Origin of the sequence: Vibrio sp. YT-16 (assembly GCF_033337405.1) — a bacterium.
Taxonomy (GTDB): Bacteria; Pseudomonadota; Gammaproteobacteria; order Enterobacterales; family Vibrionaceae; genus Vibrio; species Vibrio alginolyticus.
On record NZ_JAWOQQ010000002.1, the window covers coordinates 230,685 to 346,027 of the forward strand.

The following is a 115,343-nucleotide window of genomic DNA, read 5'->3' on the forward strand; positions in this document are numbered from 1 at the left end:
CTATATTGACCAAATTAATCAAATTCATACCCCTGTGATTGCAGTCGACGTTCCTTCTGGTCTGTGTGCTAATACAGGTGCAGTTTTAGGTGATGCTATTCGTGCCGAGCATACTGTAACCTTTATTGGGGTTAAACAAGGCTTATGCACTGGACAAGCGAGAGATCGAGTTGGCGAGCTCTACTTTTGTGGTTTAGGCGTCAATACTAAGTTTGATACTATCGAAGTAGAAAGTGCATTAGGTATTGATCATCAGGTTGTTTCAAGATTAATGCCCAAGCCAAATCCAACGGTCCATAAAGGTGACAACGGGAAGTTGCTTTGTGTTGGTGGCAATCAAGGGATGTCTGGAGCGATTCGTTTATGTTCCTCCGCTGCGATTAGAGCCGGAGCGGGTTTAACTGCCGCAATTACTCACACGAGTAGCCTTATTCCACTGCAGGTTGGTTGCCCAGAAGTAATGAGCCAGAGCATCACCGCTGACTTACTCAGGGATACTGAGAACGACTTAACTAAACGCATTCGCTGGGCTGACGTATTCGTGTTTGGTCCTGGCTTTGGAGATGATGAGTGGGCTTATCAAGCCTATCAATATCTGGCTCAAGAGCAGAAACCTAAAGTTGTTGATGCTGATGGCCTCAATATTCTAGCGATGCTGAGCCAGCGGTGCGATGGCACTCTGGTGTGCGACAACCATCGAGTGATCACGCCGCATCCTGGAGAGGCAGCTCGACTACTAAATGTAACCATTCAACAAATAGAAAGTGACCGATACTCTGCGGCAAGACAACTGCAAGAGCGTTATGGCGGTGTAGTGGTTTTAAAAGGCGCGGGGACGCTTATTTACGATGGAACGAGAATGTACGTCTGTCTAGCGGGTAACGCCGGAATGGCGACGGGGGGAATGGGAGATGTGTTATCTGGAGTCATTAGTGCATTACTAGCCAAAGGTTTACCAATTTCTGTTGCCGCACGTTTAGGTGTGGTACTTCACAGTCATGCTGCTGATATAAACGTGAGTCAGAATGGTCAAATTGGTCTTTTGGCAAGTGATGTCGTTAGCACTCTTCGTACCGCTATCACCCAAGAGCTCTATCGAGTTTAATTAGATTTCATGCATTTTTGAGAAAATTGGTCGATTTTTTTGAGTACTTTTTTACGAATTAGCAGGGCATCTTAGTATTAGGTGATTGAGTTTTAGGCAGATTTGAGAGGTGATGCGTTTTAATTTTTAAGATATGACGCAAAGGTTTGCGCAATGGGTTAACTTAAGTGCTTTCTCAAGTTGTTGATAGTTATAAATAATAAGAGGTTTTGGTGACTTGGGGAGCGTTTTTGATATGCGATTTTCAAGATGGTATCACAAAAAAAATTCAAATATCAGACTTGTAGGAAATAAATCACAGCCTATAATGCTGAAAACCGGAGCGTCTGCCAACGCTCCGGTTTTTTTGTGTCCGAAGAACAGTGAACTCGTCTGCCAACGAAATCACTACGCACTCTGAAATGACACATATACATATGAATCAAGGAATTACACAATGCGTATCGAACAAGAACTTAAGTTAGGTTTTAAAGATGTACTGTTTCGCCCGAAACGTTCTACCCTTAAGAGCCGTTCTCAAGTAAATTTAACCCGCGATTTTACATTCAAGCATAGTGGTCGTCAATGGTCTGGTGTGCCAGTAATCGCAGCAAACATGGATTCGGTTGGTAGCTTTGCAATGGCTAAAGCCCTAGCTGAGCATGGTGTAATGACCGCTGTTCACAAGCATTACACGGTAGAAGATTGGGCTGAGTTTGCTAAATCAGCAGATAAAGTAACCATGAATAACGTTATGGTGTCTACTGGGACATCTGACGCAGACTTCCAAAAAACCAAAGACATCATGGCACTTTCAGATGAATTTATTTTCATTTGTATCGACATTGCAAATGGTTACTCAGAGCATTTGGTCGAGTATGTTGAACGCGTGCGAGCAGAGTTCCCAGACAAGGTCATTTCTGCAGGCAACGTGGTTACTGGTGATATGTGTGAAGAGCTAATCCTAGCTGGTGCAGACATCGTTAAAGTGGGTATCGGCCCAGGCTCTGTATGTACAACTCGTGTAAAAACGGGTGTTGGTTACCCGCAGCTTTCTGCAATCATCGAGTGTGGTGATGCAGCGCACGGCCTTGGTGGCATGATCGTCGGTGACGGTGGCTGTTCTTGTGCGGGTGACGTAGCGAAAGCATTCGGTGGTGGCGCGGATTTCGTAATGCTAGGTGGGATGCTAGCGGGTCACGAAGAGTCAGGCGGCGAAGTGATCGAGAAAGACGGCGAGAAGTTCATGAAATTCTATGGCATGTCGTCGAAGAGCGCGATGGACAAGCACTCAGGTGGTGTCGCTGGCTACCGTGCGGCCGAAGGTAAAACCGTATTATTGCCATACCGTGGTAGTGTTCACGGCACTATTCAAGACATCCTTGGCGGCGTTCGCTCAACATGTACATACGTAGGTGCAGCAAAGCTTAAAGAGCTAACCAAGCGTACTACATTCATCCGTGTTCAAGAACAAGAGAACAACGTGTTCGGTAAAGAGTAAATCGACTGAATGTAAAAAGTGTAAAAGCAACCATACGTTATATCTATAGCAGATAAAACTATACTATATGCAGCTATGAGCCAGAGTGAGATTGATTTCTTACTCTGGCTTTTTGCTTCTCATTTGTTTGCGCTTCAAAATTAACTCTAAGCGATTTTAATAGTTGGTCGAGATTCGACTTGTTCAAACGGTAATGATGTTGTAACTGGCATGAGCTGTAAAACGCTTGAAATCTGACAGTCTCTATTTAACCCAATATAGTCTTTGACATTAGCGACTCGCCAAGTCATGTCTCCGTAAGTACGCAGATAGAACGCGGGTGATTGATGACTGTTATGTCTAATAACGCTCCATTGGGTAATATCACTAAAAAAGACTTCAGGGTTATCGGATGTCTCAAACTCATTCGCCATGATGCCCAAAGGTATATCAACGCGATTAAGTAGCTTTTGTCCGAGTGAGAAGGCTTCGTCGAAGTTAGTTGGTTGTTCGCTTAACTGCTTAATTGCATAGGTTTGTACAAATCGAGACGGCGGTGTTGGGTCGGCGGGTAGACCCATCAAGCCAGCGCCATTGATTGATTGAAGTGGGCCAGGCACTTGGACATGACGTTGCATGGTTGCTTCATTGTTCGGTTCTGGGTTGTAGTTGCGCAAATTGGAAAAATAAGAGAGGTGATTGACATGCCAATGGTAATTTGGGCAGTTAGTCATTACTCCAACGTAGGAGTGGTCCACAACCACTTTATAATCATCAAAGTCGTATTCGGTACATTGATAGCGTGCTTGCTGATTTTCCTCTTTGCTGAACATATCGCTTTCTTTGAATGCTCGATAGATATGCATATTACCGTTAAGAAACTCAATGACGGCACTGTCATTATTTGCATCGTGAATCACGAAATGCTGGTCCAAAGCCATGTTGTCACTCTCTGTTTCACCAGTTGAAATAGTCGAGTTAAACACGTAAACGGGGTGGGTGGTGAAGTAGGTCACCATCTCGTCCACAGTATTAAACGTAGACAAGATAAAAGTACCAAACAGGCCGCTGCCTAATGCAAAGGCATCATCAGGGATGTGAGAGGTCGATACATTTTGATTGAGAATGGGCAAGTACAGTGACCCAACAGAAAGGCCAGATTCATTAATGCCATCAGCTGTTAAAAGAGGGTTATTATACCGGGTAATGGCATTGCAGTGTATGAAGCTCAACTCTCCCTGCCAATTTGCTCGAAACTCACATTCTTTACTGTGACGTTTTGGCGGCTGACCATTGAAAACACGGTCGGCTTTTCCGTCGGAAGTAAAGGTCGTAATTTGGTAAGTTTGTTGGGCTCTAAACCAAATCTCGGTCTGAAGGTTAACTGCAAACTCCATGGTTCTAGCGGATAAGGTTTGGTTGTTGCAACCATAATTGATATTAACATCTGTACACATAGCCATGCTTTCCGTTGTTTATCTTGAATGATGAATATCCAAGAAACCCTCTGAATCAAATGCTTAGAGATTACGTGGATATAGATGAATTGCGCTTTAGTAATGGTTTTAGCCATTGAGATAAGCGCATGCTATTAAGTTAAGCATTCAATCAAAAAAAGTCAGTAGCAGTTTAGTATCAGTTAAAATTGATATAAAAGAGATGAACTAAAGATATTACTTTACCTTATAATCACATGATACATATTGTTAATATCATTTTGTCTGATTTTATATTGAAATTATTATATATCTTGATGATTTAACGTGAAGGAATAAAAATTACAATATTTAGAATATGATTGAAAATGAAGGTAATTTGCAATTTAAATGCTGAGAAGTGAAACTGCCCGAGAAGTTGTGCAACTGTCTCGGGCGAAGTGATGAATCAGGTGAGCAGCTATAAAGTTTTCTCACAAGAACCGCTAAGTGGTGGAGATATTTTTAAATTATCATTAAAGATTTCTACAACGACGGGGCCTTTATTTTCATCTTTTGCATAGTATGCACAGGACTTGTCCCCAGTATAGGTTTTACCTGCCTTTTTGAAACTGTAATACCAGGAGTCATGGGTAGCGGCACCGGATTCAAAACTAGCAGATTCAGATTGTTCGCCAATATTCAAGTCGAAATGAACCTCCATTTCCGGAGAGTCTTTAAATCTCACATATCCGGTGATTTTATCGTTGGAGTTATTTTTAACGTAAAATGAACCCTTAGTTGTCATAATTTTTCCTCTTTTTTAATTTCTATACGTGATAGAACGGCCAAATGACGTTCTGTTAATATATGCTTTTTAAGATGCATATTGATGTTAAATGATGGTCTTATTAGTTCTAAGGTGATTAAACTTATCCTTAGCGTATTTTTCTTTTATACCGATTAAGTCGCGGTAGCTTCGATCAAAATAAACGCTTGTCGGAATTGCCGGATCTTTAAAGCTGATGAAGGCACCATAGGTTCCCGGTATATCAGCTTCTCTGGCTTTATCAATCCAGTCCATGGCTCTGTTTACATCAACAAGTACTGGGTTATTTTGTAGTTCTAGTTTTTGCTTTATCTCTTCATTCCACCAGGTTTGGTATTGGACTGTATATTGACACTGGCGGTAGGGGAAAGATATGTCTTCAAGGTCGTCTGAGTGATTATAAAAACCGCCAGTGATCGCCCCTAAGGTTACGTAACTAAATAGCCCTTGATCGCGGTTTTCTGGCTTTATCAAAGGTGAAGTTAAGCTTTGCAAAAGTGCAGTATAGCCTTCTGGTTTAAGACCTCGCTCTGACACCAATCGCGAAGTGATTTTGTGAGGTGCTGGGGCGTCATAATCGGGAGGGAAAGGAGAACCGCTTTGACACAAAGAATCGCGCCCCCATGTGCTCATCAGGGAGTGATCGTATTTCTTCCCGTCAAAGTCAGTGCCATGTGCTTCATAGACTTGAACTAAATCAGGGAAGCAAGCGCCAAATTGAACGGCTATAAATTGGTGAAGATCTTGTTCTGTTCCTTCCCAGTAGCCATACATGGTGCAGTGATGGCTGATGGTTTCGAGATCACAGTGGTTAGATGATTCAGGCAGAGCATCAATTTGCAAGTTGGTGCCGAGAAGTTTAGTCGTATCGAGACTTTTTATAGCCTGCTCCCAATTTTTTAGCACATCTATGGTAGGGTGAGTTGGTATTGGCTGAAGCGTGCCGTTGATTTTTTGATAAAGGTTCCACTGAAGCTCGAAGCGGTGGATCTCTTTGGGTAAAGGGAATGTTTTTACGCGTAGCTCGGTAACAATGCCATAGCTCATGCCTCCGCCGCCTCTTAGTGCCCAAAATAGGTGAGGGTTGGACTCTGCTGAGACTTCTGTGATCGTACCATCACCCAATACCACGGTTGCACTCACTAGGTGCTCACAACACATGCCGTATTTTCGCGTCCAAGGGCCCCATCCTCCGCCTTGAATATAGCCAGTCAACCCAACTGTGGCACAGGTTCCATGTGCAATCATTCGATCATGCTCTGCAAGTTTTGGTGTCAGTTGATAGAAGCGATAGCCAGCACCAATGGTGGCAATATTGTCACACAATTGGAAGGTCTTAATTCTGCTCACGTCAATCAAAATGACGTTGTCACCACTGCATTCACCTGCGTGATCATGCCCTCCTGAGCGAACACGAATCGGGAGATTGAATTGAGTTGCTGTTAGATAGGCTTGCTGAACTTCTTGCGTACTTTCGCACATGACAATGACAAAGGGTTGGTGTTGATAGCGAGTATTGAAGATGAGTGACTCGACTTGATATTGGTTCAAACCGGGAACCGGTGAAACCGTGTTTTCAAGAGGTGTCAGTAATCGTTCTTTAGGAAAACCGCACTTATCCATTTTCTGAATAAACAGTTTGGCATTATTGACTGAGATTGAGTACGCGCTAAGTACAGCGAGGCGTTGTATTTGAGGGTTAGGGTGCTGTTCTACCACTTGGTTTTCTTTAGTTCCCTGCATCCATTCATGTTTCATTATTTTTTCCATTTGGCTTATGTATTGAATAGTTGTTTAAATATTAAACTGAGTGCATATTTTCACCATATCAGTTTGGTATCAGTTGTTCTGTACAAATCGCCAAAAGCATCAGCGAGAGAGCAACAATATCTGGTTGATGAAAAGAACGATCGGCATCTGCGTGACCGTGGATAATTTATGTAGTCAAGTAGATCTGAGCCTAAATTGATACTGAACCAGAATGACGCGTTATCTACATTGAATGGGTCACTAACGACAATAAATTCAGTTGGAGAACACAATGAAAATGGAATCAAAAGAATCACAAGCAATTTTTACTGCTCATTATCAAATTGGTAACGGCTTACCTGGAGGAGTGAGCTTCGATGTTAATCTACTCGTGGCCAGCGAAGACAAATCAATAGTGGGTAAAGGACATATCTTTCAGGCCATTAACCCACCGTTAAATGTGGTGTCTGATCTCAATGGTAGTTTCAACTATCAATGCACGATGCGTGATTGTCATATCATGGTGACGTTGCAGGGCTACCAGCCTTATCTAGGCATTGCTCCTTTAGGAGCTGATCTTCATAACGTAACGCTCAACATCCTACTTAATGATGATTGGAAGTCAGGCGTGGCATTCTATCGATATAAAAATAGTTCAGGTAAATGGATTGAAGTAGCAAATCAACGCGTTACTCTACTTTTGCCTGAGCATGTTCCTAGCATCGAGAACTTTAAGGTGGAGCAAAATGATCTTGCGCCAGCATAAATCTCATCAGCGATGACACTGTGCCAAAACACAGATATTCGATGGTTTCGAATATCTGTGTTTGACGAGGTAAATCGAGTAAACACGATGACTTGACGGTGCAATTAATCGACTTTCTTCGTTTATTGAATATTTCATGGTTGAGTAGATGTGGAGAGCCAATGGTCCAGCTCATCAACACTTATTTGAGCCTGATTCAGTTGATGCTTACGCGCGGCCTGATTGAAGTTTAACAACTCAGAGACGGAGCTGGACTGGTCGAGTAAGGCAAGCATCAGATTCGCTTGTTCAATATAAAAGTCACCCCATGGATGCGGATCTTCTCGGGTGAAGTTAGACAGCTTATCGCGATATTTTCGAAGTAGCGTAGGCTGCTTATACTGCCACGCTACTTGGATTCCTTGTTGGTAAAAGCGTAAATAGTTATGACCGACACAGGTAGATTCTAGCCAAGCCTCACCAGTGCGCAAAGCGGAGAGGGCCGTTGATTCATCGCCACAAATAAGTGCCTTGGTAGATACGAGCCAAGGACCAATAAAATTGTGTAGCTTATTGATATGAACAAGATCTAGAGCCGTGTCGATGTCCGAAAGGGCTTTCTCCTCTTTTCCCTGATACCAGTGCAATCTTGCACTGGACTCCAAAAGAAAAGCGACAAATCGATGAGCATTAAGCTGTTTTGAAAGTTGTAGAGCGGTCGAGATTTCGTTTTCAGCTTGCACCAAGACATTACGGTCGAGAAAGATCCATGCAGCCGTAAGCCTAGAAACAATTTCTGCTCGGCGGTTTGCCGTGAGATAGGCAAGATTCGAGGCATGCTGAGCCTGTTTTAGTGCTTCGTCAGATTGCAGTTGATAGATCATCACTGTTGCCAGCATGTAGCGATTGGCAGTTTCAATCGAAAGCAACTGATGCTCTTCACACAGTTGCAAACACTCGGTTAAGTGCTCGTATGAGCGAGCCATTTTTCCTTGTGCGTAGGCACAATCACCGAGGCCGCCAAGCGATTTCGCTTTCGCGCGAAAACAGTTTGCTCGCTGACTGTAATATAATGCAAGTAAATGTTCTTTCTCACATTCGTCTAGCTGCCCAGTAGGGAATAGCATATTACCTCTCATCGAGTGGATTTCACACAAAGATTTATTTAACGTCAGCTTTTCGCACAGGGCTTGGGCTTGGTCTAAAATCGACATCGCTTGTACAAAGTTGTCGGTTAAGCGGTAGGGGTTAATGAGGTCTAAATAGTATTGAACACGTTCAGGATCATTTTCTGTGTGATGAACCGCTTGCTCAAGAACCTCAATACTCTCTTTGATGCGTCCCATCGAATACAGGCAGTTTCCTTTCATATTTAGTGCATACGCCATCTGTTCTTTAGGTGACTCTTTAATAGCGTACTCAATAAGAGTCAGTGCTTTTTCAAACTGATAATTACTCAGGTAATGTTTGGCGGTCTGTTCAAGAACAGTAAATACACCTTCGACCTTGGCATGATTAATATGGACGGCATATAAGAATCGATCTCGGTTCTCATACCATTTTGCGCAGGCCATGTGTATTTTTGAACACTGTGACTTGTCTATTTGACGGAAAACAGCATTGCAAATCAAATCATGATGGAAAAGGTATTGATCGCCATTGAGTTTTACTAAGCCAGCGTCGACCAACTTATCTGGTACGTAGCCGGGAATTCGAGTGATTTCACGCAGTTGCTCCAGTTGAAAGCACTGCCCCAACACAGAGGCAGTACAGAGTGCTTGGCGATCTTGGGCTGGAAGTTGAGCTAATTGTATCGAAACTAAATGTTCCAATGACTCCGGAACGTCTTTATCAAACTGAGAGCAAAGCAGTGTTTGGCGCAAGTATAGAGGATGGCCTTTCGCAAGCTTTATACAGTCATTGATATGTTTATTCTGTTGGCATGTTATTGAGCAAGCTAACTCGTAAGACTCTTCAGATGATAACTCCCTAAGTTCGATTAGATTCACGTTGGCAAACCAAGATTGTTTGGAACTAAGTCGTTTTTGCTGCCTAAACGTCAGAAAGAGTAAAATATTGGTTTTTGTGATATGAGGTAGCAGTGTCTCAAGAAATGCCAACATTACTTCGTCGGCCCAATGGACATCTTCAACAATAATCAAATGCGGTTTGCTGGTCTGCCGTTGTTGAATTAAGAAAGGGATAGATTGCTCTATCGTTTGTTTCAGCGTTTGGAACTCCATTAAGTTCAGCAACTGCTTTTCTGATTCGTTGAGTGTTACCCCCATTAACCAATAAAGGCAGAGGTGGAAAGAAGAGGGAATTGATGACTCGACAGTTTGCTGACGAATAGAATCATCGGTATCTTCACGAGTAAATGAACAAATTGCCCGAGTGAATATATTTTGAGGGGACAAGAGATCAGCACTGCCATGATTCAGGATTTGAATCTCTGTGGTTAAACACGAAGATCGATTCAAAGACGCAATGACTTGGTTGAGTAGGCTGGTCTTTCCTATCCCTGCGGTACCAGTAATACAATACGTTTGGCCTGCTTCTTGTTTTTGCCATCGCTTGATTCCGCTATTCAATGTTTCTAGTTCAAGTTTACGCCCTACAAAACAGTCAGTATGGCTTTGGTGTAAGGATACAAGATGCCAGTTGTTGAAGTCTGGCTCTCCTGTTAGAAACGGTTTTATTGGTCTGGCACAATTGGACGAGATAAAGCAAGGACAAGCAGCTATTTCTCCCCAAGGGATTTTAACTAGGATGTCATTGATTGGGGTTATCGCATTCGGATGTTCCGATAGCTCAGTGACTCGATGCTTGTATTTCACATTGATAAAAGACCGAATCGAAGCCGAAAGAGCAACCTGTAATTGAAGGGCTAGTTGTCGAATTCGTTCAAAAACATATTCGTCCGATTCCTGTATAGACCAAGTAAGAACAAACGTCCGGTTTTTTATTATGGGTGTAGTGTTTTGGCTGAAAAGTAATGTTTGCAGAGTCTTTGCGGTCAAATCACACTTTGCTTCGATTGCAAAAATAAAAAAATATGGTGGTGATGAAGATACATTTGTAAGTAATGGTTCTGAGGCCCGATCTATTAAGAGGTCCTCTACGGGGACAGAAAAGTATTCCGCGAGATTGGATGCGGTACGATACAGCACATTCGCCCCAGACTCTGCTCGCTTTATGGAAGCAATAGATACGACAAAACCCTGTTGAAAGCATTCTTCCGCCAGTCTTTCTTGGCTCAGTCCTAATTTCTTTCTCAGTTCTTTGAGTCGTAATACGTTGAGTGGAATTCTTCCATCCCTATTTGCCATATTTCACTCCGTTGTAACGTATAGCTTTTCCCAGTAAACCTGAATCGATTGGATATGTTGAGTGAATAAATTTATCTTATTTCACCACATATATAATACTAGTAGTTAAAATGTTATATACGAAAATGAAATGGGCATTTTAATCTTCAAACCACCTTAATTCATTGTTATATTAGTGGTGTTTTTTTATTAATAATTTTGATATTTATTTTTGTGAGTTCATGTTTTTCTTAATAAGTTTTTTGAAATATCTTTAAACTTATATCTTTTAAAAGATTGCACACCTTAAACTTATATTGGACTTCATTAAACTTTAAAAATTAAATTCTTTAATTTTAGAGATATAAATTGACAATCTTATTTTTAGTGTTTTTTTTGATCTCTATTCTGGCTAACTGATTTTTTCTAGTCTATAAATCAAATATCGGCAATTTCAAAATAACTGCCGAAAAAATTATTTTAATTTCAATATTATAAATAGTTGGCTTTATACTATGGATATTGGCTTTTTCTGCCTGTTAAAAGGCTTTCATATTACACCACACTTGAGTGCCGCGCTTACCTCTATTAAGGAGACTGCGTGGCTGCCATATGTCAAACGATCTTGCCATCGAGGGGATTGGCAAGCGCTTGCTTTAGAAGAATCACATCGAAAGGCCTATTACCCTAACTATTTACTACTATCTGAATTTACAGGATTAGAACTGTTTTTATCTCAATTTTTCTGCCCAATTTTGTCAGTACGGTTTATGAAGTTAGAGCCGGGAGCTGAGATATTGTAACGCGGACCTCTGGCATATGTTTTTCTCAAGTACAGGTGTGTTACATCATTAACTACTGCTACAGCGGCAAGTGAGGTTCATGAATTATGCAAAAAGGCTCATCTATAGAATTCTACCAGCAACGTCCTCAATCTCGTGAGACGGTCGGTGTTGAAGAAGTGCAGCAACAAACTCAACAGTTTGGTTTTGCTGAACCCGAAATGGATGAGCTGCTTAAGTACTCATTACGGACTCAACTTGAGGCTATGCTCCAAAACCAACTCAGCACGGCTGAACGCCAACGGCAACTGAAAGAGAGTTTCGCTGCGGCAGTTGAGCTCGTATTGAAGGAGACGAAAGTTGAGCACCGAACACTGGTGCAAGCCTTTCAGAGCATGTATGGCAACGCTTGCCAATCTCTTTCTCTGGCTAAACTCACTCAAGAGGAACTGACCCGACAGTACATTTCCACGTCTGGGCTGGTGATGTCCCCACTTAACTGTAAACACACCATCAAAGATGTGTACCGAATTAAAGGCTTTGCGTGTGGTATAAACAAAGCTATCCAACATATGCTTGCCAACAAGTCACAGGTTAAAGTGCTTTATCCAGCTTGCGGCCCCTTTGCACCATTGCTGCTGCCTTTACTTGCTCACTACAAACAAAGTGATCGAATTAGCGCAGAGCAGCTTCAGGTGACACTAGTAGATATTCACCCCGGAGCCATTAAAGCACTCAATCAATTGATCGCGGATCTCGATATCGCAGACTACATTGAAGCCTTAGTGGAAGAAGATGCTACCCAATTTTCGCCAACTCAAACGTTTGATCTCCTGATACTTGAAGCGATGCAGCATGGCTTTAGTCGGGAAGGGTTCCTCAGCATCGCGAAACATTTGGTTCAATATTTACATATTCAAGGCGAAATGATCCCCAATCAGGTATCTGTGCGCGCCATGATGGTCATCGGGGAGACGGAATTTAATCAACAATGGGAAAAAGCAGAGTATGCACATTCCAACCATTGCCAGCCGGAAGCGATCGATGATCGAATTGATCTGGGAGAAATTCTTAACGTCAATAAAGCCATGTTGCTCAGAAGCGAGATTTTTGAGCTAGATGGTGGAATAAAAATGCTGCAAGGCAACACCATTGAGCTGCCGAAAGATGTGCCAGATATGGCAAAACGTATCCTCGCCATTTACAGCCATATCGATACTTACGGAGATGCGATGGTCGGACAATACGACTCTGGTATTACCCATCCTAAACCCGACATGACTTTTTATGTGGATGCCAAGCCCAAAGCTGTTGAACACCATTACTTTGAAGCGAAGGGAGGGGATAAGGTCAGTTTCTATTATCAGTTAACCGGATTGCCAGGTTTTGTCGCCACCCATGGATGATTTCGATATGCAGCAAAAATACGTCGTTTTTACAGGAAGTTGTTACGCCTTGCCCATCATTCAGTTGTTGGCACAACAGCATAAATTGGCGGGCGTGGTAGTACCGGAAGGAGAACTAAATCCTGACTTACAGCAGCTACAGAGCTATCTGAGCGCTCAATCGATTCATATTGCTCAGTATACCGCCAATGACAGCAGTGCTTTGATAGCGCAACTCGATGTTTGGCGAGTCACGGATGGCGTTATCTATTTGTTCAGGCACATAGTTCATTCCTCGCTGTGTCAGTTTTTCAACGGAAACTTGTACAACATTCATCCGGGAAAGCTGCCCGAGTATCGAGGCCCGATGCCTCTCTATTGGCAATTAAGAGAGGGTTTAGACACCTTTAGCCTCACCCTGCATCGTCTTGAGGCATCGGCTGATTCCGGCGCTATAGGAATGGAGTTAGAGGTACCATTTCACCCGTTTGAGACCTTAACCAGTGCTCAGCAAAAAGCGTCACAAATGACGGCTAAGCTGATGTATGACTTCCTCATCGCGCAACAAAAGCAAGGGCTGGTTTGGCGTGAACAAGTATCAAACCCCAACGAAGTGGCACGAGCAGTAAACCAACATGATCTGCACCTTCGTTGGAACGTGCAAACGAGTCGCGAAATCGTCAACTTAGTGCGAGCAGGCAATCATGACTTCGGTGGTGCGATGTTGAGCTTGCCAAGTGGTGTCGCCAATGTTTTGCAAGCAAGCGCAATGGAGACTTCTTTAGTCGGTGTAGAGGCGGGGAGAATTCTCGAGATCAGCCCACAACATGGGTTACAAGTGAAAACGTTAGATAGCGCCATATCAATAGATGTTATTGCTACACCGCAAGGCGTGTTTTCGGGTTATCGCTATGCGCAAATGGCTGGGCTAGATGCTGGGATGTCATTGCTCCAGCACGCTTCTGCTTGTGAGTAAATAAATATCTCAATACGGCTCTTTGCGGCAGTGATGAAGCCCGTAACGGTATTTAGTAATGCGAGATTGGAAAGTTTTAACCAACCACACCAATTTCGTTATGGGCTGGTTTTAACTTAAGTGTATACGTTGAAAGGAAGAACAGTATGGCTACAGAACCGTATCTTGGGACACTAACCGCATTTGGTGGCAATTTTGCAATTAGAAATTGGGCAATGTGCTCGGGGCAAATGCAGGCAATTGAAGATAATCCAGCGCTCTTCTCTCTAGTTAGCACTCTATACGGAGGTGACGCCCGAACTACCTTTGGTTTACCTGATTTGCGTGGCCGCAGTCCAGTTGGTGTAGGCACACGACCTGGGGGGATGGATTATCATCAGGGAGAAAGATTGGGTACTGAACTGGTAACTATTGATATAACTCAAATGCCAGCACACTTACATACGGCAATTTTTACCCCTCTTGGCACTTCTGCACCTGTAACAGGCAGGATGCAGGTTGCTACCAATGCTGCAAATACACAGGTACCCGATAGTAATTCGTATATAGCGCAAAACTCTACCCCCGGGTTCTATAAACCGACGTTTCAGCAACCAGATTTGACCGAGATCGAAGGCTTAAGTGTGTCTGGTAGTGGCTCGGGCGGAGGTACTGTAACTGTGACTGAAACAGGCGGTTCAATGCCACTTAATATTCTGAGCCCGGTATTGCCGATTAATTGGTTAATTGCCACTGCGGGAGTATACCCACCGCACAGCTAATCAACCAAGAAAGAATTGGCTGAATCTTTAGCTAATCCTTTCCTATAAAAAAATTAAATATTTAAGTTGATTATGATAACCCGGCCATGTTGATAAGGCCGTCATCTTCAGGAGAGGAAAATGAGATTACATCGTCAGGTTGCGATCGCAATTACAACAGCATGGGTGTTCTCAGCGTTTTTTTCCGGTGGAGCCTGGGCTGCACAGCAAACGATTAACTACTCTAATGGTTCAGGTTCCAATTTTAGTGAGGTGGAGACCGGCGTCACAGGGGGTATGCCCTCAGTCACTCTTACCAATGCAGGTACTGTATCTATGGTATTAGATGCGGGCACTAGCTCGGATGGCACTCCGTTTACTGGCCTAAATGACCTCGGATTTGTAGCTGGTGTTCTTTACTCAAATACCATGATTAATGAGTTCAACAATCGTGGCTTCCGCTTTTTTGAGAAATCAAGTACTAACTTCAGTTTCGACGAAATTACCTATATGCAGGGGTCGGCCCGAGACTCAGATAAAACGTATCAACTTGTGTTAACTGGCTTCTCTAATGATATTCAAACAGTGACCGAAACTGTCACCTTGCCAAAAGGTGGTGAAGCAAACTCAGGGTTACAGGACTTGTTTACCCTGACCCGTGGTACAGATTTTAATGATTCGGCATGGCAGGACGTTGATACAGTGACTATGGCGTTTACCCGAAGTCCGGGTGCTGACTCTCGTTATCTTATCAGAAGTATCAAGATTGATGACGCTGCGGTTTCAGACTCTACCGCGCCTACTTTTGTCAGTGCGAGCTCAACTCCCACTGATGATGCAACCAATGTTTCTGTTAGCAACAACATCGAGATTGCCTTCGATGAAAATATTGAGCTGAAGAGCGGCAATATTACCATTCGTAATGTTACCGACAGTCGCGACTTTGAAGTATTTAATGTTGCCACCGAAAGCGATGGCACAACAACATCACCAGGCGCTGGTCGCATCAGTGTTACCAACAATAAAGTTTACTTAAACCCAACCAGTGATCTGGCAGGGAACCGGACCTACGCCATTCATATTGAATCCAGTGCCGTGGCTGACAGCGCAAATAATAGCTTCGCTGGGATCAGCGATGATGCCACATTTAACTTTACTACGGTCGATACCACGCCAAATGCGCCATCTACACCCGATTTAGATGCTAGTTCGGATACCGGATCATTAAATACTGATAATATTACCAGTGACACTACTCCAACGTTTAGTGGGATTTCCGAGAGTGGATCGATCGTTACTTTATACAGTGATCAAGTCGGTGGAGGTGCAACGGTTATTGGCACAGGCACTGCTACTGGAGGAAACTGGCAGATAACAACCAATGAGTTGGCGTCTGGCATTACACATGCAATAAGTGCTAAAGCGTCTGATAGCGATGATAATGTTAGCTCGGCATCCAACGCGTTAAGTGTCACCATTGATACAATAGCACCATCCGCAGTGAGCATTACTACGCCGATTGAGGCTGACAGTATCGTCAACGCTGCAGAAGACAACGATGTGTTGATCGCTGGCTCCGGCGCGGAAGCAGGCAACAGCGTGACCGTGACTATCACAGACAATAACAGCTCTGTCAGTCGTACGGTGACGGCCGACAACTCAGGCAACTGGACGCTGAGCGGCAGCGAGCTGGATGTCAGTGGCCTGAACAATGGCACCCTGACGGTGTCTGCAACCCAAGCAGATATAGCAGGTAATATCTCCACCGCAGCTAGCCAGAGTGTTACCCTAGACAATGCAGCCCCATCAGCAGTGACCATCACCACGCCGATTGAAACCGATGGTATTGTCAATGCGGCAGAAGACAACGACGTACTGATTGCTGGCTCCGGCGCGGAAGTAGGCAACAGCGTGACCGTGACTATCACGGACAATAACAGTTCTGTCAGCCGTACGGTGACGGCCGATAACTCAGGCAACTGGACGTTGAGCGGCAGTGAGCTTGATGTAGGTGCGTTTAACAACGGTACCCTGACGGTGTCTGCAACCCAAGCAGATATAGCAGGTAATACTTCTACCGCAGCCACCCAGAGTATTACTCTGGACAATGCAGACCCATCTGCTGTAATCATCAATACGCCGATTGAAACTGATGGGATCGTCAATGCGGCAGAAGACAACGACGTACTGATCGCTGGCTTCAGTGCGGAAGCAGGCAATAGCGTGACCGTGACTATCACGGACAATAACAGCTCTGTCAGCCGTACGGTGACGGCCGACAACTCAGGCAGCTGGACGTTGAGCGGCAGTGAGCTTGATGTCAGTGGCCTGAACAACGGCACACTCATAGTTGCTGTGACGCAATCGGATACGGCGGGTAATACCTCCAGAGTGACCACCCAGAGCATTACCTTAGATAACGCCGCACCATCAGCTGTTACCATCACTACACCGATTGAAACCGATGGTATTGTTAATGCAGTGGAAGATAACGATGTGTTGATTGCTGGCTCCGGCGCGGAAGCAGGCAACAGCGTGACCGTGACTATCACGGATAACAACAGCTCTGTCAGTCGTACGGTGACGACCGACAACTCAGGCAACTGGACGTTGAGCGGCAGCGAGCTGGATATCAGTGGCTTGAGCAATGGCACCCTGACTGTGTCTGCAACCCAAGCTGATATAGCAGGTAATATCTCCACCGTAGCCACCCAGAGCGTAACCCTAGATAACGCAGCGCCATCCGCTGTTACCATTTCCACGCCGATTGCAATCGACGGTATCGTCAATGCGGCAGAAGACAATGATGTGCTGATTGCTGGCTCCGGCGCGGAGGCTGGCAATAGTGTGACCGTGACCATCACGGACAATAACAACTCAGTCAGTCGTACGGTGACGGCCGACAATACCGGGGCTTGGACGACTATTGGCAGTGAGTTTGATGTAAGTGCGTTTAACAACGGCACCCTGACGGTCGCGGCGAGCCAGAGCGATGCGGCGGGCAACACCTCCAGTATAGATAGCACAACAATTACGTTAGATAACGTGAGGCCAACTGTTTCTTTGAGCAGCTCAGACCTTGATTTGATCTCTGGCGAAACGGCGAGTATCACGTTCACCTTAAGTGAGTCCTCAAGTGACTTTACTGAGTCAGATGTCACCGTCACTGGCGGCAGTTTGTCTAACTTTGCGGGCAGCGGTGACAATTACACGGCCACCTTTACGCCGGATAGAGACAGTACAAGTACAGCGACGATTAACGTGGCGGCAGATTTCTTTACCGATGCTGCCGGGAATAGCAACACTGCTGCGCCTCAACTGTCTATAACCGTTGATAGTTTAGTGCCGAGTGTGACTATCTCCAGTGATAAATTGGCGCTGAAAGCGGACGAAACGGCGACCATTACCTTTACCTTAAGTGAAGCGTCGAGCGATTTTACCGAGGCGGATATCACGGTTAGTGGCGGTACTTTGTCTGGTTTTGCTGGCAGTAGTAGCAGCTACACTGCGACCTTTACACCAACGGAAGAGAGTGCGACGAGCGGTACTATTGAAGTTGCCACAGGCACATTTACCGATGCCTCTGGTAACACCAATAGTGCAGCTACACCACTTTCCATCAGCGTCGATACTGTGCTTCCAACCGTTAGTATCACTAGCTCCAGCGCTGCGTTGAAAGCGGGTGAAACGGCAACACTCACGTTTACCTTGAGTGAAGCCGCAACTGATTTTTCCGAAGCCGATGTGACCGTGGCTGGAGGAACTCTTTCTAACTTTGCGGGCGGTAGCGCCAGTTACACGGCTACCTTTACACCTGCAGAAGAAAGCACTGAGGATGCAACTATTGATGTTGCAGCCGAGAAATTTAGCGACGCAGCTGGCAACCTCAATACAGCAGCGACTCAGTTGTTGATCTCAGTGGATACGGGGATCCCGACTGGACATAGCATCAGCATTGATCAGGAGAGCATTAACAAAACCAACGAACAGGCGATGAGCTTTACCTTCGCAGCAGCTGAAGTGAACGCGATGTTCACTTATAGCGTGACCGACGGTACCACGACCATTGACGGCGCTAGTCAAACAATTTCTTCGGAGACCATGCAAGTAACGGGCATTGACGTCACTATTTTGCAAGAGGGGACGTTGACAGTAAGCGTGGTGGTAACCGATGCCGCAGGCAACGCATCTGATGCAGTGACGGATACTGTGACCAAACGCTACGATGTCGCGCCAACGGTAGTTGATGATAGCTTCTCGACTGAGGAAGATACGGCGAAACAATTTAATCTGTTAGCCAACGATTCCGATGTTAATGATGACATGGTCGCTTCTTCTACAACGATTAAAACGCAACCAATTAAAGGTCAGGTGTCGATCAGCAACGGCGTTGTTACCTATACGCCAAATAATAATGAGACAGGCACAGATAGCTTTACCTATACCGTGAAAGATGCCCTGCTGCAGGAGTCGCAAGAGGCGACAGTGACCGTCACTATCATGGCTATAAATGATGCGCCAGTCGCTAAAGCGCTGAACATCAACACCGACGAAGATACCGCAAGCGCAGCAGTCAGCGCGCGTAGTCAAGCGGAGGATGTTGAAGATGGCATCCCAACGGGTGATTTATCGTTAGTTAGTTTGCCTCAAAAAGGACAAGTAGCCATTGATCAAACTGTAGGCACTTTTGTATATACGCCGAATCCGAATGAAAATGGTAGCGATAGCTTTACTTACACGATCGCAGACAGTGAAGGCGGCGTTTCTCTTGCGGCCACGGTCAGCGTCAATATCGGTTCCGTCAATGACTCACCAGTAGCGGAGGAAGACAGTTTTACTTTTGATGAAGATATCACATCGACACTCGATATTTTAAGTAACGACAGTGATATTGAAGATGGGTCATTCACCCCGAGTAGTATTACCCTGCAAGATCTTGGTCAAGGAGAGGGGGTATACAGTTTTGCCACGGTCAGTGTCAATGTCGATGGGACCTTAAAGATTGTGCCAACAGCGAACGTTAATGGTCAACATAGCTTTACCTACATGCTAACCGATAGTGGTCAAGCAGTCTCAGTACCTGCAACCGTCACGCTCAATATTACGCCAGTGAATGATGCCCCCGTTGCTGTTGATAACAGTGCACAACTACTAGAGGGAGGCTCCTTCGAGGTCAATGTATTAGGCAATGATAGTGATGCCGATGTTGGAGACAGTTTTGAACTCACTAGTGTCACAGTCGTCGATACGCCAGCACATGGCAGTGTGAACGTGACGGCGTCAGGAGCGATTGTTTACAACCCCAATGAGAACTACTTCGGTGAAGATAGCTTCACCTATACGGTGGCAGACTTAGCAGGTGCTGTATCTAACGCCGCAACAGTGACCATGACAGTAACACCAGTCAACGACGCACCAATGGCGCAAGCACAGTCACAAACGCTTGATGAAGACAATAGTTTGGTGATCACGCTGGTTGGTTCAGATATTGATAACGATGATGACACTCTGCAGTATCTTATCACTGAGCAAGTCAGTCATGGCGTGCTAGAGCAGTTGACCAATAATAGTTGGCGCTATACACCAGAAGCGGACTTCAATGGCTCCGACTTCTTCTTGTTCAAGGTCAACGACGGTGATCTCGACTCGACAGAGGTTCGTGTCGATTTGACGGTTAATGCAGTCAACGATACACCAACCGCGACCGATATCAGTGCTACGGGAGAGGAAGAAATACCGCTGACCATTACTTTAAATGGTAACGATGCAGAAGGCTCATCTTTGAGCTATCAAATTGTAAAATCGCCAGTCAACGGTAATGTTACCGTCACAGGCAATCACGCGGTTTATACGGGTAACAGTAACTTCTTTGGTCAGGACAGTTTCACTTACAGCGTAAGTGACGGAGAACTTACCTCTGGAGTGGCGTTAGTGACCATCACGGTGAATAACGTTAATGACGCGCCAGTGATTACGGGTACCCCATCGGCGCAAGTTGATGAAGATAGTGTGTATCAGTTTGTGCCCGCGGCATTGGACAATGACCCAGCGGATACTCTGACCTACTTGATAGCTAACAAGCCACCTTGGGCTACATTTGACAAGACAACAGGAGCGCTTTCTGGCACGCCAAGTAACCGTTATGTGGGGACTTATCCAGGTATCGTGATTAGCGTATCCGATGGCTCTATTTCTTCCTCATTGTCAGCTTTTTCGATTACTGTGAATAACGTTAACGATGCACCCGTTATCTCTGGTTCACCAGCAACACAAGTGAATGAAGACAGCACCTATCTGTTCACGCCACAAGTGTCAGATGTTGACAGCCAAGCCTTCACCTTCAGTATCGTGAACAAGCCATCTTGGGCTAGCTTTGATGCATCAACAGGCACGCTTAGTGGTACACCAGATAATGGTGATGTTGGCAAATATCAGGGCATTGTTATCTCGGTTTCTGATGGTCTCACGACCACAATGCTCAATAGATTCAGTATTGTGGTTAACAATGTCAATGACGCGCCAGTGATCAGTGGCACTCCTGCTCTTACCGTCAACGAAGGCAGTACGTACCGCTTTGCGCTGCAGGCATCGGATGTTGATAGTAGTAGCTTGAGCTTTTCAATCCGCAATAAACCATCATGGGCAACCTTTGATAGAGCAACTGGGTTGCTAAGTGGTACGCCGGAAAATGAGCATGTTGGCAGCACCAATAATATTGTTATTAGTGTCTCAGACGGTGAGCTAAGCACATCTTTAGCAGCGTTTAGCATCACGGTAATCAACGTTAATGATGAGCCAGTGGCGGTTAATGATACCTATGTCTTTACCGAGAGTAACGATGGTAGCTACTTATTGGATGTACTCAGCAACGACAGCGATGTTGATCTAGATACATTACAACTGGAATGGGTTAAACCTACATCTGGAACGGCAACGATTGTGGGCAGTCAAATCCAATTGGTAACGACCTCAATTGGTACAGTGGCAGTGCAATACAGTGTGAAAGATGGTAACGGTGGAAAGGCCACCGCGAAAGCAATCGTGACAATTAAAAGTGCGAAATTGGACGCACCAACAATAGCCGCACCTTCAGATATCGAAGTGAACGCAACTTCGCTCTTTACTAAAGTTGCATTAGGCTCTGCTGTGGCACGAGATAGTACAGGCAAGCTATTACCTGTTTCATTGGTCGACAGCACGACCTTTTTCCGACCTGGAACTAATACGGTCTATTGGCGCACTCAAGACTCTGATGGAAACGTCGCTGAAGCTAGTCAAACGGTAACAGTGTATCCACTGATAAGTATCTCCAAAGATGCGCAAACCACGGAAGGCACCAATCATAGCGTATCGATACACCTTAACGGTCCTTCGCCGAGCTACCCAGTAATCATACCTTATACGGTTTCAGGAAGCACGGACAGTGATGACCACACGCTCACCTCTGGTGAAGTGGTGATACCTAGTGGTACCGAAGGCAAACTTTCGTTCGAACTACTTAATGATGGACAAAATGAGGGCGTTGAAACCTTAGTGATTGATCTGGACAGCACCCTTAATCTAGGTAGTAAGCGTCGTTACACCTTGACAATCTTTGAAGAGAATGTGGCTCCGAAGGTCACGGTAAGTGTATCTCAGGCGGGGGAGCAGCGGAGCCAAATTGAAAATGGTGTTGAACCGGTCACAATCACGAGCAGTGTTAGTGATGCCAATATGTCCGATATACACAGTTTCAGATGGAGTAGTGATAGCGATGTACTTAACCAAGCGATTGCGGGGCAGATGTACAGCGAAACATTGACTTTCTCTCCGCAATTACTGAGTTCAGCGATTTACAATTTGCAATTGACAGTTACTGACAATGGCACTCCACCATTATCAGTGACACGGAATGTCTATTTAGAAGTGGTACAAACATTGGCGGAGCTCGGGAGTGAAGACAGTGATGGCGACTTAATCCCGGATGATCAAGAAGGTCATAATGATAGTGATGGTGATGGTATCCCTGATTATCTTGATGCAATTTCTGACTGTAACGTAATTCAACAGGTTGTGTCAGAAAAAGATCGCTTCCTCATTGAGGGGCAGCCAGGTGTCTGTTTACGCAAAGGAATAACCATTCTGACTAACGCAACAGGAGGAGCTTTATTGCTGGATGAGGAGCTTCCTAAAGATATCAACATGAAGAGCATAGGGGGAATCTTTGATTTTGTAGTAACTAATTTGCCGCTGCCCGGCCAAAGCTATCAATTAGTTTTGCCTCAGCGTTTACCTGTTCCAACAAATGCAGTGTACCGAAAGTATAACGCTGAACAGGGGTGGATAGACTTTATTGAGGATGCTCAAAACACGGTTTCTTCTAGTGCTGGCGAGGCTGGTTATTGTCCGCCACCAGGGCACAGTTCATGGTCACAGGGTCTGACTGAAGGTGACTGGTGTGTACAACTTACCATTGAAGACGGTGGTCCGAACGATGATGACGGATTGGCTAATGGCAGTGTCGTTGACCCTGGCGTCGTTGCCGCTCGTGTAAGCAATAATACACTCCCTCAAGCGATTGACGACAATGCGTTTGTTAGTCTCAATGGTACGGTGACGATCGATGTATTGAGCAATGATGCTGATGCTGATGGGCTGAAGGTAAGTCGCGCTTCTGTAGATATTGGTAGTGTTAGTGTGGTTGATAACAAACTAAGTTATGTCACTCAACCACAGTACTACGGGGAGGCTTTGATCACTTATAGCGTAACGGATGGTAATGGTGGAACGGGATCGGCGAAGGTGACGGTAAATGTGGTAAACAGTCAGAATCCGAATGCGGTGGACGATAATATTACCACCGATGATCGTACCCCTGTCACGGTTTATGTCCTTGCTAACGATACCGATCCGGATAACGACACATTGAAGTTGGTTTCAGTCCAAGCGCAGTATGGGCAGGCGGTCATGAATGCAGATCAGAGCGTGACCTATACCCCTACCTCAGGGTTTGAAGGCAATGATGTGTTGACATATATCATTCAGGATAGCCAAGGCCTGCAAGACGCGGGGAAAGTTATAGTGACCGTTAAGTTGGTAAGAGATGTAAAGGTTGAAAATACTTCAGCAGGATCATTGGGTGGCATGGTGTTGATGCTTTTGATTTTGTTAGGAGCCATGCAACGTTATGGAAGAAACAGTGCTCTAGCACTAATTGCTGTGTTTAGTTTTAGTAGTCAAGCGGGCTGGTATGTTGATGTTCAAATGGGGTCAAGCCATGCAGATGAGCGTGATGCTGTTAAAGGTGATAACGTAATCTCTACTGACAACACCGGGTTCTATCGCTCTGTCGGGTTGGGATATACTTTTTCTGATCAATGGTCTGGAACTATTCGTTATATTGATATGGGTGAAGGTAGTGCTACATTGCGTAGTGCTACTACTTCACCAGAAGACTATCACGCCAATGTCGCATCTATAGCCCCACTCCTTGTTAAGGGCATGGGCTTCGACATCGGTTATAAGTTCTGGCAATACAATTCATGGTCCGCAAAACTGAGTTTGGGGGGCTTGTTCTGGGATACCGATATTGAAAGTACGTATCAAGGCAGCAAGATAACGACGGAAGTGGATGGTTTTGATGGATATATTGGTGCAGAAGTTGGCTACAACCTCTCAGATAATTGGGAGATCGGTGTCCAAGGCGCTCGTTATTTTTTACATGAAAATGATGTTGATATAATTGCGCTACAACTTCGTTATTTTTTTGAGCCGTTAGCAGCGTATTAACTTATGGTTTGGTATTTTTCGATAATTTATATTCCAATTGCTCATGAAGCGGTATGGTAAATCACTGGAGATTAATGTCGTGATTGTGCTCTTTATTATGTAGGTCAATAGTCTATAACAAATCCTTAATTACCTTGAAGTCTTTTCTTCTTTAACATCTAGCGAAAGATAGTGTTTTGATAGAGTGTTAAACAGAACTTACGGTTCGATATTAGAAAAATAAGGTTCATTGAATGCTCGATGTGAACTTAACTTAAAAGAAGATGATTTACGCAATAGGGTTGTTGGTAGTGCTGCAAATGTCAGCGTGATACGTCGCTTTACTTTGAACCTAGTACGTTTACAGTCGAAGAAATATAGTGTTGGGGCTGAAGCCAAACCAAGCGTGTCAGAGCGACACAGTTCGTATTGAACCCTTATTGGGTTGAAAAGCGTTCCACGCTGGCTGTCGCCCTGATGCTGATAACTGCGACGATAAATTGATACCGAGCAAAACGATAATTTTATATCTGTTTTAATCCAATATTGATTGAATAATATCAAATGCTTTTTCTATTTTTTGGGTAGGAATAATGCCAAATCCAAATAAGAGGGCATTAGAATGATTGTTGATAGAAAAATGCGATGATGGGTAAACCGCTACATTTGATGAAGCAAATTTATTCATCATTTGTGTCGCGCATCCCGATACTTCAGCTGCTATATGCAATCCACCTTGGCTTGGAATACGTTGTAAGCAATCTATGTTGTCAATTAATTGAGTTAGCTTATTATACCTTTCGCTGTAGATTTTATTCATATTGAGTAAATGGTGAGAGAAATGACCGTCACGCATGAATTCGTCAAGTAGGATTTGAGACACTACAGATGTACTTCTTCCCAAGTGCCATAACATATTTGAAATTGGCTCTATTAAAGACTTTGGCGGAATCATATAGCCAATGCGTATGCCGGGAAATAGTATTTTAGAGAAACTGCCTATCATAACGACGCAGTCATTTTTGTCTTGTGACTTGAGAGCTTTCTTACTGGTATTGAGATAGTGATATTCCGAATCATAATCATCTTCGATAATGATTGCGTTATTAACTTCTGCCCATCTCAGCAGTTCTAACTTCCTGTCAGCTGAGTAGCTAAAGCCTAAAGGGAACTGATGACTAGGCGTTGTATAAATAATTTTGGCATTAGAAGGGATTGATTCAACGACAACACCTTGGTCGTCCATCGGCACGGAGCCTATTTGCGCGCCAAGTAATCGAGCTTGATTTCGAAAAACAGGATATCCTGGATCTTCCGTCGACACGAGATCCCCGGGAGAGAGTAATGTAAGGAGAGTCGTCATTATTGCCTGCTGGCACCCTTGCGTAATGATGATGTCTTCAGGGTCACAGATTACGCCTCTCGAGTGTCTCACATACTCGCAGATAGACTCTCGTAAACAAGCTAACCCTTGCAAATCACCACCATGTGCAAACTCTGGAGTTAATGCATTGAGCCTACTCAGTCTTGAGTGTCGCCAAATATGCTTTGCTATTCTCTGATGATCAGGAACGCCTAAAGTGAAGTCATAGTCTAGATTCTTTGGTGCGATGATCTCTGGCTTCTTCGCTGCGTTAGTGCCAAACACCCCTAGTTGGTAGTGTTTTATTGGTCTCTTATCTTGATTCACCGTTTGTTCTAGAGCATTACTTACGTACGTGCCAGACCCTGCCTTTTTTACTATCCACCCCTCGAACTGAAGTCGCTCATACACTGAAATGACAGTGTTTCTTGCTATGCCTAACTTTTTCGACAGCATGCGAGTTGATGGTAATCTCTCATTTGATCGTAATCTGCCTTCTAATATCCCTTGGTATATCTCGGAGTAAAGTTGTTGGCTGGTGACTTTTCCAGTTTCGAAGTGTAGTGAAAATGGCATCGTTTTCTCTGTAGACGTTGAAAAGTGGTTCTAAAGCGTTGTGAGGATGTGGATCTGTATATACCAAGTATATCTACCTAGTATACCGTTATCGTGATATGGAGAAAGCGTAATTGAGTACACTATTTCCCCATTTTGGAAACGGATGTTACTTACATTCGTATCTAACCGTCCTACCTATCAACGGTGATCAGGTTTAGACCTGTTTATATCGCACTAAAAATTTGAAGACACAGTGTTATTCATCGAGGGTTAACGATTGGAGTTCTTCAAGTCAGGATTACTTTTATATAAAAAGTTAAAAGCCTTGGAATAAACTAGAAATTAATTATAAGTTAAAATTAAAAAATTGAGGGTTCAATGAAGTTAAACAATGCCTTGCTGGCCATTTTATCGCTCACTTCTTTCGTCACGTTTGCGAAAACGGAGTTAACGGTTAGCAGTCAATTAAAGAGCGTAGTTGATGAATGCGCTAAAGGATTAATCAACGAATACGACATTCCGGGGTTGGCTGTTGCAGTAACGATTGATGGTAAACGTTATTTTTATAATTACGGTTTGGCTGACGTAAGTAAGGGGAGTTTAGTCACCAACGACACAATTTTTGAACTCGGCTCTATCAGTAAAACTTTTGCTGCTACTTTGACTGGGTACGCCCAAGAAAAAGGTAAGCTAGACATGGATGACAAGGTCAAAGATTATATTCCAGAATTAGAGAATAGTGCTCTGGGTAATACCAAGCTAGTTAATGTCGCCACCTACACTGCAGGTGGTCTACCATTGCAATTCCCTAGCGAAGTAACGAACGACGCTGAAATGATGCAGTACTACAAAACGTGGAAACCGGAGTACGAAGCCGGTACTAAGAGGAAGTACTCAAACCCTAGTATTGGTCTATTTGGCTACATCGGTGCCTTGAGTATGAAGTCAGACTATACGGAAATGATGGAAACCGTCATCCTGCCTGAGCTCGGTATGACCAATACCTTTGTCGATGTACCAAAGGATAAGCTTAACAACTATGCTTTTGGTTATAGTTCTGAGGGAAAACCCGTTAGAGTTAATCCAGGTATTCTTGATGCACAAGCCTATGGTATTAAATCAACAAGCTTAGATATGCTTCAATATATCGAAGCAAATATGGGTCAAGCGCAACTTAATACTGATATAGAAAATGCGCTAGAGAGAACTCATACTAAGTATTTTGATACCGACACGTTTACACAAGCCGTAGGATGGGAGGGTTATGATTACCCCGTTTCACTTTCGCAATTATTGAAGGGTAACTCCAGCGATGTAATTCTCAAAGCTAAACCGGTTCAAGCAAGTGTATCTGGTACTCTCGGTCGTGACGTTTGGTATAACAAAACGGGCTCAACAGGTGGCTTTGGGGCATATGTCGCGTATGTACCCTCTGAAAAAATAGGCATAGTGATTCTGGCGAATAAAAACTACCCTAATGCAGAAAGAGTAGAGGCTGCTTACCATATTATTAGCTCAGTGGTGAAGTAAATTTTAGTGGTAATAGGCACTACGTAATTATTAGAGCTTATTTAGATACATACTATCTACAGTGTTTTATTAGATAGTATTTATAGGAGTATTCATGAAAACTAAGCATTGGTCTAAGGTGACTTTGCTACATGAAGTTGTTACGAACCCAAATATAACGATTAAAGGTAAACATAGTTATTACAGTGATTGTTGGGACGCCGGTTTTGAAGAGTCTGTTGTAAGATATCTACAAGGCGATGAGTTCAGCCGAGATTGGGAACCAAAATGGAAGATTGATAAGTTACATATAGGTGACTTTGTCTGTATTGCAGCGGGAGTTGTCATTGTTATGGGGGGAAACAGTACACATAGAGCTGATTGGTTCTCCTTGTACCCATTTATGGACTTTATTGAAGAAGCGTACGTCGGGAAAGGAGATACTCATATTGGCGATGGCGCCTGGCTCGGTATGCGATCCATGATAATGCCGGGTGTGACTATCGGAGAAGGAGCAATCGTTGCGGCAAACAGTGTGGTGACGAAAGATGTTGAGCCTTACAGCATGGTTGCGGGGTCACCAGCTAAGCATGTCAAATATCGCTTTTCTCGAGAGACGATAGACGAACTGCTTGCTCTTAGGATATATGATTGGCCTGATAAGAAAATCGACAGCCTGAAGAGATTTTTATGTTCAGACGATTTAGAAGGGCTGAGAAAGGCAAGCGCTGAATATGATAGAAACCACTCATAATCGTGACAGCGTCACTGTTTAGAAAGTAAGAAAGAGGTATTGTTGGGCCTCTTTGTATTAGATATCTAGCCAATACAATGAGTAATCATTTTATTCTTTTATTGATCTTTTACGTGAACATGATGGGGCGCGTACCATTTGCGTTCAAGAACAAGAGGACAACGTGTTTGGTAAAGGGGAAACCGATGGAATATCGGGAAATTATAATCATTAAGAGCCGCATGTAGCGGCTCTTAATGATCCTGAAATTGGTTAGTGGCGACAGACTACGAAGCGCTCAGAAGGTTACGAGGACTCGCTTCAGATAAATGAAGAAAGAGCGAATCGAAGTGGCTGTTGTTACCTATTTGACTGCTCATACCGTTGCCATTCCGCTGTTAACTCTGCTTTTTCTTTTCTCGCTGCAATCAGCATTTCTATATTTACGTCAGTGTTTGGGTGCCTTTGAATGTATCGCTCGTAATCAACCGGAACACCATTGATGTGCAGTTCAAGATGTAAATGCGGCCCTGTTGTTCTTCCTGTGTTACCCGTTTTCCCTATCACTTGTCCTCGGCTGATCTTCTCACCAACATGGACGTTGCGCTGAGATAAGTGTAGGTAGCGTGATACAGAGCCATTTGTGTGGCGGATATTAATGTAGTTGCCGGCAAAACGGTTGTAGCGGGACTTTAAAACGATGCCATCAGCAATACTACGAATCGGTGTACCTACAGGTGTGGCATAATCAGTGCCTAAGTGCGGAGTCGTTATATTGGTCACTGGATGTGTTCGCTTTAAGTCATAGTCAGAGCTCACTCTGTAGTTTTTATCAAAGGGTGAAGAAAACATGAACTGATTATTTATCGATACACCATGCTCATCAAATACGTTACCGTGACCATCATTGATAATAAATAAATCAGTTTTACTGCCTAAATAGTAAAAAGAACTAATGTAAGTTTCATTTTTACTATTTAATTTAGTTCTTAAGATAAAGTTATCACCTCTTTTAATAGAGTCAATAATATTAAACTTGCTTTTGATAAGTGCTAATAGCAAGTTGATCTCTTTTTGACTCACTCCTGATTTTAATAATGAAGCGACAAAAGAGTATTCAACAACACCGATAGTGATTTTTTGCCTACGAGTATTCTTATTAATTGGTGGCTGCACATTCTTACTTTCGAATTCTAAAGGCTTGATGGTAGGTAGTCTATCCACAGGAGTGAGGAAGTAGTGAGAAAGCGATACGCTAATCAATATGATTAACGCAGTAGTGATAAGGGCTACGGTAGGAGCTTGCACACTCCTTTTTATTATTAAAATAGTCATTAGTTTTGTTGATTTATCAATACTGACAGTTGTGCGTAGAGTATAATATTTTAAATAAAAACTAGCATTAAAGCATGAGTAATTCCTCTGTTTTAACTAAGTTAATAATTATAGGATGTGAGAATAATTTTAATAATTCAGTCAAAGTGACGGTTGGCTTGGTGTTTATGCCTATTTTGTTGGTGTTAATGTCACGTTGAGAAAATATTTTTCAATAATATAATCTCGGGAAAATATATTTTGCCAAATTACTATGTTCGCTAAAAATACGCTGAAATTAACATTAGGTCTTACGCTTACATCTCTTTTATTGAGTGCATGTGGTGGTGGTGATGGAGGAGACAACACACCTCCAGCTAGAAGCAAAGGAAGCATTTCCGGTATGGTGTTTGACGCCCCAGTCAATGGCGCCAAGATTGAGGTTTTCGAGTTCAAAAATGGAAACTTAGGTCGGAAGTTGGCTAACACAACGTCTGATGCCTTCGGAAACTATCTGCTAGAGTTTGAATCTTCGTCAATGCCTCTTTTTGTTGTTGCAAAAGAGGGGAGTTATACCGATCCGTTTACAAATGAAACGGTATCTGTGAGTAATGCGAAGACACTTAAATTTGAAGGTGTTGTGAACTTTAAAGAGGGGAGTGAGCAAAAGTTAATGCTTACTCCGCTGTCGAACTTGGCAGCAGGCTTGGCAAAGTACAAAATTTCTCAGGGGGCCACAGATGAGAGTGCCTTTTCAACCGCTTTGGATAGTATCAATAGCATGTATGGTTTTGACGTAAATGAGACCAAACCTATTGATATTACCAAAGGTGGGCAAAGCAGTTTTGCTAGTACTGGGCATCAATACGGTGCTTTATTAACAGCATACTCGTCTTACTCTTACGATCTTATAAAAAAATACGGCAACAGCGATAACGTCTACACTTCGATGCACTTCGCTGACATCCAATATCGGGATGTTATTGCAGATGGTGTTCTTGATGGTCTTGAAGTGAGCAAGACTTCAGGAGCAGTGACTCCCCTCAGCTTTGGACAGAAAAAGATAAACAGCGACGTTTACACACGTGACTTATCTCAGCACGTTTTGATCGTGGTAAACGACCCAAGTATCAATATTTCAGGTACTGATGCTGCCGACTATGTCGACTTTAGTAAGAAGCTTAATGACTTAGGTACATATGGCAGTACAGATGGCATCATTCCACCGCGAGATGGGACGGAGATTGATACCACAGCGCCTATCGTGACACGCATTGACCGTGATGTACTTGCAGGCACCGATAAAGTTGACCTAAAAATTGTTGATGATATCGGTGTAGAAGACGTATCCGCCTTTATTCAGTATCAGATTAATGGCTCTTGGTCTGGTGAATTTCAATGTAACGACATACAAGATTTTGGAAGCACATTCTGTTCGGTTGAATTTGATGATTTTGAAGTTGGCCTTCGAGAGACCAACGTTAAAGTTAACATTAATACTAAAGAGATCGATAGTGTAGATATGAACCCTGCCACAGGGCTCTCAAACGTAACAGCAGCACGGTTAGTCTTATATACAGCGGATGTACTGGGTAATGAGTTAATTCCAGGCAGCCATTCGGGTCTTCATATCAACTTTGAATGGGATAACGATGCGCCTGTTATCGATATTACATCGGCGAGTGCAATTAATAACCAACTTAAAGAATACGTTCTGAAAGGGGTTGTAAAAGAAAGCTCGCAAGAGATTAGTTCTGTCAGTATTTCATTTAAAGATGGCTTACATGAGGGCGTCACATGTTCTCCTGTCACTGTAGAGTCTGGAAATGCTTGTGAGTTTAGTAAGGCTTACCCAACTGATGAATTCCTATCTACGACGGTCTTTGAGGTTCGAGCGAAGGATAGCAAAGGCAATACGGGCTCTGCGCAGCATGCAGTAAGTCGTGACGATCAAGCGCCAGCACAGACGATAACCTATCCTGAAGGTACGTCAATGACGTACGTAAATGTGGGTTTAGATGGTGAACGAACCACTTACGATGGTATCTACTCTCAAGATACGTACACCCCAGACAATGTTCAAGCAAGCCGCGATTTCCTGAAGATTGACTATGCGTACGCAAGTTTAGGGATTCAGAGCTCATTAAAAGGGATAGATTTTAGTAACTTCAACGCTAATTTATTGAAAGAGAATAAAATCCCTTATGTTCGTGTGAAAGTATCAGACGTAAATACCGATACGGTTTTAGGCTCCAACGCTAATAAGCTAAAGCTCGTCGTCAAGTACTACGTAAGCCAAAACAACGATAACAACTACTCACTTCAGCAAGTTATTGATACAACGGCATCCGATGACGATTACATCGCAAAAATTCCGCACGAAACGCTGTTAGATAGCAATGGGCGAGTTGAGGATGTCATTTATTACATTCCATTTGTAAGAGATATTTTGGGTGACAGCTTTAAATCGGTATCAGAAAACAGTAGTCAAAAGTTAGTCATTCAAACCATCGATGAGTCTGATAACGAAAGCACTCCAAGAGAAGTATATTTTAGAAGTAGCTTTGACCTACCAACCATAAAAGTGGTGACACCATTTATTGGTGCGCGAGCTCAACTTGAAGGGTTGAGCCCAAGTGGTGAATTCACTTCACTTGCAAGTTGTACCACTATCCAGCAACTGGAAAGTGACCAGTCCATGGCTCTTGACGTAGCGAGCTGTGAAACCACAACTGACGTAGTGAATTATGATTTCATGCGTGTTCGTTTAATTGGTATCGAAGGCAGTGAGCCATACTATTACCAATGGAAAAGAGATCCAGGGACCAAGAAAGTTACGGTTGACTTAAACAAGGCCAATATTGGTGTGTATTTTAAGCTCAAAGGTTCTCAAACTTACTATATTACTGAACTATCGACATATCAGACTGGTTTGTTTGATTTCCAGTGGGATCAAGTGACAGCGGGAGAGAAAACTTCAGAACGTGCGATTCAAATTCTTGATGAGGTGCGCTACGCGTTATCAGGTACGAACAACAACTCATTCTTTGGGTTTGACCCAACGGTTGTGCCTTATGCAACCAATGAAATGCTTACGACTAAAGCGATTCCAGACAAGCCATCAAATGACTATCTACACCGATTCCTTGTTGAAGCAATTGATAGTATTGCCGAGAGAATGCCAAGAAATAACTCATTAGATTTTGCATCTGCTATTTACGATGATTTTAGCTACGATGGAAAAGCAAATGGTGTAGGGGCAGGAGGAAGTCAAGTTACGCTCGATTCTTACACGTTTGGCGCTGAAACTTACCGAAAAGACCTGGCGCAATCCTATTATGAAATCATGGCGAGCAAATACGGTATTGAGACCAATATCGCGCAGCTCTATGCTGATGATATTTCGATGGCTAATCCTGACTTAAATGGTAAGAACATTTTTGATACAGAGGGTAGCAGTATCGATACCTTGCCTCCGCAGCCAAAATTAACCATTGAAAGCGGCAGAGAGACGATGGTTGGTAATAGGCTTTATATCGCTGGCGAGGTTGTTTCTAAAATTGTCCTAGACGATCCTTCTGGTATTGTAGGAACCGACGCTTACGGCCCGAAGTTTAGCACGATGTGGTATCAAGCTAATGAGCCAAATATTGAAATACCACTGGACATCAACATCGTAGAAAACTCAGGCAGCAGCAATGCTTATCGAAAAGAGTACTTCTTCACCCTCAACTCCCAGTCTAGTGAACTAAAAGACATTATAGAGTTTGCCGTGGAGACCAGTGCTATGGACCCACATGGCAATGCGTATGGTTATAATGGTAAATCTCCGTTTATAGAATCGGTGTTTATTGATAACGATTTCCCTAAGGCCAGTTATCTTCCACCGAATGATGTCGATGGTAAACCTGTAGAAAACGGTATTTATTTAAATGCGAACAATACTCATGAATTAACCTTCAAGGTTGAGGATATTGTTGGTGATAAGCTTGCCTCGAGGGGCCTTGTTTTCTACCAGCAAACCGGTGAAAAAGTAACATACACACCAGAAAACTTTGCAACTAACTCAAAAGACGCGTTTAAAGTCAAACTATGTACGGGCGAGATTTGTTCAAATCAAGGCTCTACGATTTATCCTGGTGATGGAGATTGGTTAGTTGTTGCCGCAGCAGAGGACAACTTAGGTAACTCCGTTTCAGAGTTAACTAGCACCGCTCCGAGATTCAATATTCGTATCGACTCTGAAGCTCCTATTGTAAAAAGCGAGCAGGTTCAAAGCCGTTTAGGCGGTAATAACCAATGGACACCTGTCATTGATTGGGGGACGTTAAGCTCTGGCAATAACGTAAAAATAGATCTGCGCCGCGGATCTGGTCAGGCTCTGACATTAGAAAGCTGTGACCCTCTAACAGAGGCGTGTGACGTACCATACCTAGTTGGTGAACAGCCTGACGTCAAAGTCCAACTGGTTTCAAAAGCATTTGATTACGATGAATGGAATGAATTTTACGTCACTGCGACGGACAACGCTTACCCTGCCAATGTCAGCACAACAGGGAAATTCACCTTCCAAGTCGATAACAAAGGCCCTGAAATCATCCTAAATACGCCTTGGGTTGAAGACACATTGTCTAAAGAGAACTATGTCATAGGGCGTGAGTTCAATGTGCGATTTAAATCCGTAATAGACGATTCAGACCTTGAGCAAGTCTCGCTGTATCAAAGTGGTAAAGATTCGCCAATTAAGACAATTGTGCCAACGGATTCATCTAAAGAGTTTGTCATGTCTCTTATCAAGAGTGACACAGATAAAATAGACATTTCTGAAGATGAAAAAACAACGTCATTGTATGTAAAAGCAACCGATATTTATGGTTTTGAGTCTAGTTCTAACACGCACAAGGTTATTCTTGATCGTGATGGACCAACATTAGGATTAAGTGGTTTCAATGCGAATGACTACTACTTAGGTAACTATGTCTTTGACCTAACGGCGCTAGACCTAAATGCAAACGGTGATGTTTCAATTAATGGTGTCAATCGAGAAAGCCTAGAGTATTGGACGTTTAGCGATCTGGAGCCATTACCTGGCTCTCCAGGTAAAAAAATCAATGAAGATCTCAAAGTGAGTCTTGGTGATTTAGGTTCGGGTACACACAAGATTCGTTTAAAAGGGTCTGATGTTCGTGGCAACACAACCTTAACCAGTGATGAGCAAGATTTTACCGTCAAAGTATACAACTCAATCCCGCAGGTGACGCTGGCGATGAGTTACACGGATGGAACGCCAATTACAAACAACACCATCTATCAAGATGGGAATATCGTACTTACGCTTGATATTGTTGATGATAGTGGCGTTGATCGAATTGACTCAACGTATAGATTCTCTGGAGAGCAAAACGGGACTAACTTTACGTTCTCAGAAACTGCAGATGGCACTTGGACGGCAACGTTGCTTTCTACACAAATTGCCAAAGATGGTAATTATGAACTTGATATCAAGGTTTATAACAAAGTTCGTTACCTTGATGAAAAAGACCGAAAGGTTGGAAAAGTAAACCAAACCTTTAGCGTACAGCGTGAAGGCGTGGTTCTAACAGTTGAAAGCCCGCTGGACTTCCAAAATTACTTATCTGATGGTGTTCTTGATGTCACCTTTACTACATTGAGTGCGGTCAAAGCCAAAACGTTAGAGTGTTGGGTTCGTGAAGAATACAACTCTCTAGATGCGCCACCAACTAATGAGCAACCAACTTCTGGTGTTATCAACGTATCGCAAGAACCTTACAGTTGTAGTGTCAATGTTGGGCAAAACATGACCAAAGCACCTGTTACTTTGATCACTAAAACCTTGGGTACAAATGGGCGTGAAACGATCAACAAGTTCAATTTCTCGATGGTGGATATTGATGCACCGACAGTCGTAGATGGTAACTCATACAGTTTTAAAGGAAGTGATGTTTGGTTTGATGAAGCTTTGAAGAAGAAGATGCTCACATTTGAGCTCTCTTTTAATGATGCTTTATCAGGCGTGAATACCGAAAGTTCAGATGAATATCCAAAGTTGGTTCGTAATCTTGGCAACAAAGCTTATACACCAACGACTTGTGCCAAAGGTGTTGGAAATATCAAGTGTACGTATTCTGAATCGTATGCCGATATTATTGATGGCCTGAGTACAACTCAAGAATACAAAATCAAGAACTTATCTGATTTAGCAGGAAACTTGACGCCAGAGCACGATCTACTGCTTGAATTACCTAAAGGTTCGGTAGTCGTCGAAATTACTGATCCGGTCGGAAACACAACCATTAATGGTCAGCAGCTTGTCGCCAAATTCAGAATTAAGCTGTATGAAAACTCTAGACTAGACAATGTGATGGCCAGGTTTGGAACGGAATCCTACAACTATAAAGATAATCCGGAGAAGTTTGCACAATTAGAGGTGTGTGCAGATGACCCAACCTACAAGTGTTCAACATTTACAAGTGAACTTCCTAGCGATGCGGATGGAAAAACGATCAGGACAACGATTACCGCAACGGATGTGTGGTCGAGAGTCGGTGAAGCGACCGTTGATATTAAAGTTGACAACACACCTCCAAGTGTTGGCGATGAGATTATCGTAACCGAATCGCCAACAAATCCTGATAATGTTCGTTTTCGTTTCGACATAACGGACACTGGTAGCAGCCTGGCAACAGTAAACTATTCGGTTTTAAACCCAAGCCATCAAGAAGAAAGAGTAGAGGATGGGAACGGTTCATCTACGTACTTTGAACTACCGAAATCTCAGTTAGAGGGGCGTGGTTCAATCACGGTTGATATCAAAGCGACAGATAGCGTCGGACTGTATTCTGATATCAGAAAAGTCATTGATATTAGTGTTCCTAAAGTCACAGTTGATTTCGATGGAATTACGAGTTTGCAGGGTGGCAAACTGTTTTTAACCAAGGCGAGCCAGCCGTTTACGGTATCTACGGTGGAAGGAGAAAGAGTGAAAGCTTCACAATATTCTGTGGAGCTTATTCCAAGCCTCGGTGATTCCTTGCGTTACTCAGGTGATGTTATCTCTTCTAGTGGTAATGGAATGATGAACTTTGCCGTCGATAACCAAGGGGCATATACCCTTAAGGTGACGGTGACGGACTCAGTTGGAAGAGAGAATACAAGCTTTGAATTACTAGGCAAAAGTTATGATGGACAAGTGATCGAGTCTATTGTTGATTATGACGCTCCAAGTATTTCTGGCTTAAGTGCTAATCAAATCTCTAAGGTGCCGACAAACGATAAGTATCAACTAGAAATTAGTGCATACATTACAGATAAAAATTTAAATCTCGTCACGTCAAAAGCGGTGAGTGGTGGCAGCACTGTGGCTCCTCAAGCGATTACTGAGCCGACAACTGAAGCGGGGCCTTATGTTATAAGCTATTTGTTACCGAAAGGCGAGCATACGATCACGGTGGCAGCAACAGACAAAGTGGATAATAAGAACGAGAGCTCTATTGACGCACATGTGGAAGCTGCAACCGTTCCCGGGCTAAGTATATCTACTGCTTCAAGCGCCCCTCTTTTTGGAGGTGAAGAGATTACACTTACGTTTAACTTTACAGAAGAAGTTACTAACTTTGATATCTCAGATGTCCACCTTGTCGCTAGTGATAACGGCGCAACAGGAACGTTAAAGCAAGATACGTGGTCCACGTCAGACAACGTTACGTGGACGGTTAATTACATCAGTCCAGAAAAGCAAGATAAAAACATAACAATACAGGTAGAGGATGATAGCTACCAAAGTACCAACACCATTCCTGGAAAAGGAAGCAGTTTAAATATCGCGGTTGAAGGAACCTTACCAAAACTGACCAATGTGACATTTAACCCTGAGCATCAGAGCGTGGGGCAAAGCGTGAGTGTCTCGCTTGAGTTTGATAAAGAGCTCCAAGAGGCGACCGCTACGCTTGGCGGCAATCGCATTAGTTCTCTATCAGCAACGGTAGATAAAAAGGTCTGGGTTGGTGATGTACAAGTTCCGAGCACCGCGCTGTTAAGTGTCGACTTGGTTGTTAGTCAGTTTAAAGATTTGACTGGCAACATAGGTGAGGATAACACCGCTCACGAATTGCCGATCACGCCAACCTTAGCTATTACGCCAGTGGGCAATGTGGATGAAACGCATGCCACCAAGCTACAATTCGAAGGTACGTCGACACGTTTTGATGGCCAGTCCCTGCGTCTTGAAGTGAAAGCCCAAGGCGGCGCGACGGTATTGAAAAGCAGCAGCGCAACGGTACAAGCCGGTGGCACTTGGACCAGTGACGCGATTGATATGAGTCATCAAACCAATGGCACTTACATCGTGATGGTGACGGGGACGAACTCAGCGGGCATTGAAGTGAGTGAAAGTCAGAGCTTTACACTGGCGCAATCTCTGCCAACACTGACTAACGTGACGTTTACGCCTGAGCACCAAGCCATCGGCCAAAGCGTGACGGTGACGCTGGAATTCGATAAAGATCTGCAATCCGCCGCAGCGGAGTTAGGTGGCACGACGATCACTTCATTAGTGGCAACCGCGGACCCAAGTGTTTGGACTGGTGATGTGGTGGTACCAAGCACGTCAGAGCTGAATGTGACGTTGCTTGTTCGTGACTACCAAGACTTCTCAGGGAATACCGGTAGCCAGAACACGGCTTACTCCATGCCGATCACGCCAACTTTAGCTATTACGCCAGTGGGTAATGTGGATGAAGCGCATGCCGCCACGCTACAATTTGAAGGTACGTCGACACGTTTTGATGGTCAGTCCCTGCGTCTTGAAGTGAAAGCCCAAGGCGGCGCGACGGTATTGAAAAGCAGCAGCGCAACGGTACAAGCCGGTGGCACTTGGACCAGTGACGCGATTGATATGAGTCATCAAACCAATGGCACTTACATCGTGATGGTGACGGGGACGAACTCAGCGGGCATTGAAGTGAGTGAAAGTCAGAGCTTTACACTGGCGCAATCTCTGCCAACGCTGACTAACGTGACGTTTACGCCTGAGCACCAAGCCATCGGCCAAAGCGTGACGGTAACGCTGGAATTCGATAAAGATCTGCAGTCCGCCGCGGCGGAGTTAGGTGGCACGACGATCACCTCATTAGTGGCAACCGCGGACCCAAGCGTTTGGACTGGTGATGTGGTGGTACCAAGTACGTCGGAGCTCAATGTGGCGTTGCTTGTTCGTGACTACCAAGACTTATCAGGGAATACCGGTAGCCAGAGCACGGCTTACTCCATGCCGATCACGCCGACCTTAGCCATCACGCCGGTGGGCAGTGTGGATGAAACGCTTGCCGCCACGCTACAATTCGAAGGCACGTCGACACGTTTTGACGGCCAGTCCCTGCGTCTTGAAGTGAAAGCCCAAGGCAGCGCGACGGTACTAAAAAGCAGCAGTGCAACGGTACAAGCTGGTGGCACTTGGGTCAGTGACGCAATGGATATGAGTCACCAAACCAATGGCACTTATACTGTGATGGTGACGGGGACGAACTCAGCGGGCATTGAAGTGAGTGAAAGCCAGAGCTTTACACTGGCGCAGTCTCTGCCAACGCTGACTAACGTGACGTTTACGCCTGAGCACCAAGCCATCGGCCAAAGCGTGACGGTAACGCTAGAATTCGATAAAGATCTGCAATCCGCCGCAGCGGAGTTAGGTGGCACGACGATCACCTCGTTAGTGGCAACCGCGGACCCAAGTGTTTGGACTGGTGATGTAGTGGTACCAGACTCGTCAGAGCTGAATGTGGCGTTACTAGTTCGTGACTACCAAGACTTATCAGGAAACACCGGTAGCCAGAACACGGTTTACTCCATGCCGATCACGCCGACCTTAGCCATCACGCCAGTGGGCAATGTGGATGAAACGCATGCCGCCACGCTACAATTCGAAGGTACGTCAACACGTTTTGATGGTCAGTCCTTGCGTCTTGACGTGAAAGCCCAAGGCAGCGCGACGGTACTAAAAAGCGGCATTGCGACAGTACAAGCCGGTGGCACTTGGACCAGTGACGCGATTGATATGAGTCACCAAACCAATGGCACTTATACCGTGATGGTGACGGGGACGAACTCAGCGGGCATTGAAGTGAGTGAAAGCCAGAGCTTTACACTGGCGCAGTCTCTGCCAACGCTGACTAACGTGACGTTTACGCCTGAGCACCAAGCCATCGGCCAAAGCGTGACGGTGACGCTGGAATTCGATAAAGATCTGCAATCCGCCGCAGCGGAGTTAGGTGGCACGACGATCACCTCCTTAGTGGCAACCGCGGACCCAAGTGTTTGGACTGGTGATGTGGTGGTACCAAGCACGTCAGAGCTCAATGTGGCGTTGCTTGTTCGTGACTACCAAGACTTATCAGGGAATACCGGTAGTCAGAACACGGCTTACTCCATGCCAATTACACCGACAATACACCTAGACGTTATCAACGATGTTACTGGAGTGGAAAGCGTGACAGTAAGTGGTAGCAGTGAACGGTTTGAAGATGGTGAGTTCATAGATATTAAAGCAGTCGACGCTGATGGTACAGAAGCCACAGGCATGGCTACCGTGCTTTCAGACTCATGGACAACTGATTTAGATCTTTCAGGACTGAAGGAGGGGGTAGTGACGATTTATGTAAATGGTACCAACAAGCTTTCCGCCTCTGCCGAAGAGGCTCAAGCAACATTTAACTATGATCGTTTCGCAAGTACAGCCTCCTTAGGTTCTGTTTACAACCGATATTTTAGTGAGAACAAAACTTTAAAAAATGCGGCATAAATAAAGCGAGCGTTTAGCTCGCTTTATTTCTTTGGGATTTTTTGTGATATTTATCAAAATAATTGCCTTTATTGATAAGTTACTCGAATTAATGAATCGTCTTAATACAAGGCTGAATAACTATAATAACTAGGCCAATGTTGCTTTTAGGTGTGTATGAAGTGATTGTGATGGTCGCTCGGCAGGTGCTGTGGTGAATGTGTCGCGTTGAAAATCTTTTTAAATATTATATATTTACGCTCGTTTCTATACTCTGAGTATAGTGTTCTGCATGAGGTCGATGGGTAATACCTCGCCTCTTTAACTCGCGATGAAGCAAATTTAATCCTAGCAAGCTTCAGAGCAGTTACTTTTGTGAGTGCGTAATGCGCTCACCTTTTTATTTAAACTTCCTCAGTAACAGTCAATTTGTTGTTTGTTGCTGAGGAGGGCACCTCATAAACTTCTGAATTTCCTCGTGCTTACCTGAAGCGCACGTTACTACGATTTTTGTTAACTTCAGTCCATAAATTAAATTTTTTTAGATAGTAAGATTTTACCATTTTGACAGAGTGGGTGATGTTACCGGCTTTTGTTGTGGTCAAATCGCATGTTTTGATAGCAAAAGTCACCATTTTTTTGGTGTTTTTGATTTCGGGCGATTTTTCTATCTCGTTGAAAATAAATGGCTAAGTAAGTAGGATACGCAGACCAAATCGTACTTGTAAGCCTTATCAGCTTAATTGTCACCGCAGCCATATTTACGATGTTGGTTGTGGAGAATTCAAATGCATTTAGTTTGCAAATTTATACCTAGCTCGAAGCTATCCTCCAACGAGCTATCTTATGTTCTTACACCGGACGAGTGTATAGGACAGCTTTCGCGTTTGCGAAATTCAGATGACATCCTTAGAAACCTCCCTAAAGAATTGGCGCAAAAGATTTCCATCTCTGCCAAAAAAACGACCAGCGCATTGCTAGCTGCTATAAGAATCGAATTGGGAAAAGGCAATTGGGTGTCATTATCTACCGTTGCACGTCGGTCGCCATTGACGGACTCTCAGCTGCAAAGCTTCCCTAGACTTAAATCACTCGTTGACTCTGTATCAGCTTCGAATGAAAGCAAAGCTTTTAAAGCAGGATACAAGCAGGTTACCGACGATGTTGCTTTAGTTCGTAGTTACACGCATGTCCCCTCTGAGCCAAGTCCAGATCAAAAAATCGTTGTCGAGTTTGCAGGGCAGTGGTCTAGCAACGCGGCATGTTTGATGTTGGGAAAAACGGACGCTCAAAAAGAAAAAGTGACTGTAGGCAAGGCTGATACAGAAAACAAACACCGCAGCCTCGCGACATTTAAAGATCTCGAAGCTGAGGGCAAAACGCTCTATATCAAAATCCCTTGTTCTGACCAGCCTCAGCCAATCTTGCTTAAACTCACCGAAGACCTGCAACCCGTTGATAAAGAAACTCAGATGGATGAGTGGGACAACGTGTTGGTGCCGGTGAGACCTTTGGCTTACTTAGATGGTAGCAACGACAAAGCAAAAGCTTCTGACCTGCGTGGTGGTTTCCTTTATGTGTTTTGGAAAGGAAAGCTTTGGCGAGAGATGGCGATAAACGAGAAAGGTTACTACCAAGATGTTGACGTCGAGTATTACCGCACGCTAGAGCAAGAAGAAAAGAAAAAAGACACACCTCAGGTAATACAAAGAAGCGCAAGCGGTTTTGCTATGGCGCATTTCTGGGCACCTTACAAAATATCGGGTGAAGTCCAACAGGGAGAAAATGGACTCAAGATCATTTTCTCACCAAAGCAAAAGCGCTTTGCTCAAATTGAAGCATTAGAATCGGATGCTGGTTTGCTAGAGAAGTCCAGCACGCCATTAGATGAATTAAGCAGTTACAGTGACGCACAGTCATTCAGTGCAAAAGAATTCACCTCCGATGTAGACAGCGCAGCCATCCACAAAGTGACCGAAGACGACATGCCATGGCTGAGTGACCAACAGGCCATAGTACGTAGTTACGACCAGAGCAACACCGTGATTGCTTATGTCGATGGGAAAAACAGTGGCCTATTATTCCGGGTGGATGTTGGTACGTCTGGCATCACCGCTTTGAATTCACTCTATGTGGTCGATCACAATAGCGATTATAAAGACGTCTTTGATTTAGAGTTTTATGAAGGGGAAGACCACGATTGGCAGCAAGCGTTATTAAGCGGGCTGCCATTGGACGGGGTCTTTACTATGTCCCTGGTACATGACCAAGACCCAGACAGTCGTCACATACTTTTTGATCGGGTCGCTTACAACGATTTATTTGTTGAACCTGAGAGCGCTACTGAAACTCCGCCAAAAGCTCTGCCAAACGACAAGCCTAAAGGTATGACTACAGAAGAGAAACAACGTTTTGAGTCATTAGTGCTGGATTGGTCGTTGTAACAAAATTAGAAAATGGATTAAGAATGAAAAAGAAAATATTACTCGGCTTGGGTTTGACGACTATTGCCGCCGCAGGTGCTGGTTACATTGCCACTAAACCCTATTTTGATGAGAAAGCTCGAATAGAGAGCATGGCAGACCGCCTAGATTTGTACAAAGGTAAAACGGATACTTGGCTTTACCAGTATGATTTTAAAATACCGGATAATCCAAAGGTTGCAGATTGGAATACTGAAAATGTGACACTCCCTCAGGTGCTGTTTACTATCGAAAACCGAGAAGACAAATCAAAAGTCAGTTACTGGGCATTGAACATTGATGGTACTAATCCTCAATTGCTGATCCCTGAGGGAGTATTCCCGCCACCTGTTTATCGAAGCACGACTGATTATGCAAAATATATGTCACGGTCGCCCAACGGTCGCTATCTTGTTATCCCTCAGAAAAGTAGCACTGTGTTGTACGATCTAGATAACGGAGAAGTAACAAACATTAGTGAGGAGTCTGGCTCAACTCGTCACGACATCATGTGGGATACAGACAGTACACAAGTTGTTGTGAAAAAAAGAGATGAGCTTCTGCTGGTTAAGCTAGACACCAAAGAGGTAGTGAAATTTACTGATGTAAATGGTTCATACGCACGATACATGACCTCTTTTGCCAAGCCTTATATGAGCCAGTCAGAGCAAGCGATCTATTTGAGTTTTAATTCGAGTTTGGCGGGGTTTGGCTGTGGGTGGGAGAATGACGAATACCTTGAAACTTTTGGGGAGAGTGATGTTCCAAAATGCGGTAACACATTTGTGTTTGATGCCAAAACCTTAAAACTGGTCGATCGCGGTGATTTTACTCCGGATAGCTACGATTGTAATGTCTGGGGCGGAAAGTATGGAGATGGTTTTTATTGCCTCGGGGGTGAGGGCGGAGGGAAGGTGTACCGCTCGGGAAGACCATCTAAAAAAATGGGTAACTTCCGAGCTACAGTGGATTTGTTGGCTTTCAACGGCGGTGATATGTGGTTCGTCCCCGCGCATGGTCGAAATATTACCCGCGTGTTACACCAACCCACTGAGAATAGCCCTACTACAAAAATGATATATGGGTTCGTAGGTTTTAGTGATGGAGAACGAGTTGAAAAATCCGCCTATGGCTTTGGCTTTAGCCGTTATGTGATTGAGCATAAAGAAGCGGATAATTGGAGCGAGTCACTCTACCCACTGCCAAGTTATGCTGACATCAAAAAAGCAAGAACCGTTCTAGAGGAGCGTAATCATGGCTAGAGCTAAGATTGAACAGCACGCTCTCTATTTGATGGGGCAGCTGGTCGGACCAGATGGAGAGGCCATTACTGGCAATGGGCTCTATCCATTACCCGGTTTTGCACTGGCCCTTCCACAGCTAGCAGTAGGTCAAACTGCGGATGGTAGCGGTAGTAAAAATGAGTCACCATTATACATCAGTGATTCATCAGGTCGGCTACAAGGTTGGAATACCAAGGTTCAATCAGTTAAAGAGCTTGATGGGAATAAGCTTGCTTCTTCACCACTATTGATTTCTAGCACGATAGATAAGCTAAAACCCGTCTATATCCCACCTTACTTAATTCCCGCTGCGGTTATGTCTGAAGATACTGCTTGGACGGGACGTTTAGCAGCCTTGGCCAAGGATGTTGTAAGTTCTAGTGATGAGAGCATTGGCGTTAGCGTAGTAACTAACAGAGATATTGTACAGGACCAAAAGCTGAGCAAAGACCATACCGAGAGGCGATTTTTAGCGCCCGAATTAGCCGAGTTCTTTATCCATAAAGCTGAAGCGGCAGAAGTGCGGTTTGGGCAAAATAAAGGAGCATATAAACGCCTGTATGAACAAATTTATAGCGAAAACTATAAACAGAATTTTTATTATCTACGCATTCCTCAAGTTTGGACCATCAATCTTTTCTTCTCTGCCGACTATTTTGAGGGCGCGGAAGTTACTTTGTCTGGACAACCAGAAAACTTAATCATCAAGGGGGATGCAGAGGATATTGGCAATAAAATCACCAGCCGAGTGAGGCCGGTAACATACTATGATATTGCCAACCAAGCGAGTGACGCCCAAGATGCAGAAGAGGTGACTCAATATGTCGCCACATTTTGGATCACGGGCGGTCACCTAGATGAGGATGATCAAATCAAGCAATTAGTCCGCTTTGATATAGATTTAGAGGGAATTAAGCGATATTGGGATGCATTACTTAAACCTTCAGATAGCCAAATGGCTCAGGTTGCTAAGTTAAATATCCCAAACAATTGTTACTCATTATCCGAGCAAGTCTTACACCTGCCTATTTATTCAATAGCAGGGCGCAGCATAATCCTTTCTGGTGATCCCATCTCTGTTGAAGAGTCACTGTTCCAACATGCGCCAGAAACGTTTAAAGGCTGGCTCGATTGGAGTAAAAATCTTCCCTATACCAGCGAAAACAAACCTGCTACTGGTGTGCAACCGTCGATTAATATTCTCAATTCCATTGGTAACTATAAAGCTGTTATCGAGGCCTCAGCGTCTGGTGTGATGGACCCATTCAGTATGACCACTGTCCATAAAGCGTTCAGCGCAGGTTTGAATGGAGATCAAGCCGGGGATATGTTGAAGGCATTAAAACTCGCGGTCGGTATTGATGCTAAGGCGAAGGGGTTCTTAGATTTTGCGCAAAAGCTAAAGCCACCTGCGCAAGGTACACTTACGCCTATTTCTGACTTAGCAAGTGCCCTTAACTGGTCAAATCACCTTGGGAGCGCCTTACCTAGTGTATATACGATTCCGCCGGTGTTACAGCATTTCTGGCATAAGGTTGACGATAAGATCTTAACCCCTTTAAAGCCGGCCGTTCGGGCTATTGAATATGCACTTGATAAGCCTTTTGGTTTTGCAGAGCTTGTTTCTAGTGGCCTTGAAATTCCGAAAGGTATTGAGAATTCCGAGTCGGCGTTTAACGCCTATATTGATAAATCAAAGGAATATGGTCAGAAAACACAATCGGTAATATCAACACTTTTATTGAGTGATGAAAAAGATCGTCAGGCACTGCTTGAGTCTGAAGCGGAGCATAAAAAAGCGCTCCTTGAAGCATTCTCTGATAAAAGTGTAAGTCATAAAGTGCTGTTAAATGGTAGTCCGCTATTAGAAAAAAAACAGGCAAAAGAGGGTGAGGCAAGCTATCTCACACTGTTTTTTGAATTTGATAGTGCAAATGATGAACTTGCCAATTCTGATAAGAAGCTCGTTTCTAAAGTGGCCGAATATCTGCGTAATACAAAGTCAGAAATGTTGCTGAACATTGAAGGATATACGTGTGATATTGGCTCGGTGGAATACAACACTAAACTCTCAAAAAAACGTGCTGCGGCGCTTAAATCTTCTATTTTAGAAGATCTTGGCACTGATGCTATTAAGTGGGAGCATCGAATATCTGCCCTGGGTAAAGGCGTTTATGCCGATAATGATACGAGTAACAGGCGCTTAAGTCGTCGAGCGGAGATGAAGTTCTACCTCAACTCTGCTTTTGAATATCCTGCTTGTAGAAGTTGGCTGCTTACTCTGGAGAAAAATCGACAGAAAGCGGTTTTAGCAGAGATGAAAGTCCATGAGGAAATTTGGAAATTTTCCGGCCAAGCCTTTGATATTGCATTAGGCTTTGCTGCGCCAATGCTTGGTCCAGGAGCCGCGTTAGCATATGGGTTGTATTGGTCAGGCGAAACCTTGGTTTCTACTTTGGATGGTGCAGCCAAAATTCTTAATAAAGAAGTAGAAGAATATAAAGAGAAGCAGAAACGTTTTTCTGAATTTGATGTGGTAGGACAGGCGTTACTGTATCGCGGTTTACCTGCATTCGATGAACTGAGTGTTGTTGGCAAGGCATATATAAAACGCGCTATAGCGCTCAATGGGCTGCTACGATTGCTTCTACTTGAATCTCAAATAAAAGAAGAGAACAAAACAACGAATTACGTTTCGGAATATTACGTGGTTAATCACTTGACGTCAGGGCAAAGAGATCTTGATATTGAAGGTTATATAAAGACCTATCTTTTAAGTGATGATTGGGATTTGGGGGGGACTTGGCTTCCTTCTTTCCACCTTGATGAAGCGTGGCTAGAAACAAAGAATATTTACCGTAGTGCTTCGGAAAGTGTGCTGAGTTTTGCTGCAATGACGAGTTACGTAACATACCGAGCGAAGCAATCTCAGGCTGGGGTAAAAGCGCTTGAACAATCGCAGGCATATCAAAAATTCTGTCCTATACATACTGTTGCGGACCCTAGTTTAACTAAGCTTAGATCTCTGTTAAAAGCGCCCGATTTATCTAAGCTCGATGACTCTATGTTTGCTGGGCATATGGTTTCCGTAAAAGTCAATGATGAATGGCTCCCACTCGAAGACAGGGTTAATAGCGGTGAAGCTATTACGCCGACTATGCCAATTAGAGTACTTATTATTCTTGATATGAAGGATGAAACGCTGACCAAGTTCAAAGAAGAAGGTTTGCTTACTCTTGTGCCTGTGGGTGTTAGACCTGTGAGGCAAAATAGGTTCTTTGACGATTTTGGGTCTTACACTACTGAATATGTTCGTGAAATTGCACCGGAATCACTAGTTGAAACTGAGAGAGCGTATTTAACAGAGAAACAAATGTTAGAGACAGATACGACGCTATACGGTGTTGTTGTAAGTCCTACTTATTACTTTGGATGCAACATCATGAGTGGCATCAAACCTATTGCTGATGACTACGGTAGCAAAGAATGGAAGTCGGTGTTTGGTCAGGTAGATGAACAGCACTCAGCGGCTTATGTGATGCGTTACCTTCTAGAAGTCGGTGTACCAAATGTCAGTAAAACAGAATCAAAGTTAACGTATAAGAGAGAGCTCGTACTTAAAACTCAAGATGGTAAGGAGATTACCTCTAGTACGGATAAGGCATCCATCTTTAATTTAACTATGTCAAAAGAGCATGAATTCTTATATGAGAAAACTTTCTTAGCAAGAGCGGGCAAAAAAGCGGTCGAATATCCGGAGCTATTCTCAGATGCTAAGGCAAATTTGTACATTTATGACGCTAGCGTGAAGAGCCTCATTCCCGGAAGTAAGCACGACGATATAATGGAGGCGATCGGTTGGACGAAGAAGCAGCCATCCTATGATACTTCTGAAAAAGCAACGAAGTTGTTGCTCATCGTCAGTACAAAATCTGTTGAAAATGTAGAACAAATACTTGAGCGAGGAGGCTTTGACCGTCACCGCTTACCCGTAGACATTCGTTTGAAAGCAAACGATGCAAGAGGTCTCTATAATTTTGAACATCAAGATGTAGATTTGTATCCATTAGGAAAGGTAGAAGTGAACCTCGAGAAGAAAGAGGTGTCATTCAAACCTAAATCAATACCGCAAAGCCTAAGTGAGGTATCGGATCATATTTCTAGCAACCTAAGTAAGCTTGTAAACGACTTGGTGGTTAAGGAAGGTGTTTTATCACCAGACTTTGTCGACACTGATCTATACGCAGTCGAGATATCACTGAAGTACACTAACGCAACCGGGAAAGAGATGACTGGCTTACGCCCGTTTATTCCTAGAGGAAACGATGCCCCATACATCATGCTCGATATTGATGGGAAAGCTGGACTATCTTTAAACGCTTCATCACAAAGGCTCCCTGTTCGAGCTATAGATACAACGGCGCCAACTATGTTCAACTCGCGAGAAATCCATTACAACCAGAGTTGGTATGAGATGAGTGAGAAGGAGTTTAAAGCTATTTCTGAATATACTGCAGGAACGACTGACGATGCTGATTCCAACTTAGCAAGTTTAAACCGTAGTAAGATGTCCCATAAGGCTACCCCTTTGAGTGTTTGGATGAATGCGGAACCAATCATGAAAGATTACTCAGTAGCGAAGGAGCTTCCACTATCTGCACAACGAGAGCAAATACTCAAAAAGTGGTTGTTTGATGGAAAATAAAAAAACCGCCTTCGGGCGGTTTTTCTTTTCTTATGACTTCATGCTGAATTTAGAATTTTCTTTTTAAGCCCCATCAACCCGCTGCAGAAATGTCGTATTTCTTCATCTTATGGTTGAGAGTGCTCATTGGAAGTGCCAATTGTTCAGCGGCCTTCTTGGTGTGCCAATTACACGCATTTAAGCAATCGATGATCACTGTACGCTCGTATTGGCTGACAACGTCCTTAAGACTCTTTGAAGCGTCTTCTAAATCCGCTTGTACCTGACGCTCGTAAGCAGGTTGGTCTGGGGTAGGTGAGACTGCTTTCATGTCGATATTTGGCACATCTTCTGGGATTTGTTCGCCAAACTCAATGTGAGTAATGGTTTCAAAATCGGACAGTAGCACCGAGCGCTCAATGATGTTCTTAAGCTCACGCACGTTCCCTGGGTATTGGTAGGCAAGGAGCTGTTTACGTACGTTGGCACTTAACCCTGGCGCTTGCGGCAGACCTAGCGTGTTGGTGGTGTGTTGCACGAAATGTTCGGCAAGGGGAATAATATCCGACTTGCGTGCTCTCAATGGTGGTAATGTAATAGGGAACACATTCAAACGATAGAACAAATCGGCACGGAATCCGCCATCTTTGATTTGCTGCATAAGATTACAGTGGGTTGCGGCGATAACGCGAACGTCCACTTCAATCTCTTTGCTAGTGCCGATTGGGCGAACTTTACGTTCCTGTAGCACACGCAGCAATTTTGCTTGCAGTAGCATTGGCATATCGCCAATTTCATCTAGGAAAAGCGTGCCGCCGTTGGCTGCTTCAAACAAACCGACTTTGTCTTTGTCCGCGCCAGTGAATGAGCCTTTCTTATGGCCAAAGAGTTCTGACTCTAATAACTGCTCTGGGATTGCGGCACAGTTCTGTACGATCAAAGGTTGTTCTGAACGATTAGAGTTTTCGTGAATGTATTTCGCGATCACCTCTTTACCGGCGCCTGTTTCACCACGCAATAGAACGTCGACAGGGAGAGATAACACCTTGTCAAGACGATTCAAGACATTGAGCATTTCTTCGCTCTCTGCAATAGGACCTTGATAGGCTTTCTGAGTACGTTTTTTGAGCTGAGTATTCTCGCGCACTAGGGCTTGATTGTCTGCATTGAGATTTTTAATCACTTGCCCGTATTGCTCTAACCACACAGCTTGGCGAATATTACTCGCGGCCATACGACAAAACTCAGTCAATGCAGCTTCATTGTCGATAACACTTAAATCGAGCAAGACCAAGAGTCCAATGGTCTTACTTTCGCTATCAATCAAAGGCCACGCCAGCAAGTTCTCGCTTTTTAGCCCTAGCGTCTGCTCAGTTTGATAGATGCTGTCACAGTCATAACCGTTGTACTTATACAACTCGTTAATCAATACCACTTCACCATTGCGAATGGCAAAGTTAAATGGATCGTTCTCACTAGCGGAATCAATCTGCAATGCCTCCCAAGGGTGGGAAACAATCGTTTTATCGTTATGGTGAGCGGTACTTGGAATCAACGCCTGGCCAGTCTGGTCCAAAACATAAATGATGCCGTGCTTTGCGAGGGTCATTTGTCTCGCAGCGGTCAACACAGCATCCAAGGTTTGGGTAAGCTGGCTGCGATCAGCCAAAGACTGACTGATCGCAAGTAGGGCGTTACTAAGTTCGCTATGGTTAGCTGAACGCATAGGTTAGTGTTCCTTGCTCATCGACAGACACTTCGATTTGCGTATGTGAATCATCCTTGTCATGCACTAGTAGCTGAGTCGAGAGCTGAGGCAGTAACTGACGGTTGATAACCGCGTCGATGTTACGCGCGCCCGTTTCAGCAAGGCGACAGTTACCTAGTACGAACTCAACCAAGCTGTCTTCGTAGCTCAGAGACAGCTTGTGATGGCTCTGTAGACGCTGAGAAACTTTGTTCAACTTGTGGTGAATAATTTCTGTCATTGCTTCATCAGACAGCGGAACAAATGGCAGTACCGACATACGTGCCAACAGCGCCGGTTTGAAGTGTTGGTTTAAAGTAGGGCGGATAGCTTCTGCGATGATGTTTGCATCGATGTCTTTTGATTGATGAACCAAAGATTCGATCTCGTGCGTTGCAAGGTTACTGGTCATGATGATCAGCGTGTTCTTGAAGTCGATGGTGCGGCCTTCGCCGTCGTTCAGCGTACCTTTGTCGAAAACTTGGTAGAACAAGTTCAACACTTCTGGGTCGGCTTTTTCTACTTCATCAAGAAGTACAACAGAATATGGACGCTGACGTACCGCTTCTGTCAGCATGCCGCCTTCACCGTAACCTACGTAACCTGGAGGTGAACCGATTAGGCGAGATACCGTGTGCTTCTCTTGGAACTCAGACATGTTAATGGTCGTCATAAAGCGCTCACCACCAAACATTTGATCAGCGATCGCACGAGCCGTTTCGGTTTTACCCACGCCACTTGGGCCAACCAGCAGGAATACGCCTGTTGGTGCGTCTGGGTTGCCTAAGCCTGCTTTCGCAGTTTGAATGCCTTCAGACAGTGCATCGATAGCGTATTCTTGGCCTTTGATGCTTTGTGTTAGGCTTTCTTTCAGTTTTAGCGTGGTTTCTGCTTCGTCTTGAAGCATCTTACCCATAGGAATGCCAGTCCAGTCCGAGATGACGTGGCTAACTTCATCTGGGCCCACTTCAAAGTGAACCAGTGGGTTGCCATTGCGGATTACATCTAGCTGCTCTTGGCAGGCCGAAATGGCAATGCGAACGGCTTCTTCATCCATTTCTGCATATGGAGAGACGTCTTGCTCTTGTTCTGAATCTTCGTCTGCAACAAGCTCTTCTTCATTTGTTTCGCCAAAGACCAGTTCATGTAAGCGAGAGCGTAGAGCAATCATCTCTTGGATCTGCTCTTTTTCTTTGTGCCATTGCGCTTCTTGTTCTGCTAGCTCTTCTTTCGTTGTTTCCATTGCCAGTTTTAGGTCTGGAATGTTAGCAAGGCTGTGCTTGTCGCCAGTTTGCTGCAGAGCATCACGCTCAAGTGCTTCAAGCTCGCGCTGTTGAGCTGCAAGTTCTTGTTGCAGAGTCTCAACAGAAGCAGGAATGGCATTAAGGCTGATGTTCACTCGTGCACACGCCGTATCTAGTACATCGATCGCTTTGTCTGGCAGTTGACGACCAGAGATGTAACGAGCAGAAAGTGCTGCCGCAGCAGTGATAGCATCGTCACGCACGTAAACGTTATGTGACTTCTCGTATGCTGGGCGCAGACCACGAATGATCAATGCTGCTTGCTCAGGAGACGGTTCGTCGAGTTTCACCAATTGGAAACGACGCGCAAGAGCAGGATCTTTCTCGAAGTACTTCTTGTATTCCGACCATGTTGTCGCAGCGATGGTTTTCACTTCACCACGCGCTAGGGCTGGTTTTAGCAAGTTTGCCGCGTCGCTGCCGCCCGCTTGGTTACCACCGCCAACAAGGGTGTGTGCTTCATCGATGAAAAGAATGATAGGGGTTGGCGAGTTTTTCACTTCATCCAATACTGCGTTTAGGCGTTTTTCGAATTCGCCTTTTACGCTTGCACCAGCTTGCAGAAGACCCATGTCCAGGCCGTAAAGCTCAACACCTTTGAGGTTGTCTGGTACGTCACCTTGTACAATCTTAAGTGCCAAGCCTTCTACTACTGCGGTTTTACCAACGCCCGGTTCACCAACAGCAATAGGGTTGTTTTTACGGCGACGAGCAAGAATGTCCACGATTTGGCGGATTTCTTGGTCGCGGCAGAAAACAGGGTCGATTTCGCCTTTGCGTGCTTTACCAGTGAAGTCGGTTGTGAACTTGCTCAGTGCTGAACCATCTTCACGAGCTTGTGTTTTTTCTGAAGTAGCAACTTGCGCCTCAATAGAGTGGCTTGTTAGCTCTGCAAAGTTACGCTTAAGGCTGTCAGGGTTTACCGCTTCAAGGATAGAGGCGTAACCATGTTGGCCGTAACGGAGAGGGTTGCTAACAAGAGTAAGGAGCAGGGCACCAGAGCGGATTTGTGTTTCGGATAGATCTAAAGAAGAAACCAGCCAACTTTCTTGCAACCATTCGATTAATAAAGCAGAAAAAACAGGTTTGCTGCCATTTCCTTTAGCGTTGGTGTCGAGTGTGGATCGAACCGATTGTCTTAATAAGTTCTCAGAACAATCAAAATGACTCAATAAGACGTCAAAATCACTATTTGGCCTTTCTAATAGACTCAGTAAATAATGCTCAATTTGAACTTCGTTTGCTTTTTCAGAGACTGCAAGTGCAGCGGCGTCTTCTAATGCTACTTTTGCAATCGGGTGTAGACGCTGAATTAATGAAGAAAGGTTTATATTTATCATAGCCATTTTATTCTTTAGAGGAAAAGAGGTAGCGGCTATTATACTAAAAGTAATTGCGTTCTTTTTTTATCAAGATATTTTGACTATCGTTTGTTGGTTATTTTTAATGATTATTGTGACATTAATGTTTGTGGTTATTTTAATGGCGTTGTTATTCTAAATTAATTGATAGTAAAAGTGTCGGATTTATTAGTTTTAATGACTTTATTTACACGGTTTTATATGGTTATTTTCACTTTTTAAAGTTAGAACAATTTATTATTATCTTAATCCAACTTTTTGGTTTTTTATCCAATAAATTGTACTCAATATATTAGTGAACAATGCCTGTAATTACTTAGGTTGTTGTTTTTGTTTGATTTTTAAAGTTGGCACGGACTTTGATTATACCAACTAGTCGCGGTGATAAGCGATTTGGTGATTTAAACAAAACAGATTTTAGAAAAGGAAATAGCGATGCCAACTCCAGCATATATGTCTATCCAAGGTGAGACTCAAGGCCATATTACTAAAGATACTTACTCTGCAGATTCAGTAGGTAACACATGGCAAGAAGCTCACGTTGATGAGTTCCTAGTACAAGAACTTGATCACGTGCTAACAGTTCCACGTGATCCACAAAGTGGTCAGCCAACTGGTCAACGTGTACACCGTCCACTTGTTGTAACTAAAGTTCAAGATCGCTCATCTCCACTACTATTCAACGCACTAGTATCTGGCGAAAAACTTCCTGAGTGTGTGATCCGCTTCTACCGCACTTCAGTTCAAGGTAAACAAGAGCACTACTACTCAATCAAATTGATTGATGCGCTACTTGTCGATATCCAAACTCGTATGAACCACTGTCAAGACGCAGCAACAGCTGACCGCGTGACAGAAGAAGTGCTTAAGTTCACTTACCGTGCGATCGAAGTAACTCACGAAAACTGTGGTACTGCGGGTAACGACGACTGGCGTGCTCCACGCGAAGCTTAATTGCTCGTCGCGTAAAGATTCAGGGCCAACGATTGTTGGCCCTAATTCGATTATTTGTATCAGGTAAAAGATATGGTGAATGACGTAGAATTTAAATTTGAAGTGCCTGGATGTGGGCATGAATTTCGGGTTGAGAGCTTTCATGTTCATGAAGAGTTATCTAAGCCTTTCCACATCAATCTCTCATTACTTTCACTTGATCCAGATATCTCGTTCGATGAGTTAATACGTAAAGCAGGAACATTGACACTTTACGGACAAGGTGTTGGGGCTGCGCGTGTGTTCAACGGAGTGGTGAATGAAGTTCGTTACTTAGGGACTGGGCGTCGTTTTTCTCGTTATCAATTAGTCTTGGTTCCTCAAGCTTGGTTCTTATCTCAGCGCCAAGATTGTCGTATTTTCCAGCAAAAGTCAGCGCAAGACATCATCACAGAAGTACTCGATGATGGGGCAGTCACCGATTACCGATTTGAAGTGTCGGGTACTTATCCTCCAAAAGAATACGTTCTGCAATACCGTGAGTCTGACTTGCACTTCGTGCAGCGTATGATGGCTGAACACGGTATGTGGTATTACTTTGACCATAGCGATTCAAATCATACGATGGTCATTGTCGACAGTAATGACGCGATTGCACCTTTGATAAGCTCGCCACTAAATGCTTCTTACATTGGGCCGATTGTTTATCATGCCGATGGTGGCGGTGTTGCCGATCGCGAACATATCTCTGATCTCGAGTTAGTTAACCGCGTTAGAACAGGACAGGTTACGTACACAGATTACAACTACGAACACCCTAAAATTCCACAAGAGATGACACAGGCTGGCGAGCTAGACCAAGATCTCAAGCAGTTTGATTATCCTGGACGATACGTTGACCCGCTGATGGGTCAGGTGAGAACCACGGAGTGGATGTCGGAACACATAGTCGATAATCAACAAGTGGAAGCAACGAGTGACGTAATGCGCTTAGCATCTGGTTACAGCTTTAACGTCAGTGACCACCCGCGTTCTGAGATTAACCGCGATTACCTTATGTTGTCTGTAATGCACACAGGTCAAGATCCGCAAGTGCATGAAGATGAAGCGAGTGGTATGCCAACCACTTACTACAACCAGTTCTCGTGTATTCCACGTGATGTGGTGTTTAAGGCGCCTAAACTAGCAGCACCAGTGGTTGATGGCCCTCAAACGGCGGTTGTTGTAGGACCAGAAGGTGAAGAGATTTACACCGACAAGCTTGGTCGAGTGAAAGTACAGTTCCATTGGGATCGCTACGGTGATAACAACGAACATTCAAGCTGTTGGATTCGTGTAAGCCAATCCATGGCGGCGCCAACATGGGGCGCAGTTTATTTGCCGCGTATTGGCCATGAAGTCGTAGTGACTTTCCTTGAGGGGGATCCAGATCGTCCGTTAGTTACGGGCGCAGTTTACAACGGTTTGCATTTCCCACCGTACTCTTTGCCAGAAAACAAAACTCGTACCACGTTCCGCACGCAAACGCACAAAGGAACAGGTTACAACGAGTTGAGTTTTGAAGACGAAGCGAACCAAGAAGAAGTCTATATTCACGCTCAAAAAGACATGTCGACCAAGGTGCTCAACAACCGTTACCGTGATATCGGTCAAGATGAATTCTTGAAGGTTGCACGTCACCAAACGAATGAAGTTCATGGTGACCATAAAGAAACCATTCATGGACATAAAACGACACAAGTAAACAGTACGTTTACCGAGACAGTCGAGCAAGACGTTACCGTCACATACAACGCGAACGAAGCCCAGTATGTGAAAAACAATTCTGACTTAGAAATTGGTGATAACCGTACGACTAAGATCGGTAAAAATGATGACTTAGATATTGGCGAAAACAGTAACCTTACTATCGGTGCGTCTAAGAGTTCAGATATTGGTGCGGATGATAACCAGACGATTGGTGGCAACTTAACGGTATCAGTGAAAGGGAACACCGCTTATAAAGCCGATGGTGCAACGCAAATTATCAGTGGCGACAAGATTGTATTGAAAACGGGTGGTTCCTCTTTAGTGATGAACAGTGATGGTTCAATAAAGTTATCAGGCTCGGCTATTACGATCGAAGGCAGTGACAAAGTCGTCGTGAAAGGTGGCAACGTAGTGGTTAACTAACAATGGAAAAACAACCTCTTACAACAGAAGTAATATCAGAGCAGCAAGCCGAATCAACGGCTTGCTTTTCGCGTTTTGGAAGAATAGTGGCTATCAATGAGTCTACGGGCAGTGTGCGAGTTGATTTTGATGGTAACCCATTTAAGCAGCCACTCACTGCGAGACTAGGACGTGGCTTTCGTCGTTCTGAGCTGCAAATGGCTATCGATAATCGATTAAGTTGTCGAGTTGAATTTTTGAACGACGACTTAAGCTTGCCTCTTGTGACGGACATTTTCTTCTCCATTCTGGATGACTCTGACGAGTTTGTATTGCGAGCGAAGAAGATGGTTATCGAGACAGAACAAGAGTTGGTAGTCAAAAGTGGTGAGACAGAAACTCGCTATAGCGGGCGCGATGGACGAATTACCACTAAAGCGAAGTACGTCACTTCTCAAGCAGAAAAAGCACAAAAAATTCAAGGCGGAACGATCGCAATTAACTAATTACCTAGCATTAGCTAATTTACGTCGAGTTAGCTAATTACTTTGTATTAACTAATTGCAATCGCGTTATGGCACGCTAATAACGGATAACTAGATGCGACAAAGAATCGGTGTCGAGCACCTAAAGGCACCCATAACCAATCAAGAAGTCGAAGGCGCGTTAGCAAAAGCTGAGCGCGCTGTGAACGACCTTTCCCAATTGCCAGTAACATGGCTGGATTTCTGTAATGAAAAGCTGTCCATTGCTTCTGAAAGTATCGGTTTTTTAATCAGGCAGCGAGTTCAAATTCACAAAAGGGGTTATCCAAGTCGTGAGTTGGCGTATCTCAAGCTGATTGAACGCCAAATTGAAGAACTGAAGCAGGTGTACTTGTCGTTTTATCGGTTAGCACCGGGGTTGATTCATCAGTTAAGAGGCCAGGAGCCAGAAATCTACAGCTGGCTGATGCTACAAGGCGAGTTGGGCTCAGCGTTGGATAACCTTTTGTGCGGCTTGAGTTTACTCGAAGATATTGACGCTAAAACCGCAATGGTCATTGCCGTACAATCTCCGGTTGAATCTATGGATAGCACGCTTTCGGAGCTTATTGAGGGTAATGCGACATCCAGTGCGTTTTACTTTGAATGCTTACGTGTACGTCAAACATTAAGTGTTTCTCTCATCAAGCGCTGGCACAAAGCCAGCATCATTAGCTCTCATGTTGCTTTGCCACTGCTCGCTTTACAAGACGTGAAAGAGGGGATTGATTGGCTCAATGACAATGCAGGCAGCGAACAATATCTATTTGAACGTTTGATTACCAAACGTGACAGAGGCACTTGGCTCCGTCAGTGCTTTGGCATCGAACCAAATGGATTACCATCAGCGCAAGTGCTCACTTATGCCAAGTTACTTGAGTTAAAAGAGTTTGAGGCGTTTGATATCTCTTCTTCATTAGCACCTGTTGATTTTGCGCTGGGTGGTGATTGGAAACTGGTACCCCAAATCATCGAGCACTTGGAAAGTCTGGAGGAAGGTGAAGCTGAGGGTGAAATTTGGCTTCAAGCCTTGTATGTCGTCTACGGAAAGCTTCTTCCTCTGACTCCGCAAGATGTTGGTGTCGAGTATGAATGGGAAGAGATTGTCGATCTGCTCAATGAGTGGGTGGAAGATGAAAAATATATCCAAAATCTACCAAGCCGCTTGGGTTACGCATTGAGCTTCGAGTCTACGTTAGCTGCGATGCAAGATGCTAACGTTGATGTGCTGTTCCGCGATTGGCTATGGCGTCAACTCTGTATTCAATCCAGAGCCTACGTGCCTTGGGATATGGCAATGCCGATTCATCAACAAGACTGGAACTTTAACAATTTAAAGGCCGCACCTTCTGCGAGCGAACGATTCAACTTAAGGAATAGCAATGCAGTTATGGGATATTGAGGCGTACCCTGAGCTATCACTCAAAGGTCGTTTTCAACGTGACGAAAACGGCGATGAAGTCTGGGTTGTAGTCGCCAAACGCACATGGCAATTCGATGGTGTGGTTTGGCACGAATTAGGTGAAAGTGAAATCTTCGATGATCCCCAATATTTGGGCGAAGAAGGCTTCTCTGCGATGAAAGTTGACCACGAGTTCGCGTATACCAAAGAAAACACAGATGTACTTGTTTACGGCAAAGCGCGCAGCTACGCGAAAAAGCCAGTGACATACCAAGAGTGTCGTGTGCTGATTGATGGTCATATCGATAAGACTCTCGCTATTCACGGGGAACGCGTATGGGTTGAGCATGCTGGCAGTATCACGCTGAGCAATCCAGTCCCATTTATTGAAAAAGACATTGATTACACTTGCGCGGTAGGCGGTGATTTACGTAACCGAATAGGTGGTGGGGTTGCCGACTCCAACAAAGAATTGCTTGAACAGAAAGTGCCCTCGATTTTTTATCCCCGAGAGGACTGGAGTGCCGCCGCGAAAAAACTACGCGTTGCGGGGTTCGGGCCAGTGCCTCCGTTCTTTGAGTCGCGCCAGAAGCTGGCCGGCACGTTCGATGACGATTGGATTGAGAATCGCAAGCCAATGTTGCCACTCGATTTTGATAAGCGGTTCTTCCAAAGCGCGCCTATTGATCAACAGTGCAAAGGCTTCCTTCGTGGGGGGGAGCGTTTGATGATGAGTGGCTTTTGTCATGATGACACGCTTTCATTTCGAATTCCTAAAGAAAAATACCGTGCGATCGCGACGTTCAAAGATCAAAGTTATCAAGCTGATATGGCGATGTACACCTTATTCGTTGATACGGAAAAGAAAACTATATCAATCAGTTACACCGCTGCGTTTCCTTGTCAGGGCAAGGAACATTTGTTGGTGTCGACATCCATCACTAAGTTGGAAGAGGTAAGCGAGCATGCATAATTCAACAGGCCGTTACGTGCTAGGGATGGAAGTGATGACGCCAACCGGTATGAATTTAGATATTGCTAGTGCAGTTTCGTATGCTGACTTAGGAAGATTCGACCAATGTGTAGGGGATGATGGTATCGAGCGTTTTACTTACGCCAAAATCGAATACACCAAAGAAAGTGAGCAGTTTGAGAAAACGTGTGAGTTAATCACCCACTTGCTTGATTCATTGTTAGCACAGTTACCACGTTCATTGAGACCAATACCTTTGCTTATAGCGGTGCCTGCGTCTGTTTCACTAGTAAAGGTGCAAGAATGGCTTGGTGAAAGTAACTATGCTGAATTTCTCTCTGTGGTGAATGCTGTTCATGCCAGTGGGCCTAGTTTCGTTCTCCAGGCCATGAAATCATTGGATAAATATGATGCTATGATGTGTATCAGTGTCGATTCCTTGGTGAGTTCGATGCAAACACTCATCGACGATGCGATGGTAATGAGTACCAATAATCCATGGGGCGTTATTCCGAGTGAGGGTGGGGCGGGTTTAATTCTTTGTCGAAGAAATACCGTAGAAACATTGAAACTTAAGCCTCAAGCGCAGCTTGGCTACATTGATACGGAATTAAACACTTCAGACCGAAGAGGCATGTTTCGACTTGTTCAACGTGCGAGTAAAAAGCTCGATTTATTTGGTGAAGTGTATTCCGATATGACGAACCTGCGCATGCATTCGGAAGATTACGGCTTTGCTCTGGGGGCTAAAGCAGAACGATTCACGAACCCAGAACAACCGCAGCTTATCAATGAGTTGTGGGGCACAATGGGCAGTTGTTCTTCTCTCGCTTTAATTGCCTTTGCGGTCAGAGAGCACCACTTTAAGCAACCAACTACGTTGTTAATGTTCGACTTTCATGGTGACAAAGGAGTTCTCCAATTACTGCAATGTTAGTGGGCACTCATCGATCAAATGGCAATGAAAATATACTCATATTATTAGGTTGAAGTTTGTAACACGAAAAAGCGTATAACTCATGCAGTGAAAGCGTAAGTAAAAAGGTCTAATAAGTTAGTAATAATAACTAAAATAATAGGCTTACTGTTTGTTTTAAATACCAACCTTGATACAAGTACGTTCAAGAAAATATTATTCAACTCTAATAATATTTATTCTATGAAAGAGTACTAAGTGTCTAATAATCAGAGTACAGCCAAAGGATATATCGATCAGTTGGTTGTTAAAGCTATTGAGAAAAAGAAACTGAATGAGCAAAGGCTAGCAGAAAAAAATAAGCCGAAGCTTGAGTACGTGCTTTTTTCACAGTTTGATGTATTAGACAAGCTTCCTTCTAGAAATGGTAAGACAACGGTTTACCATCTTGCAAAAAAAGGGCAGCCAGAGAAGCAAATCTGTTGCAAAGTTATCAATGATGACTCGCCAGAATTTGCGAGCAAAATGTTGATTAACGAAGCGAGCAGGCTGGAGCTTTCTCAACACCCTAGCGTGGCTAACTTTGTAAAAATCGGCAACGAATTCGAACGCCCATATTTGATGTACGAGTGGATCCAAGGTGAATCACTGGCAGAAAAAATGGAGCGTCATTCTTCTAAAGGCTTCCGCCACGACCACATCGCTTGGTTGGTGTATCAACTCGCTGGCGCTCTAGAGTTTATGCATACAAGAGGTATCTGCCATCTTGATATTAAACCATCTAACGTATTAGTGAGTGAAGGCGATTACGTTAAGCTCATTGATTTCGGCGCTGCTCGTTACATTGGAGAGACAGAACCTTACGCAGAGGCAAGCTTGAGCTACGCTTCCCCTCTTTATATAGAAACTGGCATCGCGGAACCGCAAGATGATGTTTACTCTCTCGCTTTGCTCGCTGGACACCTATTTTTAGGATCAATATTTGGTGATGCTTGGAATAAGCAGTTAAAAGATCGAAAGCGTCCGGCTTTGATCCCGGCTCATATTTGGAAATTGCTGAAAGAAGTCATCAACAAACCAAGAGGGCATGGCTATACCGCTATTTCTTTTGCTCAACAGTTAGCGCGAATCGATACGCAATCAATTAGCTCAAATTCTAACGCACCAATTTTCAGTAGCTTGCGTAACGCGGACTTGCTGCTTACACACTGTAAGCCAAATGATAAAACGGCGTATGGTCGCTTTAAAATATTAGAGGCGAGCTTAGTGTTGAGTGTGCTGGCAACAGCAGGAAGTTATTTGTATCAACAGAATAAAGATCAATTGGATGCCATTTTTTCCCGAGGTGTCACTACTGTAACTCACGTTATTACGCCCTCTGAAACGGCTTCTTTTTTGGCTCAGCCTCCATGGAAAATCAAAGAAGAATTGTCTCAAGCTACTCAGAGTATTGATATGACAGTAGCTTATCGAACAGCATATCAAGCTCAGCAGTTAAGCCTCTCGAATTTATATGAAGAAAAACAGGCTCAGTTAACGTCGTATCAATCGTTAGCGGATGGCTTACCAATGGCATTAGTCGAATTACGTAAGGAGCTTGTCACCTTGCGAGAAACCCTTGTTCGTGACGGTGCCCTGTTTCCATATGCGGATGAGGCGTTGACTAAAGTGATGTCTGGATTAAATGTCGCGTCTATCGATTCCATGAAAGTATCTGCCATAGCTGGCAGTCGAGATAAGCAGATTGCTCGCTTAATTTTAGATGGTGAAGCTAAGCTCGCAGAAAATGAAATGAAAGAGGCATGGTTATTAAACCAGTCACAAGCCTATTTCTACAACCAAGTCTTACCAAAGGCTGTGATGGAAAATATTAATGACTCCATCGATAAACATGCAGAGGCGCACTTTTACACCAAAGCAATTGAAGAAGCTGAATTAGCCAAAGCCTACTTCGGTAATACGCCAGAACTAGACAAAAAAATAAAGGATTTAATCGTCGCAAGAAGCGAATTTATTTTGTTTAGCACCGTGATGGAGCAATCCGTTTACGACAAACAAAAGCTACATGAATCCCTTGCCGATTTAGAACGGAATGCACCAAGCAAATTTACAGAAATCACGAAAATTCTAGATAGCATGGCGTCGGATGCGATAGAGCAGAGCCATCGGTTATCTAAGCCAGCAAATGGCGCAATTGCGGTAGCGCGTGCGTTGAGAGATTACTTGACTGAAGGAGACGTGAATTTTGTCCAACATTGATATAGATCGTCTGCTTAATCCTATTTCTGATGAATCTCCAGTGGGAAACGATGCCCGTTACGAGTTTTGCTACGAGATGATGGAATCTGAAGTAAAGAAATTCGGTTCCTTGTTTGGCGAAACAGTAGATTGGAGCGTGGTAAAAACGCACGCGACTGAAGTTCTAGAGCACCACAGTAAAGACTTAAAAGCCATTTGTTACCTCGTTCGCGCGCTAACAGAAGAGTTTGGTCTGCAAGGCTTTGAACAAGGTCTAAAGCTGCTTAGTGAGGCGTTAAGTCGCTTTGGCGTTGAATTGTATCCTTCGCGAAAGCGGGGTCGAGATGGCGCGGTTGAATGGTTGAACCATCAGTTTAAACTGGTCAGTAGCAAGTTAGCGGAAAGTGCTCAGTCATGGGAGTTGGTATCAAACTGCATTTCGACTATTGAAGAAGTGCAGCGCCAGTACGACGAGGTTTACCAAGACTCAGAAGCGGATTTCTTTGAGATTCGCACTCAGCTCAACGTCTTATCTCAACAAGCTGCGGCTGATGAGCAGAGCGATGATGCAGTCGTTAACGTCGAACAAGCGGCGCCTGCACCAGCTACGCAGTCTGCTGCCGAAGAAACGCCAGCGCAGAGTGAAGTGCAAACCCCACCGGTGAAGGCGGTTCCGCCGGCCCCTAAACCTGCGCCAGTTAAGAAAGCGGTGGCAAAAGAAGTGGATGTCGATACGGACTTCTCTTCGCCGACGGCTTCTAAGCGCACCTTGAAGAAGGTTGCGGAAGTCATGCTTCATGCGAACCCAAGTGATCCGCTGGCTTACCGGATTTATCGTCATCTGACTTGGGATGACATTGATGGTCTACCCGACCACCAAAATAATCAAACGCCTTTGAGCTTGGCAGTGTCGTCCGATCAACAAGCGGAATACCGAGATAAAGCTGACCAAGAAAGCGACATCGACACCATTAAGCGTTTGGAGCGCACATTAACGGATGCGCCGTTTTGGCTGACGGGCCATTACTTCGTGTATTCGATGCTTAATAACTTGGGCTTTGATGATGCAGCGCTTGCTGTGAAACAAGAAGTGACGCGTTTTGTTGAATCGCTAGAGGGCATCGAGCACCTCTCATTTAAGAATTCTATACCATTTGCAGATGAAGCGACCTTGAGCTGGTTATCGACTCAAGATACTACTTCTTCGACTTCTCAACCCGTTGTTCAAACGGTTGTGATTTCGCAGGAAGACTCGCTGCCAATGGAGGATATCACTCTAGAAAATCTAGGGGAATGTGCCGCAGAGCTTGCCCGCAAACTTGAGCTGGATAGCTCGGGACGTGGGCAGTTCATGCTGTATTTGCAATTGATAGCAGCTTACCAGTCTGTTGGATTATACCCGTTGTGTTTGCCGTATCTTGAGAAGGGGTGGGAAGTACAAAAAGCGTTTAATCTCGCGAGCTGGGAACCCCACTTATCGTCACAGTTAGAAGACCTAATTCGAAAAACACTCCATCGGTTATTTGGAAGCAAGGATCTTCTACCTGAGAAGTATGAAGAGTGGAAAGCAATTTACGACTAATTAAAGAGTTAGATAAGGAACGAATTATGTCACGTGACGGCTCGGTGGCTCCTAAAGAGCGAATTAATATCCGTTATGTTCCAGCAACTGGCGATACGCAAGAAGACGTAGAGCTGCCGCTAAGCATGATGGTAGTTGGCGACTTTACTGCGCGTGCAGATGAGACACCAATTGAAGAACGTACTCCAATTAACATCGACAAAGACAACTTTAACGAAGTGCTAGAGGGCATGTCTCCAAACGTTAAAGTCAACGTTGAAAACCGTCTTTCTGATGAAGAAGGCGGCCAGATTGGTGTTGATCTGACCTTCCAAAACATGAAGGACTTCTCTCCTGAAGCGATCGCGAAAAGTGTGCCTGAACTAAACAGCCTACTTGAGCTTCGCGAAGCCTTGGTTGCACTTAAAGGTCCTCTAGGAAACGTGCCTGCGTTCCGTAAGAAGATCGCATCGGTTCTTCAAGATGAAGAAGCGAGAAAGAAACTGTTGGATGAACTAAGCATTGGCAACGACCAAGACGCGAAAGAAGAGTAAGGGATATCATGTCTGCAGAAGCACAAGCGCCAGAACAAGAAGCAGCCTTAGTTGAATCAGGCTCACTTCTGGATAGCATTCTTAACGAAACACGTTTAAAGCCAAGTGATGAAGGTTTTGACGTTGCAAAACGCGGCGTAGAAGCATTCATCAGTGAGCTACTAAGCAGTTCGAACACAGAGAAAGTCGACCAATCTCTGGTTGATCTGATGATCTCTGAAATCGACCAAAAATTGTCTAAGCAAGTTGATGCAATTCTTCACAACGAAGAAGTTCAAGCGATTGAATCAACGTGGCGTGGCCTTAAGTACCTGGTTGATCACACTGACTTCCGCGAGAACATTCAAATCGAACTGATCTCTGCGAAGAAAGACGAAGTTCTTGATGACTTCGAAGACGCGCCAGAGGTGGTGAAGTCTGGCCTGTACAAGCAAATCTACACACGTGAATACGGGCAGTTCGGTGGTAAACCTGTTGGCGCCGTCATTTGTGATTACGCTATGTCAGCTTCGTCGCCTGACATCAAATTGATGGAATACATGGCTAACGTAGGTGCAATGTCTCACGCACCATTCATCACGTCTGCATCGGCTAAATTCTTTGGCCTAGACAGCTACGAAGAGCTGCCAAACCTAAAAGATCTGAAGTCTGTATTTGAAGGTCCACAGTACGCGAAATGGCGTGGTCTGCGTGAGCACGAAGATGCACGTTACCTAGGTCTATGTACATCTCGCTTTATGCTACGTACGCCTTACTCTGTTGAAGACAACCCAATTAAGGCGTTTGACTACGATGAGCAAGTGACAGACAGCCATGATAACTACCTATGGGGTAACTCAGCGTACGCGATGGCGTCTAAGATCAGTGAATCATTTGCTAAGTACCGTTGGTGTCCGAACATTATTGGCCCTCAAAGCGGTGGTACTGTACAAGATCTACCGGTTTACAACTTTGAAGCTATGGGTCAAATCGAGACTAAGATCCCAACCGAGATCCTGGTTTCTGACCGTCGTGAGTATGAGCTAGCAGAAGAAGGTTTCATTGCGCTAACCATGCGTAAAGGTTCTGACAACGCGGCGTTCTTCTCTGCAAACTCTGTTCAAAAACCAAAAGTGTTTGCGAACACGCCTGAAGGCAAACAAGCCGAGATGAACTACAAGCTAGGTACTCAGCTTCCTTACATGTTCATTATCAACCGTTTAGCGCACTACATAAAAGTGCTACAGCGTGAGCAAATTGGTTCTTGGAAAGAGCGTTCTGACCTAGAAATCGAATTGAACAAGTGGATTCGTCAATACGTTTCTGACCAAGAGAACCCGCCAGCGGAAGTTCGTGGTCGCCGCCCACTTCGCGCTGCGAAGGTTGAAGTATCAGACGTAGAAGGCGATCCAGGCTGGTACAAAGTATCGATGTCTGTACGTCCTCACTTCAAGTACATGGGCGCAAGCTTCGACTTGTCTCTAGTTGGTAAGCTAGACCAATAACCCATTACTGAAACCATCAAGCAGCCAGTGAAGACTGGCTGCTTTTTTCGTAGGATCGCATATGGAAAAAGGTTACCGTCTTTTAGAGCGGATCGAGCTAGGAGAACCAAAAAACTGCTACGAGAAAGTGGTGTCTCATAAGCATTTGATTGAATCCATTCACTCGCATCTCGCTGACTTGTTGAATACGCATTCCGGCAACGCAATGATCGACAATGAGTATGGTCTGCCAGATTTTAACGACGTACTTTCTAACAACACGAACCTCGTTCGCCATATTCAAAAAAACATCACGTCAACCATAGAACGCTTTGAGCCCCGACTGTTTAATGTCGAGGTTCATTACCGTGAAGACCACCATAATCCATTACAACTCGGCTTTGGTATTCGCGGCGAAGTTTCCCATAACGGCGGTAAAGTCCCAATGTCGATCGATGTCTACATGGGAACCGACGGCCAATTTAACGTTTAGTAGGTGCCACTTGAGTAACAGTAAATACTTTCAAGATGAACTCACGTATTTACGCGAGTCGGGTAGTGAGTTTGCCAAATATCATCCGAAGTTAACTCACTTTCTCTCTGAAGGAACTTTTGATCCAGATGTCGAACGACTGCTGGAAGGTTTTGCTTTTTTGACCGGACGCATCCGCGAAAAGATTGACGATGAACTTCCTGAGCTAACGCAATCTCTGATGACTTTGCTGTGGCCACATTACATGCGTTCGATTCCGTCTTTGTGTATTAGCGAACTAAAACCGCATACCGGAAGTGTTACTGAGAAAACCGTGGTGAAACGTGGTGCGGAAATGGCCAGCGAGCAGGTAGAAGGCACGCAGTGTTTGTTCCGTACTTGTTATGACGTCAATCTATACCCAATTACGATTACTAACATCGAACAAACTAACAGCCGCACCAGCTCGATGATTGATGTGACGTTATCGACGGAGCATGGCCTTGAGCTGTCTCGGATAGGTTTAGACACGCTGCGATTGCACCTGCATGGTGAGATTCATATTACTCGCACTGTCTTCTTATGGCTGTTCCGCTATCTAGATCACGTCGAGTTGGATGTTGGTGGCGGCTACAAACATCGTTTAGGGCCAGAATACGTTAAGCCAGTCGGGCATGAAGAGGACGAGGCGCTGTTGCCTTACAGCAAAAATTCCTTTGCAGGCTACCGTTTGCTGCAAGAATTCTTCTCTTTGCCAGATAAGTTCATGTTCTTCGACATTAAAGGCTTAGAGTGGCTAAAAGGCATTCCACAGCGCAGTACGGTCAAAATCAAATTCCACTTTAAGCGTGCTTTGCCTTCAGAGGTGGTGCTTAAAGATAAACACTTAAGGTTGCACTGCACACCTGCCGTTAACTTGTTTGAAAAAGACGGCGATCCAATCCGTTTAGAGCATCGACGAAACGAGTACAAGGTGCGTCCACAAAGTAACACTCAAGAGCATTACGAGGTTTATTCCATTGAGCAAGTGGAGAGCTGGAGTAAAGACGAGCGTCGCCGAAAACCACTGATTGAATTTGAATCGTTTGAGCACCAAATCAACCAGCGTGATAAGCGAGAGTTCTACAAATCCAAAGTGGGCGAGCGAGTAAGCGGAAGAGGGTTAGAGCGCTATATCTCATTCCATACTCACAATGGCGACATTGCGGATTTAGGGACTGAAACAGTATTGATGAAACTGCAATGCAGTAACGCGGACTTAGCGGAGCGCCTGTCAGTAGGAGACATCACTTACGCGACGCACAAATCGCCAACGTATGCGACGTTTAAAAACATTACTAAGCCAACACAGTCAGTAAGTCCTCAGGTTAATGGTGAACTTCAATGGCAGTTGATTGCCAACATGTCGCTCAACTACTTGTCTTTGGCCAATATCGATGTGTTGAAAGTGTTGCTCTCGACTTACGACTTCCACTCTCGAGTCGATAGACAAGCCCACCGCGCGTCGATTCATCGACTTGATGGCATTATTTCGTCAGAGATGAAACCAATCGATCGCGTATTTCGTGGTGTATCTGTGCGTGGTAACCAATTCAAGCTCGTGACGGACTCTAAGTTCTTCGTAAATGAAGGCGATATGTTCCTTATGGCCACGGTATTGAATGAATTTATCCGTTTGTATTCGAGTGTGAACTCCTTTACCGAACTAGAGGTGTTCGATGAAGCGACGGGCGAGGTTTACAACTGGGCAAGCCTAATCGGGCAGCAGACGATACTATGATTAACACACTTTCTGATAAGTCGAATGAGTTTAGTTTCTACCAAGCGGTGTTGCTGTTAGAGAAACACTACCAGCTGGAGCCAAACTCAAACTTTGTTGCCGTGGGCGAGAACAAATACTTCCACCAAGAACGAATTGAGTTCAGCGTGTCGCCAAACTTGTGCTTTCCAAAGAGTGATATGGATTTTATTACTCATATGGAAAGAAACGGACAGCAATATTCACGTATTGAGACGAACTTTCTTGGCTTGCATGGTTCAAGCTCGCCCCTACCTGCGTCTTACACTGAGAAACTCGTCGGTCGTGATCCCGATGATAACCCAGTGAAGGATTTCTTCGACTTTTTCCACAACCGCTATACAAGCTTACTGTATCGTGTTTGGAAGAAATACCGATATCACGTGCAGTACAAAAGCGGGGCAAGCGATGCGTTTTCTGGGCGCATACTGCATTTGGCTGGTCTCTCTAGTGTTATGCAAGATTGTGAAGTCGCGGAGTTAGATCGAGCGAAAGTTCTGTCTTACGTGAACCAGTTATCTACGCGTACACGTTCACCTAAGCTTATTTCCGGTATTGTTTCGCACTACTTTTCACTGCCGAATGTGCGAATCGAAGAATGGGTTTATAGACGCGTAGAAATCGCTGAAAGCCAGCGTAACAAACTCAATCGTTCCAATTGTATATTGGGGCAAAGCTTACACTTGGGACAAAGCATTGCGGATTTGAACGGCAAGTTTAACTTGTGTATCGACAACATTGATTTTGAAACGTTTAAGCAGTTTTCCTACGATGGTGAGTTACATAAGACGCTAGTGGGCTTGATGCGCTTTATTCTGCGTGACCCAATGTCGTGGGACCTAAAGTTGACAGTTAACCTAGACAGTATTCCAGAAAACAAACTGGGTAATGGAGAAGGGAACCAACTAGGTCAAACGTTCTGGCTAGGAAACCCTGGTGATAAAGACGCCAAAATTCGACTTATCGGAAGCATATAAGAAAGCCGCTCAACGAGCGGCCCTTTATGTTTTCCTCAAAGAGGTCAGAAAAGCTTAACGACTGATCGGCTGATGCAGTACAACGGTAGTATCAAGCCTTTGAATGCCGTTAAATGATTCAATTTCATTACAAAGATGATGAATAGACTGCAGGTCGGGCGCTTCAATTAGGGCAATAATATCAAAGTTGCCACCAACAACGCTCGTTAAGCGAACCTCAGGGATTTCTTTAAGTGCATTCGTTACATCATTCTTCTTACCCTTTTCACAAGAGATCAGTAGATAACTAGCGGCTTTTCGCCCTTCATTTTCTACACGAATCTGTGCGGTATAGCCTTTGATAATACCGGTCTTTTCTAAACGATTAATTCTTTCTGCTACTGCTGTTCGAGACAAACCAATGTTTCGGGATAGATTCGCAATCGACTCTCGCCCATTCGACAATAGACTTGAAAGTATTTTTCGATCTAATTTATCTAAACCTTGTAAAGTCATGTTTGAAATCATGTGTTCTGCCTATTTTGTTTTTATATTGTTATTAAATCGACTCAGGGAGCGTAAAGTTATACAGCTCAGCAAGAGTGAATGGGTTTTTCTGTGTCAACGGAGTGATGCGTAAGCTCAAGTCCCTCCCTGACACTTTTATGTCACTGACAAAGCTGCCGTTATGAGTGTTTGTCAAGGTCGAGTCACCTAGCAATCTGTATATCGCCCATTGACCACTCTTATTTAAAACGTGCTGTCTGCCTTCATCGGTTACATCCTGGAGTGTGATACTAATATTGAAGTCACCATTTTGCGGTGGCCATGCCATTTCACGAATGCGGCTTGGACCGTGGTAGTAACTTATATTGGTATCTGCAATTTTTAAGCTCGCTCTAATCGCACTAGAATCAAGATCGAGTACTCTTGCACTAAACGGAATATGAACGCGGTTAGTGCTTTTATTAATTAATGTGTCTCGAATAACGTTATAGTTACGCAGTTGCACTAACAGAGCCGGAGAGATTGGCATCGTCTCGCCATCCACCTGTTTTGGCGTCCACAAATTGGTATCGTAGAACGGTGCAAAATTTTTCTGAATAAATGTGTCTAACAAGCCACCTGAAGCAAACAGTAATTCAAAATCTTCAATTGAGATTTCCTCGATCGCTGTTAGATCAAATGGGTATCGTCCTAGCCCTATCTCTTTAAACTTGGTGTAAATCTCGCTGTACCATTGGGTTTGAATGCCTTTAGCGGACTCTTTAATCATGACTGACCAGCTTTGTTGAACCACATCTAACAACCAGCTACGAACGGGTTCCGGTGATTTTTGGGCAATCTGTTTAAGTTTTATTAATGGGTCAGCTTCACTGCTGTTCATTCGATGCTGAGCTGCCGCTAGCGCCGCCATTTGCGGGTCAGGTGCATCAGCAATGTCTTTCATATACGTGCGAACACGGCTTAACGCTGCTACGGTCTCATCCCAAGGAGTAGGGGAGTTTGGTGTTTCACTGACCTGAAGTTGGTTTAATAAGTGAAAAGCTTGTTCAACACGTTTCATCAACAAGTAATCAGGCTTAACTACTTCCTCTACTGCGTCTGATGCGGAGTCTGCCGCTGCCACGAGTTTCGGGTCTAGCTTTGAAATCAGAGCATTTTTTTCACCAACGGGTGAAAATTGTGTGTTGGCATAGACCTGCTTCAGTACGGTTGTCATTGGTGAAGAAGGGCCCGAGATTAAGTCTATCGCGTTCGTTAGGTCGCCGACATTGTCATAGTTCTGGACTTTTAGTTCACTCAGCGCATTGCGCCAATTACTGATGTAGTCATCAGTGTATTTTTTACGTACTTCCTCTTTGAAGGCTTCTTGTTCTTCACTAGTAGGAATAACGTGTTGTGACAGACCTAAAACCCAGTTGTCACTGATGACTTGTTGTGACATTAGGTCCACGCGTGGTCGATAAAAAGTGCTAAAACCAGTGGAGGTATAGATCTTATCTACGATCAAGCGTTCACTATCGATTGGTGTGTTGAATATATTGCTAAACTCAAAACCCACAGCTCGTTGCATATCTAGGGTTCCTAAATCAATCGAATTTGCTTCGTTTAAAATGCCTGCATAAACGAGATCAACATTCGAATTTGCTAGCAATGAGCGACGTGTTGCGCGAACAAGATCCATATTGATATCAATTGGATCAAACTGTGTGCGAAAGTAAGCGTCCAAATAGCGCATCGCCTGATTGACGACGTCACTTTGGTTGCTTAAATCGTTCATCATTTGGAGAGTTTGATGACGCAAAAAACGGATATCACGCTTTGTTGGATCGTTTAGCATTAGATACCCCTTCAATAGAGGTAAAGCGCGTGTAAAAGTGTTTTGATTTTGTGTCAGTTGTAGACGGTAACCTTTCTCAATGAGAGGTATCAACTGTTGAGCAACGTCCTTAAGTAATGCTTCGTAAGCGATGCGAGTGCTTTGATCCAAACGGCTAATGTTAAGTGGTAATATCTCTTCATCCAAAGCCTTAGAACCTTTAAGCCACGCCCCATAAGAAGGCTCTATTGCTTTCGTCGCCTTCGCTAAAAGCTCATCGAATCTTGCATCTTGCTCCACTTGTGATTTGTCATCGATACTCAAGAGTTGATTCATCACATGTAAGTTACTGTCTAATGTCGTGAAAAAGAAGTAACTGCCCCCAGTAAGCAGGATAATAGAGCCGAGTATTGCCAAACGGCTTTGTCTCTGAATTAGACGAAGATACGTCTTGTTTTCGCCCGCAAAGTCGCTTTCCGGCAATATTTGTGAATCAATCAGAAAGCGAGAGAAATAAGGCGTTTCTGTTAACTGTGTATGCTCTGACGCGATAATAGGTAAGTTGAAGTAATTACTACAACTTTTTGCAAGTAAATTGTACTTGCGACCGCCTTGCAGACTCGAACTAAAGAAAATCTCACGGATGTCTAGTGAATAGACACCGTTGTTAACATCACATAGACGCTCAAGCACATAGCTGACCTCAGACTGACATAGCTCAAACTGCTTAGGAAAAGCGAGTATTGCTTGTTTCTCATCAATGTCCGTTGAATTAGCGGATGCATCTAGCGCATTACTTTCAAGCACTCTCACTAGATTTCGATAGCTATCGCGGTAGTACTCTGCAAACACACCTTTGGCTTCTTTTAGTGGGATAGAGAGGAACTCAACACGTGTCTTGAGAGAGCTAAAGTGCATGTATTCTTTAAAGCCATCTAACTTGTCTAGCTTTGACATAATCAAATAGATTGGCAATGCTGAAGACGTTTTAGAGTTGATGGTACTCAAGCGCGCCAATAAAGACGAAATGGTGTACTCTTTTTGCTCTGGCTCAGAGACGATCATGAACTCGAAATCGGTGAAGAATAGACAGCCTGAAAATGGCTTTCGAGGTCGATGATGAATAACTTCTTCAATGAACGTATTCCATAAAGAAGCATCACTGCTTGATACTTCCTGGAACACTAAGCGTTGGTCTGGTTTGATGTATACAGCGCTGTCAGATTCGTACCATTCAAAAAAGTCATTCTTAGCGGTTCTAGTGCGATCCATCGGTTTGATTGCACTAGAATTAAATAAAAATTGACGTCGCCCTGACCCTTTATTACCAAGCATCAGGTAAATTGGTTTCTTGCCTGAGTTAGCAAGAAGAGGCTGGATAACCATAGAAAGTGCTTCTTCCTCGGTTTCCAAATGTTGAGCTTTAGCGTTGTTCTTTTTCTTCAACCATAATGTGAATTGAAAAATGACGTAAACAATGGCGATAGCACCAAGGGTCAGCCAAAGATAAAGTTGATCGATTTCGTCAAGAAAAAGCAGATAAATAGTGGTGATAATTGCAGCCACTAAAAACATTAATATGGTAGAAATCACCACTGGATTTCTAAACAGTTTTTGTTTGAACATAAGCCTAAAACTTCTTTAATTGTATTGTTATTTATTGTCAGTTTTTTCAGCTTGTAGCTGACTCAATTTATATAGGTAGATGTTCAGTAAAAGGGTTGCGCGGTCAATTTCCTTTTGCTGTGAATACTTTTCAGCGTATTCAATACGACCTAAAAGCGGGAATAACGAGTTACTGTATTCGTACGCCTTTTCAGAGTTCTTATCTACATTCTGTCTAGCTACGTTGGCAAACACCGTTCTTGCGTCTGAGAATCGCTTATAAACATCCATAAACTGGTCTTCTAAATGGGCGCTCTGTGTCAAAAAGTTTTGACGTAGCTGCTGTGCAGAAGACGAATCCGGATAGATCGCGATTAATTCATTGGTCAAGCTATCGAGCTCGCTGACGTTACTTACTTTTGCCGAGTCCAAAAACCAGTTATTCATCATAATATCGACACGATTAATGGCCTGCGTTTTCAATGACTGAGCATATTTTTTATTTTCGTAATCTAACGAGGCGACCAAATTTACAAGTTCATTAAGTGAAGCTTGATTAATTTTTTGCTCCAATGTTCGATAACGTTGTTGCTCGTACATGAAATGTGAACATATCGCAGTAACAATCAAACCAATAACGAAGTAGATCATAAATCGACCAGACTTTGCCGGTGATGCTTTCTCTTGGCTATTTAGGTTGGGTGATGACACCGGTGCGGGAGAGGGAGACACATTCACTTTAATTTCAGGTGCCTTCTGCGTTGCTGCAGGAGCGCTAGTGTTGGCTTGTTTTTTCTCGCGTAACTCAGCCGCAATTTGTTGTTCTTTTATCTGCTCAATCCATTGATTCAAAATACGGCGAATGCGACCTAATGACGGCGCTTCAATACCGTAATGAAGACGAAGCTCTTCCTCAATCCTCAAGCATAATTGATGTGCTGCCTCTATCAATGGAAGCTCTTCTGGTAACGCCCGATGCTTATTAATTCGTTTTTCAGTATGCTCTACCATCCATTCAATAGCGCTCATTCGTGCCTTTGGCTTTGAATGCTCTGGATACGCGTTGAACCAATATACGACACACACATCAAGTATTGAGTTTAACCCTTCAACAAGGCCTCTTAAGCCGTCGTTATAGGTTGACGCAACGGTAAAGTAACAGCAACAACGTAGGTCTTTCGCTTGGGTACTCAAGATCTTTTTTGAGAGTGTTTGAACCGTTTTCCACGAGACTCTCCCTGTGACTTTATTCAGGTTGTTTATTTGACGTTTAATTTCGTCAAAATCCTCAGAACCATTAGGATTAGAGCCGCTTGGGTTATTTTCATCGATTGGTCTTCGAGCGAAGTCGGTAAAAAACATAAGGAAAGTTCCAACTGATCATATAGAAGTATTAAGTTATATAGGATTTCACTACTGTTATATTAAATTATAAGCAGTGCACATCTGCCGCAATTCTATAGACAAAATAAGCGGATTAGATAATAAAAATTCATTAAAAGAAATTAAATTACTTTTAGTGTGATCTTTGTTCATAATATTAATATCAATAGTTAAGTCTATTTATAAGAAGAAACTTATATATGAAGATAAGAACGTTGATTAAAAAGTAACTAAATTGTTATCGGAGATTACGTTTTGTTCAATTAGCAATCAAATTCTGTTACTTCTATTTAAATAGAAAGATTTACTGTCTCGTCACTTAATCTGTAGTCGGTTCTTTAGTTTTTGTTTGTAGGTAAAACAACCAACCTGATAGTTGAAATGTATTAAATTATAGGTGTTTTTTTAGGCTTATTGAAAAAGAGAATATAATTGATATCTTTCGCCTCTAAGTAGAATATCGGTTTTCCTAGAGGGACGAAATGCTAAAACCAAGTCAAATTGGGCTGATTTCAGCCATGTGTCTATTTTCTTCTGTTGCAATGGCAAAAGGGGAGCGATATGGACTCTCTACCAGTATGTTGACTATCGATAGCATTAAATACGATGAAGGTAAAAGTGGTGAGCAGGATACGCTTAGGTTCGGCTTGGTTCATACTCGTCCTATTGATGAAAACAATAACCGTTGGCGTTGGTGGTTAGGGCTAAACTATCTAGCAGAAGATATTGAAGCGCCAGCAAACGGCTTATATCAAGAAGCGACGAACTATGAACTTCGTGTTGTTCCTCAATATGCGTTGACTTCTTGGAGTGTTTTCACGCCATACGTTGGTGCGGGCTTGTCTGTCGGTTACTCGCAATATTCTAATCGCTGGCAAGTAGACCAAGAGGGCTATCGTTATGAGAGTGTTGAAGACATCGACCAGTTTGAGTTAGGTGCGGTTATGACCCTTGGTACTGCTATAAAGTTAGGCAGTAATCCTGACGCCCATATACAAATTATCCCGCAGGCCTCTTATATCCTTCCGGTTGTAAATGATGGAATTGGTGGGCTTGAACTATCAGTTTCTTTGCTCTTTTGAGGTTCGTAAATGTACTCAAATCAGCTAGTTTTATTTATCTCAAAGTGTCCAGAGGAATACACCGGTGCAAAGCATATTGAAATGCCTGAAAGTGGTGGTTCGATAGGTCGTTCCCCAAGCTGTAGCGTGTCTTTAGCCGATCACAACCGCTTTATATCGGGCACTCATTGTTTGCTCAGCGTGTATGGAGATACCTACTATATAAGTGACGTATCAACTAACGGCACAATGGTAAATGGGAATAAAATACTAAAAAATCAACCCGTTGCGATAGTTGATGGCGACATCATTTCTTTAGGGCAATATGAGATTGGTGTTTCTCTTGAGCACGTTACCTCAACACTAGACATCGCCGCTGATATTGCTCCTGAGCGAGTATCTAGCGATCCTCTGGTTAGTCTAGGAGATGCGGTTGTCGAAGAGGAAGAAAAAGTCGGTGCCTTAGAAGATTTGTTTATGGAGACTAAACAGGATGACATTGATTGTCATGATCCTGTTGCTCACCTTAACTTTTCGATGCAGCGAGATGACGATTACTTAATTCGTGATAATGAGCGTACAGAATCTGAACAACCTAGAACCGTGGAAAGCACGCGTCAGGTGGTCGATGACAGTTTCAGTATATATTCCGAATTTGATCAACCAAGCCTAATCCCTGAAGACTGGATGGCTGCGGAAACCAAGAGTAACGCATCAGTCAATGACGCATTAGCGCCAGAAAGCGGTAAGCCACATAGAGCCGATATTGCCTCAGCTGAGGTGATGCAACCTGGCACAGTAGCCCCAGATAGCGCGATTCAAAGACAACATCGTACGCCTAATGTAACTGAGATGGTCGTAGAGCAGGCTAATACAGGGTCAAAATGGGAAGAGATGACCCAATCTTTTACGCCTTCTCCTAACACTAATCAGCAACTTCAAATACCTACGGCACAGCATGCGATAAACACCACGACGAAAGCACAAGTCGATACTGATGCGGCCGTTTGCTCTCAAGATATAGCGCAAGCGTTTTTTGATGGTTTGGGTATTCGAAATCCAGAGTTGATGACAAACGAGGCGCAGTTATTCAAGCAAATGGGCACTTGCTTGCGTTTATGTATTGATAACCTACAGAAAGAGTTGCACGAAGTGGAATCGTTAAAGGATGAGCAGAGTGCGAGTGAGGCTAACTCGAACATCGCAGAGCTAATGCTCACTTTGAATAGTCAGCAATTACTGGCTCCAAATGAACTGGTTGAACAAATGCTCGATGAGCTGAACGATCACCAAGTTATGTTTAACAAAGCACTGAATGAGCTCGTTTTAGAACAGTCTGAAACGAACGATCCCGTAGCATTTGCTAACAGGGTCGCTAGCCAGTCTTTGTTCTCAACTAAGTCAAAGCTGTGGGCCGAATACCTAGATTTCTACACTAATAATCGTCGCCTGCTTAATGAAACATCCTTAAAAGGGCTGATTAAGAAAAACTATAACAAAGTGATTAAGGGAAACCATGCGTAGTATCGCCGTATTACTCGGATTTGCCATGTTGTCCGGTTGTTCCATGTGGGATCAATTTAAAGAGTCCACGGGTATCACACCAGAAACTTCGTCGATTGAATTGGTTATTGAGGCATCACCTGTACTCAATGTGAGAAATGGGGGCCAGTCATCTCCAGTTATTCTCCGTCTTCACGAATTAAGTTCGCCAGTATTGTTCCGAAGCTTAGATTTCTTTGCCTTGTTTGAGAGCGATAAAGCGTCGTTGGGTGATGAGTACATCAAACGTTACGAATATCAAATACAGCCAGGTGGAAAAGTTCATGAAATGCTAACGCTAGACCCTGACACTCGTGCCGTCGGTTTTTCAGTGGCTTTTCGTGATATTGATGGTTCGTCATGGCGAAAAGTGGAAGTTATTGAAGAGAAGAGCGAGTACTACATCAAGCTCAAGTTAGAGGGCAGTGAGTTAATTTCTGATAACACTCGCGGCATTGAACAGGTTTACTTTTAAGGGATAGAAACATGTCTTTATACAATCCAGTTGTTTGGCAAGATGGAATGTTCATGAAGCCGCAGCATTTTCAACAACTCGATCGTTCACAAAGTAAACTTTCGAGCATGCTGAGCGCCAATGCGTCGCCTTTGCATTGGGGAATTAAACGTTTAGAAATCAACTCTCAGTTACTAGCACTGGGTAAAATCGGTATTACTCGTGCTGAAGGTATTTTACAAGACCGGACACCATTTGAGCTTCCGTTGCTTGCCGAGCTGCCTGAAGTGAAAGATGTAGATCCTTCGATTGCCGATAAAGTCGTTTATTTGTGCTGTCCGTTACCATCGGAACGTTCTGAGTTGTTTGGTACCAAAAAAGACGGTGCGCGCTATACGATGGAATCTCAAGAAGCGGTTGACGCTTGTTATGATTCGGAAGACATGGCAAATATCGTCGTCGGTAAGCTTAACTTTTGCTTAATGTACGATCATGAAGATAAGAGTGCTTACACGTCTATTCCGATCTTAAAGATCTCAGAAGTGAAGCCTGATGGCAGCGTGATCTTAGATGATAGTTTCATTCCTACCTGTATCGATATTCATGCGTCGACAGTACTGAGTAAATTTGCGACCGAGTTTGCTTCTATGTTGAAGCATCGCGCGGAATCGATAGTTCAGCGATTAGGGGTGGTGGATCAACAAGGCGTATCATCGGTTTCTGACTTTATGCTATTGCAAGCGCTCAACCGATACGAACCCTTGTTTTGGCATTTCGCAAGCACAGAAGCTGTGCATCCTGAGTCTTTGTATCGAATTCTTCTTCAGGCAGAAGGTGAGCTTTCGACGCTGTGTTCAACGACACGCCGACCTATTGAGTTTACTAAGTACAATCATGGTGATCTTACTAGCTGTCTTTCTCGCGTCCTAGACAGTGCGAAAATGACATTGAGCGTGATGTCTGAGCAAAGAGCAATTCCACTGACCTTAAAAGATCAGAACTATGGCATCAGAACGGCAGCAATCCCTGACAATAAGATCATTGATACGACAACCTTTATCCTCGCAGTTAAAGCCGACGTGACCTTGGATGTTCTGCATACCCAGTTTGTCAGCCAAACGAAGATCGGTTCTATCGATAACATACGTGACTTGATTAACCTTCAACTGCCTGGGATTGAGATCAAACCAATGCCAGTTGTGCCACGCGCGCTGCCGTATCATGCTGGCTACACCTATTTCGAGCTCGATAAAACGGGCGAAGAGTGGATGGCGTTGAAGAACACTGCTGCGATTGCGATTCACGTTGCGGGCGATTTCGCTAACTTATCATTGCAACTTTGGGCCGTTCGTCTATGAGTTACGCAGAAACCGACGTCACCGTAGTCTTATTCCAACCAGAGCCTGGCAAACCAATGGAGGTAATGCCAGCACCTGACTTGTCGAGAAACATCGCAGTACAAGATCTATCTATCGACAACATGGGTATTAACCCGCTAGTGGACCAGTTCTCATGGTTGATCGCCAGTCTGTCTTGTATGTCTTCGATCCCTTGGCTTGATGACCCGATGCCATTTCGTGAACAAGTGGCACGTGAGATTCGAAAAGGTGAACGAAAACTTAATGAAATGGAGCTCGATCGTGCTTCGGTTCTTGTTATTCGTTACTGCTTGTGTGCGGCGATTGATGAATCTGTTTGTCGACAAGAGTGGGGGGCAAATAGTCACTGGAGCCAGAACAGCTTACTGTCTGAATTCCACAACGAGACATCTGGTGGTGACAAGTTTTTCGTTATTCTCGACCGCTTAAAAGCCGACCCTCGCAAATACCGTCACGTTATAGAGTTTCTCTATTTATTGCTTCAACTTGGTTTCCAAGGCAAGTACGGCCGTGAAGAGCGTGGCAACGAAAAGCTAGCGGAAATTGGCAGCACCATTTATCGATTAGTGCGAGATGACCGCCTAGCAGAACAAGAAAAAGTTTCTTTAATCAACCTTAAAGCTAAATATCTAAAGAAGCCGTTAAAAAGGGTAATTTCACCCAAGCTGATCTTAAGTCTTAGTGCGATGACGTTTGCGCTTATGTATGCGGCAACCTACATCGTCATAGACTTAAAATTTCAGCAACTGCTTGAAATGTATAGATAACCAGAGATCTAAAATGAGATCTTCTGCCAGTTTTAGGGTTTATTGTGAATATCACTGGTCTTTTAGTGAAATTCACTAGTTATTTAGAGAGATTGCAGTTTGCGATCTCTTTTATCATTCAATCAATAAAATTCAAATGGATTGGTTATGGGCGTAACAGTTGGTGCGAATGGACTTTCGATAGTTCATAAAGGCTCAGGTGGTGAAGCGAATGCAACGCTCCCAGATGTTTGTTTAACTAAGGTCGGCAAGCCAGTCGTCCCTATCCCTTATGGCAACAATGCTAAATCAGCAGACCTTGCTGGTGGGACTACGACAGTCTCTATGGATGGCGGTAACAGTGTCGCTATCAAGGGCAGTACGTTCTCAAAAAGTACCGGCGATGCGGGCGGTGACAGAAAAGGCGTTTCCTCAGGCACGATAGAAGCCGAAGCAAAATTCATTTCAGCCTCACCAACAGTCAAGTTTGAAGGCAAGGGCGTATGTCGCCTGTCCGATCAAATGACCATGAACAAAGCTAACACTATGTGTTTGGGTGGCGCACAAAACCCATCGGTTTCTGTGACTGAAGAGCAGGAAGGGACGTATACGCTGGATATAGAATGCAAATATCCAAATGGGCTCCCTTACTCTAATGCAAAATTTTCTTTAGTCGAACCTTCAGGTGCTGTCATTGTGAGTGGAGTGCTGGACTCTAGCGGAAAAGCATCTGTTAATGGTCTCGCTCTAAAAGAATGCAGGTTAGTGCTCAGCGAAACTCAAGACTCTTACACCCCGAACCAATCTTTAGCTGAAAATATTGTGACGGAAACTTACCCTGATCCGAATGATTTTTGTACGTTTGTCGCAGGTCGCCGCTCACCATTTTGGGAAGATCGTGTTGGGGTTGCTAATGACTGGGGGATATTGATGTCCCCATCCTTCAGTGATGATGACTTTAAAGACATTGTGTTAGAGCAAAGCCGTATATCGTCTCCTTATGCGATTAGTCAAAATCACTCTAAAGACTTTTCTGATGCTTATGTTTCGGCACTTTATCACATCCAAACTGATACTACTGCGCTAGAGAAATATGAACCTTTAGTTGAACTGCTCTTGGAGCAAGTGCACGAAAATGGCGATATATTGAGAGTCTTATATCAAGCTGATGTGTTTGAGCCTCCCTATGAATTATTAGCGAAGCTTCGCTTTTTAGGGACTGGGAATACTGTGAAGTATTTGCAGTTTGTTTTATGGACGTTGATAAACAATCAAATCTGTTCATACATCGATGAGCTAAACACTGAAATCATCGGTCGTTTAGATTTCATACAAAGCCAAGCTTCTGCAAGATCGTTGAGTTCTGTTGAAGAGGGTATAAACGGTTATAAAAAAGCACTTAACCACTTCAAACAAGCACTTCCTGACGTCATTAGCCAAATTTTCGAAACCAAAAATGACACCCTAATTTCTATATCGGCAATGGCCCTTGGGAGTACCGTTAACATAGCGAGCCAATCTAGCTTTGCTACTAATTTAGGTAGGGTTAATGCGGTGGTGTACACGAAGTCAAACAACTTGAACCGCCCATCATTTGTCACTTTTGACGATAACTTTTCTGACTAGGACATTTAAATCATGGATGCAGTTTTTCCGATAGCACAACGAGAAGGTGACGCTTATTACACGCTCAGTGATTTTACGAAATTGTTTGATCAAGCTAAGAGCGGTCGTTATTTAATAGGACAAGGGTACGGTTGGCATAGTGGCATTCACTTAACATCAAAAATGTTACCGTGGGGGAAAGGGCTCAGACCTATTCAAGCGATGCTTGATGGAAAAATAGTGGCATTTCGCATAAATCCTGATTACCTAACATCAACGTACCAAGAGCAAGAGTTTAAGTATAGTAATAACTTTGTGCTTATCGAGCATGAGGCTGTAAACCCCGAAGATAGTGAAGATGTATTTAAGTTCTATACACTTTATATGCACCTTGCGCCACCTTCAGATATTGGCGCCAATTCATCTATAACCACGCGTTACCGTTTACAAGAAGCGAGAAATGTACGCACTTTCAAACATAGTGATGTGCCTACTAATTCTGGTGAAAAAAAACAGTCGATGTCTAAAGGAACATTACTTGAATACCTGTATGCAGAAGAGAAGGAGACCCATCCATACCAGATCGACAAAAATACCTACAAAATGATAAAGTGCCGTGTGGTAGAGAATGGTAAATCGGCAAGTGGTAGCGAAAAAGCACTGTTAAACAAGATTGTTTGGTTTGCTTCGGGTCTCAATAGTGACTTTGACATTTTAGAAGATTCCTCTGCTGTCCTATCAGAACCAGTTTCAGAACCTAAATGGATGTCGGACAAGGCGGCAATGATTAGGGACGGTAGTGTGGTTTCTTTACTCCCACTCCTATTTAGAGAGGGGATAAAGGTTTCAGCTGGGGAAGATATCGGTTACATGGGACTGCATGAGTACAGTAACGATGCAATTGGAACTAAGAAAGAAGATAATCGTGTGCATATCGAGATGTTCTCTTTTGAGGAGCCGCCCGAATTTTTCAAAAAACAGATTTCTCCCAAAAATGCGGAAGAAAATCCACTTGTTGTTCTCGATGGGGCCGATAGTAGCGGTGCCGTTGATATGAGTAATTCGTTTATTCAGCAATTACTTGAATCTGTGACAGAAGATCAAGTAACGGACTTCTCCTCGTTCACTGCTCGCGATGCCAAAGTATACTTAGACGGTAAGCGTAAACACTTTGAGCGATTTATTGTGAAACATCCTACAGATTGGCATACAGAGTCGTCACAAAGTCTTTATGAATCAATCCATCAGACCGCAAAGGAAGCTCTAGATATTAAGTGCTCCGCTGGTTTTGTAACTATAGAGGACTACCGTAACTCCCCATGGCGCGATCAAGTGATGGATAGCTTTGATCTTTTCTCGCAATTCGAACTGGAAAGAGCAGATAAGTTCTCATGGATGCAAGATTTACAAGGTGATTTGCAACTAAGCGATGATAAGAGCCTTTGGCATTATTGGCCGTTCATGTTCAAGAGTGAAAAATCCGGATGTGGTTGTATCTTAACCAAAGATAAGCTAAAAAACATAGCTATCTATGCTTCAATGACAAACATAGACAATCATTTTCAAAGCCTTATCGAAACGATGTCAAAATTTGAGATAAACACGTGTTTGAGAGTGGCTCATTTTCTAGCGCAAGTTATCCATGAATCCGGTAGTTTAAGGTATACAGAAGAGGGAGGAGTCTCAGATACATCATATGGAGGCTTTAAAGGAAGAGGCCTTATCCAAATTACGTTCGAAAGCAATTATAAAAAATATAGCAAGTTTGAGGGGGTTGACTTTTACTCAACACTTCAAAATAAAAAAAAGCTAGCGTCACCACCCTATGCTGCTTTATCAGCAGGTTGGTATTGGTCAAAATTAGCATCGTTAAACTCACATGCAGACTTGAATGATTTCTTATATATTACATATTTAGTAAATGGAGGGTATAACGGTTTTGATGATAGGTTACGTTGGTTCAATAAAGGCTTGGACATTCTTTATAATAATTGCCCGAGTAAAAGGCACGTTGTCAACGAGTACGTGTTTTCACAGAGTCAAGTATACCATGTTACAAAGGCTTGTTTCGGGTGGGGCCTTTGGCATGATCCTAGCTTAAAGAAAAAAGGTTGTGTTAAAAACAAGCAATTTGCATTAGAAGGTTACAAGAGATTTATAGATTTATGCGGTGGGAAGCTAAACGGAAGTAGAAAATGGTACGGTTTTAAAAAGTCAAACATTGTCTCATTTGTGTTGGGAAGAATAAAAGAGCTTGAGAGAGTAGGTAATGAAAATTATTAAAAATAGTATTTTTTGTCTTTTTTTAATTATATTTAGCAACTCATGCTTTGCTTTTGATTTGGATGGAAAGTATGTTCTAGATTCTTCGTACGATTGTAGCATTGAAATTGTAATAGATAGAGAACATTTTTATTCTAGGGTCAATAAAAGTGAAATGAGAGGAAAGTTGGGGATTGTTAATGAGGATAACGAGTTATATTTAACTTTTCACGGCCTCGTTGGTAGTTTTCCAGAAAGTGATGTTAAAGCAGAATACAAAGATTCTATGATATTTATTCAAAATTATGGTAATTCAATTAATGATTTTACTGTGTTTGAAGATTGTAGTAGTAAATATCTAATTCTTGAAAAGGATTTTAAATAGAGAGATTTTTAAAATATAAGTATATATTTAGAGTCAAAGCGTAAGCTGTAAATCAGAAATGGGAAGAAATGTACGATAACCTTATGGACTTTAGGGATCTATATCCAACACGTAGAGAAAAAGAAGCGTTATTACTTAAGGAAATTATTGAATGATTTATAGTAGACTATTAATTATTTTAGCTGTTATTTGGTCAGGTTTGACTAGTGCAGCTTCAATGACGGATATTTATGAACTGTTAGACTTTACATCATTCCCTAACTCACTGAACCCCAAGAGCATCGAAGAACGACATTTTTCTGATTTTCAAGGTGAATTCAAACTTGCAGTACCAAAAATAACAAAAGATGAGATTGTCATAGATGATGACCATTGGTATTACAAGATTGAGTTAATGGAAGTCAAAGGTGATAATGTGTACCTTTGCTTTCATGATAAATCTAAGGTCGGCTCTTATGACTCCGTGCAACCTATTGTTGTTAGAAGATATGGGAATGATTTCGTTGCTCTAGCATTGGATTCAACTTCTTCAAATCAAGAGTGTAAGTAATTATTCCTAATTTGACTAAGTATCTAATGTAGAAGAAATAAAGTGGCTGTTTCTTTAATAAATAATTTTATCCATTGGTCATGGGTAGATATATTCGGGTAAGGGACGGCCATTACTAATGAACGTGGATTGATTTGAAGTCAATTTGATTAATCTGTCATATGTTTCTTAACTTTACAAAGACGATATCCTTACTATTTTTTGCTTATCTTCCATTTTTAGTAAGTGCTACGTGTAAGCACAGTTCAGTTGTATTCACTTGTCATTTAGAAAATACAGGTGGTAGTTTGAAAGCTTGCTTTAATCAAGCCGAGAATTCGATGTACTTTGTTGTTGACGAAAATGGGTTGAAAACAGTTTATGCTCCACGACAAGGGAAGAGTTTAGATAACTATAAATGGATAGATATTTCTCTTGAAGAACCTGAATTCATTCCTTTGAAATTTGAAGTAAATGAAAACAAGAATGCGTACTTTTCATTGACAAGAGGTGGTGGACGGTTGAGTGTCGTTGCTAACTCCGTTGACATAATTGAAGATGAAAATGCTGTTGAGTACTACTGTGAATTGGGAACTGAAACAACTCTGGCTCCTAGCGTTAGATTAAAAATAAAACACGTAAAGCCCAATGAGTTTGAAGCTTGGGATTAAATAGCAATAGATTCCAGTGAGAGCCTAAATAAAATTCATTGTAATAAAGAGTTAGCTTTTCTAGAAAATTTACTCGAGACGTTTGGATAAGAAATGTTCAGATAAAAAGCGCCAAAAGGCGCTTTTTCTTTTATTAAAAATAAAGTATGGTTTCCGCTTTTTAAAATGATAAGTGTTGAATAATTATACAGTGGTTAGGTAAATGAATAAAATAACTAAACTCGCTTTGGCTTTGTCCGTATTGACATCTATTGTTGGGTGTCAACTGGTGTCAAATACGCCGATGCAATCGACAGCAACGAAGGAAATAATTGAAAAAGCAAAGGCAGAGTTTGATGGACAACGTTTTTATAAGTTGAATGAATATGATGAAGAAATCAACGTTTCAGATGACGGGGTCATTACCTTCAAGTCTTACTTACCACGCAGCGGCGGCTATGAATGGGTACCAATTGTTATACGCGATACTAGTTTTCGTGTTTCTTGCGATTATTTCAGTGAATATGTTGAAGCTGGAATGGTTGTTCAGGTTCAGTTTGTAGGTAAACGCGGGCGCATTGAAAACTACGACAAGCAACGTTGTGAAGAGTTTGGCGAGCCAACATGGCAATAAGATCTATGGATAATTAAAGCGCCGACAGGCGCTTTTTATTTACGTTTTAGTTAACCGTTAGAAAAGATGTAGACCAATCTTCGGAAGATTAGGCAAGCAATGCGTAGTATCTGGTCACAAGTTGGTATGAACTTGCCTTTTAGAAAACGCTAATAAAATCGCTAAACAGCTACATGCTAATAGAACGACACCTAAGTTTTGTGCTGTTCCAGCCATCGCTAATCCCGTCCCGATCATGATGTAGTACATGAGCCCAAATAAAGCGCCTGCGCTACCTACCTGTTGTTTATAATCAACGAGTGCGTCACTGAGTATATTGGGTATCGCAATCCCATAAGACATGACGACTAACACCATTGGAGCAACAAACCAGATTGATTGGCTCAGAATCAACACACCGACTGATCCCAAACTAAGCAATACTGCTGAGAGCCAAAGTAGTTGGCTTTTTCGAACATTTTTAGACACTAGGGATTTGTTTAAACAACTCCCAAGCAGAGTGCCTAACCCCAGTACCATGCCACTGTATCCAAATTGTTCGGAGTTATACCCAAGTACCGAGAAAGTAAATGCGCCAAGCTGGTAATAAGAAAATAGAGCAATGTTATACAAAGCAACCAGTAATCCTGAGCGCCAAATTCGCGCGTCTCTTACCATTTTCCAGCTAAGTTGATGCAACCGTACTGGTGTCTGTTCCTTCTGTGTTTCAGGAAGCTTAACAACGTTGTAAGCGAGCAATACTAACGCGATTAAAAACAAGGCAAAAAACACATAACGGTATCCACCAAGCGCTGTAAGCTGCCCGCCTAATAGCATGCCAACTACCGGGCTGATTGATATACCCATCCCCATTAAGCTAAAGACTTTACTCAGTTCTTGACCGTCAAACGCGTCACGAAGCATGGTCTGTGTGACAACGGATCCTACCGCGATACCAAATGCGCTTAGGGCTCGCGCGGTCATGACAACAGCAAAGCTTTCGGTTTGAGTTGCGAGTAAAGATGCGCAACCATAGATAAAGAGCCCAATAAGCATGGTGGGCCTTCTTCCCAGTTTATCTGCGAGAACTCCCCAAACTACAACGCCAATGGCAAAAGCTAGGAAGTAAATCGACAATGTTTGGGCTGCTTGTGCGTGGTTTACATCAAATGATAGAGCGATTGAGCTCAGCGCTGGGCTATAGATGGTTTCTACAATTTGCGGAAACATCAACATGACCAGCATGAGCCATAAAGAGAGCTTAGTATTCATATTGTTACCCATCGTTAATGAAGTTGGCGGGCAGTATAAATGAGGCTATGATTGATCTAATAACAACATAAAAACCAAATACATCAACATTCGGACAAAATGGCGCTTATTAACGAAAAAACACAATTTGATGCAGACAAAATTTCTAATTGTGTAGTGGGAATTGCTGCGGATATTGGAAAGCACGACTCAGGTATGCATATGCACAAGAAAGGGCAGTTATTGTACGCACCTCAAGGTTGTATGAGTTTTGCTCTGGAAGACTCGATTTGTATTTTGCCACCGACAAAGGCGGTTTGGATCCCACCTAATACGCCGCATCGCGCACTAATGACGAATGTGGTGGCGTACCGATCTTTGTATTTTGATTGTGAGGAGTTTGCCTGTCCGAGTAAGATCACGATGATAGAAGTGAATAATTTACTCCAAGCTCTTATTGATAAAATGTCATTTTGGGAGTGGGATAAGCCTAGCAGCGAGATGGTAAATACGACGGCGCTTTTTTGGGAGGAGTTTTATGCTGCGAAACGTTATTCGTTTCAGTTGCCTTTGCCATCGCATCGGCGCTTAACAACGTTTCGTCGAGAGTTGGTTGAACCTTCATTTCTAGCTCCTTCGCTTACTACTCTTGCAAGCAAAGTTGGGGCAAGCACCAAGACGGTAACACGATTATTTAAGTCGGAAACGGGAATGAGTTATCAAGATTGGCGGCAACAGTGGAGGCTTTTAAAAGCAGTTGAATTGTTATCAACGGGCATGCCAGTCAGCGCAGCTGCCGATTGGCTGGAGTTTTCGTCAGACAGTGCTTTTATTGCATTTTTCAAAAAGCAAACTGGACAAACACCTCTGACGTTTATGAAAACCAAACCTTAAGCGTCAAAATGCTCACACTCTTTCTAGAACAAACCCCAGGTTCACAGGCTCAGCCTATAAAGCATACATAGACAGGTACCAACGTGCAGGTTACTTGTCTTTACTCTGCAGTTTGCGAAAGTATTGCGTAGTAAAATCAACAAAGGCTCGGATGCGTTTTGGTTGATGTCGGTCGTGATGATAAAGGAGTGAAAATTCCACACTCGGAATGCTCCAATTGGTAAACACTTCTTTTAGCTTGCCTGTCTGGAGTTCTTGTTGGCAATAAAGTGCTGGCACACGGATGATGCCATTTCCCGCCAAGGCTGCTTTTATCATTACTCTGCCACTCTTACATCGTAACTGTCCACGTATCTGGTGTTCCGTTGACTGCTTTGTATTTGTGTTCTCAAATGCCCACCGTGTCACACTACCTGTCAAACAAATGTGTTTTTCTAAGTCCTTTGGATGCGAAGGATAGCCATATGTTTCTAAATAGTTTGGGCTTGCGTATGTCCCCATTTCCACATCGATCAGTTTGCGAGCGATAAAGTTGGAGTCGTCTAACTTTCCCATTCGAAAAGCGATATCGAATTCATCCGCGATTAAATCGACACGATGGCTGCTAAAATCTAAGTTAATGCTCACTTGTGGGTGTTGGATTAGAAACTGAGCAACGATATCTGCGACAACGTCTTCTCCTAAATAGCCCCCCACACAGTTGATACGAATGTCACCTCTTAAGTCTTCTACATCATCAACCACTGCCATAACAGCTTGATCAATATTGTGAAGGGCAGTTTCACACTGTTTATACAGAACCTTGCCTGCTTCGGTGAGGTTCAGTGTTCGAGTGGTCCTTTGTAGCAAAGTGACACCAATCTGTTGCTCCAGATTTGTTATTTGACGTGAAACGTGTGAGCGAGAAACGCCAAGTTGCTCTGCTGCTTTCGTGAAGTTTCCTAGTTGAGCGATTAGGACGAAAGAGCGAATATCCGCAAGGTTGATGTGTGTTTGCATGATGACTTCTTCATAATTCAAAAAAGTATTGTTGCAGTATAACAACAGTGTTTCAACTAGGTCGGTATATATCAACAAAAAAAGTTTTCTTAAACTTACCGCCACTGATGTAAACCGTTCGATTAAGGATTCAAAATGAAAAAGTTAATTGTTATTACAGGCGCCAGTTCAGGCATTGGTGAAGCGATTGCACGTCACTTCAGTGAACAGGGCCATGCTCTTCTTTTGTTAGCAAGACGTGTAGAACGTTTGGAAGCATTAAACTTACCAAATACGCTTTGTGAAAAGGTAGATGTGACCGACAAAGCTTCTTTCGAGGCTGCAATTGAGAAAGCTGAAGCGTTGTATGGTCCGGTAGATGCACTTGTAAATAACGCAGGCGTTATGCTTCTAGGTCAGATAGATACTCAGGAAGCATCGGAGTGGAAGCGCATGTTTGATGTGAACGTAATTGGCTTACTCAATGGCATGCAGTCCGTCCTAGCACCGATGAAAGCACGTAACAGTGGTACGATCATTAACATCAGCTCTATCGCGGGCAAGAAAACATTCCCTGATCATGCTGCTTATTGCGGTACCAAATTTGCGGTTCATGCTATTTCTGAAAACGTACGTGAAGAAGTTGCGTCATCGAATGTTCGCGTTACGACGATTGCACCTGGTGCAGTGGAAACGGAATTACTTTCACATACAACGTCTCAAGATATTAAAGATGGCTATGACGCTTGGAAGGTGGATATGGGCGGCGTGTTGGCAGCAGACGACATTGCACGAGCAGTGCTGTTTGCTTATCAGCAACCGCAAGGTGTATGTGTTCGTGAAATTGCTTTGGCACCGACAAAACAACAACCTTAACATTGAGTTACGGCGATTTTAGGTCACTAAAGCCGTAAAACGTTGCATATCGATTCGTGATTGAGATGGCATCTTTAAACTAAGTTGCGTGAAAATTTAGGCCATCTATTTAAATCCGGACAATAAGTGTGTTATTGCTTATACCCAAGTTACTTAAGGTGAGAAAAAACTTTGAGTAATTTGGGTTTTTATTTGGTCTTAACTTTAGGTAGCGGAATTTATTTAGGTCGAAGGCGATAGTTGTGAAGAAAGGAGAGTGTGACGTAAAACAAAATGAAGCAATATCCGTCTCTTAATGAGAATTGATTTCATCAACGTCACAAGCCGTTACAATTATCCGTTAGGTATTATACTTTGTGGGTGGTTAATATTTAACCAAACAAGGAGGTGTGTATGAAACGATTCGCAAACATACTTTTTGCAACACAAGGATTGCCAGGCCATAGTGACGCCCTCGAACAAGCGATGAGGATTGCATCTAGCAACAAAGTGCCTGTCTCAGGGCTAATAGCGTGTCCTGATTTCCCAACAGACATGATCCAGTATCAGCAAAGTTATGAGCAATCGCTGCAAGACTCCCTCAAACAAAGTATTCACGAATATAGACAGAAGCTGGGACTCTCTGAAGAGGATCTCGCATTTCCTCTTACTGTGAAAAGCAGTGAAAAGCCCGCTGTCTGTATTATTCAAGAAGCATTAGCTGATAACAAAGATCTCATCATCAAAGAAGCTGAACCGCTCGGTGAAGGTGCTGAGGGTTTCAAAGCTATTGATATGACTCTGTTACGAAAATGCCCTTGTCCGCTTTGGTTGCACCGACCAATTGATAAGCCAAGAGATAAGCGCCGTGTTGCTGTGGCTATCGACCCATTAACGGCAAGCGATGAACAGCACTCATTAGCCGTGCGTTTACTCGAATTATCGCGTTCGATTGCCGACACCTGCGATAGTCGTTTACACGTGATTTCTTGCTGGGAGTATTACTTAGAAAACTACCTAAATGGTAACGCTTGGATTCAAGTCGATGATGCTGAGTTGAAACATGAACTCGACAAAGCAAAAGCCGATCATAAACAAGCTCTGCAACAGCTGTTGGAGGAGTCTGGGATTACAGGTGAAATTGTGATTCACCACCTGCATGGAAAACCCGACGAAAAGATTCCAGATTACGTAGAGAGTATTGAGGTAGACGTGCTGGTAATGGGAACCTTAGCGAGAACTGGTATATCTGGCTATGTCATTGGTAATACGGCTGAAAATATTTTGCAATCGATTAACTGTAGTTTGGTCGCTCTTAAGCCCGATGGCTTTGTCTCACCGATTCAGTAATTGGGGTGTAACAAAGTTGGGTTTAAGTTATGTTTTAGGTAAAGGAGGGAGATGGATCTCTAGAACATGGAATTATCAATGTATCAATAAGTTATCAGAGGAGAGTGACATGAAAAACCTATGCCCGAAATGCCACACAGAAATGATAGAACGTTCGAATGTTTATGTTTGTCCGAGAAATGATATCGGTGACTGCACCTACGATGCATTCGAGTTAGCTGATGACGATAATCCATATACATTCAGCCAAGAACACGTAAGTAGTGACCTACGTTCTTATGCCGTAGCAGACAGCAAATAGCGGTTTGTATCGGCGTTCCTCTAAGTAGCACTCAGTGATTACTGTTTGCTACTTTTCCCTTGGTTTCATGATCGTTTTTGAAGCGCTTGGGCTAAAACAATACAGTGGAGTTTGTCATTTGCGCCGAATAGCGCGTACCTTCTTATAATAACGAATGGGCTGCGATGTTGAATAACATAACGGGTAAAGAAAACCTGCCGAAAAACCTAGATAATCAGTTGGTCTTACTGATTTTCCCTGCGCTGCCAGTTTTAATCTTCTCTTTTCTCTTCTATATCTATACTCCTGCAGGCGTGAGCTGGAATGCGGAATGGATACCAAGCCTCGATATCAACCTTAGCTTTAGATTAGATGGTCTTTCATTTCTTTTTGCGGGACTGATCAGTGGGATTGGCGCACTGATTCAAATCTACGCTTTGGCTTATTTACGAGAAAGTGATAGCCGGTTTTCCTTTCATTTGTATCTAACCCTATTCATGCTTGCCATGCTAGGGATTGTGATGAGCGATAATATTCTGTTGTTATTTGTTTTCTGGGAACTCACCACCATCACTTCTTACTTACTGATCGGGTTTAATCACGAAAATAAAACGTCTCGGAAAAACGCCTTGCAGTCGCTGATTGTTACCGGTGCTGGTGGACTAGCGTTGCTAGCGGGTCTTATCTTGCTGGGAGCAATGGCAGGGAGTTATGAGCTAAATACCATTATCGAGCAGGCAGGAACTATTGCGCAGCATGAATGGTTTATCCCATCTCTAGTGCTCATACTACTCGGTGCATTTACTAAATCTGCGCAATTCCCGTTTCATTTTTGGCTACCTAACGCGATGGCAGCTCCCACTCCGGTCAGTGCGTATTTACACTCGGCAACAATGGTAAAGGCAGGCATTTACCTATTAGCACGTTTATCGCCAGTTTATGCCCACAGCGAGATCTGGTTTTATGCTTTAGTCATCACTGGGAGTATCACGGCCATTTGGTGCACATTTGTCGCATTAAAACAAACTGACTTGAAGCTGATGCTAGCCTACAGCACGAATGTTGCTTTGGGTAAATTAACATTATTACTAGGTATGGGCACAGATTTGGCCGTTAGTGCGGTATTGATGTTTATTCTCGCTCACTCTTTCTATAAAGCTGCGCTGTTTATGGTGGTGGGTAATATCGACAAAGCGACAGGAACACGAGATATTGATCAATTGTACGGTCTGAAGTCAGTTCTCGTCATCAGCATGGTTGCGGGGAGTTTGGCTGCATTGTCTAAAGCGGGGTTCCCGCCGTTGTTAGGCTTTTTGAACAAAGAATACATGTACAAATCCGCAGTAGAGCTCAATAACTGGATCGCCTTTGTACTTTTAATCGTGAATATACTGATGGTCGCGCTAACCATTATGCTTATTGCGAGACCATTCTTTGCTCGCCGTGATCTCGTGCCGATTGAAACTAAGCCAGTTGAGACAAAAAAAGCCATGTGGATCTCGCCTTTGCTCCTGGCTCTTGGCAGTCTCCTAGTCCCGTTATTCGGTTTAAATTGGTTAGATCGCAATATTATTTTTCCGGGCTCTGCTGACATTCTGCCCACAGCAGCTCTTAAAGAGACATCACTATGGCATGGCGTGAATGTACCGTTAGTGTTAAGCGTTATTACGCTAGCGTTGGGGTATGTGGTGTACCGTGTTTATCCAGCTGTGTCTGCATTTTTTCAGCGGTTACATCTATTCGTCCCCAAAGCGGAGAATATTTTTGAACGACTATTAGATGGCATGATGACAGTGGCGAAGTGGCAAACGGCGCGGTTACAGCAAAAGAAATTGAGTCGCTATGTCCTATTATTTTTCACGGTACTTGCCGTTGCGTTACTGAGTCAGGTAGCGCTTATTCCTCTGCCTTTGGTTGGCGAACTTTCAAGTGTCACTTTCTATGAGATTGGTATTGCCTTATTGTTGATTGGTGCTGCGCTCGTATGTACGTTGTCCCACGCAAGACTTCTTGCGATTTCTGCGCTTGGTATGATTGGCTTCATGACCACGCTTGTTTTTATGATTTATAGCGCCCCGGACGTTGCGAAGACTTTACTGTTAGTGGAAACATTAATGGTGGTCTTTCTTGCATTGTTAATGCGTCATATGCCGCGTCTAGCCACCGTGCCCAAGCATTCAATAAAACGTAAAGTAGCGAATATTTGCATAGCAGGTGTGATAGGTGTTTCGGTTACTTTACTTTTGTTAGGAATCACGTCTCAGCCGATGGACTCTTCGGTGTCAGATTTCTTTGCAGAAAACAGTGTCCCGGGTGGACATGGGCGAAACATTGTTAACGTTATTCTGGTCGACTTTCGCGCATTTGATACATTGGGAGAAGTTGTCGTCGTTGTTATTGCTGGGATTGCGGCAGTGAGTTTGCTTAAGACAAGAGCGAAAAAGCAAAATCGTATCCAATCATTAATTTTTGCAACCACGGCACACATTGTTTCGGCACTCATGCTCGTATTTTCAGTGTATCTGTTGTTACGTGGTCATAATGAACCGGGTGGTGGCTTTATTGGTGCGTTGATTGCCGTTATTGGTTTATCACTTCTCATGTTCGCGGAATCACCGAAATACGTTCGTTCTAGGTTGTATTTCAAACCGTTTCTCATTGCGTTATCTGGCATCGCATTGAGCTTAGTTTCTGGTGCTTTGAGCTTTGCGTTTGATAAACCGTTTTTGACCGGACTGTGGTGGAAAGACGTGATACCACTAGGGACGCCATTGGTTTTTGATGTTGGTGTTTACCTTGCCGTTATAGGTGGCGTGATGGGTATGCTGCTTCGTATTAATGAGGAGCTAGAGTGATGGAAATAGTCTGGAGTGTTGTCGTTGGAGTATTTGTCGCAGCAGGTGTTTATTTAATGCTTGAAAAGCATATCTTGCGCCTTTTGTTCGGCATCATGTTACTCAGTAGTGCGGTTAACCTTGCTATTTTTACAGCTGGGAGGCTGACGCCCGGAGAACCGCCATTGATTGGCGATAATGCTCTTTTACCACCAGATAGCGCGGCAAATCCTTTACCTCAAGCGCTTATCTTAACTGCGATAGTCATCGGTTTTGGACTACTTATTTTTGCTTTAATGCTGTTCTATCGAGCTTATAAAGACACTGGAACTGCAAACGTCGATGAAATGCAACGTTCTGAGGAGGGTCAATGAGTTCGATTTTGCTTACGTTACCGGTAGTTCTCTCGCTGAGTACGGCGTTGATTATCTTCTTCGTCCGTCGCTCAACAAAAAGTGTTGAGTGGTTGAGCGGTGTAAGTGCGATTTCGAACCTTTTCGTTGCGGGCTTTCTCACAGAAAACATCATAAATAATGGTATTCAAGCCGTTGCTTTTGGTCAGTGGAGTGCGCCATTTGGTATCGTGTTTGTCGCAGATTACCTCAGCGTTGCTATGGTGATGATCACGGCGGTGATTGGTGCGATATGTGTTTTCTACGCGATGGCGGACCTTCACCGAAAGCCCTCCTATAGCAATTACCATGCGTTAATGCACATGTTGCTTGCTGGCGTTTATGGCGCTTTCCTGACTGGAGATATTTTTAATCTGTATGTTTGGTTTGAGGTCATGCTCATTTCATCATTTGGTTTAATGGTGTTAGATGCAACGAAAACTCAAGTTGATGGTGCAGTAAAGTACGTGATGTTGAACCTGATTTCGACGCTGGTATTTTTGCTTGCTATCGGCTTGTTGTATGGCGCAACGGGCACCTTGAACCTGGCCGATCTCTACACCAAAGTAGGGGAAAATGAATTGAGCATCAACATGATGCTGTCCGCGCTATTTTTGTTTGCCTTTTCTATTAAAGCGGCACTCTTTCCTTTATTTGCTTGGTTGCCAGCTTCTTATCACACGTTACCAAGCGGTGTGGTGGCACTGTTTGCCGCGTTGCTTACTAAAGTCGGTGTATACGCGTTGATAAGAGTCTTTACCTTGGTATTTCCGCTCGCCGAGAGTGGTTGGCAACCGACGTTAATTTGGGTCGCAGGGCTAACCATGTTAACGGGCGTTTTAGGAGCGGCTAGCCAATTCGACATTAAGAAAATTCTTTCTTTTCATATTATTAGCCAAATAGGCTATATGATCATGGGGTTGGCTATTTACACTCCCTTAGCTTTAGCCGGTGCCATTTTCTACATTGTTCATCACATCATTGTAAAAGCGAATTTGTTCTTAATAGGTGGATTCATCGAGCGCAAATATGGCTCTAGTCAACTTGAACATTTGGGTGGGGTATACAAAGCTATGCCTTGGTTAGCGTTCTTGTTTCTTGTCCCTGCGTTTTCTCTGGCCGGTTTCCCACCGCTATCGGGTTTCTGGGGAAAGCTATTGGTCATCAAGTCGAGCATACAGGCTGAGTATTACTGGTTAGCAGGTACCGCGTTATTGGTGGGGTTGCTTACTGTCTACTCGATGACGAAAATTTGGAGTGAGGCATTTTGGAAAAAGCCATTTAGAGAGAAGCCAGAACAGACTCTGCAGGCCAAAGTACATTGGTTGTACTGCGTTCCAATTATTGTATTGACAACGTTGACGCTAATCATTGGCTTAGTGGCGGAGCCTTTTTATCAATTTTCCGTTCAAGCTGCAGAACAACTGTTAAATCCGACTGAATACATCAGAGTGGTGTTAGGAGGAAATGCATGATCTATCTATTCCTCAATTTTTTCTTAGCGTTAGCGTGGATGATGCTTAATGGCAGCTATTCGAGTCTGAATTTTGTTGTCGGATTTACGGTCGGCTTTTTTGCTTTAAGGTTGAGTCAACCATTTGGATTGAAAACGAGCTATTTTCAACGTTTTGCATCTGCATTGAAGTTATTGGTGTACTTCGCTTATGAAATGGTTATATCGGTTGCGAAAGTGGTGTGGGACGTTGTGACACCTACTCATTTGAGTCAGCCTGATATCGTTTATGTCCCTCTGGAGGTCGATTCTGATCTAGAAATCACATTACTGGCGAACATGGTTTCTTTAACACCGGGCACGCTTAGTTTGGATGTTACGGCTGATAAAAAGTATCTTATCGTTCATGCCATGTTTGCACCTGAACATGAAGAGGTTATTCGCGGAATTAAAGATGGGTTAGAGCATCGAATTTTGGAGGTGACGCGTGGATAGTTGGCTGCAAATAACGGTCACTTTTGCCTATTCTGGGCTACTACTCAGCTTTGTTATGGCTTTTGCTCGTTTAATTCTAGGACCAACGCTAGCTGATCGAGTGGTGGCGTTAGATCTGATTTCATTTATCACTATCGGATTTATTACGGTTTACACCTTAGACAGCGGTGAGGACGCTCTGTTAGATATCGCCATTACATTAGGTTTGGTTGCATTTCTCGGCACGATCGCATTTGCACGTTTGATCGTTAAAAGAAAGGAGAAAGAATAATGGACGTGTTGATTGGACTATTTTTATGCTTAGGAACATTGTTGACCTTGGTTGCAAGTCTAGGTGTCCTGAGGCTTCCTGATTTGTATACCCGAATGCACGCAGCTACCAAAGCTGGAACTGTCGGAGTGAGCTGTTTGTTATTAGCGGTCGCTTTCTCACTCCCTGAAGTTACCGTGATCTCTAGGGTTATCGGTACGATGTTGTTTATCGTTCTCACTGCGCCAGTCGCCTCCCACCTGCTCGGCAGAGCAATGCGAGAGGTCGGATATAAGATTTGGCGTAATGATTAACCATTAGCGTCGAATAGTACTACGCCCTAGTTGAAATAAACTCGAAGCTGTATTGATGAAGTCGGAAGTAATTGACGGTATATTCAAATGCACGACCATCTTCTAGGTAACCAGTGGACTCAACTTTTAGAATAGGGGAAGCTTCTGATTCATTCAGGTATGAGGCCGTCTCTGCATCTAACAAGTACGGTTTGACAGACTGACTGCTTTTCGCAATTTTCAATCCTTTGCTATTTTCAATGTACTCATATTTAGAACCATTCATTATGGCTATGCTCAAGTCTGGAAATAACATTGCTGGCATATGAGTGACTTCGTAAATTTCAGGCTCATCATTAATACATCTGAGTCTATGTATTTCATATGTATCATCATTGGGCGAGAGATTTAACTGCTTAGCAACCTGCTCATTCGGCTTTTTAAGTTCGAACTTTATGACTTGAGAGCTAGGCGTTTTCCCCTGTTTACTGACTTCCTCGATAAAACCCAGCAAATGTAAGGCATCATGTTGGGCTTTTAGATCGTTTACATAAGTTCCACTACCTCTTGTCCGACTAATTAAATTATTGTCGACCAGAATTTGTAAGCTTTTTCTGATGGTTACGCGGCTTACGGAAAACTCTTCTTGCAAATCACTCTCTTTTGGAAGCATCGATTTCGGTTGTAGTTCCCCATCTTTGATCTTTTTTTCTAATCGTTCCGCAATGTCTATGTATTTGGGTTTCATAATACCTCGCTAAGTCTTGGATCATGATAGCAAGAATGTGATCTGAGATGTAGTTAATACTTTTCCTTAGGATCTTTGTGTGATTTTTATCTCGTATCTTTGTGCTTATACTTTAAATGTATCATAAAAGTATTAATACTTACTTTATACATTTTCAGGATAAACATTTGAGGTAGCGAAATGAAACGTCAAAAATTAACGATTGTTGGTGCTGGCAGTACATACACACTTGGTATGATGAACAGCCTTATTGCCGAAAAAGATAACTTTCCACTCGCAAAAGTCGTGTTTTACGACATAGATGAGAAACGCCAAGAGTCGAATGCATTAGCTACTGAAATTCTATTGCGAGAACACTATCCAGAAGTTGAAGAGTTTGTTTATACAACGGATAAATCTGTCGCATTCGCAGATTCGGACTTTTTCTTTATACAGATCCGCACTGGTGGGTTGGCCATGCGCGAGCGCGATGAACAAATCCCGCTATCCAACTCTTGTGTTGGGCAAGAGACATGTGGCGCGGGAGGAATGGCATATGGACTTCGCTCTATCGGCGATATGATCCAGCTAGTGAACGAGATCCGACAAACGTGTCCAGATGCGTGGATTCTTAATTACACCAACCCAGCGGCAATTGTCGCTGAAGCTTTAAATCGTGAATTTCCGCATGATAAGCGAATTCTAAATATTTGTGATATGCCAGCAGCGATTATGGTCAGCTATGCGCAATTGTTAGGGTGTGAAATTTGGGACTTTGTTCCTGAATATTTTGGGCTTAATCACTATGGCTGGTTTACCAAAATTCGTAACAAACAGGGTGAAGACTTAACGGATAAAATTAAAAATATCATCCTAAAAGAAGGGATCAGTGCGGTTGATGCGGAAATAGCGGATGACCCATCGTGGCAAGCCACATTCAAAAACATGAGAACAATGCTTGCTGATAATCCAGAGTTTTTGCCGAATACGTATCTTCAATACTATTTGTACCCTGAAAAAATGGTGGCGAAAGAGGATATCAATAATACTCGCGCAAGGCAGGTAATTAACGGCCGTGAGAAACGAGTGTTCGAATTGAACGCAAGAATAATTGAAGCGGGCACCACGAAGCACGAAACACTGCATGCCGATATCCATGGTCGATACATGGTGAGAGTCGCGGCTTCGCTAGCCTACAACTTGAGCGATGTGTATCTCGTCATCGTACCGAATAATGGTGCTATTACAAATTTACAAAATGACGCCATGGTAGAAGTTCCAGCTGCGCTAACTAGTGATGGACCGAAAGCTTTTACTGTAGGAAAAATCCCAACCTTCCAAAAAGCCATGATTGAAAGCCAACTTGGTTACGAGAAATTAGTCGTGGATGCTTGGTACGAAGGAAGTCAGCAAAAGCTGATTAATGCACTCACACTTAACCGTACCGTGGTTAATGTGCCAAAAGCTAAAGAAATAACAAAACAATTACTAGAAGAAAATAAAGCCTACCTTCCTCAATTTTTTCAATAACAACTGGACGTTCGGGGCCTACTTGTAGGCTCCGTGAATGAAACAAGAGGTTTATATGAAAGACATTATTCAAAGGTTCGGGGCCGCGATGTTTGTACCCGTTCTATTATTTCCAGCAGCGGGCATGTTATTGGGTTTCTCTGTTGTGCTGTTAAATCAAGAAGTGTTTCCTTGGGCACTAGAGGGGAGTGCTTGGGTTAAAGTCTCGACGATCATTTTACAGGCATCTCTCGCTGTATTTAAAAATATGGCACTTATTTTTGCCGTTGGGTTACCTATCGCTTTAGCTAAAAAAGCATCTGGTCGCGCTGTACTTGCAACACTTGTTTCCTACATTACGTATAACTACGTTATTGGTGGAATCCTTCAATTTTGGGGGCCAGAACTGGGCGTTAACTATACGGAAGGTGAGCGAGGTTTGACTGAAGTTGGTGGCATTCTAACGCTTGATACCAACTTGCTAGGTGCGATTTTAATTGCAAGTCTCTCTGTTTGGGTTCACAACCGATTCTTTGATAAAAAGCTACCGGATTGGGCGGCTGTATTTGGCGGAACGCCATTGGTTGTGATCATTAGCTTCCCAATTATGGTCGTGATGGCAATTCTAACTTGTTTGACTTGGCCAAGTATTCAGCATGGTATTAACAATCTGCAATCATTTTTGGTTTCTGCTGGATCGTTAGGGGTATGGCTATTTACGTTTTTAGAGCGAATCATGATACCAACGGGGTTGCATCATTTCGTATATGGTCCCGTTTTTTATGGGCCTGTTGCAGTCGATGGCGGAACGGTTTCCTATTGGATTCAAAATATACAGACATTCGCCCAGAGCTCGGAAAGTTTAACGACACAATTTCCTCAGGGTGGTTTGATGTTGACGGGAATGGGTAAAGTGTTTGGTTGTACGGGTATCGCACTAGCACTCTATTCAGTTGCGAAAAAAGAAAATAAAAAGATGGTGATGGGGTTAGTGCTCGGAGCCGCAATCACAGCAATTCTTACAGGGATCACCGAACCAATAGAGTTTACATTCTTATTTATCGCACCTGCGCTGTTTGCTTTGCATGCGTTGTTATCTGCGACAATGGCAACGATCGCCTTTATGTTTGGTGTTTCCGGTAACTTTCAGACTGGCTTGATAGACTTCATTTTCCAAAACTGGTTGCCTTTGGCTGGTAACCATGCAGGAACATACGTGATTCAGATTATTATTGGTCTCATGTTTACTGGTGTTTACTTTGTTACGTTTCGCGCGCTTATTTTAAAATACAACATACTTACTCCGGGACGTGAAGGTGCAGATAGTAAGTTGTATTCCAAAGCTGACTACAAAGAAGCGAAAGCGGTCCATAACAGTAGCGCAAGTCCGTCACAAGCTAGTGCCTTTATTGAAGGTCTGGGTGGAAAAGAAAACATTGAATTGTTAACTAATTGCGCGACGCGTTTGCGTGTTAAAGTTAAAGATGTCTCTCTTGTAAAGGAGAACGCATTTTTCACACAGCACGGAGCGGTGAATATTGTTAGAAATCAAGAGAGCCTTCAAATCATCGTTGGTTTAACGGTGCCACAAGTTCGCGAAGATATGAGCCAACTGATAAAAGCTTAACCCCCAAACTAATGCTCCAGCTCATATGGCTCAAAGGTGAGATATAATTATCTCACCTTTTTTGTGTACATGAAGCATATTTCGCGCAGTTTCCACGAAAGTGGGGAGGAGTTATCGAGCGAGCTAAAAATACAGTTAGGTTATACCCGTCTGTATTGTTGGAAGACTTGTTGAGTCTCTAATTGACAGTGGCGCCACTTTCTATGTTGAAAAGCGTTTTAATTTCTTCCAGCACTTCTGGGTTAGCAATAGCACCAATGTTTTTTACAGCTTGTCCGTTTACCAATTGTTTCACTGCTAGCTCAACCAATTTGCCTGAGCGCGTTTTAGGAATATCACTGATAGCAAAAATTTGTCGTGGGACATGGCGCGGTGAACATTTTGTTTTCAATGTTTGGCGAATTGAATCGGTGAGTTGTTGGGTTAACTCGACATTGTGAGCGAGTTTTACTAGTAACCAGATTTCTTCAGACTGCTGGTTTAACTTGCCGACAGCGATGGAGTCTTCAACCTCGGGTAACGCGTTCACTTGCTGGTAGATTTCAGCGGTACCGATTCGTACGCCGCCTGGATTTAAGGTTGCGTCACTACGGCCATAAAAAATAAAGCCGCCATGTTCGGTTTGCATCACATCGTCGCCATGGTGCCAGATATCGGTAAACTTGCTCCAATAAGCGTTGTGATAACATTCGCCGTTGTCGTGCCAGAAGCCAATAGGGAAGTTAGGTAGCGAGTTATTACAAGTCAGTTCGCCGCGTTTTTGCGTAATAGTATGTCCATCATCCTCTAGAACACGTGCGTCGATTCCCAGCCCTGAGCCTTGGCATTCACCTTTGTAAACTGGTGAAATAGGGTTTCCAAGTACAAAGCATCCGCAAATATCTGTGCCGCCAGCGATAGAAGCGAGATGCAAGTCCTGCTTGATGTGCTGATAGACATAATTAAATTGTTCTGGGTAAAGCACCGAACCAGTTGAGCACAGAGTTTTGAGTGACTTCAAGTTATGTTCTAGTTTTGGAGAGCAGTTCGCATGCTCCAGTGCCTCTAAGTATTTCGCTGAAGTACCAAACAGCGACACGTTATGTTCTTCTGCTAATCGCCATAAGACGGAGTGATCAGGATAAACCGGACTACCGTCGTAAATCACTAAGGTTGCACCACTCGCAAGAGCGGAAACATGCCAGTTCCACATCATCCAACCACATGTTGTGTAGTAGAAAACCTTGTCTTGCGATTTGATGTCGCAATGCAGTTGATGTTCTTTGAGGTGATTGAGCAAGGTACCGCCTGCGGAATGGACAATACACTTAGGTTGACCTGTTGTACCAGAAGAATACAAAATGAATAACGGGTCATTAAACAGCGTTGGTTGATATTGAATTGATTGTGGAGAAAAGTGGTGAGTAATATCGGACCAAGAAACAAACTCAGAAGTGCTAGCACTCTCAGCGTTTTGTAAATATTCGATTTGGCATACGCTAATAGTAGTCTCTTCGGAGGCACTGCTTAACTTACTACTAAGAGTGGTGTTCTTGTCCGTCATATCGAAAGCTTTGCCTCCGAACTGGTAGCCATCACAGCAAAAAAGAACTTTCGGTTTGACCTGACCAAAACGCTCTACGACGCTATCGATACCAAAATCAGGAGAGGTTGAAGTCCAAATGGCACCAAGACTGGTGGTGGCCAGCATGGCAATAACGGTTTCAGGAAGGTAGGGCAAATAACCCGCAACGACATCGCCTTTACCGACACCACAATTGAGTAGCCATTGTTGAATGGCAGAAACTTGTTCAAGCAACTGTTTACCGGAGAGTTGTCGGTGTTCACCGCTTTCATTGCTAAAAACAATAAACTCACGCTCTGGTGATTGTTCAGCCTGAGATAGGAGGTTCTCTGCGTAGTTCAGCGTGGCGTCAGCAAACCATACTGTGTCTCTATTTACATGGTGATGATTAGAACCTGTTTGTGTCCATTTGGGACTGCCAAGGCTCTTGATTTGCGAACCTATATCTCCGATTACGTTGCAAAACTGCCAAGTATGTCGCCAAAATTCATCATTGTGCTCAATGGACCACTGGTGTAGAAACGTGTAATTGTTGATTACGGTACCTTCGGCTTTGTCTTTATTAACCTTTTCGATGAACCGTAATAAGTTGCTATTGCTGACGCGCTCAGCAGATGGTGACCAAATAGGTGCAGAATTTGGCATAGGTCCCTCTAATTTCAATTCTTTTGAATATGACCAAAAACAAAATAAAGGGGCGAACATAGCAGTGTTCGCCCCTTATCTGATCGTTTAAAGTTGTTCGGCAAGCTGAGGTAGTACCTCAAATAAATCGCCAACCAATCCATAGTCGGCAACTTCAAAGATAGGAGATTCTGGATCTTTGTTGATCGCGACAATCACTTTGGATTCCTTCATTCCTGCAAGATGCTGGATGGCACCGGAAATCCCAACCGCTATATAAAGCTTAGGTGCAACGATTTTACCGGTTTGACCCACTTGTAAGTCGTTGGCAACAAACCCGGCATCAACCGCCGCGCGAGAAGCGCCAATGGCAGCACCTAGTTTATCGGCCACTTGTTCGATCAACGCGAAGTTCTCTTTGCTACCGACCCCGCGTCCACCTGACACAACCACCTCTGCCGCGCTTAATTCAGGACGTTCTGACACGGTTTTATCGACAGAAACCAATTCAACCATTGGAGCTGAGATAGTGACCTGCTGATGCTTAATATCAGCTTGGTTGTGACAAGTAACCGGCTCAAACGCAGACGCGCGCACGGTGATGACGCGAACCTTGTCGCTGGTGGTCACTTTGGCAAATGCGTTTCCTGCGTAAATAGGGCGGATAAAAGTGTTTTCATCGATAACTTGGACAATATCGGAAATTTGCCCAACGCCGAACTTCGCTGCTACTCGCGGTGCAAGATCTTTCCCTTTTGATGATGAGCTAGCCCAGATTGCGTCAAAACCTTCAGCAACACTCACTACAATAGGTGCGATACTCTCGGCAAATTGATGCTTAAGTTGCTCATCATCGACACAAATTACGTTTGATATACCATCAACGCGACAAGCTTGTTGAGCGACTTCTTCACACTGGTGGCCCACTACGATCAAAACATTGTCTTGGCTGACTTGTTTTGCTGCATTAACCACTTTGAGTGTGTCCGCATGCAATTGGTTATTGTCATGCTCTGCTATGATTAAGTTCTTCATGAAATCACCTTCGCTTCGTTACGCAGCTTATCGAGAAGCTCTGAGACAGATTCAACCTTGATGCCACCTTTTCTTTGCGCTGGCGGTGTGATTTCTTGAATGGTTTGGCTAAATACCACTTCAACACCCAGACTGTCAGGTGTGATGGTATCTAACGGCTTGCGCTTAGCTTTCATGATATTAGGCAAAGAGGCAAAACGCGGTTCATTCAGGCGTAAGTCAGTACTGATCACCGCAGGTAAGTTCATCGCGACCGTCATCAAGCCGCCGTCCACTTCTCTCACGACCTGAACTTTTTGATCTTCAATCTTCACGTCGGAAGCGAAAGTTGCTTGAGGCCAGTCAAGTAGGGCGGCCAGCATCTGAGCCACTTGGTTGTTGTCAGTATCAATGGATTGTTTACCCGTAATCACAATCTGTGCTTGTTCTTGCTCAACCAGAGCTTTAAGCAGCTTAGCGACAACTAATGGCTCTATTTTGTCTTCAGTATCGACATGAATAGCGCGATCAGCACCTAATGCAAGCGCGGTACGTAGTTGCTCCTGACATTGGCTACCGCCGGCACTGACAACGATGACTTCATCTGCAATACCTTGCTCTTTTAGTCGTACGGCTTCTTCAACGGCTATTTCGCAAAATGGATTAATCGTCATCTTGACGTTATTGGTTTCAACATCGCTATGGTCCGCTTTCACGCGAACTTTAACGTAGGGATCAATGACCCTTTTGATTGGCACTAGTATTTTCACGTTAGATTCCTTTTTACAGTGAAGACTATGTGTTTACAGTGAAGACGATGTGATGACGTCTTTAAAATGATGTTAATTTACCTTTACGTTTGCGTCAACTTTAAATATATTGTTGATTAACAAGTTGGCAACATGCAAAGAAAAAGGAATGCAATCATGGAAAGAGACTGCATGGAATTTGATGTTCTGATTGTAGGCGCTGGTCCCGCAGGTTTGTCTGCGGCATGCCGAATCAAACAATTAGCAGCAGAAAAAAAACAAGACCTCTCTGTTTGCGTGGTAGAAAAAGGTTCTGAAGTTGGAGCGCATATTTTATCGGGTGCGGTGTTTGAAACGCGGAGTTTGGATGAGCTTTTTCCCGACTGGGAAGAGAAAGGCGCTCCGCTCAATACCAAAGTAAACCAAGATAAAACCTACTATCTAGGCAATGACATCAATGGTCATGAACTGCCTTCTTGGGCGGTGCCTAATACGTTACATAACAAAGGTAATTACATCATAAGTTTGGGCAGTCTATGCCGATGGATGGCGTTGCAGGCTGAGAACTTGGGGGTGGAGGTCTACCCAGGTTTTACCGCCAGTCAAGCGATCATCGATGAAGATAGTCGTGTTTGTGGCGTGATCACGGGCGATATGGGATTAGATAAAAATGGTGAACAAAAAGGAAATTTCGAACCTGGTATTGAACTGCGAGCGAAGTTTACTTTATTTGCTGAAGGCGCACGGGGGCATATTGGTAAGCAGTTGATTAACCGATTTAATCTTGCTGAAGAGAAAACGCCTCAACACTACGCTATCGGTTTTAAAGAGCTGTGGGAAATCCCATCAGAGCAGCATCAGCAAGGTTTAGTAGTGCACGGATTAGGTTGGCCGTTATCAAATGAAGCTACAGGTGGCAGTTATCTCTACCATTTAGAGGGAAACCAAGTTGCCGTCGGGTTGATTGTTGACTTGAATTATAAGAATCCGCACTTGAGTCCATTTGATGAGTTTCAACGTTTTAAACACCACCCGTTGATTGAGCAATACCTCAAAAATGGGAAGCGTATTAGCTATGGCGCGAGAGCGATTACCAAGGGCGGCTTTCATTCGCTTCCCACGCAGCAGTTTGCTGGTGGTTTATTAATTGGATGCGATGCTGGAACACTTAACGGCTCTAAAATCAAAGGCATACACACCGCAATGAAATCTGGAATGCTTGCCGCTGAAGCAGTATGTGAAGCCCTTGAGAGTCAGTCAGTTACTGCTGATTATCAAAAGCATTTCAAACAGTCTTGGCTGTATGAAGAGCTTTATCAAGCACGTAACTTCTCAAGTGGTATTCACCGCTTTGGATCGTGGCTGGGCGGTGGTTTAGCGCTGCTGGAACATAACGTATTAAAAGGCAAAGCTAAGTGGCATATCCGCTGTGATAAGCCTGATCATCAGTCTCTGTTATTGGCGGAAAACAGCAATGAAATTGTCTATCCGAAGCCTGATGGCGTGTTAAGTTTCGATCGCCTCTCTTCTGTTTATCTATCCAATATCTTCCATGAGGAAGATCAACCATGCCACTTACGACTGGAGAACCAGCGGATCCCTATTGAGCAGAACCTTGAATTATATGCAGAGCCAGCACAGCGCTATTGTCCGGCTGGCGTGTATGAAATCGTACAGGGGGAGCAGCAGCCAGAGCTGCAAATAAATGCGGCCAACTGTATCCACTGTAAGACCTGCGACATCAAAGATCCAAGTCAAAATATTACCTGGACTCCGCCAGAAGGTGGTGGTGGTCCGAACTATCCAAATATGTAAGCGTTTGAGAATAATTTTTATTAACAATTTATTTACTTAAAGTTTGCGTTAGTTCAAATCTTTCTCGATGAACTCGATTGCAACTTAATCTTTCAGGCACTATTCTGATTTTAAATTGACGTTTACGTAAACTGAATACAAAGTTGATGCATAGGTGTAAAAGCGGTTACCAGTATCAAAGTTAGGTTTGATCAAATAGTGCTCAATGGAACGCACTTAAAATAACGAAAGGGAGATCAACTATGGTATCGGAATCGCCTCTGTTGCAGGTAAACGATATTTCATTGGCTTTTGGTGGGGTGAAAGCTTTAACTGACGTGAGCTTCCATGTGAATGAAAAGGAAATTTTTTCAATCATTGGTCCAAACGGTGCAGGTAAAACCTCAATGCTCAATTGCATCTCTGGTCGATACACACCAAACAAAGGCTCTGTAATCTTCGCTGGAGATGACGTAACTAAACGTACACCAAGCCAACGAGCTGAGTTAGGGCTGGGAAGAACCTTCCAAAACTTAGCGCTCTTTTCTCATATGTCGGTACTGGACAACATCATGGTTGGCCGACACCACCTACTGAAAAATAACTTCGTCACGGGGCCACTCTATTGGTTCTCCAATGCGCAGAAAGAAGAGATGGCGCACCGCAAATATGTGGAAGACGTGATCGATTTTCTAGAAATCCAGCACATCCGAAAAGCGACTGCAGGCACGCTATCTTACGGCTTACGTAAGCGTGTAGAGCTTGCTCGTGCCATTGCCTTAAAACCTAAGTTACTGCTGCTTGATGAACCAATGGCAGGTATGAACTTGGAAGAAAAGGAAGACATGGCACGTTACATCATGGATCTGAATGAAGAATTAGATATCACGATCATCATGATTGAGCACGACATGGGCGTGGTCATGGACATCTCTAATCGCGTTTTGGTTTTGGATTTCGGTAAACACATTGCTACGGGTGAGCCTGAAGAAGTGATGGCCAACCCACATGTGAAACAAGCGTACTTAGGCGAAGAGTTACCGACATTAGAGGAGAGTGCATAATGGCACAGCAACATAATGATTGGGCAGATATAACCCGCTTAGATACCTTTCCAAAAGTGTTGCAACACAATGCCAAGAACTGGCCCGAACAAGTCGCAATGCGTGAAAAGGAGTTTGGTATATGGCGAGAGTTCACTTGGAAGGATTATGAAAACCGCGTCAAGTGGATGGCACTGGCACTACGAGATTTGGGTATTGGTGAGCAAGATGTCGTTGGTTTGCTAGGTGATAACCGCCCTGAATGGGTATGGGGCGAGTTAGCGGCACATGCGATCAAAGGTTTCTCGCTGGGCATCTATCAAGATTCTATGCACGAAGAGGTGGCGTACCTTATCAACTATGCAAAAGCAAAAGTCGTGATTGCCGAAGATGAAGAGCAATGCGACAAGCTGCTTGAGCTTGGTGATGAAATTCCTAGCGTTGAATACATTATTTACTGCGATCCTCGTGGAATGCGTAAATACGATGATCCAAGATTAATTGATGTTGAACAGGTCTACAAAAAAGGTCAGCTGATTGATAAAGCGGACCCAGACAAATATCTCAATATGGTTGTTGAAACCAAAGGCAGCGATCTTTCAATTCTTTGTACTACGTCGGGTACGACTTCTAAACCAAAATTGGCTCAGCTACACAGTGGCACGTTCTTGGATCACTGTGCGGCTTACTTGCGTGCAGACCCTCGTTCCCCAGGCGACAACTACGTTTCTGTTCTGCCTTTGCCTTGGATTATGGAGCAGGTTTACGTGGTTGGTCAGGCGTTGATTTCTCGTCAAATCGTTAACTTTGTGGAAGAACAAGAAACCATGATGTCCGACTTGCGTGAAATCGGTCCAAACTTTGTGCTGTTAGCGCCACGTGTGTGGGAAAACATTGTGGCAGACGTGTCTGCACGAATGATGGATTCGACACCGTTTAAGCAAAAGATGTACAAACTGGGCATGAGCTTAGCCAACAAAGCGCTGGAGCAGGGTAAACGCTCTAAGTTGGCTGAATGGATTCTTCTGCGTGCTCTGCGTGACCGTTTAGGGTTTTCGAACCTGACATCTGCGGCAACCGGCGGTGCGGCGATGGGACCGGATACTTTCCGTTACCTACAAGCTATTGGTGTGCCACTTAAGCAGCTTTATGGTCAGACCGAAATGTGTGGCGCATACACCGTGCACCAAGCGGATGATGTGGATTACGATTCCGTTGGTGTTGCGTTTGATAATGCAGAAGTGAAAGTCATCAACCCGGACAGCAATGGCGTTGGTGAAATCATCGCGAAAAGTACAGGCATGTTTACTGGCTACTTAAACAACCAAGCAGCATATGATGAAGATGTTCAAGATGGTTGGATGCACACAGGCGATGCGGGCTATTTTAAAGATTCCGGTCACTTGGTGGTGATTGATCGTCTGAAAGATATGTCGGAAACCAGCCATGGCGACCGTTATTCGCCACAGTTTATCGAAAACAAACTCAAGTTCTCGCCGTTTATTGCAGAAGCCGTGGTGGTAGGTAAAGGTCGACCTTGGCTGTCTGCCATCATCTGTATTCGCTATGCGATCGTCGCGAAGTGGGCAGAGCAACGCGGCTTGGCATTTACCAACTACACCAACTTATCTGCTCAACCAGAAGTGTACCAAGCGATTCGTGAAGAAGTTCAAAAAGTGAACGAATCCCTACCGGATGCACAGAAGATCAGCAAATTCATTCTACTTTACAAAGAGCTGGATGCCGACGATGGAGAGCTAACTCGCACACGTAAAGTACGCCGTGGTGTGGTTGCAGAGAAATACGGAGACATCATCGAAACCATCTACAGCGACGAGCCAAAAGTCGATGTCGATACAGTGATCACTTATCAAGATGGCACCAAAACACGCATTCAAACGTCGCTAGTTATTGAAACGCTTATTGAGCATGAGCCAACACTAGTGGATAGCGAACAACGGAGGATCGCATAGTGAATACGGATTTATTACTGCAACTCGTCATTAATGGCGTGATCGTTGGCATGTTGTATGGCGTTGTCGCCATGTGCTTTGTATTGATTTACAAATCGACCCAGGTGGTCAACTTTGCTCAGGGTGAGTTCCTGTTGATTGGCGCATGGGTATGTTGGGCGGCATTGGTACACCTACAGTTACCGTTTTTTATAGGCTTTTTACTCACGCTCGCGTTCATGATGATTTTTGGTATCGCCGTGCAAACCATTGTGCTCAGACCGTTGATTGGTGAACCGATTATCTCTGTGATCATGGTGACCATTGGTCTATCGATGTTTTTCCAAGCGCTGATGAAGTGGATATTCGGTGTCTCGGCTGTGTCGTACCCGCAAGTGTTCGAAACCAACGTGGTGAATATCGGAGGTTTGAATGTTGAGTTTGCTTACATTCTGAGCTTGATCTTCTCAATGCTCATCATGGGCGCGTTCTACTGGTTCTTCAAATTCAGCAAAATGGGTCTGGCAATGCGCGCAACGGCATTCAACCAGCAAGTAGCCCAGAGTCTTGGCATTTCCATCAAGAAAGTGTTCGCCATCAGTTGGGCCATTTCGGCAATGGTATCTGCAACAGCAGGGATTGTTATCGGTATCGTTAACGGCGTATCTGACGCGCTATCCATTATTGGTATCAAAGTTTTCCCAGCCGTTATTTTAGGTGGCTTAGATTCGGTGGTCGGCGCAATTGTCGGTGGTATTACCATCGGGGTGCTAGAAAACTTGGCTGAGTTTTTTGATAGCCAATACCTGCAAGTGGGTAACCTGTACAACATCGCACCATTCTATGTGCTGTTAATCATTCTTGCCTTCAAGCCATATGGCCTGTTTGGTACCAAAGATATTGAGCGTATTTAAGGAGAAATAACATGGCTCAACTTAGCATGCGCCCATGTGGGGATTTTCGAACCACATACAAAAGCGATACGCCAATTTTTGAAACCAAAACCATCAGAAGCCTTGCGATTGCAGGTGTCATCGCCATGCTGGCAGCACCGCTGGTCTTGGATATTTACTTCCTAAACCTGTTTATTCAGATTGCATACCTCGGTATCGCGGCATTGGGCTTAAACATTCTGGTTGGTTTTACCGGACAAATTTCGCTAGGTCACGGTGCGTTCTTTGGCTTTGGCGCCTTTGCATCGGCTTGGCTAAATAACCAGTTTAACATTCCAGTCGTGTTTGCGATTCCGCTCGCGGGTTACTTAACCATGATTGTGGGGATGCTGTTTGGTCTGCCAGCGGCTCGAATTAAAGGTTTATACCTAGCTATCGCAACGTTGGCGGCGCAGTTTATTCTAGAGGACTTCTTTGCTCGCGCAGATTGGTTCAGTGGCGGCTCATACGGTGCAAGCGCGAACCCAATTAATTTGTTTGGCTTTGAGTTTACGACTGACGAAAGCTTCTTCTACATCGCTCTGTTTGCGCTGATCTTCATGTATATGTGGGCATCAAACTTAATCCGTTCTCGTGACGGTCGCGCGTTTGTCTCAGTACGAGATCACTATCTGTCAGCAGAGATCATGGGCATCAACCTAACCAAGTATCGTCTGCTCTCATTTGGAGTGTGTGCATTCTATGCGGGCATCGGGGGTGCACTCTACGGACATTATCTAGGGTTTGTATCAGCAGAAGGTTTCACCATCATGATGTCTATCCAGTTCTTGGCAATGATCATCATTGGTGGCTTAGGCTCAGTCAAAGGCACATTGATGGGGACGATATTTATCGTACTTCTGCCTGAAGTTTTAGAGTTTGGTGTAACGGGGCTTTCAGCGTTTGGTGATACCACCGCTTTCACTGATGGTCTGGCTTACTTCAAAGAGATGGCGATTGGTTTAGTCATCATGCTGTTCCTCATTTTCGAACCTCAAGGATTATCGCATCGCTGGCAACAGATTCGAGCATATTGGAAACACTATCCGTTCTCATATTAACGTGGAATTAAGTGGAATATACCTCAATAACAAGGACAACGAGTTATGAACAAAGGACATTTAGCGACAACGTTGGTGCTGTCATCTGCACTGTTTACTACCGCAACTTGGGCAAAAGATTCTGTGTTTGTCGGGCAATTAGTCGACTTTTCTGGACCAACTGCCTATGTAAGCAAGCCTTATGGTTCTGGCGTGCGAGACGCATTGCGTTGGATTAACCAAAACGGTGGCATTAACGGTACCGAGCTCGAATTTGAAACAGTAGACATGGCGTACAAAGTACCAGTGGCGATTTCCAACTATAAACGTTGGGTGGCGCGTAAAGACATGGTTGCGCTGCAAGGTTGGGGTACGGCGGATACCGAAGCACTTATTTCGTTTGTTACCAAAGACAAAGTGCCGGTGTTCTCTGCTTCTTACTCTGGTCACTTAACTGACCCAACTGGCAAAAACCCAAAAACCGCGAAACCAGCGCCTTATAATTTCTTTTATGGTGCGTCGTACTCAGATGCGTGCCGTGCGCTAGTTAAGTGGGCGAAAGAAGATTGGGAATCTAAGGGCAATCAAGGTGCGCCGAAATTTACGCACATTGGCGATAACCATCCATTCCCGAATGCGCCAAAAGAAGCGTGTGCAGAGTACGCCAAAGAGCTTGGTTTTGATGTGCAAAACCCAGTCGTTGTGTCACTAAAACCAGGGGACTTCAAAGCGCAATGTTTGTCGCTGAAAGAGTCAGGCACCAACTACGGTTACATTGCTAATATCGGTAGCTCGGTTATCTCACTAGTGAAGTCTTGTAACACGGTTGGGACAGAGTTCCAGTACATGGCAAACATTTGGGGCGGCGATAAGCCAGTGCTTGAAGCAGCAGGCGATGGCCTTAAAGATTACGTTTTCCCAGGTATGACAGCGTTTTGGGGAGATGATAATGAAGGCATGAAACTGGTCCGTGAGATTTCTAAGCAGTCTGAATCAGAGCCGGGCGAATTCAGAACTCACCATTACATTCGCGGTATTTGTTCTGCGTTCTATATGAAAGAAGCAATGGAGTGGGCGAAAGACAACGGTGGCATCACAGGTGAAAACATCAAGAAGGGCATGTATGTCCATGACAACTGGGTACCACAAGGGTTAGAAGGTGTTTGTGTCCCTGCGAACTGGAAACCGGAAGATCACCGAGGCACAACAACCGTGAACGTCTTTATGGGCAACAACGATGGCGGCGCAGTTGATATCAAGAAAGTATCACAGGTGACATTGTCACGTCGTGACGATTGGCTAGGTTACTAATCTACGACTTATTAATAACAAAGCTTACTGAAAATAAGGATGGGTGAGAGAACACTCTCACCCTAGCAAGGAGTAGCTTGATGGCTGAATTAGCAACGAATATCGAACCGGCAGAAATACTGCTTTCAGTGAACAACATTGAAGTCGTCTACGACGAAGTAATACTAGTACTTCGCGGTGTGAGTTTAGAAGTTCCAAAAGGGCAGATTGTGACCTTACTGGGGGCCAACGGTGCGGGTAAATCCACAACGTTGAAAGCCATTTCTGGTTTATTGAAAACCGAAGATGGTGAAGTGACGCGCGGCGAAATCAACTTCATGGGCGAGCGTATAGACAACAAAAGCCCGGAAGAGATCGTCCGTTCGGGCATCTTCCAAGTTATGGAAGGGCGCCGAATTGTTGAAGATATGACGGTAATAGAAAATCTTCGCTTAGGCGCTTATACACGCACTGACAACGAAGTTGAACAAGACATCGAAATGGTGTTTGACTATTTCCCGCGACTCAAAGAGCGCACTGGCCTGGCGGGCTATTTGTCTGGCGGTGAGCAACAAATGTTAGCGATTGGCCGAGCGTTAATGGCTCGACCGAAGATGATTTTGTTGGACGAACCGTCTATGGGGCTTTCTCCACTGCTAGTTAAAGAGGTATTCAGCATTATTAACAAGATCAACAAAGAGCAAGGTATTACCATGCTTTTGGTTGAACAGAATGCCAACTTCGCTCTTCAAGCGGCCGATTACGGTTACATCATGGAATCAGGCAAAATCGTACTAGATGGCAGCAAGCACGAATTGCTAAACAATGAAGACGTAAAAGAATTCTACCTTGGCGGCGGCGATGAAGATCGCAAGAGCTTTAAGAATCTGAAATCTTACAAACGTCGTAAGCGTTGGTTGTAAGGAGCAAGGATGAACGAACTATTTGATGCGAAAGAATCGTTGTCTCTACAGGCGCGAGAAGAGTCGTTGTTTCAACGTCTGCCAACGTTGATTGAAAATTCGAAAGTCAATAGCGAACATTACGCGGCGCATTTTTCTGGGTTAGAGCCTACATTGGCAAACAATCGTGAAGGGCTTGCTCAGTTCCCGATTACACGTAAGTTCAATGTACCTAATCAGCAGCAACTTAAACCGCCGTTTGGTGGCTTAAATAGCGTTGCCATTGGTCAAATGGCGCGTGTTTTTCAGTCTCCTGGGCCTTTATATGAGGCTCAAACGGATGAGGCCGATTTCTGGCGTATGGGGCGCGCGTTTCACGCTGCTGGGTTCTGTGCGGGTGATTTAGTGCATAACACGCTCTCTTACCATTTCTCTCCTGGCGGATTTATTATGGATGGTGGCGCAAGGGCTTGTGGCTGTGCGGTATTTCCGGCTGGAGTAGGCAATACCGAAGCGCAAATAGAGGCAATTAAACAGCTTCAACCTAATGGTTACACTGGCACACCTTCTTATTTGCTGACGTTGCTACAAAAGTACCAAGAGAAATACAATGAGCTGCCTAGCTTTGAGAAAGCTCTGGTCTCTGGTGAAGCGGTTACAGCAGACATGCAACAGATGTTTGAGGAAAAAGGCATTGCAGTCTTTCAAGCCTACGCAAGTGCAGAGCTTGGTTTGATTGCTTATCAAGTGTCTGGTGAACAAGGATTAGTGATTGCCGAAGATATTATTGTTGAAATCGTTGATCCTGATGGTGTTCCTGTACAACCGGGAGAAGTCGGTGAAGTCGTTGTAACGTCGTTCGATGAGAAGTTCCCGCTGATTCGCTACGCAACGGGAGATTTATCGGCATATCTAGAGACAAGTTCTGATTCTTCACGCACGAATGCACGAATTAAGGGCTGGATGGGACGAGCAGACTCCGCGGTGAAAGTAAAAGGGCTGTTTGTTTATCCGCATCAAATCCAAGAAGTCTGTCGTCGCCACGATATTAAAGGCTCCTTGAAAATTGAGCGCGATGGCTTCAACGATGCCATTACTTTTTGTTGTCATGATGTGCATGTATCAGCAGAGGACATTCAAGCAACACTACAGTCAGTCACTAAACTGAAAGGCAATGTCCAGTTTGTACCGAACCAAGTGGAGCAGCCGTTAATCAATGATCTTCGCAGTTAACTCATTGGTGGCATAAGTGCAGTAGAAAGTGGTTGTCATAAAAAACTAACAACGTCAGACAAAAGGCTAGAAAAGGGATACCACATTGCGCTGCGTATCCCTTTATTTTTTACTACCGCAATCAGGGAGCGGGTAAATGAAACAGGCACCAATGATTAACACACAATTCTGGGATGATTTGTTTATC

At 43.8% G+C, this 115,343-nt stretch carries 74 protein-coding genes and 1 pseudogene (2 of these 75 cut by a window edge); 58 read left to right on the forward strand and 17 right to left on the reverse strand.

What is annotated here, in order from left to right:
• On the forward strand, positions 1-1,105 hold the 3' portion of the coding sequence (locus tag R7F07_RS04480; protein WP_171342602.1) for an NAD(P)H-hydrate dehydratase. It extends 437 nt beyond the left edge of the window; the window shows 1,105 of its 1,542 coding nt (coding positions 438-1,542); its start codon lies off the left edge, out of view; its stop codon occupies positions 1,103-1,105.
• Between the two features lie 436 nt (positions 1,106-1,541).
• Complete coding sequence (locus R7F07_RS04485; protein WP_005373458.1) at positions 1,542-2,585, forward strand: GMP reductase; 1,044 nt, start codon at positions 1,542-1,544, stop codon at positions 2,583-2,585.
• Between the two features lie 146 nt (positions 2,586-2,731).
• On the opposite strand, the gene R7F07_RS04490 is transcribed toward R7F07_RS04485, so the two are convergent.
• From R7F07_RS04490 to R7F07_RS04500, 3 genes are all read right to left on the reverse strand, one after another.
• Positions 2,732-4,021 carry a linear amide C-N hydrolase gene (locus R7F07_RS04490; protein ID WP_017635214.1) on the reverse strand — a complete coding sequence of 430 codons (1,290 nt, stop codon included), beginning with the start codon at positions 4,019-4,021 and terminating at the stop codon, positions 2,732-2,734.
• A 439-nt stretch (positions 4,022-4,460) separates the two neighbouring features.
• Positions 4,461-4,787, reverse strand: a complete 327-nt coding sequence (locus R7F07_RS04495) for a hypothetical protein (RefSeq protein ID WP_005373454.1) — start codon at positions 4,785-4,787, stop codon at positions 4,461-4,463.
• Between the two features lie 87 nt (positions 4,788-4,874).
• The gene (locus tag R7F07_RS04500; protein WP_171342601.1) at positions 4,875-6,566 is read right to left on the reverse strand and encodes an FAD-binding oxidoreductase; all 1,692 of its coding nucleotides are present in this window, start codon (positions 6,564-6,566) and stop codon (positions 4,875-4,877) included.
• A gap of 283 nt (positions 6,567-6,849) precedes the next feature.
• Between R7F07_RS04500 and R7F07_RS04505 the strand changes: the two genes are divergently transcribed.
• Positions 6,850-7,323, forward strand: a complete 474-nt coding sequence (locus tag R7F07_RS04505) for a DUF1842 domain-containing protein (RefSeq protein WP_171342600.1) — start codon at positions 6,850-6,852, stop codon at positions 7,321-7,323.
• 134 nt (positions 7,324-7,457) lie between these two features.
• Here R7F07_RS04505 and R7F07_RS04510 read toward each other — a convergent pair whose 3' ends face one another.
• Entirely contained in the window at positions 7,458-10,139 is a 2,682-nt protein-coding gene (locus R7F07_RS04510; protein ID WP_258495813.1) for an ATP-binding protein, read from the reverse strand.
• Between the two features lie 1,360 nt (positions 10,140-11,499).
• Between R7F07_RS04510 and R7F07_RS04515 the strand changes: the two genes are divergently transcribed.
• From R7F07_RS04515 to R7F07_RS04530, 4 genes are all read left to right on the forward strand, one after another.
• Positions 11,500-12,798 carry a hypothetical protein gene (locus R7F07_RS04515; protein ID WP_053307255.1) on the forward strand — a complete coding sequence of 433 codons (1,299 nt, stop codon included), beginning with the start codon at positions 11,500-11,502 and terminating at the stop codon, positions 12,796-12,798.
• Positions 12,799-12,805: 7 nt separating this feature from the next.
• A complete protein-coding gene (locus tag R7F07_RS04520; protein ID WP_224721233.1) occupies positions 12,806-13,753 on the forward strand; it encodes a formyltransferase family protein in 948 nt (315 codons plus the stop codon).
• A 146-nt stretch (positions 13,754-13,899) separates the two neighbouring features.
• Positions 13,900-14,514, forward strand: a complete 615-nt coding sequence (locus tag R7F07_RS04525; RefSeq protein WP_005373442.1) for a phage tail protein — start codon at positions 13,900-13,902, stop codon at positions 14,512-14,514.
• 120 nt (positions 14,515-14,634) lie between these two features.
• On the forward strand, positions 14,635-24,261 hold the full coding sequence (locus R7F07_RS04530) for an Ig-like domain-containing protein (protein WP_171342597.1): 9,627 nt from the start codon (positions 14,635-14,637) through the stop codon (positions 24,259-24,261).
• Positions 24,262-24,775: 514 nt separating this feature from the next.
• On the opposite strand, the gene R7F07_RS04535 is transcribed toward R7F07_RS04530, so the two are convergent.
• Positions 24,776-26,179, reverse strand: coding sequence for a PLP-dependent aminotransferase family protein (locus R7F07_RS04535; RefSeq protein ID WP_054574689.1), 1,404 nt, complete (start codon positions 26,177-26,179; stop codon positions 24,776-24,778).
• A gap of 360 nt (positions 26,180-26,539) precedes the next feature.
• On the opposite strand from R7F07_RS04535, the gene ampC reads away from it, so the two are divergent.
• Positions 26,540-27,691, forward strand: a complete 1,152-nt coding sequence (gene ampC, locus R7F07_RS04540; protein ID WP_005373435.1) for a class C beta-lactamase — start codon at positions 26,540-26,542, stop codon at positions 27,689-27,691.
• 94 nt (positions 27,692-27,785) lie between these two features.
• Entirely contained in the window at positions 27,786-28,424 is a 639-nt protein-coding gene (locus R7F07_RS04545) for a CatB-related O-acetyltransferase (RefSeq protein ID WP_171342596.1), read from the forward strand.
• Between the two features lie 339 nt (positions 28,425-28,763).
• On the opposite strand, the gene R7F07_RS04550 is transcribed toward R7F07_RS04545, so the two are convergent.
• Positions 28,764-29,738: a M23 family metallopeptidase gene (locus R7F07_RS04550; RefSeq protein ID WP_053349235.1), complete on the reverse strand. Its 975-nt coding sequence runs from the start codon at positions 29,736-29,738 to the stop codon at positions 28,764-28,766.
• 253 nt (positions 29,739-29,991) lie between these two features.
• Between R7F07_RS04550 and R7F07_RS04555 the strand changes: the two genes are divergently transcribed.
• The 4 genes from R7F07_RS04555 (at position 29,992) to R7F07_RS04570 (ending at position 48,962) form a co-directional block, all read left to right on the forward strand.
• On the forward strand, positions 29,992-40,533 hold the full coding sequence (locus R7F07_RS04555) for a tandem large repeat (protein ID WP_318110448.1): 10,542 nt from the start codon (positions 29,992-29,994) through the stop codon (positions 40,531-40,533).
• A 767-nt stretch (positions 40,534-41,300) separates the two neighbouring features.
• On the forward strand, positions 41,301-42,956 hold the full coding sequence (locus R7F07_RS04560) for a hypothetical protein (RefSeq protein ID WP_171343140.1): 1,656 nt from the start codon (positions 41,301-41,303) through the stop codon (positions 42,954-42,956).
• A gap of 23 nt (positions 42,957-42,979) precedes the next feature.
• Entirely contained in the window at positions 42,980-44,236 is a 1,257-nt protein-coding gene (locus R7F07_RS04565) for a hypothetical protein (RefSeq protein WP_171343141.1), read from the forward strand.
• Complete coding sequence (locus tag R7F07_RS04570) at positions 44,229-48,962, forward strand: OmpA family protein (RefSeq protein WP_171343142.1); 4,734 nt, start codon at positions 44,229-44,231, stop codon at positions 48,960-48,962. Before R7F07_RS04565 ends, R7F07_RS04570 begins: the two co-directional genes overlap by 8 nt.
• Positions 48,963-49,035: 73 nt before the next feature.
• Here the strand turns inward: R7F07_RS04570 and R7F07_RS04575 are convergent, their stop codons facing one another.
• Positions 49,036-50,667, reverse strand: coding sequence for a sigma-54-dependent Fis family transcriptional regulator (locus tag R7F07_RS04575; protein ID WP_005373418.1), 1,632 nt, complete (start codon positions 50,665-50,667; stop codon positions 49,036-49,038).
• Positions 50,654-53,332, reverse strand: a complete 2,679-nt coding sequence (gene tssH / locus R7F07_RS04580; protein ID WP_025998546.1) for a type VI secretion system ATPase TssH — start codon at positions 53,330-53,332, stop codon at positions 50,654-50,656. The genes R7F07_RS04575 and tssH overlap by 14 nt, the downstream gene beginning before the upstream one ends.
• A 456-nt stretch (positions 53,333-53,788) precedes the next feature.
• On the opposite strand from tssH, the gene R7F07_RS04585 reads away from it, so the two are divergent.
• From R7F07_RS04585 to tssG, 13 genes are all read left to right on the forward strand, one after another.
• Positions 53,789-54,307: an Hcp family type VI secretion system effector gene (locus R7F07_RS04585; RefSeq protein WP_005373415.1), complete on the forward strand. Its 519-nt coding sequence runs from the start codon at positions 53,789-53,791 to the stop codon at positions 54,305-54,307.
• Positions 54,308-54,379: 72 nt separating this feature from the next.
• Positions 54,380-56,458 (forward strand): type VI secretion system tip protein VgrG, encoded by a 2,079-nt coding sequence (gene tssI / locus R7F07_RS04590; protein ID WP_042523523.1) that lies wholly within the window; start codon positions 54,380-54,382, stop codon positions 56,456-56,458.
• A 2-nt stretch (positions 56,459-56,460) separates the two neighbouring features.
• Positions 56,461-56,943, forward strand: coding sequence for a hypothetical protein (locus R7F07_RS04595; protein ID WP_025767908.1), 483 nt, complete (start codon positions 56,461-56,463; stop codon positions 56,941-56,943).
• Between the two features lie 94 nt (positions 56,944-57,037).
• The gene (locus R7F07_RS04600) at positions 57,038-58,363 is read left to right on the forward strand and encodes a hypothetical protein (RefSeq protein WP_171343143.1); all 1,326 of its coding nucleotides are present in this window, start codon (positions 57,038-57,040) and stop codon (positions 58,361-58,363) included.
• Positions 58,344-59,336 (forward strand): DUF2169 domain-containing protein, encoded by a 993-nt coding sequence (locus tag R7F07_RS04605; protein WP_042523528.1) that lies wholly within the window; start codon positions 58,344-58,346, stop codon positions 59,334-59,336. Before R7F07_RS04600 ends, R7F07_RS04605 begins: the two co-directional genes overlap by 20 nt.
• Positions 59,329-60,273 (forward strand): hypothetical protein, encoded by a 945-nt coding sequence (locus tag R7F07_RS04610; RefSeq protein ID WP_171343145.1) that lies wholly within the window; start codon positions 59,329-59,331, stop codon positions 60,271-60,273. Before R7F07_RS04605 ends, R7F07_RS04610 begins: the two co-directional genes overlap by 8 nt.
• Before the next feature lie 237 nt (positions 60,274-60,510).
• Positions 60,511-62,511, forward strand: coding sequence for a serine/threonine protein kinase (locus R7F07_RS04615; RefSeq protein ID WP_171343146.1), 2,001 nt, complete (start codon positions 60,511-60,513; stop codon positions 62,509-62,511).
• On the forward strand, positions 62,498-64,072 hold the full coding sequence (gene tssA, locus R7F07_RS04620) for a type VI secretion system protein TssA (RefSeq protein WP_171343147.1): 1,575 nt from the start codon (positions 62,498-62,500) through the stop codon (positions 64,070-64,072). Before R7F07_RS04615 ends, tssA begins: the two co-directional genes overlap by 14 nt.
• Before the next feature lie 26 nt (positions 64,073-64,098).
• Positions 64,099-64,605 carry a type VI secretion system contractile sheath small subunit gene (gene tssB / locus R7F07_RS04625; protein ID WP_005373381.1) on the forward strand — a complete coding sequence of 169 codons (507 nt, stop codon included), beginning with the start codon at positions 64,099-64,101 and terminating at the stop codon, positions 64,603-64,605.
• A gap of 8 nt (positions 64,606-64,613) precedes the next feature.
• Positions 64,614-66,089 (forward strand): type VI secretion system contractile sheath large subunit, encoded by a 1,476-nt coding sequence (gene tssC / locus R7F07_RS04630; RefSeq protein WP_005373378.1) that lies wholly within the window; start codon positions 64,614-64,616, stop codon positions 66,087-66,089.
• 61 nt (positions 66,090-66,150) lie between these two features.
• On the forward strand, positions 66,151-66,561 hold the full coding sequence (gene tssE / locus R7F07_RS04635) for a type VI secretion system baseplate subunit TssE (protein WP_033906409.1): 411 nt from the start codon (positions 66,151-66,153) through the stop codon (positions 66,559-66,561).
• A 10-nt stretch (positions 66,562-66,571) separates the two neighbouring features.
• Positions 66,572-68,320 carry a type VI secretion system baseplate subunit TssF gene (gene tssF / locus R7F07_RS04640; RefSeq protein ID WP_017820373.1) on the forward strand — a complete coding sequence of 583 codons (1,749 nt, stop codon included), beginning with the start codon at positions 66,572-66,574 and terminating at the stop codon, positions 68,318-68,320.
• Positions 68,317-69,315 (forward strand): type VI secretion system baseplate subunit TssG, encoded by a 999-nt coding sequence (gene tssG, locus R7F07_RS04645; protein WP_017820372.1) that lies wholly within the window; start codon positions 68,317-68,319, stop codon positions 69,313-69,315. Before tssF ends, tssG begins: the two co-directional genes overlap by 4 nt.
• Positions 69,316-69,369: 54 nt before the next feature.
• On the opposite strand, the gene R7F07_RS04650 is transcribed toward tssG, so the two are convergent.
• Genes R7F07_RS04650 through R7F07_RS04660 form a run of 3 tightly spaced genes read right to left on the reverse strand, consistent with a single transcriptional unit; the run spans position 69,370 to position 74,584 of the window.
• Entirely contained in the window at positions 69,370-69,822 is a 453-nt protein-coding gene (locus R7F07_RS04650; RefSeq protein WP_005373369.1) for an Lrp/AsnC family transcriptional regulator, read from the reverse strand.
• Between the two features lie 31 nt (positions 69,823-69,853).
• The gene (gene tssM / locus R7F07_RS04655; RefSeq protein ID WP_171343148.1) at positions 69,854-73,243 is read right to left on the reverse strand and encodes a type VI secretion system membrane subunit TssM; all 3,390 of its coding nucleotides are present in this window, start codon (positions 73,241-73,243) and stop codon (positions 69,854-69,856) included.
• A 27-nt stretch (positions 73,244-73,270) separates the two neighbouring features.
• On the reverse strand, positions 73,271-74,584 hold the full coding sequence (locus R7F07_RS04660; protein ID WP_005373363.1) for a type VI secretion system ImpA family N-terminal domain-containing protein: 1,314 nt from the start codon (positions 74,582-74,584) through the stop codon (positions 73,271-73,273).
• A gap of 503 nt (positions 74,585-75,087) precedes the next feature.
• On the opposite strand from R7F07_RS04660, the gene R7F07_RS04665 reads away from it, so the two are divergent.
• From R7F07_RS04665 to R7F07_RS04715, 11 genes and pseudogenes are all read left to right on the forward strand, one after another.
• Positions 75,088-75,687, forward strand: coding sequence for a hypothetical protein (locus tag R7F07_RS04665; RefSeq protein WP_054574680.1), 600 nt, complete (start codon positions 75,088-75,090; stop codon positions 75,685-75,687).
• Positions 75,688-75,696: 9 nt separating this feature from the next.
• The gene (locus R7F07_RS04670; protein WP_171343149.1) at positions 75,697-77,190 is read left to right on the forward strand and encodes a type VI secretion system-associated FHA domain protein; all 1,494 of its coding nucleotides are present in this window, start codon (positions 75,697-75,699) and stop codon (positions 77,188-77,190) included.
• Complete coding sequence (gene tssJ, locus R7F07_RS04675) at positions 77,183-77,683, forward strand: type VI secretion system lipoprotein TssJ (protein WP_005386118.1); 501 nt, start codon at positions 77,183-77,185, stop codon at positions 77,681-77,683. The genes R7F07_RS04670 and tssJ overlap by 8 nt, the downstream gene beginning before the upstream one ends.
• 11 nt (positions 77,684-77,694) lie before the next feature.
• Positions 77,695-79,020: a type VI secretion system baseplate subunit TssK gene (tssK, locus tag R7F07_RS04680; protein ID WP_154204268.1), complete on the forward strand. Its 1,326-nt coding sequence runs from the start codon at positions 77,695-77,697 to the stop codon at positions 79,018-79,020.
• Positions 79,017-79,808, forward strand: a complete 792-nt coding sequence (icmH, locus tag R7F07_RS04685) for a type IVB secretion system protein IcmH/DotU (protein ID WP_005373354.1) — start codon at positions 79,017-79,019, stop codon at positions 79,806-79,808. Before tssK ends, icmH begins: the two co-directional genes overlap by 4 nt.
• Positions 79,809-79,955: 147 nt before the next feature.
• Positions 79,956-80,403 (forward strand): annotated as a pseudogene (locus R7F07_RS25605) (DUF4150 domain-containing protein); the annotation flags it as partial.
• A gap of 1,022 nt (positions 80,404-81,425) precedes the next feature.
• Positions 81,426-83,675, forward strand: coding sequence for a glycoside hydrolase family 19 protein (locus R7F07_RS04695; RefSeq protein WP_250154950.1), 2,250 nt, complete (start codon positions 81,426-81,428; stop codon positions 83,673-83,675).
• On the forward strand, positions 83,662-84,039 hold the full coding sequence (locus R7F07_RS04700; protein ID WP_047101286.1) for a hypothetical protein: 378 nt from the start codon (positions 83,662-83,664) through the stop codon (positions 84,037-84,039). The genes R7F07_RS04695 and R7F07_RS04700 overlap by 14 nt, the downstream gene beginning before the upstream one ends.
• 151 nt (positions 84,040-84,190) lie before the next feature.
• Complete coding sequence (locus R7F07_RS04705) at positions 84,191-84,589, forward strand: hypothetical protein (protein ID WP_047101288.1); 399 nt, start codon at positions 84,191-84,193, stop codon at positions 84,587-84,589.
• Between the two features lie 320 nt (positions 84,590-84,909).
• On the forward strand, positions 84,910-85,239 hold the full coding sequence (locus tag R7F07_RS04710) for a hypothetical protein (RefSeq protein WP_047101515.1): 330 nt from the start codon (positions 84,910-84,912) through the stop codon (positions 85,237-85,239).
• Positions 85,240-85,441: 202 nt separating this feature from the next.
• Positions 85,442-85,852 (forward strand): hypothetical protein, encoded by a 411-nt coding sequence (locus R7F07_RS04715; RefSeq protein ID WP_033906420.1) that lies wholly within the window; start codon positions 85,442-85,444, stop codon positions 85,850-85,852.
• Positions 85,853-85,966: 114 nt separating this feature from the next.
• Here the strand turns inward: R7F07_RS04715 and R7F07_RS04720 are convergent, their stop codons facing one another.
• A complete protein-coding gene (locus R7F07_RS04720; RefSeq protein ID WP_047101290.1) occupies positions 85,967-87,103 on the reverse strand; it encodes a multidrug effflux MFS transporter in 1,137 nt (378 codons plus the stop codon).
• Positions 87,104-87,202: 99 nt separating this feature from the next.
• Here R7F07_RS04720 and R7F07_RS04725 point away from each other — a divergent pair, with 99 nt between their 5' ends.
• Positions 87,203-87,976, forward strand: coding sequence for an AraC family transcriptional regulator (locus R7F07_RS04725; protein ID WP_047101292.1), 774 nt, complete (start codon positions 87,203-87,205; stop codon positions 87,974-87,976).
• Between the two features lie 90 nt (positions 87,977-88,066).
• Here the strand turns inward: R7F07_RS04725 and R7F07_RS04730 are convergent, their stop codons facing one another.
• Positions 88,067-88,975 carry a LysR family transcriptional regulator gene (locus tag R7F07_RS04730; RefSeq protein ID WP_047101294.1) on the reverse strand — a complete coding sequence of 303 codons (909 nt, stop codon included), beginning with the start codon at positions 88,973-88,975 and terminating at the stop codon, positions 88,067-88,069.
• A gap of 135 nt (positions 88,976-89,110) precedes the next feature.
• Here R7F07_RS04730 and R7F07_RS04735 point away from each other — a divergent pair, with 135 nt between their 5' ends.
• The 9 genes from R7F07_RS04735 (at position 89,111) to mnhG (ending at position 97,177) form a co-directional block, all read left to right on the forward strand.
• The gene (locus tag R7F07_RS04735; RefSeq protein ID WP_005373333.1) at positions 89,111-89,830 is read left to right on the forward strand and encodes an SDR family oxidoreductase; all 720 of its coding nucleotides are present in this window, start codon (positions 89,111-89,113) and stop codon (positions 89,828-89,830) included.
• A 393-nt stretch (positions 89,831-90,223) separates the two neighbouring features.
• On the forward strand, positions 90,224-91,159 hold the full coding sequence (locus R7F07_RS04740) for a universal stress protein (protein ID WP_005373330.1): 936 nt from the start codon (positions 90,224-90,226) through the stop codon (positions 91,157-91,159).
• Positions 91,160-91,268: 109 nt separating this feature from the next.
• Positions 91,269-91,460 carry a hypothetical protein gene (locus tag R7F07_RS04745; protein WP_005373328.1) on the forward strand — a complete coding sequence of 64 codons (192 nt, stop codon included), beginning with the start codon at positions 91,269-91,271 and terminating at the stop codon, positions 91,458-91,460.
• A 164-nt stretch (positions 91,461-91,624) separates the two neighbouring features.
• The gene (gene mbhE, locus R7F07_RS04750) at positions 91,625-94,294 is read left to right on the forward strand and encodes a hydrogen gas-evolving membrane-bound hydrogenase subunit E (RefSeq protein WP_318110449.1); all 2,670 of its coding nucleotides are present in this window, start codon (positions 91,625-91,627) and stop codon (positions 94,292-94,294) included.
• Positions 94,294-94,647: a Na+/H+ antiporter subunit C gene (locus tag R7F07_RS04755; protein WP_017633704.1), complete on the forward strand. Its 354-nt coding sequence runs from the start codon at positions 94,294-94,296 to the stop codon at positions 94,645-94,647. Before mbhE ends, R7F07_RS04755 begins: the two co-directional genes overlap by 1 nt.
• Positions 94,644-96,140: a Na+/H+ antiporter subunit D gene (locus tag R7F07_RS04760; protein WP_017820359.1), complete on the forward strand. Its 1,497-nt coding sequence runs from the start codon at positions 94,644-94,646 to the stop codon at positions 96,138-96,140. Before R7F07_RS04755 ends, R7F07_RS04760 begins: the two co-directional genes overlap by 4 nt.
• Positions 96,137-96,613, forward strand: a complete 477-nt coding sequence (locus tag R7F07_RS04765; RefSeq protein ID WP_005373320.1) for a Na+/H+ antiporter subunit E — start codon at positions 96,137-96,139, stop codon at positions 96,611-96,613. Before R7F07_RS04760 ends, R7F07_RS04765 begins: the two co-directional genes overlap by 4 nt.
• On the forward strand, positions 96,606-96,884 hold the full coding sequence (locus R7F07_RS04770) for a cation:proton antiporter (protein WP_005373317.1): 279 nt from the start codon (positions 96,606-96,608) through the stop codon (positions 96,882-96,884). The genes R7F07_RS04765 and R7F07_RS04770 overlap by 8 nt, the downstream gene beginning before the upstream one ends.
• Positions 96,884-97,177: a monovalent cation/H(+) antiporter subunit G gene (mnhG, locus tag R7F07_RS04775; RefSeq protein ID WP_005373314.1), complete on the forward strand. Its 294-nt coding sequence runs from the start codon at positions 96,884-96,886 to the stop codon at positions 97,175-97,177. The genes R7F07_RS04770 and mnhG overlap by 1 nt, the downstream gene beginning before the upstream one ends.
• A 19-nt stretch (positions 97,178-97,196) precedes the next feature.
• Here mnhG and R7F07_RS04780 read toward each other — a convergent pair whose 3' ends face one another.
• Positions 97,197-97,904, reverse strand: a complete 708-nt coding sequence (locus tag R7F07_RS04780; protein ID WP_054730587.1) for a GntR family transcriptional regulator — start codon at positions 97,902-97,904, stop codon at positions 97,197-97,199.
• Between the two features lie 180 nt (positions 97,905-98,084).
• Here R7F07_RS04780 and R7F07_RS04785 point away from each other — a divergent pair, with 180 nt between their 5' ends.
• A complete protein-coding gene (locus tag R7F07_RS04785; RefSeq protein WP_005373308.1) occupies positions 98,085-99,413 on the forward strand; it encodes a 6-phospho-alpha-glucosidase in 1,329 nt (442 codons plus the stop codon).
• A 55-nt stretch (positions 99,414-99,468) separates the two neighbouring features.
• Positions 99,469-101,019, forward strand: coding sequence for an alpha-glucoside-specific PTS transporter subunit IIBC (locus R7F07_RS04790; protein ID WP_047101519.1), 1,551 nt, complete (start codon positions 99,469-99,471; stop codon positions 101,017-101,019).
• Positions 101,020-101,197: 178 nt separating this feature from the next.
• Here R7F07_RS04790 and R7F07_RS04795 read toward each other — a convergent pair whose 3' ends face one another.
• The 3 genes from R7F07_RS04795 to R7F07_RS04805 all read right to left on the reverse strand — a co-directional run bounded on the left by R7F07_RS04795 (position 101,198) and on the right by R7F07_RS04805 (position 104,991).
• On the reverse strand, positions 101,198-103,228 hold the full coding sequence (locus tag R7F07_RS04795; protein WP_171343152.1) for an acetoacetate--CoA ligase: 2,031 nt from the start codon (positions 103,226-103,228) through the stop codon (positions 101,198-101,200).
• Between the two features lie 87 nt (positions 103,229-103,315).
• Positions 103,316-104,242, reverse strand: coding sequence for an electron transfer flavoprotein subunit alpha/FixB family protein (locus R7F07_RS04800; protein ID WP_005373301.1), 927 nt, complete (start codon positions 104,240-104,242; stop codon positions 103,316-103,318).
• On the reverse strand, positions 104,239-104,991 hold the full coding sequence (locus tag R7F07_RS04805) for an electron transfer flavoprotein subunit beta/FixA family protein (protein ID WP_064369324.1): 753 nt from the start codon (positions 104,989-104,991) through the stop codon (positions 104,239-104,241). Before R7F07_RS04805 ends, R7F07_RS04800 begins: the two co-directional genes overlap by 4 nt.
• A gap of 156 nt (positions 104,992-105,147) precedes the next feature.
• Here R7F07_RS04805 and R7F07_RS04810 point away from each other — a divergent pair, with 156 nt between their 5' ends.
• The 9 genes from R7F07_RS04810 to R7F07_RS04850 form a co-directional block, all read left to right on the forward strand.
• The gene (locus tag R7F07_RS04810) at positions 105,148-106,785 is read left to right on the forward strand and encodes an electron transfer flavoprotein-ubiquinone oxidoreductase (protein WP_054702323.1); all 1,638 of its coding nucleotides are present in this window, start codon (positions 105,148-105,150) and stop codon (positions 106,783-106,785) included.
• Positions 106,786-107,027: 242 nt separating this feature from the next.
• On the forward strand, positions 107,028-107,828 hold the full coding sequence (locus tag R7F07_RS04815; protein WP_005373297.1) for an ABC transporter ATP-binding protein: 801 nt from the start codon (positions 107,028-107,030) through the stop codon (positions 107,826-107,828).
• A complete protein-coding gene (locus tag R7F07_RS04820) occupies positions 107,828-109,780 on the forward strand; it encodes a long-chain fatty acid--CoA ligase (RefSeq protein WP_171343153.1) in 1,953 nt (650 codons plus the stop codon). The genes R7F07_RS04815 and R7F07_RS04820 overlap by 1 nt, the downstream gene beginning before the upstream one ends.
• On the forward strand, positions 109,780-110,673 hold the full coding sequence (locus R7F07_RS04825; RefSeq protein ID WP_005373295.1) for a branched-chain amino acid ABC transporter permease: 894 nt from the start codon (positions 109,780-109,782) through the stop codon (positions 110,671-110,673). The genes R7F07_RS04820 and R7F07_RS04825 overlap by 1 nt, the downstream gene beginning before the upstream one ends.
• 11 nt (positions 110,674-110,684) lie before the next feature.
• The gene (locus R7F07_RS04830; protein ID WP_005382737.1) at positions 110,685-111,752 is read left to right on the forward strand and encodes a branched-chain amino acid ABC transporter permease; all 1,068 of its coding nucleotides are present in this window, start codon (positions 110,685-110,687) and stop codon (positions 111,750-111,752) included.
• Between the two features lie 45 nt (positions 111,753-111,797).
• Positions 111,798-113,042 carry an ABC transporter substrate-binding protein gene (locus R7F07_RS04835; protein WP_005373285.1) on the forward strand — a complete coding sequence of 415 codons (1,245 nt, stop codon included), beginning with the start codon at positions 111,798-111,800 and terminating at the stop codon, positions 113,040-113,042.
• Between the two features lie 80 nt (positions 113,043-113,122).
• Entirely contained in the window at positions 113,123-113,944 is an 822-nt protein-coding gene (locus R7F07_RS04840) for an ABC transporter ATP-binding protein (RefSeq protein WP_005373283.1), read from the forward strand.
• A 9-nt stretch (positions 113,945-113,953) separates the two neighbouring features.
• A complete protein-coding gene (locus R7F07_RS04845; RefSeq protein ID WP_171343154.1) occupies positions 113,954-115,156 on the forward strand; it encodes a phenylacetate--CoA ligase family protein in 1,203 nt (400 codons plus the stop codon).
• A gap of 136 nt (positions 115,157-115,292) precedes the next feature.
• Positions 115,293-115,343, forward strand: the start of a protein-coding gene (locus R7F07_RS04850) for a methyltransferase domain-containing protein (RefSeq protein WP_171343155.1). It continues 546 nt past the right edge of the window; only the first 51 of its 597 coding nucleotides appear in the window; it begins with the start codon at positions 115,293-115,295; its stop codon lies beyond the right edge, outside the window.

What these genes read in the sequence shown, in the direction of transcription:
- R7F07_RS04485 (WP_005373458.1), top strand. Translation starts at nt 1,542, where the DNA reads ATGCGTATCGAACAAGAACTTAAGTTAGGTTTTAAAGATGTACTGTTT.
- R7F07_RS04490 (WP_017635214.1), bottom strand. Translation starts at nt 4,021, where the DNA reads ATGTGTACAGATGTTAATATCAATTATGGTTGCAACAACCAAACCTTA.
- R7F07_RS04495 (WP_005373454.1), bottom strand. Translation starts at nt 4,787, where the DNA reads ATGACAACTAAGGGTTCATTTTACGTTAAAAATAACTCCAACGATAAA.
- R7F07_RS04500 (WP_171342601.1), bottom strand. Translation starts at nt 6,566, where the DNA reads ATGAAACATGAATGGATGCAGGGAACTAAAGAAAACCAAGTGGTAGAA.
- R7F07_RS04505 (WP_171342600.1), top strand. Translation starts at nt 6,850, where the DNA reads ATGAAAATGGAATCAAAAGAATCACAAGCAATTTTTACTGCTCATTAT.
- R7F07_RS04515 (WP_053307255.1), top strand. Translation starts at nt 11,500, where the DNA reads ATGCAAAAAGGCTCATCTATAGAATTCTACCAGCAACGTCCTCAATCT.
- R7F07_RS04520 (WP_224721233.1), top strand. Translation starts at nt 12,806, where the DNA reads ATGCAGCAAAAATACGTCGTTTTTACAGGAAGTTGTTACGCCTTGCCC.
- R7F07_RS04525 (WP_005373442.1), top strand. Translation starts at nt 13,900, where the DNA reads ATGGCTACAGAACCGTATCTTGGGACACTAACCGCATTTGGTGGCAAT.
- R7F07_RS04530 (WP_171342597.1), top strand. Translation starts at nt 14,635, where the DNA reads ATGAGATTACATCGTCAGGTTGCGATCGCAATTACAACAGCATGGGTG.
- R7F07_RS04535 (WP_054574689.1), bottom strand. Translation starts at nt 26,179, where the DNA reads ATGCCATTTTCACTACACTTCGAAACTGGAAAAGTCACCAGCCAACAA.
- ampC (WP_005373435.1), top strand. Translation starts at nt 26,540, where the DNA reads ATGAAGTTAAACAATGCCTTGCTGGCCATTTTATCGCTCACTTCTTTC.
- R7F07_RS04545 (WP_171342596.1), top strand. Translation starts at nt 27,786, where the DNA reads ATGAAAACTAAGCATTGGTCTAAGGTGACTTTGCTACATGAAGTTGTT.
- R7F07_RS04550 (WP_053349235.1), bottom strand. Translation starts at nt 29,738, where the DNA reads ATGACTATTTTAATAATAAAAAGGAGTGTGCAAGCTCCTACCGTAGCC.
- R7F07_RS04555 (WP_318110448.1), top strand. Translation starts at nt 29,992, where the DNA reads ATGTTCGCTAAAAATACGCTGAAATTAACATTAGGTCTTACGCTTACA.
- R7F07_RS04560 (WP_171343140.1), top strand. Translation starts at nt 41,301, where the DNA reads ATGCATTTAGTTTGCAAATTTATACCTAGCTCGAAGCTATCCTCCAAC.
- R7F07_RS04565 (WP_171343141.1), top strand. Translation starts at nt 42,980, where the DNA reads ATGAAAAAGAAAATATTACTCGGCTTGGGTTTGACGACTATTGCCGCC.
- R7F07_RS04570 (WP_171343142.1), top strand. Translation starts at nt 44,229, where the DNA reads ATGGCTAGAGCTAAGATTGAACAGCACGCTCTCTATTTGATGGGGCAG.
- R7F07_RS04575 (WP_005373418.1), bottom strand. Translation starts at nt 50,667, where the DNA reads ATGCGTTCAGCTAACCATAGCGAACTTAGTAACGCCCTACTTGCGATC.
- tssH (WP_025998546.1), bottom strand. Translation starts at nt 53,332, where the DNA reads ATGATAAATATAAACCTTTCTTCATTAATTCAGCGTCTACACCCGATT.
- R7F07_RS04585 (WP_005373415.1), top strand. Translation starts at nt 53,789, where the DNA reads ATGCCAACTCCAGCATATATGTCTATCCAAGGTGAGACTCAAGGCCAT.
- tssI (WP_042523523.1), top strand. Translation starts at nt 54,380, where the DNA reads ATGGTGAATGACGTAGAATTTAAATTTGAAGTGCCTGGATGTGGGCAT.
- R7F07_RS04595 (WP_025767908.1), top strand. Translation starts at nt 56,461, where the DNA reads ATGGAAAAACAACCTCTTACAACAGAAGTAATATCAGAGCAGCAAGCC.
- R7F07_RS04600 (WP_171343143.1), top strand. Translation starts at nt 57,038, where the DNA reads ATGCGACAAAGAATCGGTGTCGAGCACCTAAAGGCACCCATAACCAAT.
- R7F07_RS04605 (WP_042523528.1), top strand. Translation starts at nt 58,344, where the DNA reads ATGCAGTTATGGGATATTGAGGCGTACCCTGAGCTATCACTCAAAGGT.
- R7F07_RS04610 (WP_171343145.1), top strand. Translation starts at nt 59,329, where the DNA reads ATGCATAATTCAACAGGCCGTTACGTGCTAGGGATGGAAGTGATGACG.
- tssB (WP_005373381.1), top strand. Translation starts at nt 64,099, where the DNA reads ATGTCACGTGACGGCTCGGTGGCTCCTAAAGAGCGAATTAATATCCGT.
- tssC (WP_005373378.1), top strand. Translation starts at nt 64,614, where the DNA reads ATGTCTGCAGAAGCACAAGCGCCAGAACAAGAAGCAGCCTTAGTTGAA.
- tssE (WP_033906409.1), top strand. Translation starts at nt 66,151, where the DNA reads ATGGAAAAAGGTTACCGTCTTTTAGAGCGGATCGAGCTAGGAGAACCA.
- tssG (WP_017820372.1), top strand. Translation starts at nt 68,317, where the DNA reads ATGATTAACACACTTTCTGATAAGTCGAATGAGTTTAGTTTCTACCAA.
- R7F07_RS04650 (WP_005373369.1), bottom strand. Translation starts at nt 69,822, where the DNA reads ATGATTTCAAACATGACTTTACAAGGTTTAGATAAATTAGATCGAAAA.
- tssM (WP_171343148.1), bottom strand. Translation starts at nt 73,243, where the DNA reads ATGTTCAAACAAAAACTGTTTAGAAATCCAGTGGTGATTTCTACCATA.
- R7F07_RS04660 (WP_005373363.1), bottom strand. Translation starts at nt 74,584, where the DNA reads ATGTTTTTTACCGACTTCGCTCGAAGACCAATCGATGAAAATAACCCA.
- R7F07_RS04665 (WP_054574680.1), top strand. Translation starts at nt 75,088, where the DNA reads ATGCTAAAACCAAGTCAAATTGGGCTGATTTCAGCCATGTGTCTATTT.
- R7F07_RS04670 (WP_171343149.1), top strand. Translation starts at nt 75,697, where the DNA reads ATGTACTCAAATCAGCTAGTTTTATTTATCTCAAAGTGTCCAGAGGAA.
- tssJ (WP_005386118.1), top strand. Translation starts at nt 77,183, where the DNA reads ATGCGTAGTATCGCCGTATTACTCGGATTTGCCATGTTGTCCGGTTGT.
- tssK (WP_154204268.1), top strand. Translation starts at nt 77,695, where the DNA reads ATGTCTTTATACAATCCAGTTGTTTGGCAAGATGGAATGTTCATGAAG.
- icmH (WP_005373354.1), top strand. Translation starts at nt 79,017, where the DNA reads ATGAGTTACGCAGAAACCGACGTCACCGTAGTCTTATTCCAACCAGAG.
- R7F07_RS04695 (WP_250154950.1), top strand. Translation starts at nt 81,426, where the DNA reads ATGGATGCAGTTTTTCCGATAGCACAACGAGAAGGTGACGCTTATTAC.
- R7F07_RS04700 (WP_047101286.1), top strand. Translation starts at nt 83,662, where the DNA reads ATGAAAATTATTAAAAATAGTATTTTTTGTCTTTTTTTAATTATATTT.
- R7F07_RS04705 (WP_047101288.1), top strand. Translation starts at nt 84,191, where the DNA reads ATGATTTATAGTAGACTATTAATTATTTTAGCTGTTATTTGGTCAGGT.
- R7F07_RS04710 (WP_047101515.1), top strand. Translation starts at nt 84,910, where the DNA reads ATGTACTTTGTTGTTGACGAAAATGGGTTGAAAACAGTTTATGCTCCA.
- R7F07_RS04715 (WP_033906420.1), top strand. Translation starts at nt 85,442, where the DNA reads ATGAATAAAATAACTAAACTCGCTTTGGCTTTGTCCGTATTGACATCT.
- R7F07_RS04720 (WP_047101290.1), bottom strand. Translation starts at nt 87,103, where the DNA reads ATGAATACTAAGCTCTCTTTATGGCTCATGCTGGTCATGTTGATGTTT.
- R7F07_RS04725 (WP_047101292.1), top strand. Translation starts at nt 87,203, where the DNA reads ATGGCGCTTATTAACGAAAAAACACAATTTGATGCAGACAAAATTTCT.
- R7F07_RS04730 (WP_047101294.1), bottom strand. Translation starts at nt 88,975, where the DNA reads ATGCAAACACACATCAACCTTGCGGATATTCGCTCTTTCGTCCTAATC.
- R7F07_RS04735 (WP_005373333.1), top strand. Translation starts at nt 89,111, where the DNA reads ATGAAAAAGTTAATTGTTATTACAGGCGCCAGTTCAGGCATTGGTGAA.
- R7F07_RS04740 (WP_005373330.1), top strand. Translation starts at nt 90,224, where the DNA reads ATGAAACGATTCGCAAACATACTTTTTGCAACACAAGGATTGCCAGGC.
- R7F07_RS04745 (WP_005373328.1), top strand. Translation starts at nt 91,269, where the DNA reads ATGAAAAACCTATGCCCGAAATGCCACACAGAAATGATAGAACGTTCG.
- mbhE (WP_318110449.1), top strand. Translation starts at nt 91,625, where the DNA reads ATGTTGAATAACATAACGGGTAAAGAAAACCTGCCGAAAAACCTAGAT.
- R7F07_RS04755 (WP_017633704.1), top strand. Translation starts at nt 94,294, where the DNA reads ATGGAAATAGTCTGGAGTGTTGTCGTTGGAGTATTTGTCGCAGCAGGT.
- R7F07_RS04760 (WP_017820359.1), top strand. Translation starts at nt 94,644, where the DNA reads ATGAGTTCGATTTTGCTTACGTTACCGGTAGTTCTCTCGCTGAGTACG.
- R7F07_RS04765 (WP_005373320.1), top strand. Translation starts at nt 96,137, where the DNA reads ATGATCTATCTATTCCTCAATTTTTTCTTAGCGTTAGCGTGGATGATG.
- mnhG (WP_005373314.1), top strand. Translation starts at nt 96,884, where the DNA reads ATGGACGTGTTGATTGGACTATTTTTATGCTTAGGAACATTGTTGACC.
- R7F07_RS04780 (WP_054730587.1), bottom strand. Translation starts at nt 97,904, where the DNA reads ATGAAACCCAAATACATAGACATTGCGGAACGATTAGAAAAAAAGATC.
- R7F07_RS04785 (WP_005373308.1), top strand. Translation starts at nt 98,085, where the DNA reads ATGAAACGTCAAAAATTAACGATTGTTGGTGCTGGCAGTACATACACA.
- R7F07_RS04790 (WP_047101519.1), top strand. Translation starts at nt 99,469, where the DNA reads ATGAAAGACATTATTCAAAGGTTCGGGGCCGCGATGTTTGTACCCGTT.
- R7F07_RS04795 (WP_171343152.1), bottom strand. Translation starts at nt 103,228, where the DNA reads ATGCCAAATTCTGCACCTATTTGGTCACCATCTGCTGAGCGCGTCAGC.
- R7F07_RS04800 (WP_005373301.1), bottom strand. Translation starts at nt 104,242, where the DNA reads ATGAAGAACTTAATCATAGCAGAGCATGACAATAACCAATTGCATGCG.
- R7F07_RS04810 (WP_054702323.1), top strand. Translation starts at nt 105,148, where the DNA reads ATGGAAAGAGACTGCATGGAATTTGATGTTCTGATTGTAGGCGCTGGT.
- R7F07_RS04815 (WP_005373297.1), top strand. Translation starts at nt 107,028, where the DNA reads ATGGTATCGGAATCGCCTCTGTTGCAGGTAAACGATATTTCATTGGCT.
- R7F07_RS04820 (WP_171343153.1), top strand. Translation starts at nt 107,828, where the DNA reads ATGGCACAGCAACATAATGATTGGGCAGATATAACCCGCTTAGATACC.
- R7F07_RS04830 (WP_005382737.1), top strand. Translation starts at nt 110,685, where the DNA reads ATGGCTCAACTTAGCATGCGCCCATGTGGGGATTTTCGAACCACATAC.
- R7F07_RS04835 (WP_005373285.1), top strand. Translation starts at nt 111,798, where the DNA reads ATGAACAAAGGACATTTAGCGACAACGTTGGTGCTGTCATCTGCACTG.
- R7F07_RS04840 (WP_005373283.1), top strand. Translation starts at nt 113,123, where the DNA reads ATGGCTGAATTAGCAACGAATATCGAACCGGCAGAAATACTGCTTTCA.
- R7F07_RS04845 (WP_171343154.1), top strand. Translation starts at nt 113,954, where the DNA reads ATGAACGAACTATTTGATGCGAAAGAATCGTTGTCTCTACAGGCGCGA.